Annotated in this window: 96 protein-coding genes, 1 tRNA gene and 1 pseudogene (1 of these 98 only partly in view); 45 read left to right on the top strand and 53 right to left on the bottom strand. The window is 60.9% G+C overall.

Going from position 1 to position 107,139, the window contains the following annotated elements; all coding sequences use genetic code 11:
• Positions 1-270: the beginning of an acyltransferase gene (locus HBO24_RS08640; RefSeq protein ID WP_057960827.1), read on the bottom strand. Its footprint begins 609 nt before the window's first position; the window shows 270 of its 879 coding nt (coding positions 1-270); its start codon is at positions 268-270; the stop codon falls past the left edge of the window.
• A 176-nt stretch (positions 271-446) separates the two neighbouring features.
• Between HBO24_RS08640 and HBO24_RS08645 the strand changes: the two genes are divergently transcribed.
• From HBO24_RS08645 to creD, 4 genes are read left to right on the top strand one after another with little or no spacing between them, the layout of a single operon-like run.
• A complete protein-coding gene (locus HBO24_RS08645) occupies positions 447-947 on the top strand; it encodes an ATP-dependent zinc protease (RefSeq protein WP_057440275.1) in 501 nt (166 codons plus the stop codon).
• 58 nt (positions 948-1,005) lie between these two features.
• Entirely contained in the window at positions 1,006-1,683 is a 678-nt protein-coding gene (gene creB / locus HBO24_RS08650; protein WP_170059557.1) for a two-component system response regulator CreB, read from the top strand.
• Positions 1,683-3,122 carry a two-component system sensor histidine kinase CreC gene (creC, locus tag HBO24_RS08655; RefSeq protein ID WP_115129161.1) on the top strand — a complete coding sequence of 480 codons (1,440 nt, stop codon included), beginning with the start codon at positions 1,683-1,685 and terminating at the stop codon, positions 3,120-3,122. Before creB ends, creC begins: the two co-directional genes overlap by 1 nt.
• 51 nt (positions 3,123-3,173) lie before the next feature.
• Positions 3,174-4,532 carry a cell envelope integrity protein CreD gene (gene creD / locus HBO24_RS08660; RefSeq protein WP_115129160.1) on the top strand — a complete coding sequence of 453 codons (1,359 nt, stop codon included), beginning with the start codon at positions 3,174-3,176 and terminating at the stop codon, positions 4,530-4,532.
• A gap of 170 nt (positions 4,533-4,702) precedes the next feature.
• Here the strand turns inward: creD and HBO24_RS08665 are convergent, their stop codons facing one another.
• From HBO24_RS08665 to HBO24_RS08705, 9 genes are all read right to left on the bottom strand, one after another.
• On the bottom strand, positions 4,703-5,332 hold the full coding sequence (locus tag HBO24_RS08665; RefSeq protein WP_115129158.1) for a glutathione S-transferase: 630 nt from the start codon (positions 5,330-5,332) through the stop codon (positions 4,703-4,705).
• A 164-nt stretch (positions 5,333-5,496) separates the two neighbouring features.
• Positions 5,497-5,676: a hypothetical protein gene (locus tag HBO24_RS08670; RefSeq protein ID WP_057960823.1), complete on the bottom strand. Its 180-nt coding sequence runs from the start codon at positions 5,674-5,676 to the stop codon at positions 5,497-5,499.
• The gene (locus HBO24_RS08675; RefSeq protein WP_115129157.1) at positions 5,673-6,776 is read right to left on the bottom strand and encodes a PepSY-associated TM helix domain-containing protein; all 1,104 of its coding nucleotides are present in this window, start codon (positions 6,774-6,776) and stop codon (positions 5,673-5,675) included. Before HBO24_RS08675 ends, HBO24_RS08670 begins: the two co-directional genes overlap by 4 nt.
• Positions 6,777-6,837: 61 nt before the next feature.
• Complete coding sequence (locus HBO24_RS08680) at positions 6,838-9,267, bottom strand: TonB-dependent siderophore receptor (protein WP_115129156.1); 2,430 nt, start codon at positions 9,265-9,267, stop codon at positions 6,838-6,840.
• Between the two features lie 27 nt (positions 9,268-9,294).
• The gene (locus tag HBO24_RS08685; protein ID WP_115129155.1) at positions 9,295-9,507 is read right to left on the bottom strand and encodes a hypothetical protein; all 213 of its coding nucleotides are present in this window, start codon (positions 9,505-9,507) and stop codon (positions 9,295-9,297) included.
• A complete protein-coding gene (locus HBO24_RS08690) occupies positions 9,504-10,499 on the bottom strand; it encodes a FecR family protein (protein ID WP_057440282.1) in 996 nt (331 codons plus the stop codon). The genes HBO24_RS08685 and HBO24_RS08690 overlap by 4 nt, the downstream gene beginning before the upstream one ends.
• The gene (locus HBO24_RS08695; RefSeq protein WP_057440283.1) at positions 10,496-11,014 is read right to left on the bottom strand and encodes an RNA polymerase sigma factor; all 519 of its coding nucleotides are present in this window, start codon (positions 11,012-11,014) and stop codon (positions 10,496-10,498) included. Before HBO24_RS08695 ends, HBO24_RS08690 begins: the two co-directional genes overlap by 4 nt.
• Before the next feature lie 204 nt (positions 11,015-11,218).
• On the bottom strand, positions 11,219-11,926 hold the full coding sequence (locus HBO24_RS08700) for a 3'-5' exonuclease (protein WP_170045195.1): 708 nt from the start codon (positions 11,924-11,926) through the stop codon (positions 11,219-11,221).
• Positions 11,923-13,845 carry a putative nucleotidyltransferase substrate binding domain-containing protein gene (locus HBO24_RS08705; protein WP_057440285.1) on the bottom strand — a complete coding sequence of 641 codons (1,923 nt, stop codon included), beginning with the start codon at positions 13,843-13,845 and terminating at the stop codon, positions 11,923-11,925. Before HBO24_RS08705 ends, HBO24_RS08700 begins: the two co-directional genes overlap by 4 nt.
• A gap of 247 nt (positions 13,846-14,092) precedes the next feature.
• Between HBO24_RS08705 and HBO24_RS08710 the strand changes: the two genes are divergently transcribed.
• A complete protein-coding gene (locus tag HBO24_RS08710) occupies positions 14,093-14,539 on the top strand; it encodes a response regulator (RefSeq protein ID WP_057440286.1) in 447 nt (148 codons plus the stop codon).
• A gap of 130 nt (positions 14,540-14,669) precedes the next feature.
• Entirely contained in the window at positions 14,670-15,056 is a 387-nt protein-coding gene (locus tag HBO24_RS08715) for a hypothetical protein (protein ID WP_057444311.1), read from the top strand.
• A gap of 60 nt (positions 15,057-15,116) precedes the next feature.
• On the opposite strand, the gene HBO24_RS08720 is transcribed toward HBO24_RS08715, so the two are convergent.
• Complete coding sequence (locus HBO24_RS08720; RefSeq protein WP_057440287.1) at positions 15,117-17,294, bottom strand: malate synthase G; 2,178 nt, start codon at positions 17,292-17,294, stop codon at positions 15,117-15,119.
• Positions 17,295-17,814: 520 nt separating this feature from the next.
• On the opposite strand from HBO24_RS08720, the gene HBO24_RS08725 reads away from it, so the two are divergent.
• Positions 17,815-18,333 carry an ACT domain-containing protein gene (locus HBO24_RS08725; RefSeq protein WP_057440288.1) on the top strand — a complete coding sequence of 173 codons (519 nt, stop codon included), beginning with the start codon at positions 17,815-17,817 and terminating at the stop codon, positions 18,331-18,333.
• 222 nt (positions 18,334-18,555) lie between these two features.
• Here HBO24_RS08725 and rarD read toward each other — a convergent pair whose 3' ends face one another.
• From rarD to HBO24_RS08745, 4 genes are all read right to left on the bottom strand, one after another.
• Positions 18,556-19,440 carry an EamA family transporter RarD gene (gene rarD / locus HBO24_RS08730; protein ID WP_057960816.1) on the bottom strand — a complete coding sequence of 295 codons (885 nt, stop codon included), beginning with the start codon at positions 19,438-19,440 and terminating at the stop codon, positions 18,556-18,558.
• Between the two features lie 115 nt (positions 19,441-19,555).
• Entirely contained in the window at positions 19,556-20,530 is a 975-nt protein-coding gene (locus HBO24_RS08735) for a serine/threonine protein kinase (RefSeq protein WP_032858595.1), read from the bottom strand.
• Positions 20,531-20,702: 172 nt separating this feature from the next.
• Positions 20,703-21,467: a TOBE domain-containing protein gene (locus HBO24_RS08740; protein ID WP_057440346.1), complete on the bottom strand. Its 765-nt coding sequence runs from the start codon at positions 21,465-21,467 to the stop codon at positions 20,703-20,705.
• Between the two features lie 65 nt (positions 21,468-21,532).
• Positions 21,533-22,270 carry a ComF family protein gene (locus tag HBO24_RS08745; RefSeq protein ID WP_057440289.1) on the bottom strand — a complete coding sequence of 246 codons (738 nt, stop codon included), beginning with the start codon at positions 22,268-22,270 and terminating at the stop codon, positions 21,533-21,535.
• A gap of 92 nt (positions 22,271-22,362) precedes the next feature.
• On the opposite strand from HBO24_RS08745, the gene bioB reads away from it, so the two are divergent.
• From bioB to HBO24_RS08795, 10 genes are all read left to right on the top strand, one after another.
• Positions 22,363-23,418, top strand: coding sequence for a biotin synthase BioB (bioB, locus tag HBO24_RS08750; RefSeq protein WP_057440290.1), 1,056 nt, complete (start codon positions 22,363-22,365; stop codon positions 23,416-23,418).
• Positions 23,419-23,574: 156 nt separating this feature from the next.
• Positions 23,575-24,753 carry an 8-amino-7-oxononanoate synthase gene (bioF, locus tag HBO24_RS08755; RefSeq protein WP_169990393.1) on the top strand — a complete coding sequence of 393 codons (1,179 nt, stop codon included), beginning with the start codon at positions 23,575-23,577 and terminating at the stop codon, positions 24,751-24,753.
• Positions 24,746-25,477: an alpha/beta fold hydrolase gene (locus tag HBO24_RS08760; RefSeq protein ID WP_170059558.1), complete on the top strand. Its 732-nt coding sequence runs from the start codon at positions 24,746-24,748 to the stop codon at positions 25,475-25,477. Before bioF ends, HBO24_RS08760 begins: the two co-directional genes overlap by 8 nt.
• Positions 25,470-26,282: a malonyl-ACP O-methyltransferase BioC gene (gene bioC / locus HBO24_RS08765; protein ID WP_057444307.1), complete on the top strand. Its 813-nt coding sequence runs from the start codon at positions 25,470-25,472 to the stop codon at positions 26,280-26,282. Before HBO24_RS08760 ends, bioC begins: the two co-directional genes overlap by 8 nt.
• On the top strand, positions 26,279-26,959 hold the full coding sequence (bioD, locus tag HBO24_RS08770; protein ID WP_057440293.1) for a dethiobiotin synthase: 681 nt from the start codon (positions 26,279-26,281) through the stop codon (positions 26,957-26,959). The genes bioC and bioD overlap by 4 nt, the downstream gene beginning before the upstream one ends.
• Positions 26,960-27,064: 105 nt before the next feature.
• Positions 27,065-27,346 carry a hypothetical protein gene (locus tag HBO24_RS08775; protein ID WP_057960810.1) on the top strand — a complete coding sequence of 94 codons (282 nt, stop codon included), beginning with the start codon at positions 27,065-27,067 and terminating at the stop codon, positions 27,344-27,346.
• A 271-nt stretch (positions 27,347-27,617) separates the two neighbouring features.
• Positions 27,618-29,423 carry a phenylacyl-CoA dehydrogenase gene (locus HBO24_RS08780; protein WP_057440295.1) on the top strand — a complete coding sequence of 602 codons (1,806 nt, stop codon included), beginning with the start codon at positions 27,618-27,620 and terminating at the stop codon, positions 29,421-29,423.
• Positions 29,424-29,629: 206 nt separating this feature from the next.
• Entirely contained in the window at positions 29,630-30,922 is a 1,293-nt protein-coding gene (locus HBO24_RS08785; protein WP_170059559.1) for a GGDEF domain-containing protein, read from the top strand.
• Between the two features lie 90 nt (positions 30,923-31,012).
• Positions 31,013-32,797 carry an acyl-CoA dehydrogenase C-terminal domain-containing protein gene (locus tag HBO24_RS08790; protein WP_057960808.1) on the top strand — a complete coding sequence of 595 codons (1,785 nt, stop codon included), beginning with the start codon at positions 31,013-31,015 and terminating at the stop codon, positions 32,795-32,797.
• Between the two features lie 131 nt (positions 32,798-32,928).
• Positions 32,929-34,707 carry an acyl-CoA dehydrogenase C-terminal domain-containing protein gene (locus HBO24_RS08795; protein ID WP_057960807.1) on the top strand — a complete coding sequence of 593 codons (1,779 nt, stop codon included), beginning with the start codon at positions 32,929-32,931 and terminating at the stop codon, positions 34,705-34,707.
• A 227-nt stretch (positions 34,708-34,934) separates the two neighbouring features.
• Here the strand turns inward: HBO24_RS08795 and HBO24_RS08800 are convergent, their stop codons facing one another.
• The gene (locus HBO24_RS08800) at positions 34,935-35,855 is read right to left on the bottom strand and encodes a LysR family transcriptional regulator (RefSeq protein WP_057960806.1); all 921 of its coding nucleotides are present in this window, start codon (positions 35,853-35,855) and stop codon (positions 34,935-34,937) included.
• 206 nt (positions 35,856-36,061) lie between these two features.
• Here HBO24_RS08800 and HBO24_RS08805 point away from each other — a divergent pair, with 206 nt between their 5' ends.
• The 4 genes and pseudogenes from HBO24_RS08805 (at position 36,062) to HBO24_RS08820 (ending at position 38,500) form a co-directional block, all read left to right on the top strand.
• Positions 36,062-37,342 carry an aminotransferase class III-fold pyridoxal phosphate-dependent enzyme gene (locus HBO24_RS08805; RefSeq protein ID WP_057440297.1) on the top strand — a complete coding sequence of 427 codons (1,281 nt, stop codon included), beginning with the start codon at positions 36,062-36,064 and terminating at the stop codon, positions 37,340-37,342.
• A gap of 234 nt (positions 37,343-37,576) precedes the next feature.
• Positions 37,577-37,940 (top strand): annotated as a pseudogene (locus HBO24_RS08810) (type II toxin-antitoxin system RelE/ParE family toxin).
• The gene (locus HBO24_RS08815; protein WP_057440299.1) at positions 37,924-38,244 is read left to right on the top strand and encodes a DNA-binding transcriptional regulator; all 321 of its coding nucleotides are present in this window, start codon (positions 37,924-37,926) and stop codon (positions 38,242-38,244) included. Before HBO24_RS08810 ends, HBO24_RS08815 begins: the two are co-directional and overlap by 17 nt.
• A gap of 97 nt (positions 38,245-38,341) precedes the next feature.
• Positions 38,342-38,500: a YqaE/Pmp3 family membrane protein gene (locus HBO24_RS08820; protein ID WP_081044318.1), complete on the top strand. Its 159-nt coding sequence runs from the start codon at positions 38,342-38,344 to the stop codon at positions 38,498-38,500.
• A gap of 4 nt (positions 38,501-38,504) precedes the next feature.
• Here HBO24_RS08820 and pqqE read toward each other — a convergent pair whose 3' ends face one another.
• The 14 genes from pqqE to rpsU all read right to left on the bottom strand — a co-directional run bounded on the left by pqqE (position 38,505) and on the right by rpsU (position 56,053).
• A complete protein-coding gene (gene pqqE, locus HBO24_RS08825) occupies positions 38,505-39,656 on the bottom strand; it encodes a pyrroloquinoline quinone biosynthesis protein PqqE (protein WP_057440300.1) in 1,152 nt (383 codons plus the stop codon).
• On the bottom strand, positions 39,628-39,903 hold the full coding sequence (gene pqqD, locus HBO24_RS08830; protein WP_032858571.1) for a pyrroloquinoline quinone biosynthesis peptide chaperone PqqD: 276 nt from the start codon (positions 39,901-39,903) through the stop codon (positions 39,628-39,630). The genes pqqE and pqqD overlap by 29 nt, the downstream gene beginning before the upstream one ends.
• Positions 39,900-40,652, bottom strand: coding sequence for a pyrroloquinoline-quinone synthase PqqC (pqqC, locus tag HBO24_RS08835; protein WP_115129146.1), 753 nt, complete (start codon positions 40,650-40,652; stop codon positions 39,900-39,902). The genes pqqD and pqqC overlap by 4 nt, the downstream gene beginning before the upstream one ends.
• 10 nt (positions 40,653-40,662) lie before the next feature.
• Positions 40,663-41,574, bottom strand: coding sequence for a pyrroloquinoline quinone biosynthesis protein PqqB (pqqB, locus tag HBO24_RS08840; protein ID WP_057440302.1), 912 nt, complete (start codon positions 41,572-41,574; stop codon positions 40,663-40,665).
• 75 nt (positions 41,575-41,649) lie between these two features.
• A complete protein-coding gene (gene pqqA, locus HBO24_RS08845) occupies positions 41,650-41,724 on the bottom strand; it encodes a pyrroloquinoline quinone precursor peptide PqqA (RefSeq protein ID WP_003194766.1) in 75 nt (24 codons plus the stop codon).
• Positions 41,725-41,887: 163 nt separating this feature from the next.
• The gene (gene pqqF / locus HBO24_RS08850) at positions 41,888-44,275 is read right to left on the bottom strand and encodes a pyrroloquinoline quinone biosynthesis protein PqqF (RefSeq protein WP_170059560.1); all 2,388 of its coding nucleotides are present in this window, start codon (positions 44,273-44,275) and stop codon (positions 41,888-41,890) included.
• Between the two features lie 50 nt (positions 44,276-44,325).
• Positions 44,326-45,120 (bottom strand): carbon-nitrogen hydrolase family protein, encoded by a 795-nt coding sequence (locus HBO24_RS08855; RefSeq protein ID WP_170059561.1) that lies wholly within the window; start codon positions 45,118-45,120, stop codon positions 44,326-44,328.
• A gap of 11 nt (positions 45,121-45,131) precedes the next feature.
• Entirely contained in the window at positions 45,132-46,823 is a 1,692-nt protein-coding gene (locus tag HBO24_RS08860; RefSeq protein WP_170059562.1) for an NAD(P)/FAD-dependent oxidoreductase, read from the bottom strand.
• Positions 46,824-46,969: 146 nt separating this feature from the next.
• Positions 46,970-47,431, bottom strand: coding sequence for an Lrp/AsnC family transcriptional regulator (locus tag HBO24_RS08865; RefSeq protein ID WP_057440306.1), 462 nt, complete (start codon positions 47,429-47,431; stop codon positions 46,970-46,972).
• 112 nt (positions 47,432-47,543) lie between these two features.
• Positions 47,544-47,620: transfer RNA gene (locus HBO24_RS08870), tRNA-Ile, on the bottom strand.
• Between the two features lie 15 nt (positions 47,621-47,635).
• Entirely contained in the window at positions 47,636-51,379 is a 3,744-nt protein-coding gene (locus HBO24_RS08875; RefSeq protein WP_170059563.1) for a bifunctional diguanylate cyclase/phosphodiesterase, read from the bottom strand.
• 124 nt (positions 51,380-51,503) lie between these two features.
• The gene (rpoD, locus tag HBO24_RS08880; protein WP_057444304.1) at positions 51,504-53,354 is read right to left on the bottom strand and encodes an RNA polymerase sigma factor RpoD; all 1,851 of its coding nucleotides are present in this window, start codon (positions 53,352-53,354) and stop codon (positions 51,504-51,506) included.
• A 67-nt stretch (positions 53,355-53,421) separates the two neighbouring features.
• Entirely contained in the window at positions 53,422-55,392 is a 1,971-nt protein-coding gene (dnaG, locus tag HBO24_RS08885; RefSeq protein WP_115129134.1) for a DNA primase, read from the bottom strand.
• Positions 55,393-55,837: 445 nt separating this feature from the next.
• Positions 55,838-56,053: a 30S ribosomal protein S21 gene (gene rpsU, locus HBO24_RS08890; protein WP_002551877.1), complete on the bottom strand. Its 216-nt coding sequence runs from the start codon at positions 56,051-56,053 to the stop codon at positions 55,838-55,840.
• Positions 56,054-56,256: 203 nt separating this feature from the next.
• Between rpsU and tsaD the strand changes: the two genes are divergently transcribed.
• Positions 56,257-57,282 carry a tRNA (adenosine(37)-N6)-threonylcarbamoyltransferase complex transferase subunit TsaD gene (gene tsaD, locus HBO24_RS08895; protein WP_170059564.1) on the top strand — a complete coding sequence of 342 codons (1,026 nt, stop codon included), beginning with the start codon at positions 56,257-56,259 and terminating at the stop codon, positions 57,280-57,282.
• A gap of 33 nt (positions 57,283-57,315) precedes the next feature.
• On the opposite strand, the gene plsY is transcribed toward tsaD, so the two are convergent.
• On the bottom strand, positions 57,316-57,885 hold the full coding sequence (plsY, locus tag HBO24_RS08900; RefSeq protein WP_057440309.1) for a glycerol-3-phosphate 1-O-acyltransferase PlsY: 570 nt from the start codon (positions 57,883-57,885) through the stop codon (positions 57,316-57,318).
• Between the two features lie 74 nt (positions 57,886-57,959).
• Between plsY and folB the strand changes: the two genes are divergently transcribed.
• Together folB and folK are read left to right on the top strand one after the other, a co-directional pair.
• Positions 57,960-58,313, top strand: a complete 354-nt coding sequence (gene folB / locus HBO24_RS08905) for a dihydroneopterin aldolase (protein WP_057440310.1) — start codon at positions 57,960-57,962, stop codon at positions 58,311-58,313.
• Entirely contained in the window at positions 58,304-58,822 is a 519-nt protein-coding gene (gene folK / locus HBO24_RS08910; RefSeq protein ID WP_169990386.1) for a 2-amino-4-hydroxy-6-hydroxymethyldihydropteridine diphosphokinase, read from the top strand. Before folB ends, folK begins: the two co-directional genes overlap by 10 nt.
• A 13-nt stretch (positions 58,823-58,835) precedes the next feature.
• Here folK and HBO24_RS08915 read toward each other — a convergent pair whose 3' ends face one another.
• The 11 genes from HBO24_RS08915 to HBO24_RS08965 form a co-directional block, all read right to left on the bottom strand.
• Complete coding sequence (locus HBO24_RS08915) at positions 58,836-60,083, bottom strand: multifunctional CCA addition/repair protein (protein WP_170059565.1); 1,248 nt, start codon at positions 60,081-60,083, stop codon at positions 58,836-58,838.
• A gap of 63 nt (positions 60,084-60,146) precedes the next feature.
• Entirely contained in the window at positions 60,147-61,709 is a 1,563-nt protein-coding gene (locus HBO24_RS08920) for a SpoVR family protein (protein WP_057960791.1), read from the bottom strand.
• Positions 61,706-62,977 (bottom strand): YeaH/YhbH family protein, encoded by a 1,272-nt coding sequence (locus HBO24_RS08925; protein WP_057444302.1) that lies wholly within the window; start codon positions 62,975-62,977, stop codon positions 61,706-61,708. The genes HBO24_RS08920 and HBO24_RS08925 overlap by 4 nt, the downstream gene beginning before the upstream one ends.
• A 113-nt stretch (positions 62,978-63,090) precedes the next feature.
• A complete protein-coding gene (locus tag HBO24_RS08930; protein WP_017739508.1) occupies positions 63,091-65,013 on the bottom strand; it encodes a PrkA family serine protein kinase in 1,923 nt (640 codons plus the stop codon).
• Positions 65,014-65,296: 283 nt separating this feature from the next.
• Positions 65,297-65,626, bottom strand: coding sequence for a thiosulfate sulfurtransferase GlpE (glpE, locus tag HBO24_RS08935; RefSeq protein WP_057440313.1), 330 nt, complete (start codon positions 65,624-65,626; stop codon positions 65,297-65,299).
• A gap of 32 nt (positions 65,627-65,658) precedes the next feature.
• The gene (locus HBO24_RS08940; protein WP_057440314.1) at positions 65,659-66,510 is read right to left on the bottom strand and encodes a symmetrical bis(5'-nucleosyl)-tetraphosphatase; all 852 of its coding nucleotides are present in this window, start codon (positions 66,508-66,510) and stop codon (positions 65,659-65,661) included.
• Positions 66,510-66,890, bottom strand: coding sequence for a Co2+/Mg2+ efflux protein ApaG (gene apaG, locus HBO24_RS08945; RefSeq protein ID WP_057960789.1), 381 nt, complete (start codon positions 66,888-66,890; stop codon positions 66,510-66,512). The genes HBO24_RS08940 and apaG overlap by 1 nt, the downstream gene beginning before the upstream one ends.
• Before the next feature lie 277 nt (positions 66,891-67,167).
• Positions 67,168-67,980, bottom strand: a complete 813-nt coding sequence (rsmA, locus tag HBO24_RS08950; protein ID WP_057440316.1) for a 16S rRNA (adenine(1518)-N(6)/adenine(1519)-N(6))-dimethyltransferase RsmA — start codon at positions 67,978-67,980, stop codon at positions 67,168-67,170.
• Positions 67,977-68,966 carry a 4-hydroxythreonine-4-phosphate dehydrogenase PdxA gene (pdxA, locus tag HBO24_RS08955; RefSeq protein WP_170059566.1) on the bottom strand — a complete coding sequence of 330 codons (990 nt, stop codon included), beginning with the start codon at positions 68,964-68,966 and terminating at the stop codon, positions 67,977-67,979. The genes rsmA and pdxA overlap by 4 nt, the downstream gene beginning before the upstream one ends.
• A complete protein-coding gene (locus HBO24_RS08960) occupies positions 68,963-70,297 on the bottom strand; it encodes a peptidylprolyl isomerase (protein WP_169960149.1) in 1,335 nt (444 codons plus the stop codon). Before HBO24_RS08960 ends, pdxA begins: the two co-directional genes overlap by 4 nt.
• Positions 70,278-73,064, bottom strand: a complete 2,787-nt coding sequence (locus HBO24_RS08965; RefSeq protein WP_170059567.1) for an LPS-assembly protein LptD — start codon at positions 73,062-73,064, stop codon at positions 70,278-70,280. The genes HBO24_RS08960 and HBO24_RS08965 overlap by 20 nt, the downstream gene beginning before the upstream one ends.
• Before the next feature lie 130 nt (positions 73,065-73,194).
• On the opposite strand from HBO24_RS08965, the gene HBO24_RS08970 reads away from it, so the two are divergent.
• The 3 genes from HBO24_RS08970 to HBO24_RS08980 are packed head-to-tail and all read left to right on the top strand — an operon-like array spanning position 73,195 to position 75,660.
• Positions 73,195-74,220 carry a phosphotransferase gene (locus tag HBO24_RS08970; RefSeq protein ID WP_057960785.1) on the top strand — a complete coding sequence of 342 codons (1,026 nt, stop codon included), beginning with the start codon at positions 73,195-73,197 and terminating at the stop codon, positions 74,218-74,220.
• Positions 74,217-74,891, top strand: coding sequence for an N-acetylmuramate alpha-1-phosphate uridylyltransferase MurU (gene murU, locus HBO24_RS08975; protein ID WP_170059568.1), 675 nt, complete (start codon positions 74,217-74,219; stop codon positions 74,889-74,891). The genes HBO24_RS08970 and murU overlap by 4 nt, the downstream gene beginning before the upstream one ends.
• 1 nt (position 74,892) lies before the next feature.
• Complete coding sequence (locus HBO24_RS08980) at positions 74,893-75,660, top strand: TerB family tellurite resistance protein (RefSeq protein WP_057960783.1); 768 nt, start codon at positions 74,893-74,895, stop codon at positions 75,658-75,660.
• A gap of 679 nt (positions 75,661-76,339) precedes the next feature.
• On the opposite strand, the gene HBO24_RS08985 is transcribed toward HBO24_RS08980, so the two are convergent.
• Complete coding sequence (locus HBO24_RS08985; protein WP_169960152.1) at positions 76,340-77,317, bottom strand: alpha/beta hydrolase family protein; 978 nt, start codon at positions 77,315-77,317, stop codon at positions 76,340-76,342.
• A 58-nt stretch (positions 77,318-77,375) separates the two neighbouring features.
• On the opposite strand from HBO24_RS08985, the gene HBO24_RS08990 reads away from it, so the two are divergent.
• The 10 genes from HBO24_RS08990 to trpE all read left to right on the top strand — a co-directional run bounded on the left by HBO24_RS08990 (position 77,376) and on the right by trpE (position 89,579).
• Positions 77,376-79,772 (top strand): transporter substrate-binding domain-containing protein, encoded by a 2,397-nt coding sequence (locus HBO24_RS08990; protein ID WP_170059569.1) that lies wholly within the window; start codon positions 77,376-77,378, stop codon positions 79,770-79,772.
• Positions 79,773-79,840: 68 nt separating this feature from the next.
• Entirely contained in the window at positions 79,841-80,470 is a 630-nt protein-coding gene (locus HBO24_RS08995) for a response regulator transcription factor (RefSeq protein WP_057440324.1), read from the top strand.
• A 225-nt stretch (positions 80,471-80,695) separates the two neighbouring features.
• A complete protein-coding gene (locus tag HBO24_RS09000; RefSeq protein ID WP_057440325.1) occupies positions 80,696-81,808 on the top strand; it encodes an ABC transporter ATP-binding protein in 1,113 nt (370 codons plus the stop codon).
• Positions 81,809-81,854: 46 nt separating this feature from the next.
• Positions 81,855-82,895, top strand: coding sequence for an ABC transporter substrate-binding protein (locus tag HBO24_RS09005; protein ID WP_057440326.1), 1,041 nt, complete (start codon positions 81,855-81,857; stop codon positions 82,893-82,895).
• A gap of 107 nt (positions 82,896-83,002) precedes the next feature.
• Complete coding sequence (locus HBO24_RS09010; RefSeq protein ID WP_170059570.1) at positions 83,003-84,250, top strand: ABC transporter permease; 1,248 nt, start codon at positions 83,003-83,005, stop codon at positions 84,248-84,250.
• Positions 84,251-84,262: 12 nt separating this feature from the next.
• Positions 84,263-85,090, top strand: a complete 828-nt coding sequence (locus tag HBO24_RS09015) for an ABC transporter permease (protein ID WP_029296783.1) — start codon at positions 84,263-84,265, stop codon at positions 85,088-85,090.
• Between the two features lie 216 nt (positions 85,091-85,306).
• A complete protein-coding gene (locus HBO24_RS09020) occupies positions 85,307-86,455 on the top strand; it encodes an iron-containing alcohol dehydrogenase (RefSeq protein WP_057440328.1) in 1,149 nt (382 codons plus the stop codon).
• Positions 86,456-86,539: 84 nt separating this feature from the next.
• Positions 86,540-87,214 (top strand): ribulose-phosphate 3-epimerase, encoded by a 675-nt coding sequence (gene rpe, locus HBO24_RS09025; protein WP_057440329.1) that lies wholly within the window; start codon positions 86,540-86,542, stop codon positions 87,212-87,214.
• On the top strand, positions 87,211-88,029 hold the full coding sequence (locus HBO24_RS09030) for a phosphoglycolate phosphatase (protein ID WP_057444298.1): 819 nt from the start codon (positions 87,211-87,213) through the stop codon (positions 88,027-88,029). Before rpe ends, HBO24_RS09030 begins: the two co-directional genes overlap by 4 nt.
• 68 nt (positions 88,030-88,097) lie before the next feature.
• Positions 88,098-89,579 carry an anthranilate synthase component I gene (gene trpE / locus HBO24_RS09035; protein WP_170059571.1) on the top strand — a complete coding sequence of 494 codons (1,482 nt, stop codon included), beginning with the start codon at positions 88,098-88,100 and terminating at the stop codon, positions 89,577-89,579.
• Between the two features lie 152 nt (positions 89,580-89,731).
• On the opposite strand, the gene estP is transcribed toward trpE, so the two are convergent.
• The gene (gene estP / locus HBO24_RS09040; RefSeq protein WP_169990381.1) at positions 89,732-91,654 is read right to left on the bottom strand and encodes an esterase EstP; all 1,923 of its coding nucleotides are present in this window, start codon (positions 91,652-91,654) and stop codon (positions 89,732-89,734) included.
• Positions 91,655-92,072: 418 nt separating this feature from the next.
• Here estP and HBO24_RS09045 point away from each other — a divergent pair, with 418 nt between their 5' ends.
• The 4 genes from HBO24_RS09045 to HBO24_RS09060 all read left to right on the top strand — a co-directional run bounded on the left by HBO24_RS09045 (position 92,073) and on the right by HBO24_RS09060 (position 95,390).
• The gene (locus HBO24_RS09045) at positions 92,073-92,666 is read left to right on the top strand and encodes an aminodeoxychorismate/anthranilate synthase component II (RefSeq protein WP_057440330.1); all 594 of its coding nucleotides are present in this window, start codon (positions 92,073-92,075) and stop codon (positions 92,664-92,666) included.
• A 9-nt stretch (positions 92,667-92,675) separates the two neighbouring features.
• On the top strand, positions 92,676-93,725 hold the full coding sequence (trpD, locus tag HBO24_RS09050) for an anthranilate phosphoribosyltransferase (protein WP_032858515.1): 1,050 nt from the start codon (positions 92,676-92,678) through the stop codon (positions 93,723-93,725).
• A complete protein-coding gene (gene trpC / locus HBO24_RS09055) occupies positions 93,722-94,558 on the top strand; it encodes an indole-3-glycerol phosphate synthase TrpC (RefSeq protein ID WP_057440331.1) in 837 nt (278 codons plus the stop codon). Before trpD ends, trpC begins: the two co-directional genes overlap by 4 nt.
• 136 nt (positions 94,559-94,694) lie before the next feature.
• Entirely contained in the window at positions 94,695-95,390 is a 696-nt protein-coding gene (locus HBO24_RS09060; protein WP_057440332.1) for a lipoate--protein ligase family protein, read from the top strand.
• Here the strand turns inward: HBO24_RS09060 and crp are convergent.
• The gene (gene crp / locus HBO24_RS09065; protein ID WP_057440333.1) at positions 95,387-96,031 is read right to left on the bottom strand and encodes a cAMP-activated global transcriptional regulator CRP; all 645 of its coding nucleotides are present in this window, start codon (positions 96,029-96,031) and stop codon (positions 95,387-95,389) included. The two genes, HBO24_RS09060 and crp, sit on opposite strands and share 4 nt — an antisense overlap.
• A gap of 233 nt (positions 96,032-96,264) precedes the next feature.
• Between crp and HBO24_RS09070 the strand changes: the two genes are divergently transcribed.
• On the top strand, positions 96,265-96,687 hold the full coding sequence (locus HBO24_RS09070) for an OsmC family protein (protein ID WP_005792019.1): 423 nt from the start codon (positions 96,265-96,267) through the stop codon (positions 96,685-96,687).
• A gap of 56 nt (positions 96,688-96,743) precedes the next feature.
• Here HBO24_RS09070 and coq7 read toward each other — a convergent pair whose 3' ends face one another.
• From coq7 to hemJ, 6 genes are all read right to left on the bottom strand, one after another.
• On the bottom strand, positions 96,744-97,391 hold the full coding sequence (coq7, locus tag HBO24_RS09075; RefSeq protein ID WP_170059572.1) for a 2-polyprenyl-3-methyl-6-methoxy-1,4-benzoquinone monooxygenase: 648 nt from the start codon (positions 97,389-97,391) through the stop codon (positions 96,744-96,746).
• 114 nt (positions 97,392-97,505) lie between these two features.
• Positions 97,506-97,844, bottom strand: a complete 339-nt coding sequence (locus tag HBO24_RS09080) for a histidine triad nucleotide-binding protein (RefSeq protein WP_032858506.1) — start codon at positions 97,842-97,844, stop codon at positions 97,506-97,508.
• Between the two features lie 46 nt (positions 97,845-97,890).
• Positions 97,891-98,676 carry an SDR family oxidoreductase gene (locus tag HBO24_RS09085; protein ID WP_057440334.1) on the bottom strand — a complete coding sequence of 262 codons (786 nt, stop codon included), beginning with the start codon at positions 98,674-98,676 and terminating at the stop codon, positions 97,891-97,893.
• A gap of 63 nt (positions 98,677-98,739) precedes the next feature.
• Complete coding sequence (locus HBO24_RS09090) at positions 98,740-99,702, bottom strand: DUF805 domain-containing protein (protein ID WP_170059573.1); 963 nt, start codon at positions 99,700-99,702, stop codon at positions 98,740-98,742.
• 69 nt (positions 99,703-99,771) lie between these two features.
• Positions 99,772-100,734 carry a nitronate monooxygenase family protein gene (locus tag HBO24_RS09095; RefSeq protein WP_057440336.1) on the bottom strand — a complete coding sequence of 321 codons (963 nt, stop codon included), beginning with the start codon at positions 100,732-100,734 and terminating at the stop codon, positions 99,772-99,774.
• Between the two features lie 35 nt (positions 100,735-100,769).
• The gene (gene hemJ / locus HBO24_RS09100) at positions 100,770-101,198 is read right to left on the bottom strand and encodes a protoporphyrinogen oxidase HemJ (protein WP_057440337.1); all 429 of its coding nucleotides are present in this window, start codon (positions 101,196-101,198) and stop codon (positions 100,770-100,772) included.
• Positions 101,199-101,334: 136 nt separating this feature from the next.
• Between hemJ and argC the strand changes: the two genes are divergently transcribed.
• The gene (gene argC / locus HBO24_RS09105; protein ID WP_057440338.1) at positions 101,335-102,369 is read left to right on the top strand and encodes an N-acetyl-gamma-glutamyl-phosphate reductase; all 1,035 of its coding nucleotides are present in this window, start codon (positions 101,335-101,337) and stop codon (positions 102,367-102,369) included.
• A gap of 163 nt (positions 102,370-102,532) precedes the next feature.
• Positions 102,533-102,883, top strand: coding sequence for an iron-sulfur cluster insertion protein ErpA (gene erpA, locus HBO24_RS09110; RefSeq protein WP_003176443.1), 351 nt, complete (start codon positions 102,533-102,535; stop codon positions 102,881-102,883).
• A gap of 68 nt (positions 102,884-102,951) precedes the next feature.
• Here erpA and HBO24_RS09115 read toward each other — a convergent pair whose 3' ends face one another.
• Entirely contained in the window at positions 102,952-104,043 is a 1,092-nt protein-coding gene (locus tag HBO24_RS09115; RefSeq protein WP_170059574.1) for an anhydro-N-acetylmuramic acid kinase, read from the bottom strand.
• Between the two features lie 3 nt (positions 104,044-104,046).
• A complete protein-coding gene (locus HBO24_RS09120) occupies positions 104,047-105,459 on the bottom strand; it encodes a peptidoglycan DD-metalloendopeptidase family protein (protein ID WP_057440340.1) in 1,413 nt (470 codons plus the stop codon).
• 210 nt (positions 105,460-105,669) lie between these two features.
• On the opposite strand from HBO24_RS09120, the gene tyrS reads away from it, so the two are divergent.
• On the top strand, positions 105,670-106,869 hold the full coding sequence (gene tyrS, locus HBO24_RS09125; RefSeq protein ID WP_076962201.1) for a tyrosine--tRNA ligase: 1,200 nt from the start codon (positions 105,670-105,672) through the stop codon (positions 106,867-106,869).
• The last annotated feature ends 270 nt before the right edge of the window (positions 106,870-107,139 follow it).

Here is a 107,139-nt window from a genome sequence, read left to right on the forward strand (position 1 = left end):
ATGGTTGCTGATCACCAGGTACGAGGTATCGACCCTCAGCCCGGTATCGCCGCGAATATCCCATTGGGTGGGGATACACAGGGCAAAGATCAGCTTGTCGATCTCGGCCCAGGTCTCGGCAATCCACATCACGGCCCGGGAGGCATAGTCCCGTGACCGCCCGGGCGCCACCAGCTTGAGCAGGGCGAAGACCATCAGCGGGCCGATCAGGATCAGCGTGTTGAGTAACAGCAGCAGTGTGACGAAACAGCCGGTGAGCAGGCGGCGCATAAGGAACTCTTGCAAACGGTTGGACGGGCCATGATAAGCAGCTTGAGTCTAGAGGCCAAATCGCAAATGACCTGACGAATGTTTCACTTTGTGTTGCGTATGCTGGGTAACGATCCAACTTCGGGCTGTGTTTGCAGTCTAGTATTGGCCTACTTACCTTCAAGGAAACCTCCTACGTGAAATCCCTCCTTGCCCTGTTAGCCGTGGTTGCCCTGCCCGTGATGGCCGCCGAGCCGACCCTGTACGGGCGCTACGAATATATCCAGTTGCCGGAAATCGGCGAGACCTTCAAGGCCAAGATGGACACCGGCGCGCTGACCGCCTCGCTGTCGGCCCGCGACATCCAGACCTTCACCCGCGATGGTGAGGACTGGGTGCGGTTCCGTCTCAGTGGCAAGGATGTGAGCAACAAGGTCTATGAACACAAAGTGGCGCGCATCAGCAAGATCAAGAACCGCGCCGACGAAGATGAAGACAAGGAAGACACCAGCGTGGCCAAGCGCCCGGTGGTGGAGCTGGAAATGTGCCTGGGCAACGTCAAGCGCACGGTGGAGGTCAACCTCACCGACCGCAGCAGCTTCAACTACCCGCTGCTGATCGGCGCCAAGGCTCTGCGCGAGTTCGGCGCTGCGGTGAACCCGGCCCGGCGCTACACCGCCGACAAACCGGACTGCTGATTGACGCCGCACAAGGCATGGGGCACCGTTCACCTTTAGCTCCCAGTGCTCGGACGCCATGCCCCATATCCTGATTGTCGAAGACGAAGCGGCGATAGCCGATACGCTGATTTTTGCCCTGCAGGGCGAAGGCTTCGCCACCACCTGGCTGACCCTCGGCCAGGCCGCGCTGGAGCATCAGCGGCAGACCCCGGCAGACATGCTGATCCTCGACATCGGCCTGCCGGACATCAGCGGCTTTGAAACCTGCAAGCAACTGCGCCGCTTCAGCGAAGTGCCGGTGATGTTCCTCAGTGCCCGCGACGGCGAGATCGACCGCGTGGTGGGCCTGGAAATCGGCGCCGACGACTATGTGGTCAAACCCTTCAGCCCACGGGAAGTGGCGGCGCGGGTCAAGGCGATCCTCAAGCGCGTGGCACCGGTGGCAGTGCCGGCCAGCGGCGGGCTGTTCCAGGTGGACCACGAGCGGGTGCAGATCCAGTATCGCGGCCAGTTGCTGGGCCTGACTCGCCATGAATTCCGCCTGCTCAATTGCCTGCTGGAACAGCCCGAACGGGTATTCAGCCGCGAGCAGTTGCTGGATGCGGTCGGCGTGGCGGCCGATGCCGGCTACGAGCGCAATATCGACAGCCATATCAAAAGCCTGCGTAGCAAGCTGCGGGGCGTGGTTGCCGAGGCCGAGCCGATCCAGACCCATCGCGGCCTGGGCTACAGCTACAGCCCGAGCCACGCCTGATGCGCCTGGGGCTGCGGATTTTCCTGGTGTATGCGCTGTTTATCGGTCTGACCGGTTACTTTGTGCTCAACACCGTCATGAAGGAAATCCGCCCCGGCGTGCGTCAGTCCACTGAAGAAACCCTGGTGGACACCGCCAACCTGCTGGCGGAAATCCTGCGTGATGATGTGAAGAACGGCACCCTTGGTCAAAGCCACTGGCCCACCGTGCTCAAGGCCTACGGCGAGCGCCAGCCGGGGGCAACCATCTGGGGCCTGGCGAAAAACCAGGTCAACCACCGCATCTATGTGACGGACGCCAAGGGTGTCGTGTTGCTGGATTCCAGCGGTACGGCGGTGGGCCAGGACTACTCGAAATGGAACGATGTGTACCTGACCCTGCGCGGCGAGTACGGCGCCCGCTCGACCCGCAGCGATGCCGATGACCCGGCATCCTCGGTGATGCACGTGGGCGCGCCGATCCGCGATAACGGGCAGATCATTGGCGTGGTCACGGTGGCCAAGCCCAACAGCTCGCTGCAGCCCTATGTCGACCGTACCGAACGCCGCCTGCTGTGGTACGGCGCCGGTCTGGTGGCGCTGGGCTTGCTGCTGGGGGCCCTGTTGTCCTGGTGGTTGAGCGCGGCGCTACGGCGCCTGACCACTTATGCCCAGGCGGTCAGCGAAGGGCGCCGCGCCGAGTTGCCGCATTATCGTGGCGGCGAGTTGGCGCAGTTATCCACCGCTGTGGAGCACATGCGCACGCAACTGGAAGGCAAGGCCTATGTCGAGCGTTATGTGCACACCCTGACCCACGAACTGAAAAGCCCGTTGGCGGCGATTCGCGGTGCGGCGGAACTGTTGCAGGGGGAAATGACAGTCGCCCAGCAGCAGCGGTTCGTCGGCAATATCGCCAGTGAAAGCGCGCGCTTGCAGCAGTTGATCGAACGCCTGCTGAACCTGGCCCAGGTCGAGCAGCGCCAGGGCTTGGAGCAGCAGATTTCGGTACCGTTGGCCGCCTTGGTCGATGAGGTCCTCAAGGCGCAATGTGCGCGGATCGAGCAGGCCGGGTTGCAGGTCGAACGTCTGATCGAAGCGGACGTAAAGCTGTTTGGCGAGCCGTTTCTGCTGCGCCAGGCCCTGGGCAATCTGCTGGAAAATGCCCTGGACTTCACCCCACCCGGCGGCACGCTGCGTTTCAGCGCCCAGGTGCGGCACCATGCTGTGGATGTGCGCCTGTTCAACCAGGCCGAACCGATCCCCGAATACGCCCTGCCACGCCTGAGCGAGCGTTTCTATTCCCTGCCGCGCCCGGTCAGTGGCCGCAAAAGCACCGGCCTGGGCCTGAACTTTGTCGAAGAAGTGATGAAGCTGCACGGCGGCTCATTGCAGATTGGCAACGTGCCGGGTGGCGTGGAAGTGGTGCTGCATCTCCACACAGTCTCCACATTGCCCTCATAAATCCCCCACAGGCCGCCGCCAGACTCTCCCCATCAAAACAGGGAGAGACCCATGAACCGCAGTCTGCTATTCAAACTGGGCGCCATCGCGCTGCTGATCCTGCTATTGCTGATTCCGTTGCTGATGATCAACGGCATCATCAACGAGCGCCAGGAACTGCGCGACGGCGTCGTGATGGACATTGCCCGCAGCTCCAGCTACAGCCAGCAGGTCAGCGGGCCATTGATGGTGGTGCCGTTTCGCAAGACCGTGCGTGAGTGGAAGCTCAACGAAAAACTCAACAAACGCTATGAAGTGCTCAGCGAAGAACAGGGCCGCCTGTACTTCCTGCCGGAGCAGTTCGAGCTCGATGGGCAGGTGCAAACCGAACTGCGGGCGCGAGGAATCTACCAGGCGCGGCTGTTCCATGCCGACAACCGCATCAGCGGCCGCTTTGTGCTGCCGGCGCAAATGGGCATCAAGGAGGGCTTTGCCGATTACAAGTTTGGCCAGGCATTTTTGGCGGTCGGTATCAGCGATATCCGCGGCATTGAAAACGCCCTGAAACTGGAACTGGGCAGCCAGCGCCTGGAGTTTGCCCCGGGCACCCAAGTGAGCTTTCTCGGCGCTGGCGTACACGTGATGTTGCCGACCCAGGACAGTAAGAACCCCGCGCCGCTGGATTTTGCCTTCGACCTGCGCCTGCAGGGTACCGAGCAACTGCAGGTACTGCCGGTGGGCAAGACCAGCAAGGTCAAGCTGGCCTCCAACTGGCCCCATCCGAGCTTTGTCGGCAACTTCCTGCCGGCGCAGCGTGAGATCAACGACCAAGGCTTCAGCGCCAACTGGCAGACCTCGTTCTTCTCCACCAACCTTGAGGAATCGTTGTACGGCTGTGTGGTTGGCAGTCGCTGCGAGGACTTCAACGAACGCAGCTTTGGCGTGAACTTTATCGACCCGGTGGACCAGTACCTCAAGAGCGACCGCGCGATCAAATATGCGCTGCTGTTCATCGCCCTGACGTTCGCCGGTTTCTTCCTGTTTGAAGTGCTCAAGAGCCTGGCGGTGCACCCGATCCAGTATGCGTTGGTGGGGGTGGCCCTGGCGTTTTTCTACTTGCTGTTGCTGTCGTTGTCCGAGCATATCGGCTTTGCCCTGGCGTACCTCATCTCGGCCAGTGCCTGTGTGTTGTTGATCGGTTTTTACGTGTGCCATGTGTTGCGCAGCGTGGCCCATGGGCTGGGGTTTTCGACGGGGTTGGCGGCCCTGTATGGCTTGCTGTACGGGTTGTTGAGTGCCGAGGACTACGCGCTGTTGATGGGCTCGCTGTTGTTGTTCGGGCTGCTGGGTACGGTGATGGTGCTGACGCGCAAACTGGACTGGTATGGGGTGGGCAAGCGTAAGGCGGCCGAGTTGGAGGTGATGCAATGATCGGGCTACGGGAGGATCAGCGGGAGAAGGCACAACTGGTGGGAAAAATTAACGCGCTGTTTCCGGAGTGGCGCGACACCTTTGTGGCTAATGGCCTTGTTGTGGCGAGGAGGCTTGCCCCCTCGCCACAACAAGCCTCGCTCGCCACCCATAACGGGTTGCTACAGGAATCAGGTCGGCGGCTGGGTCGCCAACATTGACGGCCGCTGACTGACCTCGGCGTACCAGGCGGCCAGTTTGGGATTGCTTGAACGCCACTGCAGGTCGGGGTGGCGGAAGTCCACATACGCCAGGGCGCAGGCGACGCTGATCGCGGCGATGTCGAAATGGCTGGCCAGTTCAGCGATAGCGTCCTGTTCCAATTCGGCCAGGGCGCGGCGGATTTTGTTGCGCTGCTCCTGCAGCCAGCTATCCCAGTGTTTGTCGGCCGGGCGCATGGCGGTTTCATAGCGTACCAGTACGGCCGCGTCCATGATCCCGTCGGCCATCGAGGCCAGGGTCAGGCGGCGCCAGCGGGCCGAACCGTCCCGGGGGATCAGCGGGTTGCCGACATGCTGGTGGTCGAAGTAGTCGAGGATCACCCGGCTGTCGTGCAACACATTGCCATCGGCCAGGCGCAGGGCCGGGATCTTTCCCAGCGGGTTGCCCTCGTTCAACGCGGTGATCGGGTTGACCGGCGTGACCAGCACAGTCTCCAGGACAACGCGGTCTTGCTGGCCGGTTTCGTGGAGCAGTACCAGGACTTTGCGGACAAACGGCGAGGCAGGGTTGTGGAACAAGGTCATGCTGGGCGCGAACATGGGCAATCCTCGGAAAGGGTCGGCCATAGACTAGACAGTTGCGAGGTGACTGGCGAGGGGGATCTTGGTTGTTTTTGCGGGCCTCATCGCAGGCAAGCCAGCTCCCACATTTTGATGTGTGAACACTGGCAACTGTGGCAGCTGGCTTGCCTGCGATGGCGTCCTCACGGTCGCCGCAGCAACCCCCAGACACCGATTGCCGCCGGGATCCCCAGCCCAACCCAGCTCAGGGAATCCCAACCCCCATCCCCCAGCAACGCCGCAAACAGTCCGGCAGCACTGAGCAGCCCGATCCCGAGCGGCACCCCGAACACCTTCCAGAAATTCGATTGCCTTGGCCTCATGAATTGGCCGCCTTGCGCCGCACCAGCCACAGGTATACGCCGCTGCCCAGCACGATGATGGTCAGCACATCCAGCACCGCCCAGAGGATTTTCATCGGCATGCCGCCATAGTCGCCAAAGTGCAGGGGCTGGGACATGCCCATGGCGTCCATGTACCACGGCCGCCCGGCCACGGCGGTGACGCTCAGGTCGCTGGCGTCGATCAGCACCGGGGTCAGCAGGTGCGAGGTCAGGTGCGTGCTGCCTTTCATAAACACTGCGTAATGGTGCTCGCTGGAAAAGCGCGTACCGGGGAACGCAATAAAGTCTGGGGTCATGCCCGGCGCGGCCTGCTCAGCAATTTTCAGCAGGTCGGTGGCCGGCGCACGCGAGGTCAGCGGTGGCGCGTTCTTATAGGGCTCGATCATCGCGGTGAGGCTGTCACTGCGCCATGCGGCGATGATCAAGTCGGCACTGGCGCTGATCACCCCGGTGACGCCCACCACCAGGGCCCAGGTCAGGGTGACAACGCCGATCAGGTTATGCAGGTCCAGCCAGCGCAGGCGTGTGGACTTGTCCTGGCGCACCGTGGCGAACTTCAAGCGCCGCATAAAGGGCAGGTACAACACCGTGCCGGAAACAATCGCCAGCACAAACAGCACGCCCATAAAGGCCAGCAGCAACTTGCCCGGCAGGCCGGCGAACATATCCACATGCAGGCGCAGCAGGAACATCGTCAAGCCGCCATTGGCCGACGGCATCTCCACGCTTTCCCCGGTGCGCGCATCGAGCATAAAGGTGTGGGACGAATTGGGCTCGGTGCCGGCGGTGGCCGCCATGATCGCAACCACCCCGTTCTTGTCGTCCTCATCCCAGGCCAGGTACTGCATGGCTTCGCCCGGGCGATGGGCCTGGGCCTTGGCCACCAGTTGCTCAAGGTTGAGCTGCGGAGTATCGGCCGGCATCTGCTTGAGCTCGGGTTCGTTGCCCAGCAGGTGATCGATCTCGTGGTGAAAGATCAACGGCAAGCCGGTCAGCGCCAGCATCAGCAGGAACACGGTGCAGATCAGGCTGGTCCAGGTGTGGATGAAGGACCAGCGGCGGATGGTTGTGCTTTTCATTTTCTAGCCTTCAGACACACCAAAGCCGCCCACGGGGCGGCCTGGTTGTTAACTCAGCCGATTACCACTGGTAAGTGGCACTGGCGACGACGCTGCGCTGATCACCGTAGTAGCAGTAGGAGGCATCACAGGTGGAGATGTACTGCTTGTCGAACAGGTTGGTGGCGTTCAGTTTTACCGAGGCACCTTTGAGGCTGTTGTCCAGGCGGCCGAGGTCGTAATGCACCGCACCGTCGAATACGGTGTAGGCATCAGCCTTGCCTAGCCAGGTATTGCCTTGGTCGCCGTAGGTGTTGCCGGTGTAGCGGGCCCCAAAGCCGATACCGAAACCGTCGAGCACACCGTCGTGCCAGGTGTAGTCGGTCCACAGGGAGGCTTGCTGGTTGGGTATCAGTTGCAGGCGGTTGCCTTTGTAGATGCCTGTTTGCACCTCGGATTTGGCCAGGGTGTAGGCGGCGATGACCTTGAGGTTCTCGGTCACGTCAGACACCGCTTCCAGTTCCAGGCCCTTGACCTTGACTTCGCCGGCCTGGTCGGTGATCGACTCGCCAGCCGAGCCGAATCGAGTGACCAGCACGTTTTTCTGGGTCAGGTCATAGACCGCCGCGCTAAGCAGGGTATTGGAGCCAGGTGGCTGATACTTGACCCCCAGTTCCCACTGCTTGCCTTCGGTAGGTTTGTACGACTTGACCGGGTCGACGCTGGCGTTGCTCGCTGGCTGGAATGATTCGGCGTAGGACAGGTACGGTACAAAACCTGAGTCGAACACATAACTCAGTGCCGCGTTGCCACTGAAGTTCTTGCTGCGGTCGGTGTTGGTCGCGTCGCTCTTGTTGAGGTACGTGGTGCCTTGATGCACCCAGTCTTCACGGCCGCCCAGGGTCAGGCGCCATTTGTCCAGGGCCATCTGGTCTTGCACGTAGAGGCCGGTCTGGACGGTTTTTTGGTCGTAGTCGTAGTACGCATCTTTGCGCGCCGGGCGCTCAATTGGCTGCCCATAAACTGGTTTGTAGATGTTAACGGTCCCGGCGCCGCCGAAAATGGACAGATAGGAGGAATTAGTGCGCTGATGATCCAGGCCTATCAGCACAGTGTGGTTGATATTGCCGGTAGCGAAGTCGGCCTGGAAATTGTTGTCCACTGCAAACTGAGCGATGTCCTCGTCCACATTGGTCGAGGAACGGCTGATGTTGCCCTCAGCATCTACCTGGGACCAGCCGTGGGCACCGACAGTCAGCTGCTGAAACGACAACTCCGACTTGGTGTAACGCAGGTTTTGCTTGAACTGCCAGGTATCGTTGAAACGATGTTCAAAGGCATAGCCCAATGCGTAATAGGTACGGTCGTAGAACTCGTAGTCCGGGTCACCCAGGTTCTTATGGTGCGAGACCTCACCCAGCGGTGATTTGATCTTGGTGCCCACGATCGGCAGGAACTGGCTGGTGGCGCCGGTATCGTCGCGAGTGAACTGCGAGAGCACGGTCAGCTTGGTATCGGGATCAATGTTCCAGGTCAGGCTGGGCGCAATGTTGTAGCGCTTGTTGTCGATGTGATCGACCTGGGTGCCGGCATCGCGCACCACGCCGCTTAGGCCATAAAGAAACTGACCTTCATCGTCAATCTTGCCGGTGCTGGCGAAGTTGATCTGGCGATAGTTGTCGCTGCCGTATTGCACCTGGATGGCATTGCTCGATTCCGCGCTGGGGCGCCGGCTGACCATATCCAGCAGACCGCCTGGCGGGGTCTGGCCGTAGACCGACGAGGCCGGGCCGCGCAGTAGGGCGAGACGATCAAGGTTCCAGGTTTCCGCTTTCGGGTTGGCGTACACACCGCGAGGCAATGGCAGGCCATCGAGGAAATGGGTGGGTTCGAAGCCACGCACACGCATCCAGTCGTAGCGGGTATCACTGCCGTAGCTGGCGGACACGATTCCCGGCATGTATTTGACCGCGTCATCCAGGTTCTGAACGTTGCGGTCCAGCATTTGCTGGCGGGTGGCCACGGAAATCGAGCGGGGTGCTTCTACCAGGGCCGTATCAGTCTTGCTCCCCGCCGCCGTCCGCGTAGCAACATAACCCTCCACCGGCCCCCACGCGCTCTCGTAATTCCCCTGCCCGGTGATATTGGTCTCCGGCAGCGACACCACACCCTCTGGAATTGCCACCAGGGTGTAAGTGCCTGCGCTGCTCTGCTCCAACTGCAACCCCGTCCCACGCAGGGCCTCGCGCAGTGCGCCCGGTGCATCGAACTGGCCCTTGACCGGGGCCGAGGTCTTGCCGGCGGCCAGTGCCGGGCTGAGGGTCAGGGGGAGGCCAGCCTGGCTGGCGATCTGGTTCAGGGTGCTGGCCAATGGCGCAGCCGGCAGGTTGTAGGCGCGCACACTGGACGCCTGTTCGGCGGCGAACAGCGAGGTGCTGGTCAGCGGGGCGCTGAGGGCGATGGCCACGGCTAGCAGGCTGGGGCGCAACAAGGTGTCTAATGTGCGGGACATAGGGTGGCTCCGGAATGGAAATATTTCTCAATTGCCTAGGTGCCGGACGAGAATCAAAAAGTGATAGGGCCAAGTGAAAATAAATCTGTGAATGCTCACGCGCTCTTCGTAGTTTTTGCAGTCGGCGAAGCGATTGAGGTTGAGCGCACCGGCCACCCCGCAGCGCAGTCGGCATTCAGCGGCCAGCGCCTCGGCAGCGGGGGCGCAGAGGGCTTTGTTTTCGACATTGCCTTTATTCAATTATTGCTAACGGAACCGTCTGGCACGGGCCTGGCGGCCACGTTAATCCACCACGGCGTATGTTGCTCGATCTGCACCGGCAGGGTCGGCAGCAGCGCGTTAAGCGCCAGCGTGGTGTCGTGCAGCGGGAAGCTGCCGGTGATGCGCAGGTCGGCGACGTTTTTATCCACACCCAGGTAGCCGGTGCGGTAGCGCGCCAGTTCCTCGACCACATCCCCCAGCCGCGCGTTGTCCACCACCAGCATGCCGCGGGTCCAGGCGTCGGTGCCGGGGGTTACGGCCAGCAACGGGCCGAGGCTGTTACGGCGCATCAGCACTTGCTGGCCTTCCTTGAACACCTGCTCCTGGTGCAACGCCTCGGGCTGCGCCGCAACCGCCGACTGCAACACGCTGAGCCGCGTGCCGTCGTCCTCGCGCTTGACGATAAACCGCGTACCCAGGGCGCGCAGGCTGCCGTCGCGGGTCTCGACAACAAAGGGGCGCCCATCGTTGTGCCCGGTTTCGACGAAGATCTCACCTTCCTGCAGCACGATTACTCGGCGCTTTTCGTCAAAACGCACGTCAATGGCGCTGTGGGTGTTGAGGTTGATCAGGGTGCCATCTGCCAGTTTCAGCGTGCGCTGTTCACCGGTGGCGGTGCGTTGGTCGGCCAGCCAGTAGTTGATCGGCACGTAGCGCTGGCCGGCGAACACCGCCAGGCCGCAGACCAGCACCACACTGGCCAGGCCGCTGCCGAGCTTGCGCACCCGTTGCCGAATGCCTTCGCGCGATTGCAGCAGCGCCGCCCGTGCCGGGCCGCTGGCCACGCTGAAGCGCTGGTCGAGCATGCCCAGTTGGCGCCAGGCGCGGGCGTGTTCTTCGCTGCTGGCCAGCCATTTGTTGAATGCTTCATGCTCCACGGGGCTGCTGTCCCCGGAGTCCAGGGACAGTTGCCAGGCAATCGCCGCATCCAGCACCCGTGCGCTGACCGGTCTGGAACTGACCTGGCTCACAACGGCTGGCCATACAGGGCGATGTAGCACTGGCGAATCCCCTGGGCCAGATATTGCCGTACCCGGGGCACCGACACGCCGAGGCGCTGGGCGATTTCGGCGTGGCCCAGGCCGTCCAGGCGGTTATAGAGGAACGCGGCGCGGGCCTTGCTGGACAGCTTGCCGAGCAAGCGGTCGATGGCTTTGAGGTCTTCGAGGATCAGGTGCTGTTCTTCCGGGGAAGGCTGTTCGCTTTCCGGGATCAGCATCAGTTCGGTGAGGTAGGCCTGTTCCAGCGCGGCGCGGCGAAAGTAGTCGAACAACAGGCCCTTTGCGACAGCCACCAGAAACGCCCGGGGTTCGCGGGGTTCACGCAGTTCTTCACGGCCCAGCAGGCGCATGAAGGTGTCCTGGCTCAGGTCCTCGGCACGACTGGGGCAGGCCACGTTGCGCCGCAGCCACGCCAGCAGCCAGCCGCGATGGTCACGGTACAACGTGCCAACAAGCTCACTGTGGGGACTTTGGGCTGACGACAAGGCATCACCAATCGAGATGTTTAAACTAACGAGAATTATTCGCGATTGTGGCAGAGGTGGCGGATGGGTGCAATTGGCGTTGGTCGGGCGGGACGGATGTTGCTGAGGGGGCTTGCTCCCGTTTCAGGGCCGCTTCGCGCCCCAACGGGAGCAAGCTCCCTCGCCACAGGTTACCGATTGTCTCTCTTAACTGAGCGGCAGCCGTTAGAAGGAAGGGGCTTGTTTGCGACGTTTCCACTGGCTCAGGCGTTGTTGCAACGCGGCAGGGCTGTCCAGCCCTTGCTGGCGGGCACGGCTGAATAGAATCAACATCAATTCTGCGGTGGCCAGAGCATCGGCGCTGGCGTGATGGCGTTCGCCCACTTGCAGGTTGAAATGGGTAATCCAGTCATCCAGGCCGGCTTCGCGGATATGCGCCTGGGGGCACAGCATGGGCGCCAGGTCTGCCACGTCGAGGAACGGATGGGTCAGGCGATAACCCAGGCTGTCCTTGAGCGCTCGGCCAAGCATGTGCTGGTCGAATGGTGCGTGGAACGCCAGCAGCGGGCTGTCGCCGACAAAGTCCATGAAGTCCAGTAACGCTTCGGCTGGATCGCAACCGGCGGCGATCGCACTGGGGCCCAGGCCATGGATCAGCACGCTGGGGCTGATTTTGTTGTCGGCCCGTTGCAGGGTACGTTCGAACTGCTGGGAAAAGTCGACCGCGCCGTCTTCGATCACCACCGCGCCAATCGACAGCACCTGGTCGCGATTGAGGTTCAGGCCGCTGGTTTCCAGGTCCAGTACCACCCAGCGCTGCTCGCGCAGACTGTGTTCGCCGAGTGCCTTGGGGGCAGCCAGTTGTTGCAGGCGCGCCTGTTGCTGGGCATTCAGGCCTGGCCGGGCAGGGCGCAGCCAACTGAACAGGCTCACAGCTGATACCTCAGGGCCAGGCTGCTTTGCAGGCGTTGGGCCTGGCGCAGGGATTCACGCAGGATGCGCCGGTCCAGGTGGTTGAGGCTGTCGGGGTCGACCCGGTTGGAGTAGGGCTGGTTCTCGCGGGTTTGCAACTGGTGCTGCTGCATGCGGGTTTGCTGGATAAAGTGGTAGGCCTCTTCATAGGCCGCGCCGTCCAGGCGTTCGATCACCTCTTTATCCACCAACTGACGCAAGCGCTCCAGGGTGTTGTTGGTGGCGATGCCATTGGCCAGGGCCAGCAGGCGGGCACCGTCGACGAAGGGCGTGAGGCCCTGCACCTTGAGGTCGAGGGTGGCCTTGTCCGAGCCTTTACGCGTCAGCACGAAGTCACGGAAGCGCCCCACCGGCGGACGCTGGCGCAAGGCGTTCTCGGCCATCATCCGTTGGAACAGGCGATTGTCCGCCACTTGCTCAAGCATGCCCTGGCGCAGTTGCTCGCAGCCTTGCTCATCGCCCCACACCACCCGCAGGTCGAAATAGATGCTGGACTTGAGCAGGTTCTCTGGCGTCGCTTCGCGGATAAATGCGGCAAAGCGCCGGGCCCATTCGGCACGGGACAGGCACAGCTCGGGGTTGCCGGCCATGATATTGCCCTTGCACAGGGTGAAACCGCACAGCGCCAGGCTTTGATTGATTTGCTGCGCCAGGGGCAACAGCAGGCCACGAATCTCGGCGGCGTGGGCGGCATCGCGGGCATCGAACAGGATGCCGTTGTCCTGGTCGGTGTGCAGCGTCTGCTCACGGCGGCCTTCGCTGCCAAAACACAGCCAACTGAATGGCACGCCGGGGTCGCCCTTGTCTGCGATGCTCAGCTCGATGACCCGGCATACCGTGTGATCGTTGAGCAGGGTGATGATATGGGTGATCTGGGTCGAGGACGCGCCGTGGGCCAGCATGCGCTCCACCAATTGGCTGATCTCGCCACGGATCGCCACCAGGTTTTCCACCCGTGGTGCATTGCGGATGGTGCGTGCCAGGTGGACCAGGTCAACCCGTTGCAGGGAAAACAGATCGCGCTCGGACACCACTCCACACAGGCGCCGGTCCTTGACCAGGCACACATGGGCGATATGCCGCTCGGTCATGGCAATCGCTGCGTCGAAGGCGCTGTGATCCGGGCTGAGGAAGAAGGGCGCCTGGGTCATATGCTGTTCGATGGCCTGGGTGAAATCGCTGGTGCCTTCGGCCACGACATGGCGCAGGTCACGCAGGGTGAAAATCCCCAGGGGCGCCTTGTGTTCATCGACCACCACAATGCTGCCGACCTGCTGCTCATGCATCAGTGTGACCGCCTCACGCAGCGGCGTCCGCGGGCTGCAGGTCACGGGGTGACGCATGGCCAGCTCGCCCAGGCGGGTGTTCAGCGAATACTGGGTGCCGAGGGTTTCCACGGCCTTTTGCTGGACTTGCTGGTTGACCTGGTCCAACAGGCTGCTGACCCCACGCAAGGCAAAGTCGCGAAACGGCCCGGACAGGGCAAACAACTTGATAAACGCCGGCTTGTTCAATTGCAGGCAGAACGTGTCTTCGGCGGCCTTGTGCTCAGTTCGCGTCGCCCGTTCCCCCAGTAGCGCGGCCAGGGGGAAGCATTCGCCGGTGGTGATTTCGAAGGTGGTTTGCGCCGAATCCGGCCGCTCGCCGATCACCCGCCCCTGTTTGACGATGTAGAAGTGCTCCACAGGGCCTGCCGACGGTTTGAGAATGCTCTCGCCGGGGCCGTAGAAGCGCAACTGGCACTGCTCCACCAGAAACGCCAGGTGGGCGTTTTCCATCTGATTGAACGGAGGGAAGCGTTGCAGGAATTGCAGGGTGCCGTGAATGTTCTGCAATACCGCAGTTTTCCCTGCCTGGGTGAAAGCATCAGCTTTACTCATAACCATGACCGCAGTTTTTTTGTCGTTATCGTCCCTCATGGTCGACCCCCACGCGGCGGGTGCCCATTGGACGTAAGTCTAGGTAGCTATCCGGCCTTCAATGACTAGGGAAAAACCTTACATGAATATCGTCCAGACCCCGTAGAACGCCCACTAGGAAAACTATCCGACGAAGTGCACATTGTTCGCCCTTCCGGTGATGTCTGACTTCTGTGCTGGGAGATTGAGTGCAACTGCTGAGAAATATATGCCCGACCAAGATATTTTGAGCGATGCCGAGCGCGAGGCGCTAAGCGCCGTGATGCTGGAGCCTGATCTACCGCCGCAGCGGGTACTGATCGTTGATGACGATAAAGATGCCCGTGAACTGTTGGCGGAGATTCTTGGGCTGGATGGCATTCGCTGCATGACGGCAGACAGCGGCGAGGCGGCCTGGGAACTCTTGAATGCCAGCACATCCATTGGTTTGTTGATCACCGATTTGCGCATGGCGCCCAGCAACGGCCTGGAACTGATCCGCAAAGTACGCGAGTCCACCCGGGCTGCGTTGCCGATCATCATCATGTCGGGGGATGCCGAGGCACCGGACGTGATCGACGCGATGCACCTGAGCGTGGTGGACTTTTTGCTCAAGCCGATTGATAGCGTGAAGTTGGCGAAGATGGTCAAACGCGAGCTGGGGATGGCGCAGTAGGGGGTGTTTTTACCGTTGGTCAGTACTGTCAGATTTCACAGTATCGGCGGTTTGAGTGGCGCTTGTTTAATCGTTGGGAGGGAGCTGGTTTGGGATCAGCGCCTCTAAATGACGCGAACAGGAGTTCATTATGAGTACTGAAAAAAACAACCCGCAACACAGCGCTAATATTCACGCCTCTATCAATGGTCAGCAGGAGGTTTTTTCTCCGAATCAGTTTTTTGGTATCCCTTCCCAGGTCAGAATGGACACAGATATTACTACCCACCTGACAATTAATTACGGCCAGGACCTGAAGAACGGGACTCATACCCTGACGCATACTCAGTTTGGAATTGAATATTTAGATGCAACCGGAAGCACATTCACTCATCCAGTTGCAGGCACCATCGTTGTGAAAGTCGTCGGTAATAACCATACCGGTCAGTTGATCGGCTTGAAGGTTGACGGAACGGGCTCAGGGCATGGCAGTAAGTTGGAGTTGTCGGGTAGTTACCTGATTGTGGTTTCAGGTTAAGCCTTGCAACATAAAAAAGCCCCGGTCATAGGACCGGGGCTTTTTCATTTCAATGACCAGTTACAAACCATTCTTGGCCTTGAACTCCCTACGCCGACGATGCAACACCGGCTCGGTATAACCATTGGGCTGCTTGGTCCCTTCAATCACCAACTCCACCGCGGCCTGGAACGCGATATTGCTGTCGAAGTCCGGTGCCAGCGGGCGGTACAGCGCATCACCGGCATTCTGCCGATCCACCACCGGCGCCATGCGCTTGAGGCTTTCCATGACCTGGGCTTCGCTGACCACGCCATGGCGCAGCCAGTTGGCAATGTGCTGGCTGGAAATACGCAGGGTGGCGCGGTCTTCCATCAGGCCCACATCGTTGATGTCTGGTACTTTCGAGCAACCCACACCCTGGTCGATCCAGCGCACCACATAGCCGAGGATGCCCTGGGCGTTGTTGTCCAGTTCGTTGCGGATTTCTTCCTCGGACCAGTCGGTATTCTGCGCCAGGGGGATGGTCAGGATGTCGTCCACCGACGCGCGTTCGCGCTTGGCCAGTTCGGCCTGGCGGGCGAATACATCGACCTTGTGGTAATGCAGCGCGTGCAATGCCGCGGCGGTCGGCGACGGCACCCAAGCGGTGTTGGCACCGGCCAGCGGGTGCGCGATTTTCTGCTCGAGCATGGCCGCCATCAGGTCGGGCATGGCCCACATGCCTTTACCGATCTGCGCACGGCCTTGCAGGCCGGTGCTCAGGCCGATATCGACGTTCCAGTTCTCGTAGGCGCCGATCCATTTTTCGGCCTTCATGGCAGCTTTGCGCACCATCGCGCCCGCTTCCATGGAGGTGTGGATTTCGTCGCCGGTACGGTCGAGGAAGCCGGTGTTGATAAACACCACGCGCTCGCTGGCCGCCTTGATGCAGGCCTTGAGGTTGACCGTGGTACGGCGCTCCTCGTCCATGATCCCGACCTTGAGGGTGTTGCGCGGCAGGTTCAGTACGTCTTCGATGCGGCCGAACAGCTCGTTGGTGAACGCCGCTTCTTCCGGGCCGTGCATCTTCGGTTTAACGATGTACACGGAGCCGGTGCGGCTGTTCTTGCGGCTGTTGTTGCCATTGAGGCTGTGGATCGCCGCCAGGCTGGTGATCAAGCCATCGAGGATGCCTTCGGGCACTTCATTGCCCTGGGCGTCGAGGATCGCGTCGATGGTCATCAGGTGGCCAACGTTACGCACGAACAATAGCGAACGACCATGCAAGGTCACGGCATTACCATCGACACCGGTGTAGGTGCGGTCGGCGTTCATGGTGCGGGTGAAGGTCTTGCCGCCCTTGGCCACTTCTTCGGCCAGGTCGCCCTTCATCAGGCCGAGCCAGTTGCGGTAGATCACCACTTTGTCATCGGCATCGACGGCGGCAACGGAGTCTTCGCAGTCCATGATGGTGGTCAGCGCGGCTTCCATCAGGATGTCTTTGACGCCGGCGGCGTCGGTCTGGCCGACCGGGGTGCTGGCGTCAACCTGGATTTCGAAATGCAGGCCGTTGTGCTTCAACAAGAGTGCGATGGGCTGGGCGGCGTCGCCCTGGTAGCCGATCAACTGGGCGTCGCTGCGCAGGCCGCTGTTGCTGCCGCCCTTGAGGCTGACCACCAGCTTGCCGTCGACGATCTTGTAGCCGGTGGAGTCAACGTGGCTGCCGGCGGTCAGTGGTGCTGCTTCGTCGAGGAAGGCACGGGCGAAGGCGATGACTTTGTCGCCACGCACCTTGTTGTAGCCCTGGCCTTTCTCGGCGCCGTTGGCTTCGCTGATGGCGTCGGTGCCATACAGTGCGTCGTACAGCGAGCCCCAGCGCGCGTTGGAGGCGTTGAGGGCGAACCGCGCATTCATCACCGGCACCACCAGCTGCGGGCCGGCCATGCGGGCGATTTCGTCATCGACGTTTTGGGTGGTCGCCTGGAAATCCGCCGCTTCTGGCAGCAGGTAGCCGATATCTTGCAGGAAGGCTTTGTAGGCCACCGCGTCGTGGGCCTGGCCGGCATGGGTCTGGTGCCAGGTATCGATTCGCGCTTGGAAATCGTCGCGTTTGGCGAGTAGGGCTTTGTTCTTCGGTGCCAGGTCGTGGATGACCTTGTCGGCACCGGCCCAGAACTGGTCGGCGGTCAGGCCGGTACCGGGAATGGCTTCGTTGTTCACGAAGTCGAACAGGACTTTGGCGACCTGCAGGCCACCGACTTGAACGTGTTCAGTCATTGCTTGCCTCACTCTGCGGAGCTAATTCGCTTTTCAGCTTTTCAATTTACCAATGAAGCCTCTGGCCATTTAAACCACAAACCCGGCACCAGTACATGCCATCACGGCGGCTGGGTGGTTCCAATCAACGGCGCAAGGCTTGCTGACGGGGTGTTCGGGGTTACGACGGCGCCTGGGCAGACATCGACCTAACGTTATGTAGTGCGCGCCGAGGCATACTACATGATGAGTTGCGGTTGTGAAAATTAGACTAAATACGTCGTTTAGCGACCCACTTTGGTTGTACGGTCACAGCGGGGTATGGGATGTTCTCAAAAAACCAATGGATTGTTCCAGATAAATATAAAAATGGTACACGATTTGTTTTTCCTCACCGCCATGCGATCAATGTAGGAGCTGGCTTGCCTGCGATGGCCTCTACACCGCAGCACCCGCATCGCCGGCAAGCCAACTGCCGCATGAGCCAACCGATACCCGTATCTGCCTATACTGGCTAATCCACAACAAGAGGGCTGTTGCCATGGACCATCTCGTACTCACCGTGATCGCCGCCGACAAACCCGGCGTGGTCGAACGTGTTGCCCACTGCATTGCCGAGCGCGGCGGCAACTGGCTGGAAAGTCGCATGGCCCATATGGCCGGGCAATTTGCCGGGATCCTGCGGGTCAGTGTGCCGATGGAAAACCGCAGTGAGCTGGTCAGCGCCCTGGAGGACCTGTCCACCCATGGCATCCGCGTGCTGGTGGGCGAGAGCAGCGGCGCGCAAGCCTCGGCGAGCAAACCGATCCTGATGACCCTGGTGGGCAATGACCGGCCGGGGATCGTGCGCGAGATCACCGCGCTGTTGAGCAAGCAAGGGGTCAACCTGGAACGCCTGAGCACCGACGTGCGTCCGGCGCCCATGAGCAGTGACCCGTTGTTCCACGCCGAGGCCGCGTTGGCGGTGCCGTCCAGCCTGGCACTGGACACGCTGCAAGCCGCCCTGGAAACCCTGGCCGATGATTTGATGGTGGAACTGCAACTGCGCAGCGAGGAATAACCGTCCACAGGGTTGTTCATCTAAATCTTGCATGGGCCTGTGGATAAGCTGTAGAGACCCGGCGCCAGGCCACGCCGGCCGTGGCGTGTAGTGTATTGAGCAAAAAACGAGCAATTTCAACGGCTTGTGCACAAACGCCGGGGATCAGGTTGTGGATAACCTTGGGGTGAAACCCTGTAAGCCACGCCGGCCGTGGCCTACAGGGTTTTGTACGTTATTTGATCAGCGTTTGCGCAGGCTCAGCCATGCATCAACGCTATACACCGCCAGCCCGGCCCAGATAAACACGAACGCCACCAGGCTGGCGGGGCTCATGTGTTCGTCGAACAACAGCACCGCTTGCAGCAGCACCAGGGTCGGCGCCAGGTACTGCAAAAAGCCCAGGGTGGTGTAGGGCAGATGCCGTGCCGCAGCGTTGAAGCAGACCAGGGGAATCAATGTCACCGGGCCTGCGGCCACCAGCCACCAGGCCTCGGAAGTACTCCAGAATGCCAGGTTGGCGCTATGGGCTGTGGGGTTGAGCAGCAGCCACGCCAGGGCAATCGGCACCAGCATCCAGGTTTCCACCACCAACCCGGGTAGCGCCTTGACTGGCGCTTGCTTGCGGATCAAACCATAGAAACCAAAGGTCAGCGCCAGCACCAGCGACACCCACGGCAAGCTGCCGACCTGCCACACCTGTTGCGCAACGCCCACGGCGGCCAGCCCGACGGCCACCCACTGCAAGCGCCGCAGGCGTTCGCCGAGGAGCAGCATGCCCAGTAGTACGTTGACCAGCGGGTTGATGTAGTAACCCAGGCTGGCCTCCAGCATGCGCCCGCTGTTGACCGACCACACATAGGTCAGCCAGTTGCCCGCGATCAATGAGCCGCTCAACGCCAGGATCGCCAGGCGCTTGGGGTTGTCCCGCAGTTCGCGCCACCAGCCGGGGTGTTTCCACACCAGCAACAGCAAACCGCCGAACAGCGCCGACCACAGTACGCGGTGGACGATGATTTCGGCCGCCGGGACGCTGGCGATGGCTTTGAAGTAGAGCGGGAACAGGCCCCAGATGACGTAGGCACTCAGGCCCAGAATGTACCCGCGACGCGGGTTGGCGGCTTGCATGCAGAATCCTTGCTTAGGCAGCTAACAATGCCGCAATTGTAAGGATGTTTGTCAGGAAATGCGTGCTGACTTTTTGTGGCGAGGGCACAAGCCCCTCGCCACAGCGAGGCCAGTGTCAGAACAGTTTCAGGGGCTCTTCGTTGAGCGCCGACAATTGCTCGCGCAGCGCCAGCACCTGGTCGCCCCAATACCGCTCGCTGCCAAACCACGGGAAGCTGTGCGGAAATGCCGGGTCATCCCAGCGCCGTGCCAGCCACGCGCTGTAGTGCATCAGGCGCAGGGCACGTAGCGGCTCGATCAGCGCCAGTTCGCGGGGATCGAAGTCGTGGAATTCCTGGTAGCCATCCATCAGCTCCGACAACTGCCCCAGGCATTCCTGGCGATCACCAGCAAGCATCATCCACAAATCCTGCACCGCCGGGCCCATGCGACAGTCGTCGAGGTCGACGATATGGAACATCTCGTCGCGGCACATCATGTTGCCGGGGTGGCAGTCGCCATGCATGCGGATGTTCTTGTGCGGCGTGGCGCTGTACACATCCTCCACACGCTTGAGCAGGTCACGGGCCACGGATTCGTAGGCAGGCAACAGGCTCTTGGGGATGAAATTGCCTTCAAGCAGGGTGTTCAGGGAGTCGTGACCGAAGTTCTTCACGCCCAGGGCTTCGCGGTGCTCGAAAGGGCGGGTGGCGCCGACCGCATGCAAGCGCCCGAGCAACTGCCCGAGGCGGTACAGCTGATCGAGATTGCCCGGCTCCGGCGCCCGGCCGCCACGACGGGGGAACAGGGTGAAACGAAAGCCCGCGTGTTCGAACAGGCTTTCACCGTTATGGATCATCGGGGCGACGACCGGGACTTCGCACTCGGCCAGTTCGAAAGTAAAGCGGTGTTCTTCGAGGATCGCCTCGTTGGTCCAGCGCTGGGGGCGATAGAACTTGGCGATCAATGGCTCGGAGTCTTCGATGCCGACCTGATAGACGCGATTTTCGTAGCTGTTGAGCGCCAATACGCGAGCATCGCTGAGGAAACCGATGCTTTCGACAGCATCGAGAACCAGATCGGGGGTCAATGTTTCAAACGGGTGGGCCATGCGAACTCCTGCGCGCAGCAGGTCGCCGCGTCCGGCCGGGTATGGTATCGCACCGGGCCTTGGATAGGTGGCGCGTGTGCCATTGCTATCGCAGGCAAGCCCACACAATGTTTCTGTGTACACCGCTCAAATGTGGGAGCGGGCTTGCCCGCGATGAGGCCCTAAAGATCACCTAAACCGGCGTACCCAACAGCACATTGCTCGGCGCAAACTGCACCTGAACCTGCGTGCCTTCACCCGCCCCCAGCGCCTTGAGCTGCTCGGGCGCCGCCAGCGCACACAGCACCAGGCCATTGGGCAAGGCAATGCGCACCTCACTGGGGCCATCCTCTGCATCAAGAACCGCCTCGACCTGGCCGCCAAAGCAGTTAAACCCAGGCACCGGCGCCTGGTCGGCAGCGATCAGCTCCAGCCAGCCGGCCTTGATCAATGCCACCACTTCAGTGCCGATTTCCAGCTCCAGGCGCAGCGTGCTGTCGTGGGTGATCTGTGCATCGAGGGTCAAGCCGCCGGCCAGTTCCAGGCGCACCCGGTCATTGCGACCATGGCTATCCATGGCGATCACCTGGCCATGCAATTGGTTACGCGCACTGGTGCGCAGCATCAGGCGGCCCAGCAGGTTGAAGTCGCTGGCGTCTTCGGCGGCCTCCAGCACTTGGGCTTGCAGGGTTTGCAGGCGCTGATACAGGCGCAACACCCGCTCGCCCTCTGCCGAGAGTCGCGCACCGCCGCCGCCCTTGCCGCCGACGCTACGTTCGACCAGTGGTTTTTGCGCCAGGTTGTTCAGTTCATCAATGGCGTCCCACGCGGCCTTGTAACTCAAACCCGCGCTTTTCGCCGCCCGGGTGATGGAGCCCTGTTCGGCGATGTGTTGCAGCAAGGCGATGCGTTGCGGGCGACGGACAATATGTTGGTTCAACAGCGACGGTAAAGGCATGGCGAACGGCTGCACACTGGCTTGGAATGCACCGGACGTTGCGGGCAGGCGGCGCCAGAGTCAAGTCATGTGCCGGGCTTGGGCGTGCGCGCCAGGCAGTACACGTCGACCTGGCGCGCGCCGGCGTGCAGCAGCAGGCGGGCCAGGCTGTGGGCGGTGGCGCCGGTGGTCAGCACATCGTCCACCAGCGCCAGGTGCTGGCCGCGCACCTGTGCGTCGGGGGCCAGGGCAAACGCCTTGAGTAAGTTGCGCTGGCGTTGTTTGGCTGCCAATTGTTGCTGGGCGATGGTGTCTTGAGGGCGCAACAGCATGTGTTCATCCAAGGCCAGGTCGAGGTCTTGGCTTAGCCAGCGGGCGAGCATGGCGGCTTGGTTATAGCCGCGCTGGCGCAGGCGTTTGGCGGCCATCGGTACGGGAAGCAGGCGGTCGGGGCGGGTCAGTTCGGCGTTGTCGAAGCCGTCTTGCAGGCATTGTCCCAATAGATTGGCCAACAGATGGCCCAGAGGCCATTTGCCCTGATGCTTGAAGCGGCTGATCAGGCTGTCCACCGGGAAGCTGTAGGTCCAAGGTGCGGTCACCTGATGGAACGCCGGCGGTGAGCGCTGGCATTCGCCGCAGATCAGCCCGCTCATCGGCAGCGGCAGGGCACACACGCGACAGCCGTCCGTCAGCCACGGCAGATCGAGTTCGCAGGCGTTGCACACCGTTGAAGGCGAGTCGGTGGCTTCATCACAGATCAAGCAAGCTTGGTTGCTTTTTGACCAGATGTAAACTTCGTGTTTGTGCCTGGGTTGACAGTGCATGAATCTTCCTTAAATATGCCGAGCATCCGTGTCGTGCCTGTGGGTATTGCCCTGCCCACAGCGCTTGCCCAAGCATAAACAAGGAATCGCCCATGAGCGCCAGCCTCACTGCCACTCTGCGTCACGACTGGTCTTTGGCCGAAGTCAAAGCCCTGTTCGTCCAGCCGTTCAATGACTTGTTGTTCCAGGCGCAGACCGTGCACCGCGCGCATTTCGATGCCAATCGGGTGCAGGTGTCGACGTTGCTGTCGATCAAAACCGGTGCCTGCCCGGAAGATTGCAAATATTGTCCGCAGTCGGGCCACTACAACACCGGCCTGGAAAAAGAAAAACTGATGGAAGTGCAGAAAGTCCTCGAAGAGGCTGCGCGCGCCAAGGCCATCGGTTCGACCCGTTTCTGCATGGGCGCGGCCTGGAAGCACCCGTCGGCCAAAGACATGCCTTATGTGTTGCAGATGGTCAAAGGGGTGAAGGCCATGGGCCTGGAAACCTGCATGACCCTTGGCCGTCTCGACCAGGACCAGACCGAGGCCCTGGCCCAGGCCGGCCTCGACTACTACAACCACAATCTGGACACCTCGCCGGAGTTCTACGGCTCGATCATCACCACCCGCACCTACAGCGAGCGCCTGCAAACCCTGGCGTATGTGCGTGATTCGGGGATGAAGATCTGCTCGGGCGGCATCCTCGGCATGGGCGAATCCCTGGACGATCGCGCCAACCTGCTGATCCAACTGGCCAACCTGCCGGAGCATCCGGAGTCGGTGCCGATCAACATGCTGGTCAAGGTGGCCGGTACGCCCCTGGAAAATGCCGAGGATATCGACCCGTTCGACTTTATCCGCATGCTCGCCGTGGCGCGCATCCTGATGCCGAAATCCCACGTGCGCCTGTCCGCCGGCCGCGAGGCAATGAATGAGCAGATGCAGGCCCTGGCGTTCTTTGCCGGTGCCAACTCGATTTTCTACGGTGACAAATTGCTGACCACCGCCAACCCGCAGGCGGACAAGGACATGCAACTGTTCTCGCGCCTGGGCATCCTGCCGGAAGCCCGCGAAGAGCATGCCGATGAAGTGCACCAGGCGGCGATTGAGCAGGCGTTGGTCGAGCAGAAAAGCAGCGAGCAGTTCTACAACGCCGCCGTCTGACCCCCATCTCCCTATTGGAATGCAATCCAAATGTGGGCGGTGGCTTGCCTGGGATAGCGATCTATCAGTCACCTGATGTATTGACTGACCCTGCGCTATCGCAGGCAAGCCAGCCCCTACAGTGGGTCGAGTTCAACCTGATCTACCGAGGCCAGCATGTCTTTCGATCTCGCCGCGCGCCTCGCTGCCCGCCGTACAGACCATCTCTATCGCCAGCGCCCACTGCTGCAAAGCCCCCAGGGGCCGCAGGTGGTGGTAGACGGCAAGCCGCTATTGGCCTTTTGCAATAACGACTACCTGGGCCTGGCCAATCATCCGCAAGTTATCGAAGCCTGGCAGGCCGGGGCTTCCCGCTGGGGCGTTGGCGGGGGGGCTTCGCACCTGGTGGTCGGCCATAGCACCCCGCATCATGAGTTGGAGGAGGCCCTGGCCGAGTTCACCGGGCGCCCGCGTGCGTTGCTGTTCACCACCGGGTATATGGCCAACCTCGGCACCGTCACCGCATTGGTGGGGCAGGGCGACACGGTGCTCGAAGACCGCCTCAACCACGCGTCCCTGCTGGATGCGGGTTTGCTCTCCGGCGCGCGATTCAATCGCTATCTGCACAACGATGCGCTCAGCCTGGCCAAGCGCCTGGAAAAAGCCAGCGGCAATACTCTGGTGGTCACCGACGGTGTGTTCAGCATGGACGGCGACCTGGCGGACCTGCCGGCGCTGGCCCGCGAAACCCGGGCCAAGGGCGCCTGGCTGATGGTGGATGACGCCCATGGCTTCGGTCCGTTGGGCGCCACGGGGGGCGGGATTGTCGAGCATTTCGGCCTGAGCCAGGAGGATGTGCCGGTGTTGGTCGGCACCCTGGGCAAGGCCTTCGGCACCGCCGGGGCGTTTGTGGCTGGCAGTGAGGAACTGATCGAAAGCCTGATCCAGTTCGCCCGCCCATACATCTACACCACCAGCCAACCGCCGGCGCTGGCCTGCGCGACCCTGAAAAGTCTGGAGCTGCTGCGCAGCGAGCACTGGCGACGCGAGCATCTGTGCACGCTGATCCGTCAGTTCCGCCAGGGCGCCGAGCAGATCGGCCTGGAGCTGATGGACAGCTTCACGCCGATCCAGCCAATCATGATTGGCGACAGTGCCCGGGCGATGCGCCTGTCCCAGATGCTGCGCGAACGCGGGATCATGGTCACGGCCATCCGCCCGCCCACGGTGCCGGCCGGCAGCGCGCGCTTGCGCGTGACCTTGACCGCCGCCCACAGCGAGGCGCAGGTACGACTATTGTTAGACGCATTGGACACGTGTTTGCGTTTGTCAGGCCGGGAGTCCGACCATGCGTGATCGACTGATATTGCTCCCCGGCTGGGGCCTGGGTGTCTCGCCGCTGGAGCCTTTGGCCGCCGCCTTGCGCGGTTTGGACGAGCACCTGCGGGTAGATATCGAACCGTTGCCGGCGCTGGCGGGCAGCGACCTTGACGAATGGCTCGACGAACTCGACGCCACCTTGCCCGATAACGCCTGGCTGGGCGGCTGGTCGTTGGGCGGGATGCTCGCCTCTGAGTTGGCGGCACGGCGTGGCGAGCGCTGCTGTGGCCTGCTGACCTTGGCCAGCAATCCATGTTTTGTGGCGCATGAGGGCTGGCCCAGCGCGATGCCGGCGCAGACTTTCGATGCATTCCTGGCCGGTTGCCATGCCGACTCGCAAGTCACCCTCAAACGTTTCGGCCTGCTGTGCGCCAAGGGCACGCAAGACCCACGGGGCATTGCGCGCTTGCTGGTCAGCAGCGCGCCGGCTACCCCCTCCAGTGTGCTGATGAGCGGCCTTGAACTGCTCGCGCAACTGGATACTCGCGAGGCCTTGCAGGCCTTTCGTGGCCCGCAGTTGCATTTGTTTGCCGGCCTGGATGAGTTGGTGCCCTGTGAGGCGGCTATTGAGTTGTTGAAGTTGCTGCCAGATGTCGAAGTCGGTCTGATTGAACAGGCTGGCCACGCTTTCCTACTGGACAACCCCCACGGAGTGGGGGGGGCGATCCAGGCCTTTTTGCATGAGTGCGGTGATGACTGATTTGTCCCATCCTCCACTGCCGGGCGCCTTGCCCGACAAGCGCCAGGTCGCGGCGTCGTTTTCCAGGGCGGCGGCCAGTTATGACAGCGTGGCTGCGTTGCAGCGTGATGTGGGCGGCGAACTGCTGTCCCGTCTGCCGCCAGCCTTGCTTCCCCAGCACTGGCTGGACCTGGGGTGCGGCACCGGGTATTTCAGCCGCGCATTAAACAGTGTATTCCCCGAGGGCCAGGGCCTGGCGCTGGATATCGCCGAAGGCATGCTTAATCACGCCCGGCCATTGGGCGGTGCTGAGTACTTTATTGCCGGGGATGCCGAGCGCTTGCCGTTACAGGATGCAAGCTGCGAGTTGATCTTCTCCAGCCTGGCAGTGCAGTGGTGTGCTGATTTTGCCGCGGTGCTCAGTGAAGCCCGGCGCGTGCTGCAGCCTGGCGGTGTGCTGGCGTTTGCCAGCCTGTGCGTCGGCACCCTGGACGAACTGCGCGAAAGCTGGCGGGCGGCGGATGGGATGGTGCACGTCAATCGCTTCCGCCCGTTCAGTACTTATCAACAGCTGTGTGCGGACAGTGGCTTGCGTGTGGTCAGCCTGGAGCAACGTGCCCATGTGTTGCATTACCCGGATGTGCGCAGCCTGACCCACGAATTGAAAGCATTGGGCGCGCACAATCTGAACCCGGGGCGCCCCGGTGGCTTGACGGGCCGGGCACGGGTTGTTGCACTGGTGCAGGCCTACGAGCAGTTTCGCCAGACCCAGGGGCTGCCGGCAACCTATCAAGTCGTGTACGCCGTATTGGAGAAACCATTATGAGCGCCGCCTATTTCATCACCGGCACGGACACCGATGTCGGCAAGACCACCGTCGCCGCAGGCCTGCTGCATGCCGCACGGCAAGCGGGCAAGAGCACGGCTGCCGGCAAGCCGGTGGCCTCGGGCTGCGAAGTGACCTCCCGTGGCTTGCGCAACGCCGATGCCCTGGCCTTGCTGGCCGAGTGCTCGTTGCCGCTGGCTTATGCCGAGGTCAACCCACTGGCCTTCGAGCCCGCCATCGCGCCGCATCTGGCGGCCCGTGAAGCCGGTGTGGCGTTGACCGTGCAAGCGCTGCTCAAGCCAATGCGGCACATCCTCGATAAACACGCGGACTTCACCTTGATCGAAGGCGCAGGCGGCTGGCGCGTGCCGCTGGCCGATCAGCACAACCTGTCCGACCTGGCCAAGGCCTTGGGGCTGCCGGTGATCCTGGTGGTGGGCGTGCGTCTGGGCTGCATCAATCATGCGTTGTTGAGCGCCGAAGCCATCGCCCGGGACGGTTTACCGCTGGCGGGGTGGGTGGCCAATATCATCGACCCGAAGACCTCCCGTCTGGAAGAAAACCTCGCCACCTTGGCCGAACGCCTGCCGGCGCCCTGCCTGGGCCGAGTGCCAAGGCTCAAGCAGCCCACGGCGGAAGCAGTGGCCGGGTACCTGCAACTGGACTTGCTTGATTAGTTTTTCCTAGCGATAAGGCATTATGCCATTAGTGTTATTGACGGGCCTTTTGCCAGATTGTCTGCTTCAATAAGGGTTCACGATTTATTGCAAGGCAGGTTCGCCATGGAAATCTCTGGAAGCAGTGCGTTTTATTCAGGCCTGAGCACTATTCAGGCCGGGCAGAACCGTGTCGACCAGGCCGCCGGCAAAATCGCCAGTGCCGCCACCGGCCAGCCTTCGGATGCCCAGAATGATCGCTTGCAGGCGGTCAATCGCGGCCAGCCGACCGACTCGGCGAGCAATATGGTGGAACTGGCCGAAGGCAAGTTTCAGGTGGAGCTGGGCGCAAAAGTCGCCAAAGCTTCCGACGAAATGCTCGGCACGTTGATCGACACCTACGCCTGATCCCCCCCTCGCGATATGGCGGGAGCTTTTCCTGTGGCAAGCCCGTTCGCCACAACCGCCTGATTCTCCCATCTTCCTCTCGTTGAAACGTCGTGCGGCATCACGCTGCAGGCCTCGTCGCGCCTGGCGTTGACCTGCGTCATGACAAACGGCATCCGCTGGGCGCTTGACAAGGATTGGGCGTAAACGTATGTTTCAAACAACTGTTTGACCGCTACAACAAATCCACGCGGTTGTTCATTCCAGGATTCATCAGCAGAGGTTTATCGCTATGCCTGACTACAAGGCCCCCTTGCGTGATATTCGCTTCGTTCGTGACGAACTGCTCGGCTACGAAGCGCACTATCAGAGTCTGCCGGCTTGCCAGGACGCTACCCCAGACATGGTTGACGCCATTCTCGAAGAAGGCGCCAAGTTTTGTGAGCAAGTGCTGGCCCCGTTGAACCGCGTCGGTGACATCGAAGGGTGCACCTGGAGCGAGTCAGGCGTTAAAACCCCTACTGGTTTCAAAGAGGCCTACAAGCAATTTGTCGAAGGCGGCTGGCCGAGCCTGGCCCACGACGTCGCGCACGGCGGCCAAGGCCTGCCGGAATCCCTGGGCCTGGCCGTCAGCGAGATGGTCGGTGAAGCCAACTGGTCGTGGGGCATGTACCCAGGCCTGTCCCATGGCGCGATGAACACCATTTCCGAGCACGGTACCCCCGAGCAGCAGGATGCCTACCTGACCAAACTGGTCTCGGGCGAGTGGACCGGCACCATGTGCCTGACCGAACCGCACTGCGGCACCGACCTGGGCATGCTGCGCACCAAGGCCGAGCCTCAGGCCGACGGTTCCTACAAAGTCTCCGGGACCAAGATCTTCATCTCGGCCGGTGAACACGACATGGCCGATAACATCGTCCACATCGTACTGGCCCGCCTGCCGGATGCTCCGGCTGGCACCAAAGGCATTTCGCTGTTTATCGTGCCTAAGTTCCTGCCCAACGCCGATGGTTCGGTGGGTGAGCGCAACGCGGTGTCCTGTGGTTCCCTGGAACACAAGATGGGCATCCACGGCAACGCCACCTGCGTAATGAACTTCGACGCGGCCACCGGCTACCTGATTGGCCCGGCGAACAAAGGCCTGAACTGCATGTTCACCTTTATGAACACCGCTCGTCTGGGGACCGCACTGCAAGGCCTGGCCCACGCCGAGATCGGTTTCCAGGGTGGCCTGAAATATGCGCGTGACCGTCTGCAGATGCGCTCCCTGACTGGCCCGAAAGCGCCGGACAAGGCCGCTGACCCGATCATCGTGCACCCTGATGTGCGCCGCATGCTGCTGACCATGAAAGCCTTCGCCGAAGGCAACCGTGCGATGGTGTACTTCACCGCCAAGCAAGTGGATATCGTCAAGTACGGCACCGACGACGAAGCCAAGAAACAGGCAGATGGCCTGCTGGCGTTCATGACCCCGATCGCCAAGGCGTTCATGACCGAAGTCGGTTTTGAGTCCGCCAACCACGGCGTACAGATCTACGGCGGCCACGGTTTCATCGCCGAGTGGGGCATGGAGCAGAACGTTCGCGACAGCCGCATTTCGATGCTGTACGAAGGCACCACGGGCATCCAGGCCTTGGACCTGCTTGGCCGTAAAGTGCTGATGACCCAGGGCGAAGCGCTCAAGGGCTTCACCAAGATCGTGCACAAGTTCTGCCAGGCCAACGAAGGCAACGCAGCGGTCAGCGAGTTTGTCGCACCGTTGGCTGCCCTGAACAAGGAATGGGGCGAGTTGACCATGAAGGTCGGCATGGCTGCCATGAAGGACCGTGAAGAAGTCGGTGCCGCGTCCGTGGACTACCTGATGTACTCCGGTTATGCCTGCCTGGCGTACTTCTGGGCCGAGATGGCGCGCCTGGCTGCTGAAAAACTGGCTGCCGGCACCAGCGAAGAAGGCTTCTACACCGCCAAGCTGCAGACTGCGCGCTTCTACTTCCAGCGCATCCTGCCGCGCACCCGCACCCACGTAGCCACCATGCTGTCGGGCGCCAACAACCTGATGGACATGAAAGAAGAGAACTTCGACCTGGGCTACTAAGCCCCGGCGGGTTCCCTGCCAAGCCGCCGCTCTTTCGGGAACGGCGGCTTTTTTGTGGGCGCATGAAAAAACCTGAGTAGCGCGCTCAGGGATTGCGCCTGGCTGCCGTTACAGTGGTGGCAATGTGATACGGGTCACATTGAGTGTGCTTAACTGTGTTCAGTGAAGGCACTGTGCCATCTTTTTTATGGGTCGGAGCTTTACCCTTGTCGCGCGCGTCTGCTGTACGTTTCAGTCATTTCCTACCGTCGTTGCTGTTATTGCTGGCGGGGTTGTCGGCTGCTTACGTCAAGGACCTCAACGTCTTCTTCACCTCCCTGTTCAATGTCCTGCCGACCTTGGTGCTGTTGCTCGGGGGGGCCTATTGCACGGTGTACCGTCGCCAGCGTGAGCTGTTCTTGATGGTGACGGTGTATGTCGCCTACTTCCTGCTGGACACCCAGACCGATTTCTACCGCGACCATGGCCGTGTGCGCGAAGACGCCGCCGTGGTGTTCCATCTGGTGTGCCTGCTGTTGCCGATGCTGTTCAGCATTTATGCCCTGTGGCAGGAGAAAACCCACCTGTTCCGCGACTTTGTCGCACGCTGTGCGGTGCTGCTCGCCGTAGGCAGCGTAGCCCTGGGCCTGGAGCAGAGTTACCCAGGGCCGTTGCTCAACTGGCTGGCGGAAATTCGCTGGCCGGCGTTGCATGGCACGTGGATGAGCTTGATCCAACTGTCGTACCCGATGTTCCTGCTGGGCTTTGTCGCACTGGCGGCCCAGTACTGGCGCGAACCGCGGCCGTTGCATGCGGCACAGCTGGTGGGATTGCTGGGGATGTTCTGGATGTTGCCGCAGACCTTTATCCTGCCGTTCACCCTGAACATCATGTGCAGCCAGGTGATGTTGATGATTGCTGCAGGTGTGTCCCACGAGGCTTATCAGATGGCCTTTCGCGATGAACTCACCGGCCTGCCCGGACGCCGCGCCCTCAACGAGCGTATGCAGCGCCTGGGGCGCAACTATGTGCTGGCGATGAGCGACGTCGACCACTTCAAGCGATTCAACGACACCCATGGCCACGACGTCGGTGACCAGGTGCTGCGGCTGGTCGCCAGCAAACTGTCGAAAGTCAGCGGCGGAGGCCGGGCCTATCGGTATGGCGGCGAAGAGTTTGCTGTGGTGTTTGCCGGCAAGACCCTGGATGAATGCCTGCCGCACCTGGAAGAAATCCGCGAGATCATTGCCAACTACCACATCAAGTTGCGTAACCCCGACAGCCGCCCCCAGGACGATCACCAGGGGCGCCAGCGCCGTTCGGGCACGGGGGCGAACAGTGTGTCGGTGACCGTGAGCATCGGCGTCGCCGAGCGCCAGGCCGAGCAGCGCACCCCCGAAGAAGTGCTCAAGTCCGCCGACCAGGCGCTGTACAACGCCAAGGGCGCCGGGCGCAACTGTGTGGTGGCGGCCGGCCAGAACCGCCGTGGCGCGGTGCGCATGCAGGGCGCTGCCGGTTGAGTGATGGTGGTGTATTCAGCGTCTGTACAGTGATTGTCCGGGGCTCCTGGCGGCAGTAGGTTTGAGTCATCTGCCGCCGGAGACATCACCATGCCTGCCTATAAAGCTCCCCTGCGCGATATGCGCTTTCTGATTGATCACGTGTTTGATTTCCCCGCTCACTACGCTGCTTTGGGCGCCACCGAGGCCAGCCCGGACATGGTCAGCGCAATCCTCGAAGAAGGCGCGAGGTTCTGCGAGAACGTGCTGGCGCCGTTGAACCGTCCGGGGGACGAAGAGGGCTGCCATTTCGACAATGGCGTGGTGACCACACCCAAAGGTTTCAAGGAAGCGTTCGCGCAATACGTCGAAGGCGGCTGGCACGGCCTGGCGGCGGATCCGGCCTACGGCGGGCAGGGCTTGCCGTCTTCCCTGGGCTTGGTGCTCAGCGAGATGATCGGCTCCAGCAACACCTCCTGGGGCATGTACCCCGGCCTGACCCACGGCGCCATGTCGGCGATCCACGCCCATGGCACTCAAGAGCAGAAAGACACCTACCTGACCAAGCTCACCGCCGGCCAGTGGACGGGCACCATGTGCCTGACCGAAGCCCACTGCGGCACTGACCTTGGCATCATCAAGACCCGCGCCGTGCCCCAGGCCAATGGCAGCTACGCGGTGACCGGCAGCAAGATCTTCATCTCGGCCGGCGAGCACGACATGAGTGAAAACATCATCCACCTGGTGTTGGCCAAGTTGCCGGATGCGCCTGCTGGCACCAAGGGTATTTCGCTGTTTATCGTGCCCAAGTTCCTCGCCGATAGCGGGGCGCGTAATGGTGTCAGTTGCGGCTCCATCGAGCACAAGATGGGGATCAAGGCTTCGGCCACCTGCGTGCTGAATTTCGATGGTGCCGAGGGCTACCTGATCGGCGAGGCCAATAAAGGCCTCAATTGCATGTTCACCATGATGAACCACGCGCGCCTGGGCACCGGCATGCAGGGGCTGTGCCTGGGTGAAGCGAGCTTCCAGGGCGCGATCAAGTACGCCAACGACCGCCTGCAGATGCGCGCCCTGACCGGCGCCAAGGCCCCGGACAAACCGGCGGACCCGATCATCGTGCATCCCGATGTGCGGCGCATGTTGCTGACCATGAAAGCCTTCAATGAAGGCAACCGCGCCCTGACGTACTTCACCGCGCAACTGCTGGACACCGCACACCTGAGCGACGACCCGCAGCAACGCCAGGAAGCCGAGGATTTGCTGGCGTTCCTCACGCCGATCTGCAAAGCCTTTATGACCGAGACCGGCCTGGAAGTGACCAACCACGGCATGCAGGTGTTCGGCGGCCACGGTTTTATCCGCGAGTGGGGCATGGAACAGTTGGTGCGCGATTGTCGCATCGCGCCGATCTATGAAGGCACCAACGGCATCCAGGCCCTGGATTTGCTGGGGCGCAAGGTGCTGGGCAGCCAGGGCAAGTTGCTGCGCGGCTTTACCAAGATTGTGCATAAGTTCTGTGCGGCACATGCCGAACACCCGCAACTCAAGGCCCAGGTTGCACAGCTCAACGAGCTGAACCAGCAATGGGGCGAGTTGACCACCAAGGTCGGCATGGCCGCGATGAAAAACCCTGATGAAGTCGGCGCCGCCGCCCTGGATTATTTGATGTACAGCGGTTACATCATCCATGCCTACCTGTGGTTGCGCATGGCCCTGGTGGCCCAGGCGCAATTGGACGCGGGCAGTGGCGATGGGGATTACGCCCGGGGCAAGCTGGTGACCTGTGAGTTTTATTTCAAGCGCCTGTTGCCGCGCACCAGTGCCCATCGTGCGGCGGTGGAGGCGGGCAGTGATTGCCTGATGAGTTTGCCCGCCGAATTGTTCGCCTTGTAACTGTTGGCGTGACTGTAAAATACCAACTGGTCACAAGCAGACCCTATGTGTCACAAAAGTTGTTCGGTTACACTCTGGGTCTGTGAAACCGATCCTACCGAATCACTTTTAACGTTCTCACGAGGTTTGCCATGGCTGACTACAAAGCGCCGCTGCGCGATATGCGCTTCGTCCTCAACGAAGTATTCGAGGTTGCCAAGCTGTGGGCGCAATTGCCGGCCCTGGCCGAGACCGTGGATGCTGAAACCGTCGAGGCGATCCTTGAGGAGGCCGGTAAAGTCACCGCCAAGACCATCGCCCCGTTGAGCCGGAATGGCGACGAGGAAGGTTGCCGCTGGGACAACGGCGTGGTCACCACCCCGGCCGGGTTCCCCGAGGCCTACAAGACCTACGCCGAAGGCGGCTGGGTGGGCGTTGGTGGCGATCCTGCCTACGGCGGCATGGGCATGCCCAAGGCGGTCTCGGCCCAGGTCGAAGAGATGATCAACTCCTCGGGCCTGGCGTTTGGCCTGTACCCGATGCTGACGTCCGGCGCCTGCGTGTCGATCAACACCCACGCCAGTGACGAACTGAAAGCCACTTATCTGCCGAATATGTACTCGGGTGTGTGGGCCGGTTCCATGTGCCTGACCGAGCCCCATGCCGGTACCGATCTGGGGATTATTCGTACCAAGGCCGAGCCGCAGGCGGACGGTTCCTACAAGGTCAGCGGCACCAAGATCTTTATCACCGGTGGCGAACACGACCTCACCGAAAACATCATTCACCTGGTGCTGGCCAAGCTGCCGGACGCCCCGGCCGGGCCGAAGGGCATCTCGTTGTTCCTGGTGCCTAAGTTCATGGTCAATGCCGATGGCAGCCTGGGCGCGCGCAACCCGGTGACCTGTGGCTCGATCGAGCACAAGATGGGGATCCAGGCCTCTGCGACCTGCGTAATGAACTTCGACGAAGCCGTTGGCTACCTGGTTGGCGAGCCGAACCGTGGCCTGGCGGCGATGTTCACCATGATGAACTATGAGCGCCTGGGTGTCGGTATCCAGGGCCTGGCGACCGGCGAGCGCTCTTACCAGAACGCGGTCGAATATGCGCGTGACCGCCTGCAAAGCCGCTCGCCGACCGGCCCCAAGGCCAAGGACAAGATCGCCGACCCGATCATCAACCACCCTGACGTGCGTCGCATGTTGCTGACCATGAAGGCCGCGAACGAAGGCGGCCGGGCGTTCTCCACTTACGTGGCGATGCAACTGGATACCGCCAAGTTCAGCGAAGACGCCGCGACCCGCAAGCGCGCAGATGACCTGGTGGCGCTGCTGACCCCGGTTTCCAAGGCGTTCCTCACCGACCTGGGCCTGGAAACCACCGTGCACGGCCAGCAGATTTTCGGCGGTCATGGCTATATTCGCGAGTGGGGTCAGGAGCAGTTGGTGCGGGATGTGCGCATCACTCAGATCTACGAAGGCACTAACGGCATCCAGGCGCTGGACTTGATGGGGCGCAAGATCGTTGGCAGCGGCGGGGCGTTCTACACCCTGTTCGCCGATGAGATCCGCCATTTCATCGCCACTGCCAACAGTGACCTGGCCGAGTTCATTCAGCCGCTGAGTGCTGCGGTGGACGAACTCGACACCTTGACTGCCTGGGTCCTGGACCGCGCCAAGAGCAACCCGAATGAAATCGGTGCGGCCTCGGTGGAGTATCTGCACGCCTTTGGCTACATGGCCTACGCCTACATGTGGGCGCTGATGGCCAAGGCCGCCTTGGGCAAAGAGGCCGAGGAGGACTTTTACGCCAGCAAACTGGGGACGGCGCGCTTCTACTTTGCCCGCCTGCTGCCGCGTATCCACTCTTTGAGTGCTTCGGTGAAGGCCGGCAGTGAATCGCTGTTCCTGCTGGACGAAGCGCAGTTCTAAGCCGAAGAGGGCGTGTAAGCATTCTCTTACATGACGTGCTGCTAATCGTCCTCTATCGCCAGATTGGATCCACAGCTAATCTACTTCACATGGACGTCGCGCAGGAAGCGCAAAGCAACAACAGGGACACGTAGGATTCTGCCAGGATGGCGGAGTGAAATGGATGTCAGGGAAACAGTCTGCAAAGCCCCGCTTCGGCGGGGTTTTCTTATTGCCCGCGAAAAAGTTCAGGCCAGCCCGTCTACCGTGGCCGTCGGCCCATGTGGACCATTCATCACGTCTTCGAGCAAGGTGCGCAGCAATGCCAACGTTGCCTGCTGACGTTGTACATCCCGGCACACCAACCCCACCTTCAGCGGCACCCGTGGCTCACTCAAGGGCTTCCATAGCAGCGCCTGGCTGCTGTGTTCGTCCTGTGATCGGCCGGGCAGTACCGTCGCCAGTTTGGTATGGGGCAGGCTGTCGAGAATCCCCACCATAGTGTTCAGCTCGGCTTGCACCTGGGGCCGACGCCCCAGGTTCGCCAGTTGCGCTTGCCAGATCTGCCTGACCTGGAACTCTTCGCCCAACAACAGCATGGGCAACTCCGCCGCCTGCTTGAGGGAGACCTTCTTGAATTCACGCAAGGGATGGTCGGCCGGGATGACCACTTTCAGTTCATCTTCATACAGCAGCACACCGTGCAAACCGGGCTGGCGTGCCGGCAGGTAGCTGATGCCAATGTCCAGCGAGCCATTGAGCAGGCGGCGTTCGATCTCAAGGCCCGTCAGCTCGTAGATCTGCACCACCAGGTGCGGCTGGGCCTTGCGTACCCGCTCCAGCATCTGCGGCACCAGGCTGGTATGCACGGTTTGCAGCACGCCGATGGCCAGGGTGCGCAGCGCCTGGCCCTTGAAATGCCGCAGGGCCTCGACGGCTTGCTGCATACCATCGAGCAGCGGCAGGGCGTGGTTGTACAAGGTGTGGGCGGCCAGGGTTGGCAACAGGCGCTTGCTGCTGCGTTCGAACAGGCTCACATCCAGGTGCTGCTCCAACTGGCGGATCTGCTGCGACAGCGCCGGCTGGGAGATCGACAGGCGCTCGGCAGCCCGGCCGACATGGCCCTCTTCGTACACCGCGACGAAATAACGCAGTTGCTTGAAATCCATAAGTAATGCTTATCGAAAAAGCTGGAAAATCGAAATGGCTGTACGCCCCCAAGGCGCCTAGTCTAGCGCCTATTCACAAGGCTTACAGGGCCAGAAAGCGCGATGAATACCGTTTACAGCGATGGTGTTTACATAGGCAAGGCAAAAAACGACTTGCCGGGCTTCCGTCAATCGAGGGTTGCCAACAGCCTGCGGGGTGTGCAGGCATGAATCTGTTCAACCTGCGCCGCCCGGCACCGAGTCTGGATGACCTGTTACTGGACGCGAAAAAACCGATGCTGCGCGATGAGCTTTCCAGCCAATCCCTGATGCCCACCGTGGCCCGTCCGCCACAGGTTTTCGTACGCGGCCAGGGCTCCTGGCTGTGGGACAGCGAAGACCGTGCCTACCTGGACTTTACCCAGGGCGGCGCAGCCAACAGTCTCGGCCATAGCCCCTCGGTACTGGTGCGTGCGCTGGCTGACCAGGCGCAAGCGCTGATCAACCCTGGCATCGGGCTGCACAACCGCAGCCAACTGAACCTGGTGGACCGCCTGTGCCACAGCACCGGTAGCGACCAGGCCTACCTGCTCAACAGCGGTGCAGAAGCCTGCGAAGCGGCCATCAAGTTGGCGCGCAAGTGGGGCCAACTGCATCGTGGCGGCGCCTACCGCATCATCACCGCCAGCAACGCTTGCCACGGCCGCAGCCTGGCGACACTGGCGGCCTCGGCAGGTGCTGGCGACAATCGTTTCGAGCCGCAACTGCCGGGCTTCTGCCACGTACCGTTCAACGATCTGCCGGCCTTGCATGCCGCCGTTGATGCGCAAACCGTGGCGATCATGCTGGAGCCGATCCAGAGCGACGCCGGCGTCGTTCCGGCCACCGAGCATTACCTCAAGGGAGTGGAGCGGCTGTGCCGGGAGCTGGGGATCCTGCTGATCCTCGACGAAGTGCAGACCGGGATCGGGCGTTGCGGCACCTTGCTGGCGGAACAGCGCTACGGTGTGCGCGCCGATATCGTCGCCCTGGGTAAAGGCCTTGGGGGCGGAGTGCCATTGGCGGCGTTGCTGGCCCGTGGCAAAGCCTGTTGTTTTGAACTGGGTGAGCTCGAAGGCACCCACCACGGCAATGCGCTGATGGCTGCGGCCGGCGTCGCCGTGCTCGATAGCGTGTTGGGGCACGGCTTCCTCGAACACGTACGTGATACCGCGCAGTACCTGGGCGAAGGCCTGGCCCGTGTTGCTCACCGCTATGGACAGGGCGAACTGCGAGGCCAGGGCCTGTTGTGGGGCCTGACCTTGTCGGATGATTCGGCAGATGCCGTGGTAAAGGCGGCGCTGTACGAAGGCTTGATCCTCAATGCCCCACAACCCGACTGCCTGCGCTTTACCCCGGCGCTGACGCTAAGCAAGAGCAATATTGACGAAATGCTGCTGCGTCTGGCCCGCGCGTTTTCCCGCGTGCACACCGCTCAACTGCAATGCCGCAAGGGCATCGCTGTTTAACCCTTATTCCTGAACCGTCTCGCGTTATACGCGGCGCCTCCAGCCTGATTTTTTTGGCTGGGGGCGTTTTTTTGTGTGTCATTTTTGGATTGAAAAGGAGGCTTGAGATCCGTCGAAAAAAATGGCTTTTTTGCAGGCGCCGGCAGGGAGTGCCGGTAGGGGGCTGAGATTTTTGTGCGTGCCCTATTTTTAATGTCTACCACTGGGTGGTATGTTTTTGGGGAAGGGATGCCTATGAAGCTCAGACTGTTCAAAAGCCGGCATTTTGCTGATGCCGCCAGCAAAGCCTGGACCTGCGATTCGGAATTGGGGGAGGCATTTGGCGAAATGCTCAGGGGCCAGGCGGATAACTTGGGTGGTGGAGTCTGGAAGAAACGCCTCAATCACAACCGGCATCGTTCCATCGTTTTGGCAAAGGGCAGGCATTACTGGGTTTATCAGTTTCTGTTCGCCAAGCAAGATCAAAGCAATATCAGCCACAAGGAATTGGCTGGGTTTAGGGCATTGGCAAAGGCCTAAAGGCTTAAACGAAATACAGATCCAGCAATTACTGGATCTCAGGGAGTTTGTGGAGATAGATCATGCGCAAAAAATATGAAACTGAAGCGCTGGAGTCCATTCACCAATCGGCCAGCGCGCTGCATTCGATTGGCGCCATCAGCAAGACCACCCTTCGGCAGTTCGATGAGCTATGCATTGCACCTGTGCCGGCGCAGATACCTGCCGCCCAGATCAAGCAGCTGCGCGAACGTAGCCATGTCAGCCAGCCGGTGTTCGCCCGCTACCTGAACACCAGCGCCTCGACAGTCAAGCAATGGGAATCCGGCGAGAAGCAACCCAGTGGTATGGCGCTCAAGCTATTGAGCATTGTGCAAAAGCACGGGTTGGACATCCTCGCCTGAGGAGGATGGCCCGGTGCCAGATTCCACTGAACCCTCACGCGCGGCCAGTGTCGATTAGCTGTACGGCTCACACGAGCCGATTTTTTGGAGCTGACCCATGGACTTCATTCGTATCATCATCGCCATTCTGTTGCCGCCCTTGGGTGTGTTCCTGCAAGTGGGCTTCGCCGGCGCATTCTGGCTGAATCTCCTGTTGACCCTGTGCGGCTACATCCCAGGTATCGTGCATGCGGTGTACATCATCGCCAAGCGCTGAGCCGTCAGCCTTTGGCAATCAGCCGTGAGTTTCGCTCATTGCGAAAAGCCAATTGCTCGATGGTCTGCGTGGCGTGCTCGGCTTCGAGGCGGGCATTAAGGATGATGCCGTGATCGGCAGACTTGCTGCACACCGGGTCGGCGTTGCTGGCGTCACCGGTCAGCATGAACGCCTGGCAGCGGCAGCCGCCGAAGTCCTTTTCTTTCTCGTCGCACGAGCGGCACGGCTCGGGCATCCAGTCGTAGCCGCGAAAACGGTTGAAGCCAAACGAGTCGTACCAGATGTGCTGCATGCTGTGGTCGCGCACATTGGGAAACTGTACCGGCATCTGTCGGGCGCCATGACAAGGTAGGGCGGTGCCGTCTGGCGTTACTGTCAGAAAGATACTGCCCCAGCCATTCATGCAGGCCTTCGGGCGTTCTTCGTAGTAGTCCGGTGTGACAAAGATCAGCTTGCACGGATGACCTTGCGCTTCCAGCTTGGCGCGGTATTCGTTGGTGATGCGCTCGGCGCGGGTCAGTTGTTCCTGGGTAGGCAGCAGGCCGACGCGGTTGAGCTGGGCCCAGCCATAGAACTGGCAGGTGGCAAGCTCGACAAAGTCCGCCTCAAGGGCGATACACAGCTCGATGATGCGGTCGATCTTGTCGATATTGTGTCGATGAGTGACGAAGTTCAGCACCATCGGATAACCATGGGCTTTCACTGCCCGGGCCATTTCCAGCTTCTGCGCGAAGGCCTTTTTGGAGCCAGCCAGCAGGTTGTTCACCTGTTCGTCGCTGGCCTGGAAGCTGATCTGGATATGGTCCAGGCCGGCCTTTTTGAAGTCGCTGATCTTCTGCTCGGTCAGGCCGATGCCGGAGGTGATCAGGTTGGTATAGAACCCCAGCTTGCGGGCTTCACTGATCAGCTCGGCGAGGTCCTGGCGCACCAGCGGCTCACCTCCGGAAAACCCCAATTGCGCCGCTCCCATTTCCCGGGCCTCGCGAAACACCTTGATCCATTGTTCGGTGCTCAACTCCTTGCCCTGCTCGGCGAAGTCCAGCGGGTTGGAGCAATACGGGCATTGCAGCGGGCAGCGATAGGTCAGCTCGGCGAGCAACCAGAGCGGCAGGCCAATCTCGGGCTTGTCAGGCAAGTTCGATCCAGTGCTCTGCACGTGCGACCTCCATGAATTGCTCGATGTCTTCACCGAGTTCGGGCACGCCGGGGAATTGCTGCTCCAGCTCGCCAATGATGGCCGCCACACTGCGCTCACCGTCGATCAAGCCACCAATCAACGCCGCACTGTCGTTGAGCTTGATCATGCCTTCGGGGTACAGCAACACATGGCCCTTTTGCGCCGGCTCGTACTGGTAGCGATAACCCTGGCGCCACGTCGGTTTTTTGCTGCGGTCGAAACTCATAGGGTGATCCCTTTATGCCAGACCCGCTGCGCGGTCACGCTGTGATAGGGCGGGCGGTTCAGTTCGTAGGCCATGCTCATGGCATCGAGCATGCTCCAAAGGATGTCCAGTTTGAACTGGAGAATCTCCAGCATCCGCTCCTGGCCGGCGCGGGTGGTGTAGTGCGTAAGCGTGATCGCCAGCCCGTGTTCGACATCGCGCCGGGCCTGGCCCAGGCGGGTGCGGAAGTATTCGTAGCCGGCAGGGTCGATCCACGGGTAATGCTGGGGCCAGTTATCGAGGCGCGATTGGTGGATCTGCGGGGCGAACAGCTCGGTCAGCGAGCTGCTGGCGGCTTCCTGCCAACTGGCCCGGCGGGCGAAATTGACGTAGGCATCCACGGCAAAGCGCACGCCGGGCAGCACCAGTTCCTGGGAGCGCAGTTGATCCGGGTCCAGGCCCACTGCCTGGCCCAGGCGCAGCCAGGCTTCGATGCCGCCGTCTTCGCCGGGGGCGCCGTCATGGTCGAGCAAACGCTGGATCCACTCGCGGCGGATTTCCCGGTCCGGGCAGTTGGCCAGGATCGCGGCGTCCTTCAGTGGGATATTCACCTGGTAGTAGAAGCGGTTGGCGACCCAGCCCTGGATCTGCTCGCGGGTGGCCCGGCCTTCATACATCGCCACGTGGTAGGGATGGTGGATATGGTAGAAGGCACCCTTGGCCCGCAAGGCCTGTTCAAACTCGGCGGGGTTCAGCGGTGTATCGGTCATTGGGGCTCTCCTACAGTTCAATGCTCATGCCGTCGTAGGCTACTTCTACATTGCGCCGGGCCAACTCGGCGCGCTCGGGCGAGTCTTCGTCGAGGATCGGGTTGGTGTTGTTGATGTGGATAAGCACCTTGCGCTGCTGGGGCAGTTGCTCCAGGACCTCTAGCATGCCGCCGGGGCCGTTCTGTGCCAGGTGGCCCATTTCGCGGCCGGTGCGGGTGCCGACGCCACGGCGCTGCATTTCATCGTCATCCCACATCGTGCCGTCCACCAGCAGGCAGTCGCTGCCGGCCATGATTTCCAGTAGCGGCGCGTCCACTTTGCCCAGGCCCGGGGCATAGAACAGTTTGCCGCCGGTACGCAGGTCTTCGACGATCAGGCCGATATTGTCACCGGGGTGCGGGTCGAACCGATGGGGCGAGTAGGGCGGTGCGGCACTGCGCAGGGGCAGCGGGGTGAAGCGCAGGTTGGGGCAGGCGGGAATGGTGAAGCTGGCATCCAGCTCGATGCGTTGCCAATCCAGGCCGCCATTCCAATGGGTCAGCATGGTGAACAGCGGGAAACCGGTGCTCAGGTCTTCATGGACCATGTCGGTACACCATACCTGGTGCGGGCAGCCTTCACGCAAGCTGAGCAGGCCGGTGGTGTGGTCGATCTGGCTGTCCATCAAGATGATTGCGCTGATCCCGGTATCACGCAGTGCGCGGCCGGGTTGCATCGGTGCAAATCCCTGCAATTGGGCGCGGATATCCGGCGAAGCGTTGCACAGCACCCAGTTCACGCCGTCATCGGAGAGGGCGATGGACGATTGGGTGCGCGCCTGGGCACGCAGGCTGCCGTCGCGAAAGCCGGCGCAGTTCACACAGTTACAGTTCCACTGCGGGAAGCCACCACCGGCGGCTGAACCTAGAATCTGGACAAACATCGCCGCTCCTTCACACAAGACTCAAAATAAAAACGCCCCGGCGAGCCGAGGCGTTGCATTGCAATACAAAAGCAATCAGCGGCTGGCGAAGTACATGGTGACTTCAAAACCGATACGCAGATCAGTGTAAGCAGGTTTGGACCAAGTCATATTCATACTCCTACGAAGGGATGGGACGTTTACTACCAAGTAATACATATAGTCCACCTCCTGGCGGAGATGTTCAGATGTGTGTGGGAATATTACCCATTTCTCGCCGAGCTAGCGCTGTCTTGGCAGAAAAAGCCTTTTGCAGCATCGGCAACGATTGGCTTCATTGCTGCCAGTAATCGCCCACCGCCGCACCATTGGCCAGGCACTGCCAGCCGCCGGCGGCTTGCTTGAGTTGCTGCGCCGCATCGACGAGGTTCTGACGGTTGCGGGCCTGGATCAGCTGTTGCAGTTGCTCAAGATAGTCCGCGCCATGCCCCGCCAAATGCGCCTGCCAGAGCAACTCGGCGGCTTGGGCGTTGGGCAGTGTCTGTGGCGAGAACTGCTGGGCCAGGGTGGTGTTGCCCAAGTCGTCGTTCCCCTTGATCAAGGCTGGCAGTTGCGTGAGGAAGGCCTGGATGTGTTCGAGCAGGCCCGCAAGCGCGACATTGGGCGACTGCACGCCAAACAGCAGGCCGGTTTGCCCATTGAACTGTCGGATGCCACTGAATACTGCGTAGCCCACTTGCAACTCGACACGTAGGCGTTGGTAAAACGGGACCTGCGCCAGGTGAGCGAGCAACCGCCAGTCGGCTTCGTCTGCGAGGGATTGGCTGGGGGCCGGGCAAAACAGCAGCAAGGCGGCTTCGACGCCATCGGTTGTGACGGTTTGCCAGCGATGTTGGCCGTTGATGGGCAGGGCTTTGTGTTCACTGTCGGTGCAGTGTCCGGGTAGGCGTGCCGCCGCATTTTTGATCGCCATTTCGCACGCAGCCGGTAGGCCAATGCCCAAGCCTTGCCAGCGAGCGGTGGCCCACCGGTCAGGTAGCGCGTTGCCGTTAGCGGTGTCGGCAAAACAGGTCGGTAGTACCTTGAGCAGTTCGCGAATGGCCATCTGCGGCGCCGGGCAGGCGAGTGCGTTGTACCAAAGGTTGGCAGCGGGCTGGGTCAGGTCCCGTGCCAGTTGCTCGACGATGGCCGGCATCGGTTCATGCAGCCCGCTCATTTTCAGCAGCCAGTCATTGCCTACGGCTTCGAAGGATAATTCCACTCCGGCCTGACGGGCGTTGGTCCGCAGTGTTTGCAGGCTGTTGTCCAGGCAATGCATGGGCGAATCCAACTGCCAGCGCAGGTAAAGGGCGCCTTCGTCGCTATCGGCAGGCAATGCTTGGCTGAACGACAGGCCTGGCAGTTCGCGCCGGCCACGGGAGCGGTCTTGGGCAAAGGTACGCAAGCCGCGATGGGCGCTGGTCTGGCCACGAATCAGTCCGGGACGTTGTTCCTGGGGTGCCCGTTGCAGGAATGGATTGCTCGGCGGCAGTTGCCAGGTCTGTTGCGCGGGTGTCGGTTGCAGCGTATTCAGCATGGCCTTGAGGGCCTGGCAGTGCGGCTCGGAGAGTTGCGCCTCGAGGTGTTCACTGTCCTGGCGCGCCAGAGCCAGGGCACCACGGACTTGTCGCTGGCGGTCGACCAGCACGGCGTACTCTTCACGCAGCGCCGTCCAGTCGCTATGAGCGAAAAAGCCCAGCCAGTCGTTTAACAGCGCTTCGATGGCCGGGGCCTGCTGTGAACCCTTTGGCCCCAGGGTGAATTCGATATCCAGCAGCGCCTGCCCGGCGAATTGGTACAGCACCTTGGCATGTAGCGCGCTGGCCCACTCCCGGCTTTTTAGCTCGGCGAGCAAACCACCGGCCGCTTCGGCATTCAGCCAGGTGCAGAGGAACTCCAGGGCTTCACGGGGTGCATTACAGGCGATGAGGTGGTGCAGATGCTGTTTGTCGAGGTGTTGATAGCGATGTTGATCGCCGTCCATCAATGCCGGTGGCGCCTGCTGCGGGCGTAGGTGGCCTGAGGGCAGGCTGTCGGCAAAGCACTGGGCCAGGGCTTGCAGCTCCTCGAGCGACTGTGGGCCGGCAAGGCTCAAGGTCATTTGCCCGGCTTGATAGAAGTCTTGATAAAACCCGCGCAACCCTTGTTGGAAATCCTCCTGTGGCACCGGCAGGCTGTCGCGATTACCCGCATGAAACCCCCGCAGCGGATGCCCAGTTGCCAGGCCTTCAAGTATCGCGACTTGAAGCTGTGCCTCGGCATCCTGGGACCAGGCGACAAACTCCGCCTGTAACACCTCACGCTCGCGCAGCTGTTCGTCCATGGCCAGGCGTGGGTGGGCGAGCATATCGCCCAGGCGCTGCAGCGCGTCGCCAAACACCGGGGTGGGCACTTCAAAGAAGAAGTCGGTGGTGCGCTCGCGAGTACTGGCGTTGACCTGCCCGCCGTGGCGCTGCACGTAAGCCATCAAACCGTCGGGTGCAGGAAAAGCCTCGGTGCCGAGAAACAAAAGGTGCTCGAGAAAATGTGCCAGCCCCGGCCAGGCCAACGGCGCGTCATGGCTGCCAGCCGCTACCCGCAAGGCTGCTGCACAGCGCTTGAGGCGTGGGGCATGACGCAGGGAAACCCGCAGGCCATTGGCCAGGGGCAGTTGTAAATAATGAGGGTGGGCCGGCACAGGCATGGGCACTTCCAGAACGTAGGAAGTGCCTATGCTAGCGCAAAGCGCGGTGGTCAGTGCTTGTGCAGCGCTGCGTATAGCTCGGGGCGCCGGTCTGCCAGGTAGTGATTGGCCGCTTGCGCGTCGCGCATTGCCTGGCGGTCGAGGGTGGCGACGATCAGCGCTTCATCCAGGCCGGCTTGGGCGACACGTTGGCCATTCGGCGCCGCGATGCTGCTTTGCCCGCAATACTGGATTTGGTCCTCATGCCCGCAATAGTTGGCGTAGGCTACATAGCACTGGTTTTCAAAGGCCCGTGCCCGCACGGTGACATCCGCGACGAAGTCGAAGGGCACCATGTTGGCCGTCGGTACCAGGACCAACTCGGCGCCGGCCAGGGCCAGGCGCCGGGTGTTTTCCGGGAACTCCAGGTCGTAGCAGATGAGGAATCCCAGCTTCCAGCCGTTCAACTCGACGATGGGGAATTCGTCGCCGCCGGCGCTGAACATCGAGTGATCGAGATCACCGAACAAGTGCGTCTTGCGGTAGTTGCACAGGCGCTGGCCATTGGCGTCGATCAGTTGCACGGCATTGTAGATCTGCCCATCTTCGGCCCGCTCCGGGTAGCCGTACAGAATTGCCAGGCCCGCGTTCTGTGCCAGTTCGGCAATGGTTTGTGCCGATGGCCCATCTTGCGCTTCGGCCAGCGCGCCCACTGCTTCAACACCGATGTTGTAGCCGGTGAGGAACATCTCCGGCAGCACCAGCACATCTGCATCGGACGCCTCATGGGCGACGCTATGCAGGCGCTTGAGATTGCCGGCCACATCCAGCGGCAATGGCGGGCATTGGTACAGGGCGACACGCATGGCTTGACTCCTTATTCGGCCAGGGCGATGGGGCCGATCTCATCGAATACATCCCCAGGCCCCGGGTTTTGCGGGTGGGTGCTGCCACCGAAGTGGGTCATGATGCCCCAAACCGCGTTCAGCGAGGTCTGCACTGCGCCTTCGACCCAGGCTGGGGTCCAGGATACGTCGTCGCCCGCGATGAAAATCCCGCGCTGCTCGGCCGGCATATCCTTTTGCATAAAGTGCGCGTACATGCGCTGGTTATAGCGGTAGTGGCCCGGCAGCGCGCCCTTGAACGCGCCGAGGAAGTGCGGGTCGGCCTCCCAGGAGACGGTGATCGGGTCGCCAATGATCCGCGCCTTGAGGTCGACTTTCGGGTAGATCTTTTTCAGCGCATCGAGGGCCAGCTTCACCCGTTTATCAATGGGCTGCGGCAGCATTTTCAGGGCGTCGCTCATCCACGAGTAGGACAGGCAGATAACCCCTGGCTTATCGTCGCCGTTGTCGAACAGATAGGTGCCACGGGTCAGGCGGTCGGTGAGGGTCATGCTCATCAAGTCGCGGCCGGTTTCCGGGTCTTTGTCCTTCCAGAAAGGCCGGTCGACCATGACAAAGGTTTTCGACGACTGCATATAGCGCGTGCGATCCAGAGCCATCCACATTTTTTGCGAGAACAGGCTTTCGTCGCATTCGATCTGAGTGGTCAGCAGCCAGCTCTGGCAGGTGGTCAGCACGGCGGCGTATTCCCGGGTGTCGCCGTAATTGTCGGTGACCGCGAAACGCCCGTCGGCAGAATGGGCAATGCGCTTGACCCCAGCCCGGGGCGCGCCATGGTGCAGGGAGCTGAGGCTGGTGCCGGCTGGCCAATGGGCGCAACGCTCCGGCACGTGGCGCCAGATCCCCATGGGCACCTGCGCCACGCCACCGACCACCAGGTGCTGGTGGTCGTCGCAATTGGTCATCACCACCCGGAAGATTTCCAGCATCGAGTTGGGGAAGTCCGAGTCCCAGCCACCTGTGCCGAAACCTACCTGGCCGAACACCTCGCGGTGATGGAACGACAGCTTGGCGAACGCCTTGGACGTGGCGACGAAGTCGTAGAAGGTGCGGTCATCCCACAGCGGCACCAGGGTGTTCCACAGCTCTTTGAGCCGTGGTACATCGCGGTCGCGAATGGCTTGCTGGATATCGCTGAACTGCGAACCTGCCTCCAGGGCGTCGGCCCAGGCGTCAGCCACTTCCTGGAACAGCGCAGGAAGGTCCGCGAGTTTCTGTGCGTAATGGGTCTGGCCTTCCAGGTCGATCACGGTACTGCCGGAAGCCGGGGTCAACGGGTTGGGGAAGGGCTTGGTTTCCAGTCCCAGCTTATCCACATAGTGGTAGAACGCCGTCGACGACACCGGGAAACGCATGCCGCCCAGTTCGGCGATGATGCCTTCGGCTCCTTCAAACGCCTGGGAGCGTAGGCGCCCGCCCATTTTCGAGGCTTCATACACCACCGGCTTGAGACCGAGCTTCATCAGCTCGTAGGCGGCTATCAGCCCGGCAATACCCGCGCCGACAATCGCCACTTCGGCGCCGTGGTTGGCGGCAGGAATACTGCCCAGCCCGGCCGGGTGTTCGATCCAGTCATCGAAGGCGAACGGGAAGTCCGGACCAAAGATGGTGATAGGTTTTTTACCGTCTGCAGGGTGGCGATTGTTCTTGTGAGTGGCGTTCATGGCTGACCTTGCTGGCAACTCCGCGGGGCACGACCCGTGAAGTATAGGAAAAGATGGCAGCCATTCTAGGGAGCGTAGCGCTCGTTAATAAGACGCAATGTGTCGTCGGTTTGATTTGTTTTTAGTCGAAGTGACGAAGCTGGCGGTCAGATTGGCTGGCCGCGATCCAGTTTGCTGCTGAGGATGATCGAGGTGGTGGTCTTTTCCACCCCATCGACACTGCCGATCTGGTCCAGCAATTGATCCAGCTGCTCCGGCGAATCGGTGCGCAGCCAGGCTACATAGTCAAACTCACCACTGACCGCACACAGCTGCTGGACCTGAGCCATGGCACTGAGTCGGCGCAGCACTTCCTTGCCGGAACGCGGTTGCACCGTGATCCCCACATACGCCTGCAGCCCCCCATCCACCACCCGCTGGCCAAGGCGCACGCCATAACCGGTAATCACCTGAGTCTTTTCCAGACGCGCCAGGCGCGAGGTCACCGTGGTGCGGGCAATCCCCAATTGCCGAGCAAGCATTGCCACGCTTTCACGGGCGTTGAGCTGCAAGGCGGCGATTAGTTGGCGGTCGATTTCATCGAGAACGGGAGGGCGGGTGGCGGACAAGATGGGCTCCGGCGTGGGCGGCAATGGGGGAGCATGTTACAGGCTCATGGCCAGTGGTGCTTGGGGGGACCGCCAGAAACGCGAAAGCCGCGCAGTGCGCGGCTTTTAGAGATGGTGGGCCCAGTAGGACTCGAACCTACGACCAAGGGATTATGAGTCCCCTGCTCTAACCAACTGAGCTATAGGCCCTCAGTAGGTCGCGGATTATAACGATGGTTTCTCCACTGTGCTATCCGAAAAATCCGAATGGGTCATGTGAAGGAAGGTCGCGGCGAATATGTCGGGGGGCAGGGGCAGGCTGACGATGTAGCCTTGCATTTGTTCGCAGCCTTCGTCAGTGAGGAAGGCCTGTTGGGCGAGGGTTTCTACGCCTTCGGCGATGATGGTGAATTGCATGCTGTGACCCAGGGCGATGATGGCGCGCACGATGGCGGCGTCGTGGGGGTCATCCGGCAGGCCGCGGACGAAGGACTGGTCGATTTTCAGGAAGTCCAGGGGCAGGCGCTTGAGGTAGCTTAAGGATGAATAGCCGGTGCCGAAGTCGTCGATGGCCAGCTGTACGCCCAGGCGCTTGAGTTTATGCAGTACTTCCAGGGCTTCTTCGGCCTGGCTCATGATGAAGTTTTCGGTGATTTCCAGTTGCAGGCAACCGGGCTCCAGGTGGTTGTCCCGGAGCAGTTGCTCGATGCGCCCCAGCAGGTTGGGGTGGCGCAGTTGGGCACCGGCGAGGTTGACGGAGAGTGGGCCAAAGTAGTCATAGGACTTGCGCCACTGGTGCAGTTGTCGGCAAGCCTGTTCCAGGACCCAGTCGCCGATTTGCAGGATCATGCCGTTTTCTTCGGCCAGGGCGATGAAGTGTTCGGGAGGCACGTCGCCGAAGGTCGGGTGGCGCCAGCGGATCAGGGCTTCGGCGCCGATCAGTTGTTGGGTCTCCAGGCTCAGCTTGGGTTGGTAATACAGAAACAGTTCTTCGCGCTCTAAGGCGCGCCGCAGTTCGTGTTCGAGGGCGACGCGCTCGTTGGCCTGGGCGGTGAGGTCCTGGGTGTAGCGCTCGACCCGGTTGCGGCCCTTGGCTTTGGAGCGGTACATGGCGGCATCGGCGTTTTTGACCAGGGTGGCAACGTCGATGCCGTCTTGGGGATAGAAGCTGGTGCCGATGCTGGCGCTGATAAAGAACTCGTGCTCGCCCGCCTGGAAGGGCGGGGTGAAGCAGGCCAGCAGTTTATTGGCCAGGTGCTGGGCGTCGCTGGCTTGTTGCAGGCCGGGCAGCAGGATGATGAATTCGTCACCGCCCAGGCGGGCCACGGTGTCGATATCGCGCAACTGCTCCTTGAGGCGCACGGCAATGTCCTTGAGCAGCAGGTCGCCAATCGGGTGGCCGAGGCTGTCGTTGATGTGTTTGAAACGGTCGAGGTCGAGAAACAGCACCGCACCCTGGCTGCCGGTTTCCTGTTGGTTATTGAGGGCGGCCTGCAGGCGATTCTCAAACAGAGTGCGGTTGGGCAGGCCGGTGAGCGGGTCGTGGTGCGCCTGGTAGTCAAGCCGTGCCTGGGCGTGCTTGAGGCTGGAGATATCGGCAAATACCGCCACGAAGTGGGTGATCGACTGGTCGTGATTGCGCACGGCGCTGATGGTCAGCCAACTGGGATACAACTCGCCGTTCTTGCGGCGGTTGGAGATCTCGCCTTGCCAGTGGCCGTTGGCGGTCAATTGATGCCACATCGCCGCGTAGAAGGCGCTGTCGTGCAGGCCGGAAGCCAGCAGGCGTGGGGTGTGGCCCAGGGCTTCGGCTTCGCTGTAGCCAGTGATTTCGCTGAAGGCACGGTTGACGGCGCTGATGTTCTGCCGGGTATCGGTGATCAATACGCCTTCGGCGGTACTTTCGAAAACTGTTGCGGCCTGTTGCAGTTTTTCCTGCATCAACTGGCGTTCGGTAATGTCGCGGGCGATGGTCAGCATGCAATCGTCATCACCGATGGGCAGTGGGCGGCTGGACACCTCGCACAGGCGAATCTGCCCGTCACTGCGTCGGATATGGCAGACGAAATCACGCACCAGGCCGTCGCGCTGCAGCAGCTCGAGCATGTGCTTGCGTTCGTTCAAGTCCACCCAGATGCCCAGGTCCAGGGTCGATTGGTCCAGGGACATCGCACTGTTGAACCCGGTGATACGGCTAAAGCCTTCATTGACTTCCAGCAGCAGGCCATCACTCTGGCGGGTCAGTAACAAGCCATCCGGCGAGGCGTGGAAGGCCTTGGCGAACTTCTCTTCGGTAGTCTGCAGCAGTTGCTGGGTTTCCTTCAGTTGGGTGATATCCCGCACCACCACTACCAAGGCTGCGGTGGTATCGAGCTGGAAGGGTTCGGCAGAAATCAGCCCGGTAAACGCCTGGCCGTTGCTGCGCAGGAACGGCATCTCCAGGTTACGGATACTGGTGCTCTGCACGCGCTTGAGCAGGTTGGGCCCCACACCCTGGATACCCCAGATGTTCAGCTCGGTAGCGGTCTTGCCAATGACGTCTGCGGCGCTCAGGCCAATCTGGTCCTCGAATGCCTTGTTGACCTCCAGCAGACAGCCATCGGACAGGCGGGCGATTACCAGGATGTCCGGGCACTGCTGGAACACCGAGGCGAACTTCTCCTGCGAGAGCCGCAACGCTTCCTCGGTGCGCTTGGCCTCGCTGATATCAATCATCAGGCCACGCAGAACCGGCTCATGCCCATACTTGATCAGGCTGACAATGTCCCTGACCCACAGGCAGCGGCCGTCAGCGGTGATCACCCGGTAATCAATGCTGTGGTCGCGGTTGGCGCGGGTTTCCTGCTTGCAGAAGCTGTCGGCGCGGGTCAGGTCGGCGGGGTGAATGATGTTGCGCCAGAAGCCGGGGATCAGCCAGTGAGCCCGTGGATAGCCCAGTAGTTCTTCGGCGTGGGGTGACACGTAGCTGTAGGTGAAATCGTTGATGTCAGCTTCCCAGGCTATGGCGGAGAGGCTCTCTACCAGCCCACGGTAATGGTATTCGCTGCTGCGCAGTTTTTGCTCCAGGGCTACCCGGCGGGAAATTTCCGAACTGAGCCGGCGGTTGATCCGAATGACGATGGCCAGCACGGTACTTAACAGCAGCACGGCAGGCAGGCCGTAGAGCAGCAAGTCGGCCCAGAACGCCCGGTGATCAATGACATTGCCGACCCAGTGCTCCTGGATCTCGTTAATTTCGCTGGGGCTGAGGTCGGCGAGCACTTTATCCAGAATGCCAATCAGCAGTTTGTTCTCTCGAGGCACGCCCATTGCCAGTTGGTAGCGATAGGGCGTTTCGCCACTGACATACAAGCCGTCGAGCTTGAGCTGGCGCAGGCTCCAGACGCTGGAGGCGAGGTCGCCGACGACGGCGTCCACCTCATCGGTGGCCAGGGCCTGCAACGTCGAGCTGACATTGGGCATCGCCACCAGGTTCAGGTCGGGATGGTGGGTGCGCAGCAATTCGTGGGGGGCATAGTTCTCCACCACGGCGATCTTCAGGCCATACAGGTCCTTGAGGGAGCGGGGCTGGGCACCGCCTTCATGGGCGAGAATGACGATGGGGAAGTCGAGGTAAGGCCGGGAGAATGCGAGGAAGCCCTGGCGCTCCGGGGTGGACATGATGCCCGGCAACAGGTCGAGCTGGTTGTTCCGCGCCTGCTCCAGCAATGCGCTCCAGTTGGCCGGTTCTATCAGCTTGATCTTGATGCCCAGGCGTTCCTGGAGCAGCCGCACATAGTCAGCGGCCAGGCCCTGATAGCGACCTTCTTCATCGCGATATTCAAACGGCGGCCACGAGGCATCAACGCCCAGGCGCAACTCTGGGTGGTCCGCCAACCAGCCCTGCTCTTCATCTGTGAGAGTCAACGCGCCAGCCGTCGCGGTCCAGGTCAGCAGCGACAGCAGTAGCACGGTCGGCAGTCTGGGCATAACGGTCTCGTTATGGCACGGGGAATATTTCGAGTGTAGACGGGCATTGCGAGGGGGAGTGACGCGGGGAGGATTTAATCTGCACAAAGCAAAACCCCCAGGCCTGGGCCTGGGGGTTTTGTGATCACTCGTCGAGGAAGGAGCGCAAATGCTCGCTTCTCGTCGGGTGGCGCAACTTGCGCAGCGCCTTGGCTTCGATCTGACGGATCCGCTCGCGGGTCACGTCAAACTGCTTACCGACTTCCTCAAGGGTGTGGTCGGTATTCATGTCGATGCCGAAACGCATGCGCAGTACCTTGGCTTCACGGGCAGTGAGGCCGGACAGTACGTCGCGCGTCGCTTCTTTAAGGCTCTCAACGGTGGCGACATCGATTGGCGACTGCATGGTCGAGTCTTCGATGAAGTCACCCAGATGGGAGTCTTCGTCATCACCGATCGGGGTTTCCATGGAGATCGGCTCTTTAGCGATCTTCAATACCTTGCGGATTTTATCCTCAGGCATTTCCATGCGTTCGCCCAGCTCTTCCGGGGTCGGTTCACGACCCATTTCCTGCAACATCTGCCGGGAAATACGGTTGAGCTTGTTGATGGTCTCGATCATGTGCACCGGAATACGGATGGTGCGGGCCTGGTCGGCGATCGAGCGAGTGATCGCCTGACGGATCCACCAGGTGGCATAAGTCGAGAACTTGTAGCCGCGACGGTATTCGAACTTGTCCACAGCCTTCATCAAGCCGATGTTGCCTTCCTGGATCAGGTCGAGGAATTGCAGGCCACGGTTGGTGTACTTCTTGGCGATGGAGATCACCAGACGCAAGTTCGCTTCAACCATCTCTTTCTTCGCGCGGCGGGCCTTGGCCTCGCCGATCGACATGCGACGGTTGATGTCCTTGATCTCGGCAATCGTCAGACCGGTTTCGGTCTGCAGTGCAGTCAGCTTCTGCTGGCAACGAACGATGTCGGCCTGGAAGCGACCAATGGCTTCAGCGTATTTGCTTTTGCCCTTGGCCAGTGCGTCGGTCCAGCTTTCGTCAACTTCATTGCCCGGGAACTGGCGCAGGAAGTCGGCACGCGGCATGCGCGCATCACGGACACAGAGCTGCATGATCGCACGCTCTTGTGCACGCAGACGCTCAAGGGCGCTACGAACCCGCTCAACCAGGCCTTCGAATTGCTTCGGTACCAGTTTGATCGGCATGAACAGCTCAGCCAGGGCCAGCAGTTCGGCGGTTGCCTGCTTGCTGCCACGACCATGCTTCTTCAGGGCCTTGCGCGCCAGTTCCATCTGATCGGAGACCGCGCCAAAGCGCTGGGCTGCGATGATGGGATCCGGACCGCTTTCGACTTCTTCGTCGTCGTCGGTGCTGGCTTCAGCTTCGTCGTCGTCGGTTTCGTCGTCCGCTTTCACGGCTTTCGGGTCGACAGGCGGCGGTATTTCGGCAGCCGGCGGAGTAATGCCGTCGTCCGGGTCGATATAACCGCTCAGGACGTCGGACAGGCGGCCACCCTCGGTGGTCACACGAGTGTACTCGGACAGAATATGGTCAACCGTGCCTGGGAAGTGCGCAATTGCGCCCATCACTTCACGGATGCCTTCCTCGATACGTTTGGCGATTTCGATTTCGCCTTCCCGTGTCAGGAGCTCTACCGTACCCATTTCGCGCATATACATGCGCACAGGGTCAGTCGTGCGACCGATGTCGGTCTCCACTGCTGCCAACGCGGCGGCTGCTTCTTCAGCGGCTGCTTCGTCGGTATCAGAGTCGGCCAACATAAGGGCGTCCGCATCCGGAGCACTCTCGTGTACGGGGATCCCCATGTCGTTAATCATGCGGATGATGTCTTCCACCTGCTCAGGATCTGAAATATCCTCAGGCAGGTGGTCATTGACCTCTGCGTAAGTCAGATACTTCTGCTCACGACCCAGGAGGATCAAATCTTTGATACGAGACTGCTGTTGCGCTTTTCCGGACATAACACCCTATCCACTGAAGGTCTTGGCGGGCAAAAAACAAGCCGAGGATTATACCCGAGCTATGACCTCACACGCCAGCTGAGGTCGGGTTTGATGCGGAAACATTCTGTTTTAAGAGGTCGCGCATCTGTTTTGCTATCTGAATTTGCTCTTCAGCCGACAATCCCGGCTGCCTTGCTCTCTTGATGAGTTCATCGAGGGTCTGCGTGTGCTGGCCCGCGGATAACCTAGTAATGGTGTCTAAAAACTGTTGTTCAAGGTTATCGCCGTCAATTAGCCACTCCTTTTCCGCGAGAGCCTTCAACAAGCGGCCTTGTTCCGTGCCGTGCCAGCGAGCCATAAGCTGAATAGAGTTTAGTTTAGGATTTTTCTGTACGGCCTCGATCAGGGCAATTAGCACCTGGGCATAGGTGTTGCTTTCGTTGGCAAAATGTTCGGCGCTTTCCACTTTTCCCGCCAGTTGCGGATGGTGGATCAGGGTGCGCAGGGCAATCAGTGTCGGCGCCTCCACGGCCACCGGCGTGCGCGGGGCGTAGGCCTCGTCGCGATCGCCGCGCTTGCCGTTTTTGCTCCAGGGCTTCTTGTCCCATTTCTTGCCGCCGGCGCCGGGTTTCTTCGGCGTCCAGTCCTGTTGAGGCACAAAGGCTTCTTGGGGCTGGTGGAAGTCAGCGTAGTCCGGCATGGCATCGTAGTCGAAGCCCGGGTCATAGGCCGGTGGCGCGTCCTGGGGCGCGCTGTGCACCAGCTGGCTGACCGCTTCGCCGCTCAGGCCGGTGATTTCCAGCAGGCGCTGGCGCATCAGGGCCTTGAGGTTGGCGCCGGGCACCTTGTCGATCAGCGGTGCCGCGAGGGTGGCCATGTGGGCCTTGCCTTCGAGGGAGCGCGGATCGGCTTCTTCGGTCAATTGCTGGAAAAAATAATCGGCCAGCGGCTGTGCGTGCTGGTGGATGCGCGCGCGAAACGCGTCGGTGCCTTCGGAGCGCACCAGGGTGTCCGGGTCTTCGCCTTCGGGCAGGAACAGGAAGCGTGCGCGGCGGCCATCCTGCAGGCTCGACAGGGTGGCCTCGAGGGCACGCCATGCCGCATTGCGCCCGGCCTGGTCGCCGTCGAAACAGAACAATACGCTGGGCACCACACGAAACAGGCGCTTCATGTGCTCTTCGCTGGTGGCGGTGCCGAGAGTCGCGACGGCATTGCGCAGGCCTTGCTGGGCCAGGGCGATCACGTCCATATAACCTTCAACCACGATGATTTCATCGAGGTTGCGGTTGTTTTTGCGCGCTTCAAACAGGCCGTAGAGTTCCTGGCCCTTGTGAAAAACCGGGGTTTCCGGGGAGTTCAGGTATTTGGGTTTGTCGTCACCCAGTACTCGGCCGCCGAAGGCGATGATACGGCCACGGCTGTCGCGGATCGGGAACATCACTCGGTCGCGGAAACGGTCATAGCGCTTGCCGGTCTCGGCGTTTTCCACCAGGAGGCCGGCGTCGATCATGGCTTTTTGCTGCAGGGTGTCGCTGCTCAGGTGCTTGTACAGGTTGTCCCAGCCCGGCGGGGCGAAGCCCAGGCCGAAGTCGCGGGCGATTTCCCCGGTCAGGCCGCGGCCCTTGAGGTAGTCCACGGCGGCCTTGCGCTGCGGATGGCTTTTCAGGGCCTGGCGGTAGAACTCGGCGGCGGCGGTGAGCAACGGGTACAACGGTGAGTCGGTGGGCTGGCGTGGTTTGTGCGGCCGGCCACTTTCTTCGCGGGGGATTTCCATGCCGGCGGCTTTGGCCAGTTCCTCGACGGCCTGGGGGAAATCCAGGTTGTCGTGGTCCATGATAAAGCCGAGGGCGTTGCCGCCCGCGCCGCAGCCGAAGCAGTAGTAGAACTGCTTGTCGGGGCTGACGCTGAACGATGGGGTCTTTTCTTTGTGAAACGGGCAGCAGGCCGTGTAGTTCTTGCCGGCCTTTTTCATTTGCACGCGTGAGCTGACAACATCGACGATGTCGGTGCGGTTCAGAAGGTCGTCAATAAAGCTCTGGGGAATTAGCCCGGCCATGGCGTTCTCGTCATCACTGCGTGTAAATGAGAGCCCGTGACGCACTCAAGGCGCGCATGTTGGCGGCTTGATCATCAAATGTCTGTTTGGGCTGTCAGGAAGTGTATCTGTCGAGTGTTCACTGACGGTAGTTCCAATCAGTCTTCGACGTGTTTGAAAGTGTTGCCCTGGAGTCCGGTCGCGGCCAGTGCGGCCTCGGGAGCTCATCATGGGGCACAGTCGACCTATTGATCGCCTGCTTGGAAAATAAGTGTGCTCGTCAGTAGCCTTGATAGGCTCGTCAGAAGAGACGCGCACCGCTGGCAAAAGAGCCAGTCCTGACGTGTGAAGCTTTGTCTCGGTCGCATGTGCGGCGTCGACGGTGAAGCATCAAGCGATATCCGCAAATGCCAACAGCCCGACTGAGGGCCGGGCTTGGCAGAAGCTTGCTACGAACGTCTGTGTATTAGTACAGACGAACGGCGCGGCGCTGCTCGCGCTGAACTTTCTTGGCGTGACGCTTAACAGCGGCTGCTGCTTTGCGCTTACGCTCAGAAGTTGGCTTCTCATAAAATTCGCGGCTACGAACTTCAGCCAGAACACCGGCTTTTTCGCAGGAGCGCTTGAAACGACGCAGAGCTACGTCGAAGGGTTCGTTCTCTTTTACTTTGACGGCTGGCATCCAGAGCTACCTTCTTTCATTACCGGGAATCAACGTTCTCGTCGCAAAAAATTCGCGGCTGAGGTCGTCGGTTTTTAAGGGTTGCGGATGTTAACCCCTCATTGCCCGGAATGCAAAGCCTCTGATCGAAAACCGCTAGTCGGGAGGGGAAGTGGCGACTATTATGCGCGCCTTCGAATTCAGCCTCTACAAGGCGCAAACCCATGTTAGTACTGGGCTTAGAAACCTCCTGCGACGAGACCGGCGTCGCGCTTTACGACAGTGAACGCGGGCTTTTGGCCGATGCGCTGTTCAGTCAGATCGACCTGCACCGGGCCTACGGCGGCGTGGTGCCCGAGCTTGCCAGCCGGGATCACGTCAAACGCATGCTGCCACTGATTCGTCAGGTGTTGAACGAGGCCGGTTGCGTCGCCACCGAGATTGATGCCATCGCCTATACCGCCGGCCCGGGATTGGTCGGGGCCCTGCTGGTTGGGGCCTCCTGCGCCCAGGCGCTGGCGTTTGCCTGGGGTATTCCAGCCCTCGGCGTGCACCATATGGAAGGCCATTTACTGGCGCCGATGCTGGAAGAAAACCCGCCTGGGTTCCCGTTCGTCGCTTTGTTGGTTTCCGGTGGCCATACGCAGCTGGTTCAGGTCGATGCAATCGGCCAGTACACGCTGCTGGGGGAGACCCTGGACGATGCTGCCGGTGAGGCTTTCGACAAGACCGCCAAGATGATGAACCTCAATTATCCCGGTGGTCCGGAAATCGCGCGTCTGGCGGAAAAAGGCGTGGCCGGGCGCTATACCTTCCCGCGCCCGATGTGTGATCGCCCTGGCCTGATGTTCAGCTTCAGTGGCTTGAAAACCTTTGCCTTGAACACCTGGCAGCAAAGCGTCAGCGCCGGGGACGACAGCGAGCAAGCCCGTTGCGACATCTCTCTGGCGTTCCAGCAGGCGGTGGTGGAGACTTTGACCATCAAGTGCAAGCGTGCCTTGAAACAGGCCGGCATGAAGCGCCTGGTCATTGCAGGCGGCGTCAGCGCCAACAAGGCCTTGCGTCTGTCATTGGAAAAAATGCTCGGCGACCTCAAGGGCGAGGTGTTTTACGCTCGCCCCGAGTTCTGCACCGACAACGGCGCGATGATCGCCTTCGCCGGTTGCCAGCGATTGCAGGCTGGCCAGCATGAAAGCCTGGCCATCAGCGTGCAGGCGCGTTGGCCGATGGAGCAATTGCCGCCGTTGTGATCGACGAACATGAGGCGGGTTCAGCCGGCGTATTTAAAAATGCCGTTCGCGCCCGGCAAACAGGTCGCGTAAATTGCCGCGATGGCGCCATACAATCAGCAGGGTGAGTACGCTCATCGGCAGCAGGGCCGCCGGCTCCTGCCAGGCCAGCAATGGCAGGGTCAGGGGCGTGGCGATCAATGCGGCAAGGGAGCTGGTGCGGGTCAGGTAGAACGTCAGCAGCCAGGCGGCCACCGCTAGCAGGGCTGCCGGTGGGTAGATCCCCAGCAGCATGCCGGCCGCCGTTGCGACGCCCTTGCCACCGCGAAAGCGAAAGTACAGCGGGAACAGATGGCCGAGGACGGCGCATACACCGATCCAGGCTTGTTGTTGCAGGGAGAGGCCGGCGAGATCGGCGATCAGTACGGGCAAAAGGCCTTTGCACACGTCGCCAAGCAGCGTGAGTACGGCGAGCTTCTTGCCGGCCAGGCGCAACATATTGGTGGCGCCGGCATTGCCTGAGCCACTCATTCGCGGGTCGGGATTTCCCGTCAGGCGGCTGAGCAAGATGGCAAAGGACAGCGAGCCGAGCAGGTAGGCGAGGGTCGCCAGTAACCAAGACATGCTAACTATTCCGGGCGAGGACGCCTTGATTCTAACGGGGCATTGCGCCCTTGTCGTGCTGTGGAGAAGAGTGCTTGGACAGAGTGTTTATCGAAGGCCTGGAAGTTGACACCGTAATCGGGGCCTACGACTGGGAGCGCGGTATCCGTCAGTGCCTGCGCCTGGACCTGAGTTTCGCCTGGGACAATCGCCCCGCCGCAGCCGGTGATGACCTGACCCTGGCCCTCGATTACGCCAGTGTTTGCACGCGCATCCAGGCGTTTGCCGAGCAGGCGCAGTTCCAACTGGTGGAAACGTTCGCCGAGCGCCTGGCGCAAGTCTTGATGGAGGAGTTCCAGATCCCCTGGCTGCACCTCAAGTTGACCAAGCCCGGTGCCGTCCCGGCCGCCAAGGGCGTGGGCGTGGAGATCGAGCGCGGATGTCGCTAACTCAGGTTTACCTTGGTCTTGGCAGTAATATCGAGCGCGAGCCCCATTTGCAGGCGGGGCTTGAGGCGTTAGATGGCTTTTTGACCGATATGCGTTGTTCCGCCGTGTTCGAAAGCCAGCCGGTGGGGATCAAGAGTGGGCCGTTTTTCAACCTGGTGGTGTCGGCGTATACCGATCTGTCGTTGATGGAGTTGGACCGCCGGTTGAAGGCCATCGAGGCTGACAATGGCCGTTACGCACCGGATCGCAAGGGCTTGCCCCTGGATATTGATGTGCTGCTGTATGGCGACCTGACAGGGAATTTCGACGGGCTGGTGTTGCCGCGCGCAGAGATCCTGAAGAACGCGTTTGTGCTGTGGCCGCTGTCGTTGATGGCGCCGGAGCGTGTGCATCCTGAAGTGGGCAAGACATTTGCCGTGCTGTGGCGGGATGCACAGATTGAGCAGGTGCTGGCCCCGGTTGCCTTCAAATGGCGCGACCGGCAACTGACCCCGGACGCTCTTCTGTAGGCGCGGGCAAGCACTAGGCGTCTCCCCGCTCCTGCGGTGAATGGTGTTCTTTGTAGGCTTTCAGTGCCTTGAGCCGCTCACGCTTGAGAGCCTCACCCAGTTCCGGGCCCTTGAAGCCTTTCTCCAGTAATGGCGCCACCGCCACCCCCCGCGCTACCCGCGCAGCACCGCGTAAATAATCCGCCTGTGGATAACTTCGCTGCTCAAGGCCCTTGCGGCCCCGTGCGTCCATTTCGCAGGCGACAACAAACTCTTCAAAACGCTGTGGTCGGCGGAATACGTCAAAACTCTGCAGCAACTCCAGCAGGGTCGAGGCTTTCAGCTCCAGGGCGCGATGGCCGTGGGTGTGATACTCGCCAACCAAAAGTGCCAGTTCCTGGCAATCCTTCGGTACTTTGAAGCGTTCATTGACCGCTCTGATCAGCTTCAGGCCCCGCTGCTCGTGAGCAATATGCCGGGGCAACTTATCCACAGGGGTCAGGCCCTTGCCCAGATCATGCAGCAGGCAAGCCCAGCGCACAGTCAAGGGTTGGGCGTGGAGGGCTGCCTGTTCCAGCACGCTCAGGGTATGGATGCCGGTATCAATTTCCGGATGGTGGGCTTCGGGTTGGGGTACACCGAACAGCGCGTCCACTTCCGGCAGCAAGGTTTTCAGGGCGTGGCAGTCGCGCAGCACCTGGATAAACACCTGGGGTTGATCTTCCATCAGCGCCCGGGAAATTTCCTTCCAACTGCGCTCCGGGGTCAGGGCATCCAGTTCGCCAGAGTCACTGAGTTGGCGCATCAGTTCCAGGGTTTCGGGGGCGACAGTGAAACCGAGGCTGGCATAACGTGCGGCAAACCGTGCCACCCGCAACACACGTAAGGGATCTTCGGCGAACGCCGGGGAAACGTGGCGCAACACTCGGGCTTGCAGATCGCGTTGGCCATGATAGGGATCGGTCAGGTTGCCGTCGTCGTCTTCAGCCATGGCGTTGATGGTCAGGTCGCGACGGATCAAGTCTTGTTCGAGGGTGACTTCAGGGCTGGCATGAAACACAAAGCCGCCATACCCCCGGCCGCTCTTGCGCTCGGTACGGGCGAGGGCGTACTCCTCGTTGTTTTTCGGGTCCAGGAACACCGGAAAATCAGCGCCTACAGGCCGATAGCCCAGGGCGAGCATTTCTTCGGTGGTGGCGCCTACGACGACCCGATCGACATCGGTAACGGGAATGCCCAGCAAGCGATCACGTACCGCTCCGCCGACTTTGTAGATTTGCATGAAAAAGCCTCCATTAGCCCTACAGGATAACGCCTGTGCCAGGCCAATGGAGGCATTGCTGCATCAAAGGTGAACCACGGCCAGGTCCAGGCGGCCGTAGTCGTTGTCGTTGTGTTCGTTGCGCGGCGGAACATGGTGGGTTTTCATGATCTGGTCGCCTTGCAGCGTCTCCAGATGGATATCAAAACCCCATAGCCGGTGCAGATGCTTGAGCACTTCATCCGTGGATTCGCCCAGGGGTTTGCGGTCGTGCTGCTGGTGGCGCAGGGTCAGGGAGCGGTCGCCGCGCATATCGATGCTGTAGATCTGCACGTTAGGCTCGCGGTTGCCCAGGTTGTACTGGGCCGCCAGGGTCTCGCGGATGGTGCGGTAACCGGCTTCGTCGTGAATGGCAGGTACCAGCAGGTCGTCCTTGAGGTCGTCATCCATAATGCTGAACAGCTTGAGATCACGAATCACCTGGGGCGACAGGTACTGCAGGATAAAGCTCTCATCCTTGAAGCTGCTCATGGCGAACTTGAGGGTCGATAACCAGTCGCTGCCGGCGATCTCCGGGAACCAGCGGCGATCTTCCTCGGTCGGGTGTTCGCACATGCGCCGGATATCCCGGTACATGGCAAAGCCCAGGGCATAAGGGTTGATGCCGCTGTAGTAGGGGCTGTCGAAGCCTGGCTGGAAGACCACGCTGGTATGGGAGGTGAGGAACTCCATCATGAAGCCGTCGGTCACCAGCCCTTCGTCGTAGAGGTCGTTTATCAGGGTGTAATGCCAGAACGTAGCCCAGCCTTCGTTCATCACCTGGGTCTGGCGCTGGGGGTAGAAATACTGGGCGATCTTGCGCACGATCCGCACGATCTCCCGTTGCCACGGCTCCAGCAACGGGGCGTGCTTTTCCAGGAAGTACAGGATGTTTTCCTGGGGTTCGCTGGGGAAGCGTGCATTGTCTTTGTCGCTGTTCTTGTCGGCGCGCTTGGGGATGGTGCGCCACAAGTCGTTGATCTGCTTTTGCAGATGCTCTTCACGGTCCTTCTGCCGCAGCCGTTCCTCTTCGGCGGAAATGGGGTAAGGGCGTTTGTAGCGGTCTACCCCGTAGTTCATCAAGGCATGGCAGGAGTCGAGCAGGTCTTCCACGGCGTCGATCCCGTGGCGCTCCTCGCATTGCATGATGTACTGCTTGGCGAACACCAGGTAATCAATGATCGAACTGGCGTCGGTCCAGGTGCGGAACAGATAGTTGCCCTTGAAGAAACTGTTGTGGCCGTAGCACGCATGGGCCACCACCAGTGCCTGCATGCAGATGGTGTTTTCTTCCATCAGGTAGGCGATGCACGGGTCGGAGTTGATCACAATTTCGTAGGCCAGGCCCATCTGGCCGCGGCTGTAGGACTTCTCGGTGCTGAGGAAGTGCTTGCCGTAGGACCAATGGTGATAGCCCAGGGGCATGCCCACCGAGGCATACGCGTCCATCATCTGTTCGGCGGTGATCACTTCGATCTGGTTGGGATAGGTATCCAGGGCATAACCGGCCGCAATGCGGCTGATTTCCCGGTCATAGGCCTGGATCAGTTCGAAGGTCCATTCGGACCCCGTGGAAATGGGTTGGCGCTTATGCTCTTTGGCGGTCATGTCACTAACCTGCGCTGGAAGAGTTCACGGAAGACCGGATAGATATCGCCGGCCGAGACCAGTTGTTGCTGGGCGAAGGTATCGGCGAAGGCTTCACCGATGCGCTCGTATTCAAACCACAGGGCCTGGTGCTCGCGGGGGGTAATCTCCACATAAGTGTAGTACTGCACGAACGGCATGATCTGGTTGATCAGGATGTCGCGGCAGATGGGCGAGTCGTCGTTCCAGTTGTCGCCGTCGGAAGCCTGGGCCGCGTAGATGTTCCATTCGTTGGCTGGGTAGCGCTCAGCCATGATTTCCTGCATCAGCTTCAGAGCACTGGACACGATGGTGCCGCCGGTCTCCCGCGAATAGAAAAACTCTTCCTCGTCGACCTCGCGGGCGCTGGTGTGATGGCGGATAAACACCACGTCGATCTTGTCGTAGTTACGCTTGAGAAACAGGTACAGCAGAATAAAGAAGCGCTTGGCGATGTCCTTGGTCGCCTGGGTCATCGAGCCGGAAACGTCCATCAGGCAGAACATCACGGCCTTGGAGCTGGGGTTGGGTTGCTTGACCAGCAGGTTGTATTTCAAGTCGAAGGTGTCGAGGAACGGCACGCGGTGGATACGCGCGCTGAGTTTCTCGATTTCTGCTTCGATTTCCTGGATATCGCCGAAGTTGTCCGGCTCTTCGCGCTTCAAGCGCGCCAACTCTTCCTTGGCTTCCCTCAGTTTGGCGCGGCTGCTGCCGGACAGGGCGATACGCCGTGCGTGGGCCGAACGCAGGGTGCGGATGATATTGATGCGCGAGGGGTTGCCCTCGTTGCTGATACCGGCGCGCACGGTCTTGAAGGTGTCAGTGCCGGTCAGGTTGCGCTTGACCAGGTTGGGTAGCTCCAGGTCCTCGAACATGAATTCGAGGAATTCCTCCTGGGTAATCTGGAACACGAACTCATCCATGCCTTCGCCGGAGTTGCCGGCCTTGCCTGGGCCTTTGCCGCCGCCACCGCCCTGAGGGCGCTGGATATGCTCGCCAGTGGTGAATTCCTTGTTTCCCGGATGAACCACGGTCTGTTTGCCGCCGCGGCCGTGATGCAGCACCGGTTCGTCGATGTCCCGGCCGGGAATGCTGATCTGCTCGCCGTGCTCCATATCGGTAATGGAACGGCGACTCACCGCCTCTTCGACGGCCTTTTTGATGTGGTCACGGTAACGCCGCAGGAACCGCTGGCGGTTTACCGTGCTCTTGTTCTTGCCATTGAGGCGTCGGTCGATCACATAGCTCATAGGGAGCCCTCCGGGCAGCTTCACGTTACAAGCTTCAAGCCGCGAGCTGGAAGCTTAGAGACAAGCGGTCAACTGCCAGGCCAGGGGCCCGGCAGCGCACGCCTGTCGCTGCCTTACTGCGATTTGCGCACCCGCAGGTACCACTCGGAGAGCAGCCGTACCTGTTTGTCGGTGTAGCCGCGCTCGACCATTCGCGTGACGAAGTCGTTGTGTTTTTGCTGGTCCTCCTTGCTGGCCTTGGCGTTGAAGCTGATGACCGGCAGCAGATCCTCGGTGTTGGAAAACATTTTTTTCTCGATGACCACCCGCAGCTTCTCGTAGCTGAGCCAGGTCGGGTTCTTGCCGTTGTTGTTGGCCCGGGCGCGCAGTACGAAGTTGACGATTTCGTTGCGGAAATCCTTCGGATTGCTGATGCCGGCCGGTTTTTCGATCTTCTCCAGCTCTTCGTTGAGGGCTACGCGGTTGAGGATCTCGCCGGTTTCGGGGTCGCGGTATTCCTGATCCTGAATCCAGAAGTCGGCGTACAGCACATAGCGGTCGAAGATGTTCTGGCCGTATTCGCTGTAGGACTCCAGGTAGGCGGTCTGGATCTCCTTGCCGATGAACTCGATATAGCGCGGCGCCAGGTACTCTTTGAGGAAGCGCAGGTAACGCTCGCGGGTTTCAGCCTGGAACTGCTCCTGTTCGATCTGCTGCTCCAGTACATAGAGCAGGTGTACCGGGTTGGCGGCGATCTCATGCGGGTCGAAGTTGAAGACCTTGGACAGGATCTTGAAGGCGAAGCGGGTCGACAGGCCATTCATGCCCTCATCGACGCCCGCCGTGTCGCGGTATTCCTGGATCGACTTGGCCTTGGGATCGGTGTCCTTGAGGTTCTCCCCGTCGTAGACGCGCATTTTCGAGTAGATATTCGAGTTTTCCGGCTCCTTGAGACGCGAGAGCACCGTGAACTGGGCGAGCATCTTCAGGGTATCTGGCGCGCAATGGGCCTTGGCCAGGGAACTGTTGAACAGCAATTTGTCGTAGATCTTGATTTCATCGCTGACCCGCAGGCAGTACGGCACCTTGACGATATAGATCCGGTCGATGAAGGCTTCGTTGTTCTTGTTGTTGCGGAAGGTGTGCCACTCCGATTCGTTGGAGTGGGCCAGCAGGATGCCAGTGAACGGAATCGCCCCGAGGCCTTCGGTACTGTTGTAGTTGCCTTCCTGGGTGGCGGTGAGCAGTGGGTGCAGCACCTTGATCGGCGCCTTGAACATCTCCACGAACTCCATCAGGCCCTGGTTGGCCCGGCACAGTGCGCCCGAGTAGCTGTAGGCATCGGCGTCGTTCTGCGGGAATTCCTCCAGCTTGCGGATATCCACCTTGCCCACCAGCGCAGAAATATCCTGGTTGTTTTCATCCCCCGGTTCGGTCTTGGCGACGCCGATCTGGTTGAGAATCGACGGATAGAGCTTCACCACCCGGAACTGGCTGATATCGCCGCCGAACTCGGCCAGGCGCTTGGTGGCCCAGGGCGACATGATGGTGTTGAGATAGCGCCGTGGGATGCCGAAGTCTTCTTCGAGGATCGCGCCATCTTCTGTGGCGTTGAACAGGCCCAGGGGCGATTCGAACACCGGAGAGCCCTTGATCGCGTAGAAGGGCACCTTTTCGATCAGTTGCTTGAGTTTTTCGGCCAGGGAAGATTTACCGCCGCCCACGGGGCCGAGCAGGTAGAGAATCTGTTTCTTCTCTTCCAGGCCCTGGGCGGCATGGCGGAAGTAGGAGACGATCTGGTCGATGCATTCTTCCATGCCATGGAAGTCTTCAAAGGCCGGGTAGCGGCGGATCACCTTGTTGGAGAATATTCGCGACAGCCGCGAGTTGTTGGAGGTGTCTACCAGCTCCGGTTCGCCAATCGCCAGTAGCAGGCGCTCGGCGGCAGACGCATAGGTGCTGCGGTCCTTTTTGCACAGCTCAAGATACTCCTGCAGCGTGAGTTCTTCCTGCTGGGTGGACTCGAAGCGTTGTTGGAAGTGGCTAAAAATACTCATGACGTCGTCACCTCGCTCGATACGTGGAGCCGACGCCGGATCAATCAGTCGATGCTGGCAGCCAGTGGCGTTTGCCGTGGCCATTTCCCCCCAGAACACCCTGAAACGCTACCGATGACCCGCACGCCGGTGTACCGGCTCTCCCCTGTTTTGGATGGCCTGCGCTTAATGATAGTTGGGAATCCGGGAGGTCAAGGCGAGATGCCTAATTAGTTTGGGTGCGCCGTTTCTCAGAAACGGCGCGAGCCCAAGCGTCACGCGGGGTAGCGGGGTTTGAAAAAAATTATTGCGAATTGCCTGTGGCAGTTTCCGCAGGATACGTCGTACGCCACAGCTCAAAGCCGCCGTCCAGGCTGTAGACATCGGAGAACCCCTGGCTGACCAGATAGGCCGCCGCGCTCTGGCTGGAATTGCCGTGATAGCAGGCCACGATCACTGGCGCGTCGAGGTCGGCGGCGCGGATGAAATCGGCAATGTTGTGGTTGTCCAGGTGCTGTGCGCCCTTGATGTGGTTCAGGGCGTAAGTCTGTGGATCACGGATATCCACCACCACGGCGCCTTGCTCACGCAGGGCCTGGGCTTGTTCGGGAGGGATACGTTTGAATTCGCTCATGGCGGGCTCCTTGGGCGGGCGGCAAGCGGCGTCTAGCGCTTGGCGGCAGCCGGCAGTGTAACGGGAAGGGGGGATTCACACTGGCAACTCAGGCGCTCGCCGGTGTCGATGTTCATCAGGGTCATGGCTCCACCCCAGACACACCCGGTGTCGAGGGCAAATACCCCAGGCTCGTCGCAGTGACCTTCAAGGGCGGCCCAGTGACCGAAGATGATCTTCGTTTCGCGGGTCTTGCGCTCCTTGTGGGTAAACCAGGGCTTGTAGCCGGGCAGGGCGGTTTCGGCGCCTTCCTTGCTCTTGAGGTCGAGTTTGCCTTCGGCGGTGCAAAAGCGCATGCGCGTGAAGTAGTTGGTAATGACCCGTAGGCGGGCAACGCCGGTCAGATCGTTATCCCACTTCACTGGCTCATTGCCGTACATGCCGTCCAGGTAGGTGGCGAACAGCGTGTCATCGGCCAGGGCGGTTTCAACCTCGGCAGCACATTTAAGGGCTTTTTTCAGGCTCCACTGCGGTGGTATGCCGGCATGCACCAGGGCGGTATTGCGGCCCTCGTCGTAGTGCACGAGCTTTTGCCGGCGCAGCCAGTCCAGCAACTCGGCGCGATCCGGAGCTTCGAGGATTTCGCGCAGGGTATCGCCTTTTTTCAGGCGCTCGATGTTATTGCCGACCGCCAGCAGGTGCAGGTCATGGTTGCCCAGTACGCACACCAGGGCGTCGCGCATGCCATAAAGAAAGCGCAGGGTTTCCAGGGATTGCGGGCCACGGTTGACCAGATCCCCCACCAGCCACAGACGATCTTGGGCTGGGTCGAAGGCTACACGGTCAAGCAGGCATTTGAGCGGCTCCAGGCAGCCTTGCAGGTCGCCGACAGCATAGGTTGCCATCAGTGCAGGGCTCCCGGTACCGCCAGGCGGAAGGGGGCGATGATGGCGTCGAAGTGTTTGCCGTCTTCGGCAAGCATCTGATAGCTGCCTTGCATCGTGCCGACCTTGGAGGTCATTACGGTGCCGCTGCTGTAGGTGTGGCTGGCGCCGCTGTCGATCAGTGGCTGTTGGCCGATGACACCCGCACCGCGCACTTCCTCGACATGGCCGTCGCCGTCGGTGATGACCCAATGGCGCGACAGCAGCTTGGCGGCCACCTGGCCGTTGTTCTTCACCGTGACGGTGTAGGCAAAGGCAAAGCGGTTCTGTTCAGGTTGCGATTGTTCCGCCAGGAAGCGGGTGACGACGCTGACGTCGATCTGATAGCGAGGATCGGACATGCAAGAGGCCTTAAGAGCAAAAGCGGAGGACAGCAGATGCGGATCAGTCTAGGCCATGAGGAGGGCACTAGGCCAGACATGTGTCTGGCTTGGTAAACGATGCCGTCCTGGCAGATGACGAAGCGCTACCAGTGTCGCGCGGCTCAAATGTGGGAGCTGGCAAGCCCGCACACATTGGAACTGCGGCGGGCGCTGGGAGTGGGGCCAGCAAAAACAAGTGTGGGAGCTGGCAAGCCTACTCCCACATGTGGATCGCATTGCATCAAGCCTTTGCGGCTTATTCCGCCGTCGGCGCTGGCTGGATAGCTAGCTGGTCCGCCAGACGTACAAACGCGGCCAGGTCCAACTGCTCCGGGCGCAGGCTGCCGTCGACACCGGCGGCTTCGATCTCGGCGTTGCTCAGCAATGCCTTGAGTGTATTGCGCAGGGTCTTGCGGCGCTGGTTGAACGCTTCACGCACTACCCGCTCCAGCAGGCGATGATCCTTGGCCGGATGAGGAAGGACCGCGTGGGGCACCAGACGCACAATCGCCGAATCGACTTTCGGCGGTGGATTGAACGCGCCCGGCCCGACATTGAACAGGTGCTCGACCCGGCAGTGGTACTGGACCATGATCGACAGGCGACCCCAGTCACCGCCGCCAGGGCCGGCTGCCAAGCGCTCGACCACTTCCTTCTGCAACATGAAATGCATGTCGCGGATGATCCCTGCGTTGTTCAGCAGGTGAAAGATCAGTGGCGTGGAGATGTTGTACGGCAAGTTGCCGACCACCCGCAGGCTGTTGGGGGCGGCATTGAGGCTGGTGAAGTCAAACTTCAGCGCGTCGCCCTGGTGCAGGTTGAAGTTGGGCATGCCAGCGAATTGCTGGTTGAGGATCGGGATCAGGTCCTTGTCCAGCTCAACCACATCCAGTTGGCCGCCGCTATTGAGCAGGCCCTGGGTCAGTGCGCCCTGGCCCGGGCCGATTTCCAGCAAGCGGTCTTCGGGCTTGGCATGGATGGAGCGCAGGATGCGGTCGATAACGCCGGCATCGTGCAGGAAGTTTTGCCCGAAGCGCTTGCGCGCCCGGTGTTGGTAATGCTCGGTCATATACGGGTCTCGGCCATCTGATAGGCGGTTTCCAGGGCCACGTGCAGGCTGCCGGTATCGATCTTGCCGCTGCCCGCCAGGTCCAGGGCGGTGCCATGGTCGACGGAGGTGCGGATGATCGGCAGGCCCAGCGTCACGTTGACTGCGGCGCCGAAACCTTTGTATTTCAGCACGGGCAGCCCCTGGTCATGGTACATCGCCAGCACTGCATCGCAGTGCTCCAGATATTTGGGGGTAAACAGAGTGTCCGCAGGCAATGGGCCGCGCAGGTCCATGCCGTCTTGGCGCAGGCGCTCTAGTGTCGGTTCGATAATGTCGATTTCTTCATGGCCCAGGTGGCCGCCTTCACCCGCGTGGGGGTTGAGGCCGCATACCAGGATTCGCGGCTGGGCGATGCCGAATTTTTGTTGCAGGTCAGCGTGCAGGATGCGCGTTACACGCTCCAGGCGCTCGGGGGTAATGGCATCGGCAATCAGGCGCAAGGGCAGGTGAGTGGTCACCAGTGCCACGCGCAGGCCGCGGGTTGCCAGCATCATCACCACTTGTTCGGTGTGGGTCAGTTCTGCGAGAAACTCGGTATGCCCGGAAAAGGCGATGCCGGCTTCGTTGATCACGCCTTTATGCACGGGCGCGGTGATCATCCCGGCGAAGTCGCCGTCGATGCAGCCTTGTCCGGCCCGGGTCAGAGTCTCCAGGACGAAGGCGGCGTTGGCCTTGTCCAGTTGCCCGGCGACTACTTTGGCCTGCAGCGGGGTGTCCCACACGTACAGGCTGTGGGCAGGTGCCGGCTGGTCGGGCCAGTTGCCCGGCGAAACGGGCAGCAAGTCGACAGCCACGCCCAGTTGCGCGGCCCGCTCAAGGAGCAGGTCGCGGCTGGTAATGGCAATCAGGGGGTAAGGCTGGGCTTGCGCGGCGAGCAGCAGGCACAGGTCTGGACCTATGCCGGCCGGCTCGCCGGGTGTCAATGCGAAACGCTGGGGTTTCACTGGACTGCCTGGTCGGTGCCTGTTGTGTCGGCGCCAGGAAGCTTGTTTTCCACGTAGGCTTCGTCACGGATTTGACGCAGCCAGGTTTGCAGCTCTTCGTCGTATTTGCGGTTACGCAGTACGGTCAGTGCTTGCTGCTCACGGGCCTGGCTGGTGTTGTCGGTGGCGCGGCGGCCAAGGACTTCCAGGACATGCCAACCGTATTGGGTCTTGAACGGCTTGGACAGCACGCCTTGGGGCGTATCGTTCATGACTTGCTGGAACTCGGGCACCAGGGCTCGTGGGTCGATCCAGTTCAGGTCGCCGCCGTTGAGGGCAGAACCCGGGTCTTCCGAGAAGCTTTTGGCCAGGGTGGCGAAGTCTTCACCGCCTTCGATGCGCTCATAGATCTTTTGCGCCAGTTCCTTGGTTTGAGCCTCGGTGCGGATTTCGCTTGGCTTGACCAGGATATGGCGAACATGCACTTCGTCTTTCAACGAAGTCTCGCCGCCGCGGCGTTCCAGCAACTTCAGAATGATGAAGCCGCCAGGGGTGCGCGCAGGTTGGGTGATGCCACCTACTTCCATGGCACTCAGCTCACGGTCAAACGGCGGTGGCAATTGAGCAGCTTTACGCCAGCCCATGTCGCCGCCTTCGAGAGCGTTGTCGCTGCCGGACTGGGCGATGGCCATCTGGGCAAAGTCGGCACCGGCCTTGAGACGGTCATAGATCGCCTGGGTCTTGGCCGCTGCGGCATTGAGCTGCTCGGCGTTGGCGCTGTCCGGTGTCGGGATCAGGATATTGGCCAGGTGCAGTTCTTCGGAGAGCTGCATCTTGCCCAGGTCCGAGGCCAGGAAGTTCTTCACTTCCTGCTCTGATACCTGCACACGTTCGGCCACACGGCGCTGACGCACACGGCTGATGATCATTTCGCGGCGGATCTGGTCACGGGCGTCCTCATAGGACAAACCGTCACGGGCCAGGGCCGCACGAAACTGATCAATGCTCATGTTGTTGCGTTGAGCGATGGTGCCGACGGCCTGGTTCAGTTCTTCGTCGGTGATGCGGATGCCGGAGCGGTCGCCAATCTGCAATTGCAGGTTTTCGACGATCAGGCGTTCCAGCACCTGCTGGTCCAGGACGCTGGTCGGCGGCACGCCACCACCACGCTTGGCGATGGTTTGCTGAACTTCCTTGACCCGTTGGTCCAGTTGGCTCTGCATGATCACGTCGTTATCGACGATGGCCACCACCTTGTCCAGCGGTTGCACTGCAGCGTGTGCCGCTGCAGTGCCCAGGAACAGCGCGCCCAGCATCAGCGGGCGCAGACAATCAGAAAGCTTGATCTTCACGTTCACGATAACCTTGGATGCCTTTGTCGAGGAAGCTCTCTACCTTGGCGCCAGTCAGGCCGCCGAGTCCTTTGAGGACGATTTGGAGGAAGAGCCCGTGGTCGCCTTTTTCGTTCTGCGGGGCGATCTGGGTGTATTCGTCGTTGGAAACCCAATAACGGTTGATCACGCGCAGTTTCCAGCAGCAGTTGTCGTATTCGAAGCCACCAAAGGCTTCCAGGGTACGGTTGCGTGCATAGTCATACTGCCAGCGGGTGATCAGGTTCCATTGTGGAACGATCGGCCACATCATCGAGAAATCGTGTTGCTGGATTTTGTAGTAATCCTTCTCGAAACCTGGTTGCCCTTCGGTGCCGTAATCGCCACCAAACTGCCACTTACCGGTCAACTGGTTGTAGACAACCTGGTCGTTACGATAGCGATAGCCAACGTTGATAACCTTGTTCGGGTTGTCTTCAGGCTGGTAGTGGAACATCGCGCTGCCGGAGCGGGCGGCGTGACTTTCAGTGTCCCAGTTGTAATCGGCAGTGGCGCGCCAGTCGCGGTTAAAGCGGAACTCGTAGTCCAGAGCGATTGGCGAGACGTCCGACTGCGAGTCGGCGCGGTCGGCGGCAACGATGCCAGGCAGTTGGACCTCGCGGTCCTTGAAATACAGCGCCTGGCCGATGGCAACACGTTGACGCTCGAAACCGTTCTCTTCGATCCAGCGGCTGGTCACGCCCAGGGACAGTTTGTTTTCGTCGCCGATCCGGTCAGTGCCCGAGAAGCGGTTGTCGCGGAACAGTGAGTTGTAGTTGAACGTGGTTTCGCTGCTATCGAACACCGGGATATCGGACTGGTCTTTCTCTGGAACATAGAGATAGAACAGGCGCGGCTCCAGGGTCTGGGTGTAGTCCTTGCCGAACCACTGGGTACTGCGGTCGAAAAACAGCCCGCTATCGACACTGGCGATTGGAATGGCGCGATCTTGCGAACTCTTGAACTTCTGGCCCGCATCAATCATTTGCTGCTTGCCAGCGCCGTCGAGATCAAGATCGTACTTGGTGTAGGCGTACTTGAGCTTTGGCGTGATGAAACCGTAACTCGAACTCATCGGCAACGATACGCTTGGAGCCGCGTTCAAGCGCGTGCCGTTTGCACGGGTTAGCCCTCTCACGTAGGTGTCCAGACGTGGTTCGCCGTTGGGGAGCGGACCTCCATCTTTATTGAAGATATTGCCAGTCCTCAAATCCCGATCAAACCGGACAGCCTCGGCGTCATAAGCAAAGTACAGCCCACCAGGACGGTAAGGCAGTGCACCATTGATGGTTAACTGCGGCAACCGGTTGTACGGAGTGATCTGGGAGATCGTCGCCAGCTCGTAGGCTTGCAAATTCAACTGAGCGGTATAGGTATCGCCGCGATAGCTGGCAGCACCTTGCTGGTTGACGAACTCACGAGACTCAACGCCAATCTGATTGGACTTCAGATCCTGGAAGTAGAACGGATCGCTGATCTTGGTGTAGTCGATCTGAGTCAACAGCCGCGAATCCAACCCGCCCTTATGCTGCCAATTGAGCATATAGCGGGTTTTGTTGTAGTCGCTCTGCTTCTTCCGCTCGTCGCTGTCATCGTTCAGGTACGCGCCGCCGAACTGACCTTCGCTGGACTTGGTGAGGTAGCGGAATTCGCCTTCCATCAACATGCCGCGCTTGGTCATGTATTGCGGGTACAACGTGGCATCGTAATTCGGTGCCAGGTTGAAGTAGTACGGTGTCACCAGCGTGAAGCCACTTTCCCCACCCGAGCTGAAGCTCGGCGGCAGGAAGCCGGACTGACGACGATCGTCAATCGGGAAGTAGATGTACGGGGTGTACAGGATCGGGATGTTCTTGACCCGCAACGTCGCGTTGGTCGCCGTACCGAAGCCGGTGGCCGGGTTCAACGTGATGTTGTTACCGCGCAGCTGCCAGGCATTGCTGTCTGGCTCGCAGGTGGTGTAGGTACCGTCCTTGAGGCGGATGATCGCGTTTTCGGCACGCTTGGCGTACAGCGCGTTACCGCGGATGCGCGACTTGTGCATTACGTACTCGGCGTTGTCGATCTGCGCGGCGCCGGTGTCCAGTTGGACCTGGGCATGGTCGCCGACGATCAGCGCGCCATTGTCGCGCATGCGCACATTGCCGTTCAGCTCGCCACGGTTCTCGGCCTGGTACAGGCTGGCCTCTTCGGCCTCGACCTGCATGCTGCCCTGACGCATGACCACGTCACCGGCCAGGGTGGCGACCTGGGTGTCCTGCTCGTAACGAGAGGCCTTGGCACCGATGAAGGTCGGTGCGTCGCTCTTGTCCGTCTTGTCGTTCATGCCAGGACGGAGCGGCTCGACGTACGCACCGGCGCAATAAGGACCGGTTTCGGCCAGTTGCGCAGCAGTGAGTTTCTCCCGAGGGACCCAGTCCAGGTGGCTGTAGTCAGCGCTGCGCGAACGCAGGCCACGGCCCTTGGATTCGGTGACCAGCTTGGTCTGCGGCACGGCTTCGGCACCAGCAGCTTCGCCTTGCGGCGTGCCGTTGGCCGAGCTGACGGCACTGCCGTCATGCACCGGGCGCGGTGGTAAAGGGGCTGCGCTGGCTTTCGGCGCGCAATCCCAGGCACCCGAAGCAGAGACTGAGCAGTCATACTGTTCCGCGGCGACCACGAATGAGGTGGCGAAGGGTTGCATGGCCAGCAGACTGCCGGTTACCAGCAACGGAAATTTTCTACGAAACGCGGGGGATTTCAATGCCATCTTATTAGTCCGGGCTTCCTGCGTGCCATCTGCCCGCGGTGTGGGCCGCACGCCTCTCGATGGTCTGAAAAAGATGCGTGATAATAAAGCATGACCCGCTTGACGGCTAGCGCCGTCGGAGACCCTTGTAATGCCCGACCAAGATCTACGTTTGCAACACCTGAAAGTCTGGCTCGATCAGCAGTTACCCGAGCTTTTCCATGCCCAGGGATGGGGGGCCGTACCCCCGGCTACATTGACTGCGGCCAGCAGCGACGCGAGTTTCAGACGGTACTTCCGTTGGCAGGGCGAAGGTCGCACATTGATCGTGATGGATGCCCCTCCCCCCCAGGAAAACTGCAAACCTTTCGTCGATATCGCGAGAATGTTGGCGAAATCGGGAATAAATGTTCCGCAAATTTATGCAGAAGATCTCTCCCAAGGCTTTCTTTTGCTCAACGACCTGGGCAAAAACACCTATCTGGATGTGATTGACGGTGAAAATGCCGATCAATTGTTTGCCGAAGCCATCGACGCGCTGCTGGCTTTCCAGCAATTGCCGATGGACGCCGGGTTGCCCAGCTACGACGTGCCATTGTTGCGCCGTGAATTGGAGTTGTTCCCCGAATGGTACGTGCGCCGGCATCTGGGCATTGAGTTCGACGAGCAGCAGTTGGCTCAATGGCAGCGGGTCAGCCAATTGCTGATCGACAGCGCCCTGGCCCAGCCCAAGGTCCTGGTGCATCGCGACTATATGCCGCGCAACCTGATGATCAGCGTGCCGAACCCTGGCGTGCTGGATTTCCAGGATGCGGTCTATGGCCCCGTGACCTACGACATCACCTGCCTGTTCAAGGACGCCTTCCTCAGTTGGCCCCAGGCGCGGGTGCGCGAATGGCAGCGTGGTTATTGGGAGCGTGCTGGCCAATTGGGCATCCCGGTGCAGGCGGACTTTGAAGATTTCCTGCGCGCCAGCGACTTGATGGGGGTGCAGCGTCACCTCAAGGTCATCGGTATCTTTGCGCGTATCTGCCACCGTGATGGCAAACCGCGCTACCTGGCGGACGTGCCGCGCTTCTTTGCCTATATAGACGCGGTGCTGGCCGATCGGCCGGAACTGGCCGACCTGGGCGAGTTGCTGGCCAGCCTGCGCCAACCGGCCGAGGCCCACGTATGAAGGCGATGATCCTGGCGGCCGGCAAGGGCGAGCGGATGCGTCCGCTCACCCTGCACACCCCCAAACCGTTGGTCCAGGCCGGTGGCAAGCGCCTGATCGAGTACCACCTGGAGGCGCTGGCGAAAGCGGGATTCACCGATATCGTCATCAACCATGCCTGGCTGGGCCAGCAAATCGAGAGTTATCTGGGAGACGGCGCGCAGTACGGCGTGCGCATCCAGTATTCGCCAGAGGGCGAGCCCCGGGAAACCGGTGGCGGAATCTTCCAGGCCTTGCCCTTGCTGGGGGAGGAGCCGTTCCTGGTGGTCAATGGCGATATCTGGACCGACTACGACTTTGTCCGCCTCAAGCAGCCCTTGAGCGGCTTGGCGCACTTGGTCATGGTCGATAACCCGCCTCATCACCCCAGTGGTGGCGATTTCTATATCAAGGATGGTTTGCTTCATGATGCAGCGCCCGGTGCCGATAACCTGACCTTCAGTGGCATTTCGGTGCTGCACCCCAAGCTGTTCGCGGGTTGCAGTGCCGGTGCCTTCAAGCTGGCGCCCTTGCTGCGCACGGCGATGGCTCAAGGCTTGGTCTCGGGGGAACACATGGATGGACGCTGGATTGACGTCGGTACGCTGGAGCGCCTGGCGCAGGTTGAAAGTCTGCTGACCGTGGGCCAGTAAGATGTTGTGGCCTGGGACTCTGATCGGCGCCGGGGCGGGTTTTGCCATCGCCAGCATTCCGGGGGCCATGTTGGGTGGGTTGCTGGGGCAGGCACTGGATCGGCGCCTGCAATTGCACAGTTGGGCCCAACTGCGCGAACGCCTGGGCGGCCGGCCGGCGCTGCGCAATGACGAACTGCTGTTTGTCCTGCTGGGCCGCCTGGCCAAGAGTAATGGGCGGGTGGTGGACGGCCATATCCAGCAGGCGCGGGTGGAGATGCGCTCGCTGGACATGAGCGAGCCGGCCCAGCGCCGGGCGATTGCCGCGTTCAACCGAGGCAAGTCGGGGACCGACCGCGTGCGCAGTTACCTGCGCGTGCTCAAGGTGCAGCCCCATGCGGCGGAAGGCGTGCTGCGCGCCTGCTGGCGCATGGTCTGGGCCGACGGCAAGGCCAGCCCCGCTGAGCGCGAGCTGATCGAGCTATGGGGCAAATGGCTGGGGTGGACGCCGCAACAACTCCAGGCACTGGCCCATGACTATGAGCCGGAACGCAAGCCTCTGGTCACCCGCGGTAGCACCTATCAAGAGGCCCTGCGGATTCTCGGGGTGACCGGCACGACAGAGCCTGCGGTCATCAAACGTGCCTATCGACGGCTGCTCAGTCGGCACCACCCGGACAAGATTGCCGGCACTGGCGCCAGCCCCGCTCAAGTGCGCGAGGCCACGGAGCGCACCCGAGAGCTGCATAGTGCCTACACGATCATTCGCGAGCAGCGGGATTTCCGCTGACCCGACCGCCTGTGGCGAGCGTGCTTGCCAAAAGTGTCCACCCTGTCCCCGCACACCCGTCAACCATGTGCCCGGCCCGTAAAAAAAGAGCCCCAAAGTAACCAAGGGCTCCTGACATCGGAGGCCGGGTACCCACCACTCGGCACCTCGTCTAGTCTCGATGTGCCTGCGATCCAGCAGTGATTCGGGGGGGGGCGCCGAGATGGCGGTCTATCAGTCGATAGATGTATTGGCCGAGATATCTCTATCGCAGGCAAGCCAGCTCCCACAGGGGAATGCAGCTTCGCAGCTCTGGCTCTGCTGTTGCTCTGCTGTTGCTCTGCTTTTGATCTTGATCTCAGGCGCCCCGTTAAACCACGCTGGCCGCAGGCAGGTATTGCGCAGTGGGCACCCCGGCATGGATGCCGGGGTAGCCGCGACACGGCCATGGATGGCCGATCGCGGCGGGCCCACGGAGCAATGCCTGACTGCGGGCATGCCGAGCCTAGGCGAGGCACCGAGTGGTGGGGCAGGAGCCCTTTTGGTTACTTTTGGGGCTCTTTTCCAAAAGTGACCCGCCGTAAGGGCGGAACCAATAGCCGCCGTGACCGCAGCAACGGATATGTACACAAACCCAACGCGGGCAAGCCCGCTCGCCACAACCACAACCACAACCACAGACGGGGCGGGGCAGTTGGGCTCAGCTACCACTGCTTTGCGGGCTCAACCAACCGCGAATCCGCCGGTACAACTGTTCCTGGGCCGCTGCGCTATTCCCAGGAATAGTCTTCAACGACACCTGCTTGTAGTTGTCATTCTTCAGCCGCTTGCTCGCCTGGCTGCGCTCCAGCGCCATTTTGCTGGCCAGGGCGTTGTCCTGATAGAAGACATCGGCGGTCGCCAGCTTCAATGTCGGGGTCAGCTGTTGCAGATCCGGTTGACGGCCCACCGGCGACTGCGCCGCGACCATGATGAACTTTTGCACCTGGGCCGGTTGTTTTTCGCTCAGGTAGCGCGCAGCCCACCAGGCCCCAGTCCCGTGCCCCAGTAGCACCACGCTGCGGGCGTTCTGGGTCTGGGCATAGGCGACGGCTGCGTCGATGCGGGCGAAGATCCGTGTCGCGTCGGTCTTGTCCTGCTCATCCACGCCAGGGACCACGGCCGGGTCGGTGCCCTCGGCTTCGGCGCTGGCCGCCTGTTCGATGGGCTTGGGCGCTGCAGTGCTGGCATCTTTGCTGCTGCTGTCGACGGCTGCATCGGGAGCCTGGATCACCCGCGGCGGCAGGGTGTCGACGCTCAGGTCGGGCAGCGACAGGCTCAGGCTGCTCCAGGCGGCATCCGGCAGCTTCTGGCGCAAAGGCCCGATGGCTTGCGGCCAGTCAGCCGTTTCTCCGGCGCCGGGGACGATAATCACCACACCCTGCGGTTCGGGGCTGTTCGCCGGTTTCCACAGCGCCAGGAACGACTCGTCGCCTGCCTGCAATTGTTGCTGCTCGTGGGGCGGCAGTTGTCGCTCCAGGGCCTGGGCTTCCTCCTGGCTACGCTCTGGCAGAGGCTGGCGTTCTGGTGGTTTTTCGGCGGCCGCCGGCGCGGTGTCAGCCGCCTGCACGCAAAAGGTGCTGGTAAACAGCAGCGACAGGCACAATGCTGGCAGTGTCGAACGGTGAAGCAGGGGCATAGTGGAATCCCGGCCAGAAGTGATCCCGGCAGCCTAATGGGTTGGATGTGAGATGTGAATGATGAATTTTCGCTGTCTGCTGGTTATCGGCTATCTGTGCTTGCCCTTGATGGCGAATGCCGCGCCTGCGTCTGTGGTGCCGCCGGCGGTGCTCAACCCGCAGCAGCGCGAGTGGTTGGCGCAGCACCCGCAACTGCGGGTCGGGGTGGTGTTGCAGGCGCCTTACGCGCAATACGACCGGCGCCTGCAGCGCTTGTCCGGAGCCAATGTCGAGCTGATGCAGGCGCTGGCCAAGGCGCTGAATATCGAGCTGACCTGGCGCAACTTCCCCACGCAGGAACAGTTGGAGGACGCCTTGCGCGAGGATGCGGTCGACCTCGCCCCAGGTCTGCTACAAACCCCTGCTGGCCTGCGCCTGTGGCAGTTTTCCGACCCGTATATGCGCGTGCCCCAGCACATTGTTGGCATTCGCGACGGCAGCGGCACCGTGGACCTGGAAAAGCTCGATGAACAGTCCCGGGTCGCCGTGCGCATGCCCAGCGGCGTGGCGGATTACCTGCGCAGCAATTACCCCAGGCTGAACCTGCAAGGTGTGCCCCTGGAGCGCCAGGCCTTGCAGCTATTGGTCAGCCAGCAGGCGCGCTATGCGGTAGTCGATGAGGCGCAGTTGAGCCGCTTGTCGATCGAGCCCGAGTTCGCCGGTTTGGCCGTGGTCGGCGATATTGGATTGCCGCAACTGTTGCGGGTGGCCACCCGGCGTGACTGGCCAGCCCTGGCAGAGATTGTCGAGAGCGGCCTGCGCGCCATTCCTGCCCGCGAGCTGGAGCAATTGCATGCCCGCTGGCTGCAACCCAAATACCCACGCCTGTCGGAATCACCGGGATTCTGGCAAAACCTCAGCCTGCTGCTGGGCCTGCTGTTGCTCGCGTGCCTGACGGTTGCCCTGTGGCAGCGTCGGCAAAAACATGCCCTGGAACACCAGTTGCTGGCCACGCGTGAGGAAAGCGCTGCCCGTGCGGCGGGCGCCGAAGCATTGCGTCTGACCCAGTTTTCGATTGATCAAAGCACCGTGGGTATCCTCTGGGTCAATTGGGACAGCCATGTGCGCTACGCCAACGTCGCCGCCGAAACCATGCTCGGTTACGCCCCGGGAGCGTTGATCGAGCGCCCGCTGATCGAGTTCGAACCCAATCTGAGCATGGACCGCTGGCTGAACCTGTGGAAGCGCGCCCGTGCCAGTGAAGACGGGCCGCAGAGCTTCGCCACCCAGTGCCTGCGCGCGGATGGCAGCCTGTTGCCCACGGATGTGTCCTTGAGTTTCCTGCGCTTTGCCGGTGGCGAATACCTGGTGGTGTACCTCAACGACGTCACCGAGCGCCGCCGGGCCTTGGCCGCGTTGCAGGAAAGTGAAGCGCGCCTGCAAGGCATCGCCGCCAATGTGCCAGGGCTGGTGTTTCGCCTGGAGCGTCTGCCGTTGAGCGCCGCCATCGACTTTGCCTATATCAGCGAAGGCAGCGAGCGCCTGGTGGGCTATTCGCCGTCCGTGCTCAGCCACCGCGATGTGGGGATTCGCAGCCTGGTCCACCCGGATGATCGCGCCAGTTACCACCAGACCCAGGACCAGGCCATCGACACCGAGAGCAACTGGTCGTGGCAGGGCCGCATCCTGACCCGCCAGGGCGAGCAGCGCTGGGCCGAGATCAAGGCGGTCACCCGGCGTCTGGACGATGGGGCGGTGGTCTGGGACGGGATCGTCTGGGACATCAGCGACAGCAAACGCATTGAACTGGAATTGGACGCCTCGCGGGCGCAACTGCGCGAACTCTCGGCGCACCTAGAAACCGTGCGTGAGGAAGAGAAGGCGCGGATTGCCCGCGAAGTTCACGATGAGCTGGGGCAGATGCTCACGGTGTTGAAGCTGGAAACCTCCATGTGCGAGTTGGCCTACGCCCAGTTGGACCCAGGCCTGCACGAGCGCCTGAACAGCATGAAGCGCCTGATCGCTCAACTGTTCCAATTGGTCCGTGATGTGGCCACGGCGTTGCGCCCGCCGATTCTCGACGCCGGGATCGCCTCGGCCATCGAGTGGCAGGCCCGGCGGTTTGAGGCGCGCACACAGATTCCGTGCCTGGTGCAGGTGCCGGACAACCTCCCAGCCTTGAGTGACGCCAAGGCCATTGGCCTGTTCCGTATCCTGCAGGAGGCGCTGACCAACGTCATGCGCCATGCCCAGGCGCATACGGTGGAGTTGACCCTGGTGGTGGAGGGCGCCAATCTGCGGTTGACCATCAGTGATGATGGCGCAGGCTTCGTCCCTGCGCCGGGGCGCCCGGTGTCGTTTGGCCTGGTGGGCATGCGCGAGCGGGTGCTGATCATGGGCGGGCAGTTGACCCTCGACAGCGAACTGGGGGAGGGCACCACCCTGAGCGTTACAGTGCCGTTGGATTCGCCATAGATCCCTTGTGGGCTTGCTCGCACATTTTGAATGTCGGCGTTTAATCGCTATAGAGAGAGGAAATTGCCGTGATCCGCGTATTGGTAGCCGAAGACCACACCATCGTCCGTGAAGGCATCAAGCAGTTGATCGGCCTGGCCAAGGACCTGCTGGTGGTGGGCGAGGCGGGTAACGGCGAACAGCTGTTGGAAGCCTTGCGTCACACGCCCTGCGAGGTGGTGCTGCTGGATATCTCCATGCCCGGGGTCAACGGCCTGGAGGCGATTGCGCGGATCCGCGCGCTGAACAACCCGCCGGCCATCCTGGTGCTGTCGATGCATGACGAGGCACAAATGGCCGCCCGGGCGCTGAAGGTCGGTGCGGCTGGGTATGCCACCAAGGACAGCGATCCTGCGCTGTTGTTGACGGCAATCCGCAAAGTCGCCGCGGGCGGGCGCTATATCGACCCGGACCTGGCGGACCGCATGGTGTTTGAGGTCGGCCTCACCGATGCCCGGCCCTTGCATTCGCTGTTGTCCGAGCGCGAGTTCTCGGTGTTCGAGCGTTTGGCCCAGGGCGCCAACGTCAACGATATCGCCCAGCAACTGGCCCTGAGCAGCAAGACCATCAGCACCCATAAGGCGCGGTTGATGCAAAAACTCAACATCAGCTCCCTGGCCGAGCTGGTGAAGTACGCGATGGAGCACAAGCTCCTATAGGAGCGTATCTATTTGCGACATCGCCCAAACCCCCGGAAGCCCGTGCTTGCAGCTTGTCGCTTGAAGCTTGCTGCGCAACTGTCCCTTGCCCGCCATCCGTGTAGGGCGATCCCTACCCCGAACCTTCCATCCTGCTGATGCCAATCTCTCCTGCGCCCCGATTTCCGGGGGCTTGCGCCTGGACTACGCTAGCTCTACAGCAGTCCAAAACACAAAGGTGCGGGTATGAGCGAGGCGGATTCAAATGATGTGCTGGTCAGCTTTCGTGGTGTGCAGAAGAGCTACGACGGCGAGAACCTGATCGTCAAAGACCTCAACCTGGACATTCGCAAGGGCGAATTCCTCACCCTGCTGGGCCCGTCCGGTTCGGGCAAGACCACCAGCCTGATGATGCTCGCCGGCTTCGAAACGCCGACCGCTGGGGAGATCCTGCTGGCCGGGCGCTCGATCAACAATGTGCCGCCGCACAAGCGCGACATTGGCATGGTGTTCCAGAACTATGCGTTGTTCCCGCACATGACGGTGGCTGAGAACCTGGCGTTCCCCCTGACGGTGCGGGGCTTGAGCAAGACCGATGTCAGCGAACGGGTCAAGCGCGTACTGAGCATGGTCCAGCTCGACGCCTTCGCCCAGCGCTACCCGGCGCAGCTCTCCGGCGGCCAGCAGCAACGGGTGGCCCTGGCTCGCGCCCTGGTGTTCGAGCCGCAGCTGGTGCTGATGGACGAACCCCTCGGTGCCCTCGATAAACAGCTGCGTGAACACATGCAGATGGAGATCAAGCACCTGCACCAGCGCCTCGGCGTGACCGTGGTTTACGTGACCCACGACCAGGGTGAAGCGCTGACCATGTCCGACCGGGTAGCGGTGTTCCACCAGGGCGAGATCCAGCAGATCGCACCGCCGCGCACTTTGTATGAAGAGCCAAAAAACACCTTCGTCGCCAATTTCATCGGCGAGAACAACCGTCTTAACGGCCGCCTGCACAGCCACACCGGCGAGCGGTGCGTGGTTGAGCTGGCGCGCGGCGAGAAGGTCGAGGCGCTGGCGGTGAATGTCGGGCAGATCGGTGGCCCGGTGACGCTGTCGGTGCGCCCGGAGCGGGTCAGCCTCAACGGTTCCAGCGAAAGCTGCAGCAACCGCTTCTCGGGCCGGGTGGCCGAATTTATCTATCTGGGCGACCACGTGCGCGTGCGCCTGGAAGTCTGCGGCAAGGCCGATTTCTTTGTGAAACAACCGATCGCCGAGCTGGATCCGGCGCTGACGGTCGGCGATGTGGTTCCGATTGGCTGGCAAGTCGAGCACGTTCGCGCACTCGACCCACTTCTAGAGGCGAATTGATCGCCCCCTTGGCTTCATCCAACCCTGCACGTGGAGAGAACAATAAATGTTGAGATCCCTGAAATTGACCGCCCTGGCCATCGGCCTGGCGAGTGCTTCACAGGTCATGGCAGGTCCGGACCTGACGGTGGTGTCGTTTGGCGGCGCGAACAAGGCGGCCCAGGTCAAGGCTTTCTATGCCCCGTGGGAAAGCGCGGGCAACGGCAAGATCATCGCTGGCGAGTACAACGGCGAGATGGCCAAGGTCAAAGCCATGGTCGACACCAAGAGCGTGTCCTGGGACCTGGTGGAAGTCGAGTCGCCGGAACTGTCCCGTGGCTGTGACGAGGACATGTTCGAGCCGTTGGATCCGAAGCTGTTCGGCAACCCCGACGACTATGTGAAAGGCGCGATCCAGCCCTGTGGCGTGGGTTTCTTCGTGTGGTCCACGGTGATGGCGTACAACGCCGACAAACTGAAAACGGCCCCAACCAGTTGGGCGGACTTCTGGGACACCAAAAATTTCCCCGGCAAGCGCGGCTTGCGCAAGGGGGCCAAGTACACCCTGGAATTCGCCCTGATGGCCGACGGTGTAGCGCCCAAGGACGTGTACAAAGTGCTGGCCGGCAAGGACGGCCAGGACCGCGCCTTCAAGAAACTCGATGAACTCAAGCCGTCGATCCAGTGGTGGGAGGCCGGCGCCCAGCCGCCGCAGTACCTGGCCTCGGGTGACGTGGTGATGAGCTCGGCCTATAACGGCCGGATCGCCGCCGTGCAGAAAGAGAGCAACCTGAAAGTGGTGTGGAACGGCGGTATCTACGATTTCGACGCCTGGGCGATCCCCAAGGGCCTGGGCAAGGAGCGCGCCGAGGCGGCGAAGAAATTCATCGCCTTCTCCGTTGCACCGCAGCAACAGAAAATCTACTCGGAAAACATCGCCTACGGCCCGGCCAATACCCAAGCCGTGCCGCTGCTGGCCAAGGACATCCTCAAGGATATGCCGACTACTCCGGAAAACATCGCCAACCAGGTGCAGATTGATGTGAGCTTCTGGGCGGATAACGGTGAGCAACTGGAGCAGCGCTTCAATTCCTGGGCTGCCAAATAACAAGCCCCACCGCTTAACCCCTGTGGGTGCTGCCATCGCGGGCAAGCCCGGCTCCCACAAGGGGGCCTTTCACACGGGTTTCAACTGTAGATTTTCCGGAGTTTGCCATGGCCATCGCCGTTCCCTCGAACGAGGTCACCACCCCCAGCTTGAAGCAGCGCCTGGCGCGTGCCGAGCGGCTTAACCGCTGGAAGGCCCAGGCCTTGATCGCGCCGCTGGTGGTGTTTTTGCTGCTGGTGTTCCTGGTGCCCATCGTTGCGCTGTTGTACAAAAGCGTCGGTAACCCGGAAGTGGTCGCTGGCCTGCCGCGTACCGTGGTGGCGGTGACCGCCTGGGATGGTCGTGGCCTGCCCGGCGAGTCGGTGTACCAGGCTGTCAGCGAGGACCTGGGTGAAGCCCGGAAAAACCAGACCCTGGGCGATTTGTCCAAGCGCCTGAACATGGAGCTGGCGGGTTATCGCAGCCTGTTGACCAAAACCGCGCGGGCGCTGCCGTTCAGCGCAGTGCCGGCCTCTTATAAAGAAGCGCTGGAAAACCTCGACGAACGCTGGGGCGACCCCGCGTACTGGCAGGCCATCCGGCGCAACACCAGCAGCCTCACGCCTTATTACCTGCTGGCGGCGGTCGATCATCGGATCGACGACCTCGGCGAAGTCGCGCCGGCCACGCCGGACCAGGCGATTTACCTCGATATCTTCGCCCGCACCTTCTGGATGGGCCTGGTGATTACCGTGTGCTGCCTGCTGCTGGCCTATCCGCTGGCGTACCTGCTGGCCAACCTGCCGGCGCGGCAAAGCAACCTGTTGATGATCCTGGTGCTGCTGCCCTTCTGGACCTCGGTGCTGGTGCGCGTGGCCGCCTGGATTGTGCTGCTGCAGTCCGGCGGGCTGATCAACGGCGCGCTGATGGGCCTGGGCATCATTGATAAGCCTCTGGAGTTGGTGTTCAACCGGCTGGGGGTCTACATCTCCATGGTGCATATCCTGCTGCCGTTCATGATTCTGCCGATCTACAGCGTGATGAAGGGCATTTCACCGACCTATATGCGTGCGGCGATCTCTTTGGGTTGTCACCCATTCGCCAGTTTCTGGCGGGTGTACTTCCCACAGACTTACGCGGGTGTGGGCGCCGGTTGCCTGCTGGTGTTTATCCTGGCGATTGGCTACTACATCACCCCGGCCTTGCTGGGCAGCCCGAACGACCAGATGGTCAGCTACTTCGTGGCGTTCTACACCAACACCAGCATCAACTGGGGCATGGCGACTGCGCTGGGCGGCTTGCTGCTGCTGGCGACCGTGGTGCTGTACCTGATCTACAACTGGCTGGTGGGCGCCAGCCGCCTGCGCCTGAGCTGAGGAGCGCCTGAAATGTCCAGCAGTCCTTATATGTCACCCATCGAGCGGGTGTGGTTCTACAGCTTGCGGATCCTCTGCGGCCTGATCCTGTTGTTCCTGATCCTGCCGGTGCTGGTGATCATCCCGCTGTCGTTCAACTCCGGGAGTTTCCTGGTGTACCCGCTGCAGGGGTTTTCGCTGCACTGGTACCAGGACTTCTTTGCCTCGGCGGAATGGATGCGCGCCTTGAAGAACAGCATCATCGTCGCCCCGGCGGCCACGGTGCTGGCGATGGTATTTGGCACGTTGGCTGCTATTGGCCTGACCCGTGGTCATTTCCCCGGCAAGGCGCTGGTGATGGCCCTGGTGATTTCGCCGATGGTGGTACCGGTGGTGATTATCGGCGTGGCGAGTTACTTGTTCTTTGCCCCGCTGGGGCTGGGCAACAGTTTCTTTTCGCTGATCGTGGTGCATGCGGTGCTGGGCGTGCCCTTTGTGATCATCACCGTGTCGGCGACCTTGCAGGGCTTCAACCACAACCTGGTGCGAGCCGCGGCCAGCCTGGGGGCGTCGCCGTTGACCGCGTTTCGCCGGGTGACGCTGCCGCTGATTGCGCCGGGCGTCATTTCCGGGGCGCTGTTTGCCTTTGCCACATCGTTCGATGAGGTGGTGGTGACGCTGTTCCTCGCCGGGCCCGAGCAGGCCACCTTGCCTCGGCAGATGTTCAGCGGCATCCGCGAAAACCTCAGCCCGACCATTGCCGCAGCGGCGACCTTGCTGATTGCCTTCTCGGTGGTGCTGTTGCTGACCCTGGAGTGGTTGCGTGGGCGCAGCGAAAAACTGCGGACGGCGCAGGTCTGACTGCTGAAACCCGGTCACCTGTGGGAGCAGGCTTGCCTGCGATGGCCTCGACTCGGTACACCTGATGCACCGAGTCGAGGCCATCGCAGGCGAGCCAGCTCCTACATTGATCGCGCCCGCTTTGAATGACCCAACCATTCAGCCGCTGAATGGCAGACAACCCGCATTCCCCAGCTATTCTTGTGCCAGCCCACCAATTTATAAGAGGCCGCGCACATGAGTACCTCCTCATTCAAGATCGCCCACAAATTGCTCACCGGCCCAGGCGCCATCGAGCAATTGGCCGCCGAGCTGACCCGGCTGGATATCGACAACCCGTTGATCGTCACCGATGCTGCGCTGGTCAAGTCCGGTACGGTGCAACTGGCATTGGCGCAGTTGGGTGATCGGCCCTACGAGATCTTCGACCGGGTGCTGCCCGACCCGGAGATCGCCATCGTCGAAGACTGCATGCAGGCCTACCGCGAAGGCGGGCATGACGGCCTGATCGGCGTGGGCGGTGGCAGTGCCATTGATATCGCCAAGAGCGTCGCCGCCTATGCCGGTTATCACGGCGCACTCGAGGATTTGTTCGGTGTGGACCAGGTGCCGCGCAAAGGCCCGCCGCTGATTGCCATTCCCACCACGGCCGGCACGGGGTCGGAAGTGACCAATGTGGCGATTCTGTCGGACAAGGCCGCGCAATTGAAAAAAGGCATCGTCAGCGACTACCTGCTGCCGGATGTTGCGCTGATCAGCCCGCAAATGACCCTGACCTGCCCGCGCAGTGTTACGGCTGCCAGTGGTGTGGATGCCCTGGTGCATGCCATCGAGTCCTATCTGTCCCTGAACGCCTCGCCAATCACCGATGCCCTGGCCATTGGCGCGATCAAGTTAATCGCCAACGCCTTGCCCAAGGCCTACGCCAATCCGGCCAACCTGCAGGCGCGTGACGATATGGCCACGGCCAGCCTGATGGCCGGCATGGCCTTCGGCAATGCCGGGGTGGGGGCGGTGCATGCGCTGGCCTACCCGTTGGGCGGGCGTTTCAACATTGCCCATGGGGTGAGCAACGCGTTGCTGCTGCCCTATGTGATGCACTGGAACAAGCTGGCCTGCGTCGAGCGCATGCAGGATATCGCCCAGGCCATGGGGGTGAATATCACGGGCTTGAGCGTCAACGATGCAGCGGACCAGGCGGTAGAGGCGATGACGCGACTGTGCGCCGCAGTGGAGATCCCTAGCGGCTTGCGCAGCTTCGGCGTGCCAGAGGAGGCGATTCCGGCCATGGCCTTAGAAGCCGCGGGAATCGAGCGCCTGATGCGCAACAATCCGCGCAAGCTCAGTGCGGCGGATATCGAGAAAATCTACCGCGCCGCGTACTAGTCATTGAGTCAGGTCACGGTGCGCGCAACAAAGCATGAGGTATACAATGCGCGCCATCGTGATTTAGCTCAGAAAAGGTGCGTCATGCAGCCCTTCGTAATTGCTCCATCGATTCTCTCCGCCGACTTCGCCCGCCTGGGCGAGGAAGTGGACAACGTGTTGGCCGCCGGTGCCGACTTCGTGCACTTCGATGTCATGGACAACCACTATGTGCCGAACCTGACCATCGGCCCGATGGTTTGCGCCGCGCTGCGCAAGTACGGCGTGACCGCGCCGATTGACGTGCACCTGATGGTCAGCCCGGTGGACCGCATCATCGGCGACTTCATCGAAGCCGGTGCGACCTACATCACCTTCCACCCGGAAGCCACGCTGCATGTCGACCGCTCCCTGCAACTGATCCGCGAAGGCGGCTGCAAGGCTGGCCTGGTGTTCAACCCGGCGACCCCGCTGGACACCCTCAAGTACGTGATGGACAAGGTCGACATGGTCTTGCTGATGAGCGTCAACCCGGGTTTTGGCGGGCAGAAGTTCATTCCCGGCACCCTCGACAAGCTGCGTGAGGCCCGTGCGCTGATTGACGCCTCTGGCCGTGATATCCGCCTGGAGATCGATGGTGGGGTCAACGTCAACAACATCCGTGATATCGCGGCGGCGGGCGCCGACACCTTCGTCGCCGGCTCGGCGATCTTCAACACCCCTGACTACCAGGCCGTGATTGCCAAGATGCGTGAAGAACTGGCGCTGGCGCGTCCATGAGCGGTTTTGAGCAGCTGTTCCCCGGTAAATTGCCGCGGCTGGTGATGTTCGATCTGGACGGCACCCTGGTCGATTCGGTGCCGGACCTGACGGCTGCGGTGGATCACATGTTGCTCAAGTTGGGGCGCAAGCCTGCCGGTATCGAATCGGTACGCGAGTGGGTCGGCAACGGCGTGCAGATGCTGGTGCGCCGTGCGCTGGCCAATCACATTGATGCCGAAGGTGTCGATGAGGTGGAGGCCGAGCACGCGCTGGAACTGTTCAACGCGGCCTACGAAGACGGCCACGAACTGACCGTGGTTTACCCCGGCGTGCGCGACACCCTCAAGTGGCTGCACAAGCAGGGCGTGGAAATGGCCCTGATCACCAACAAGCCGGAACGCTTCGTCGCGCCGCTGCTGGACCAGATGAAGATCGGCCGGTATTTCCGCTGGATCATCGGCGGCGATACCCTGCCGCAGAAAAAACCGGATCCGGCGGCGCTGTTCTTTGTGATGAAAATGGCCAATATCCCGGCGTCCCAGTCGCTGTTTGTCGGCGATTCGCGCAGCGATGTGCTGGCGGCGAAAGCGGCGGGGGTCAAGTGTGTGGCCTTAAGCTATGGCTACAACCATGGCCGGCCGATTGCCGAAGAGTCGCCGGCGCTGGTCATTGATGACCTGCGACTGCTAATCCCCGGTTGCTTGGGAGCGGGCGCTGAGATAACGTTGCCCGACGCTGTCCCATCCCCTTCTGGAAATCCCATCGTGGTGGTCACTCGCAAACTCTGGATGAAAGTCATCAAGGCCCTGGCCCGCTGGCGTTGGCGCGCCTGACTGATCCTGGCCGCGCTGCGGCACGTTTGCATACCTGACTGTTAGACCCTCACGCCACGAGGCACCCCATGATCCGCGAAGAATTCCTGCGTTTGGCCGCTGCCGGCTACAACCGCATCCCCATGGCCCGGGAAACCCTGGCCGACTTCGATACGCCGCTGTCGATCTACCTGAAACTGGCCGACGAGCCCAATTCCTATCTGCTGGAATCGGTGCAGGGCGGCGAAAAGTGGGGCCGTTACTCGATCATCGGCCTGCCGTGCCGCACGGTCCTGCGGGTGCATGACCATCACGTCAGCATCACCCATGATGGCGTCGAGATCGAAAGCCACGATGTGCAAGACCCGCTGGCCTTCGTCGAAGCCTTCAAGGCGCGCTACAACGTGCCAACCATTGCTGGTTTGCCGCGTTTCAATGGCGGCCTGGTGGGGTATTTCGGCTACGACTGCGTGCGTTATGTGGAGCAACGCCTGGGCAAATGCCCGAACCCCGACCCGTTGGGTGTGCCGGACATCCTGCTGATGGTTTCCGACGCGGTGGTGGTGTTCGACAACCTGGCCGGCAAGATGCACGCGATTGTGCTCGCAGACCCGGCCCAGGCCGATGCGTTCGAGCGCGGCCAGGCCAGCCTCGAAGCGCTGCTGGACAAGCTGCGCCAGCCGATCACCCCGCGCCGCGGCCTGGACCTCAGCCGTCCGCCGGCGGCCGATCCGGTGTTTCGCTCCAGCTTTACCCAGGATGACTACGAGCGCGCGGTCGATACCATCAAGCAATACATCCTCGCCGGTGACTGCATGCAAGTGGTGCCGTCGCAGCGGATGTCCATCGACTTCAAGGCGGCGCCCATCGACTTGTACCGGGCGCTGCGCTGCTTCAACCCGACGCCGTACATGTACTTCTTCAACTTTGGCGACTTCCACGTAGTGGGCAGCTCGCCGGAAGTGCTGGTGCGCGTCGAAGACAACCTGATCACCGTGCGGCCGATTGCCGGCACGCGCCCCCGTGGCACGACCGAAGAGGCCGACCTGGCACTTGAAGAAGACCTGCTGTCCGACGACAAGGAAATCGCCGAGCACTTGATGCTCATCGACCTGGGGCGTAACGACACCGGACGCGTTTCGGAAATCGGCTCGGTGAAGCTCACCGAGAAGATGGTGATCGAGCGTTATTCCAACGTGATGCACATTGTGTCAAACGTCACCGGCGAGCTGAAGGCCGGCCTGACGGCGATGGACGCGCTGCGCGCAATTCTGCCGGCGGGCACCTTGTCCGGCGCCCCGAAGATTCGTGCGATGGAAATCATCGACGAGCTGGAGCCGGTCAAGCGTGGGGTCTACGGCGGCGCCGTGGGTTATTTCGCGTGGAATGGCAACATGGACACGGCCATTGCGATCCGCACGGCGGTGATCAAGGACGGCGAACTGCATGTGCAGGCGGGTGGCGGGATTGTCGCCGACTCGGTGCCGGCCCTTGAGTGGGAAGAAACCCTGAACAAGCGCCGGGCGATGTTCCGTGCGGTGGCATTGGCCGAGCAGACCCCGCAGGACTGACGGTCGATCCCGAGCTAAATGTGGGGTTGGGCTTGTGTGGGAGCGGGCTTGCCCGCGATGGCGGTCTGCCAGTCACCGATGCAGTGACTGAACCACCGCTATCGCGGGCAAGCCCGCTCCCACATGGGTTTTATGTTGTTTTTAAGGCCGTATTAGAAATCCAGGCTCACTCCCACACTGACCCCTTGCTGGGTCAGGCTGTCATCCTTCCTCACGTTGTACGCCGCGCGCAGTGCCAACTCCTGGGTGAGCTTGTGGCTGACCCCGAGACTCAAGCGATCCGAATTACTGCGAGGGGTGTAGCCGTCGAGCTCGAAGCCGATCCCCTGCACGCTGTTGAGCGAAATATTCACCTTTTGGGTGTCATTTTCGAACTCATGCTCGTGAGCCACTTCGCCAAAAACCTGGGTTTGCGGGGTGACGCGGTAGCTGCCCTGCAGGCCAACGCCCAGGCGTTTGGAGTCGCGTTGCTGGTCGGCAAAGGTCAGCGCGGTGGAGCGGCTGCCTTTTTCCGAGTAGCCATCGACTTCGATTCGCGCATAGTCGGCGCTGATGAACGGCGACAGGTGCCAATCGCTGCCGACCCCGGCAATGTCATAGCCTACGCGGCCGCTCAAGGCCCAGAGCCAGCCGTCGGTGTCACCTTTTTCTGAGCCTTCGCTGACGCCCAGGGCGAACTTGCGCTTGAGGCTGTCGAAGTCCAGCCGGCCGCCGGTCAGCGCGGCATCGGCCCACCAGTGATTGTGCTGATACTGCGCGAATGCGCTGCCCATGTAGCTGTTGAGCTTGTAGTCCGAGTCGCTGGCGCCTGCTTCGAGAGTCTGGCGATACAGCCCGGCCGCGACACCTACGCGCCAGCTGTCGTCGAGACGATAGCTGCCGCCGACATTCAGGTTGTAGCCACTGCCGTCGCCACTGGCCGAGCTGCCTTGACCGTCGAAGTCCAGGCGCTGACCACCACCGGCGACAATTGCGCGCCATTGGCCGACGGCTTGCCAGTTGCCGTTGTCTGCCTGCCACTGGTTACGCAGCTCATCCTGATGGGCGCGCAGGGTGCCTTGGGCCATTTCTGGCAGCAAGCTCAGCTCCCAGGGGGCGGCGAGCAGCGAGTAGGCATAGTCGGCGATCAAGCGTTGCCCGGCGACGGTGGGGTGGACCGAGTCGTTGTAGATCAGCTTGGTCGGGTCCGGCTGGGTGCCGCCGATGCCATACGTCGGGTTGGCGGTGCAACTGTTGCCAGTGAAGCAGGTGCCGGTAAGGTTCTGCCCGGTCGCCAGGCCAAATCGGCCCGGGTCGGCGAAGGTTTCCTGCAACAGCAGTGGAATATTCAACGGGATGATTTGGGCGTCGATCTGCGACAGGCGCTGTACCAGTGCCTGGTTGAAAATAGTGCTCAGGGCGGACGTCCCAGCCTGCTGCGGCGTGCCGTTGATGGCGGGTGTCAGGCCCAGGTCGGGCAGCATCCACACCATGATGTAGCGCGCACCGGCTTGTTGCAGAGCCTGGGCGCTGTCGGCCAGGCGCCCGCCTGCGGCAACGGCTTGGCCTGGACTGAGGACGCGCTGTTGCAGGAAGTCATTACCGCCACCGGACAGAAAATACAGCGCGTTGGGGTCGGCCCGCCCACCGTTTGCCGGCAGATAACCCTGGCGACTGCGTAAAACAGTGCCCGCGCCCGCATTGCCGGGGGGGATCGCCGTGTCGGAGACTGAGGTGATGGAATCCAGGATGTTGTCGGTACGGTAGCCACCGACCGCCCAGTTATTGCCGTCAGGCAAGCCTTGCGCGGCACGAACCGGCGAGGTGGAGGCGTTCAGGTCGTTTGGCGCTACACCCAGTTTGGAGCCCAGCAGGGTCGATGAAACCAGGCCGTAGTCACCCTGGAATGTGGGGCCGGTACGGTTGGTAAAACGCAGGGTGGCACCGGACACACCATCGGGGAACTGGCCGGCGTCCGCCAGGCTATCGCCAAAAACCACCATGGTTGAATAAGGTGACGGTGCTGCAAACGCCTGCGCGCAGGCCAGTGCCAGGAGGCATCCGGCAAGGGGCGCAACAAAAGATGGTCTGAGCATAGGGATTCCATATGATTGTTTTTGTATCGGAAGTGAAACACTAGCAATGTAGAGGGAGTTTTCTGTGAGGAAAATCGTTTTTTCTTACAAAACCTTCGTCATGCCCCCCGTATTTGCTGCTCTATATTGCACCGCTGGCGAGGCTACGTTACTGTGCGGGAATGTATGAATGAGACCCTCCCCGTGTTGATCATCAGCAAACTCTTGATGCGAGTAGTCAAGGCACACGCCCGTTGGCGTTGGCGCGCCTGAATTTTCTCTGCCGGCCCGGCCGGACCTGTACCGATTTGCCTTCTTCACCCTTTGTTCGACGCCCCTTGCCGGCTGACCCTGGCAACCGGAACGTGCGTCTGGCAGCGGGTCACGCTCCTGGAAGGCGGTCATTCGAAATCAGTGAATTCAAGAGGTTTGAACCCACATGTTGCTGATGATTGATAACTACGACTCCTTTACCTACAACGTTGTGCAATACCTGGGCGAGCTCGGTGCCGAGGTCAAGGTGGTGCGCAACGATGAAATGACGGTGGCGCAGATTGCTGCCCTGAACCCGGAGCGTATCGTGGTTTCCCCAGGCCCCTGCACGCCGACTGAGGCGGGTATCTCCCTGGAAGCCATCCGTTTTTTCGCCGGCAAGCTGCCGATTCTCGGGGTTTGCCTGGGCCACCAGTCCATCGGCCAGGCATTTGGCGGCGACGTGGTGCGTGCCCGCCAGGTGATGCACGGCAAGACCAGCCCGGTGTTCCATAATGATCAAGGTGTGTTCCAGGGCTTGAACCTGCCGGTGACGGTGACCCGTTACCACTCACTGGTGGTCAAGCGCGAGACCTTGCCCGAATGCCTGGAACTGACGGCCTGGACCCAGCTGGAAGACGGCTCGGTCGACGAGATCATGGGCCTGCGGCACAAGACACTGAATGTCGAAGGGGTGCAGTTTCACCCTGAATCAATTCTGACCGAGCAGGGCTACGAGCTGTTCGCCAACTTTCTCAAGCAGAGCGGCGGCACGCGCTAAGGACTTTCCATGGATATCAAGACTGCCCTGAGCCGTATCGTCGGCCATCTGGACCTGAGCACCGCTGAAATGAGCGATGTCATGCGCGAAATCATGACCGGCCAATGCACCGATGCGCAGATTGGCGCCTTTATGATGGCCATGCGCATGAAGAGCGAGAGCATCGACGAAATCGTCGGCGCCGTCTCGGTGATGCGTGAACTGGCGGACAAGGTCGAACTCAAGACCCTCGACGGCGTGGTCGATGTGGTCGGCACCGGCGGTGACGGTGCGAATATTTTCAACGTTTCGACGGCATCATCCTTTGTCGTAGCCGCCGCCGGCTGCACCGTGGCCAAGCACGGCAACCGCGCGGTATCGGGCAAGAGCGGCAGTGCCGATCTGCTGGAAGCGGCCGGGATCTACCTGAACCTGACCCCGGTGCAGGTAGCGCGTTGCATCGACAACGTCGGTATCGGCTTTATGTTTGCCCAGTCCCACCATGGGGCGATGAAACACGCCGCGGGCCCGCGCAAGGACCTTGGCCTGCGTACCCTGTTCAACATGCTTGGCCCGCTTACGAATCCGGCCGGTGTGAAGCATCAGGTGGTGGGCGTGTTCAGCCAGGCGCTGTGCCGGCCATTGGCCGAAGTCCTGCAGCGCCTGGGCAGCAAACACGTGCTAGTGGTGCACTCCAAGGATGGCCTGGACGAATTCAGCCTGGCGGCCCCAACCTTTGTGGCCGAGCTGAAGAACGATCAGGTCACCGAATATTGGGTCGAGCCAGAAGACCTCGGTATGAAGAGCCAGAGCCTGCATGGCCTGGCGGTAGAAAGCCCGGCGGCGTCCCTTGAATTGATTCGCGATGCCCTGGGGCGTCGCAAGACCGAGAACGGTCAGAAAGCGGCAGAGATGATTGTTCTGAATGCTGGCGCGGCACTTTATGCAGCCGATCACGCCTATAGTCTTACAGAAGGTGTCGCCTTGGCCCACGATGCGCTGCATACGGGTCTGGCTCGCGAAAAGCTCGAAGAGCTGGGAGCATTCACGGCCGTATTCAAGATGGAGAATGAAGGATGAGCGTGCCAACAGTTCTGGAAAACATCCTCGCCCGCAAAGTTGAAGAAGTGGCCGAACGCCGCGCACGGGTGAGCCTGGCCGAGTTGGAAAACCTGGCAAAAAGCGCCGATGCACCCCGCGGCTTTGCCAATGCCCTGATCACCCAGGCCAGGCTCAAGCAGCCAGCGGTGATCGCCGAGATCAAAAAGGCCTCGCCGAGCAAAGGCGTGATCCGCGAGAACTTCGTGCCGGCAGAGATTGCTGCCAGCTATGAGAAGGGCGGGGCAACTTGCCTTTCGGTGTTGACCGATATCGACTACTTCCAGGGTTCCGACGCTTACCTGCAACAAGCCCGCGCCGCGTGCAAGTTGCCGGTGATCCGCAAGGACTTTATGATCGACCCGTACCAGATCGTCGAGGCCCGGGCGTTGGGCGCGGATTGCGTGCTGCTGATCGTTTCGGCGCTGGACGACGTGCAGATGGCCGAGTTGGCGGCGGTTGCCAAAGGCGTGGGCCTGGATGTGCTGGTCGAGGTCCATGACGGTGACGAACTGGAGCGCGCGCTGAAAACCCTCGACACACGACTGGTTGGGGTCAACAACCGCAACCTGCACACCTTTGACGTCAACCTGGAAACCACCCTGGACCTGCTGCCGCGCATTCCTCGTGACCGCCTGGTGATTACCGAGAGCGGGATCGTCAATCGTGCGGATGTGGAGTTGATGGAAATCAGCGACGTGTATTCGTTCCTGGTCGGCGAGACCTTTATGCGTGCGGAGAATCCAGGGGCGGAGTTGCAGCGCCTGTTTTTCCCGGAGCGTGGTCTACCGATCAGTGGTTCGACACTGGATTGATGTGAAACGCGGACACTGTGGGAGCTGGCTTGCCTGCGATAGCATCACCTCGGTGCAACAGAGACACCGAGGCGACAGCATCGCCGGAAAGCCAGCTCCCACATTTTTTGTGTTTATTCAGAAAGGCAGGTGTTCGATGATCCAACCCGTAGCGATGACCGTTGAAGCAGGCCTTGCCGCCGAGCAGGACTTGCTGGCCGCCGTCTGCGCGGGTGAACAATCCTTCGGCCTGCTGTTCTGGCAGCCCAGCGACCAGGCACTGGTGATGCCTCGCCGTCTGAGTCGTCTGCCCGCCTTTGACGCGGCCAGTCAGGTATCGGCCGCCCACGGTTGGCCGGTGTTGCTGCGGGAAACAGGGGGGGAGCCAGTGCCGCAGTCTGCGGCGACGGTGAATATCGCACTGGTCTACGCGCCACCCCGTAGCGAGGGCGACCAGGGCCGCATCGAGACCGGCTACCTGCGCCTGTGCCAGCCCATTTGCGACTTGCTGACCGAGTTGGGCGGCGATGCCTCTGTGGGCGAAATCGACGGGGCCTTTTGCGATGGCCGCTATAACGTCAATCTCAACGGACGCAAGATGGTCGGTACTGCCCAGCGCTGGCGCCAGAGTGGCGGGCGCCCGGTAGGCCTGGTGCATGGCGCATTGTTGCTGGAGAACCATCGTGAGGAACTGATTGCAGCGGTCAATCGCTTCAATCAGGCGTGCGGCCTCGAGCAGCGGGTGCGTGCCGACAGCCATATCGCCTTGCATGAAGCCTTTGCTGCGCCGGATGCCATCAGCCGCCTCGACGGTTTATACCGGCAGATGCTGGCACAGGTGTTTGCGTACTAGCGAGTGCCGAACACCACCATCGTCTTGCCTTTGACGTGCACCAGGTTGCGCTCTTCCAGATCCTTGAGCACTCGACCGACCATCTCCCGTGAGCAACCGACAATCCGGCCGATTTCCTGGCGCGTAACCTTGATTTGCATGCCGTCTGGATGGGTCATGGCATCCGGCTGCTTGCACAGTTCCAGCAAGCAGCGGGCGACGCGCCCGGTGACGTCGAAGAACGCCAGGTCACCGACTTTGCGCGTGGTGTTGCGCAAGCGCTGGGCAATCTGGCCGCTCAGGGCATAAAGGATGTCCGGATCTTGTTGGGCCAGTTCGCGAAATTTCGCATAGCTGATTTCTGCGACCTCACACTCAATCTTCGCCCGCACCCAGGCGCTGCGCTCCTGTTCTTTCCCCGCTTGTTCAAACAGGCCCAGCTCACCGAAGAAATCACCGGTATTGAGATAGGCGATGATCATTTCGCGACCGTCGTCATCCTCGATCAGGATCGTGACCGAACCTTTGATAATGAAAAACAGGGTTTCCGAGCGTTCCCCGGCGCAGATGATGTTCTGCTTGGCCGGATAGCGTTGCCGCTGACAATGGGTCAGTAACTTATCGAGGTTCTTGATCTTGGGTATGGGGGTAATAGCAACCATGGTTGTATCCCGAAAAGACTGCACGGTGTGGTTGGGCTGGTATTTTTATAGAGCGGATCCATCCGGAGGATGGCAATGCGCCATAGATTTGGCGTCAGCTTAACAGACACATTCTGACTCGATCAGGGAATTTACCTATCAAAGTCTGCTGTTGAACGTATTTGGGCAGAACACTGCGCTTGCGGGGGCCTGTGATAAGCTGGCGCCCCTTTTTTAGCAGTGGAGTCTGGGCGATGAAGGCACGCATCCAATGGGCGGGCGAAGCCATGTTCCTCGGTGAGTCGGGCAGTGGCCATGTGGTGGTCATGGATGGCCCGCCGGAAGCCGGTGGCCGCAATCTGGGTGTACGGCCCATGGAAATGCTCCTGCTCGGCGTGGGTGGTTGCAGCAACTTCGATGTGGTCAGCATCTTGAAGAAGTCGCGCCAGGCGGTGGAAAGCTGCGAAGCCTTTTTGGAAGCCGAGCGCGCGACTGAAGACCCGAAGGTGTTCACCAAGATCCATATGCATTTTGTGGTCAAGGGGCGTGCGCTGAAGGAAGCGCAGGTCAAGCGGGCCATCGAGCTGTCGGCGGAGAAGTACTGCTCGGCCTCGATCATGCTCGGCGCGGCAGGTGTGGCCATTACCCATGATTACGAGATCATTGAGTTGGGCTGATCGCAGGATCTTCTGACAAAAAGAAAGGGCGCTTTGCAAGCGCCCTTTTTTGCAGCTCAGATTCGGTAGGTGCTCTTGGTCATGACCTTGGCCATCAGGCTCATGCCAAACCTCACCGGCGCAGGGAAGCGGAAACCGCCGGCATCCAGCGCACTTTCTGCGTGGTGTTCTTCGTCGATACGCATCTGCTCAAGAATCGCCCGGGACTTTTCATCCTCGGCCGGTAGTTGCTCCAGGTGCTCATCCAGGTGTTTGCACACCTGATGTTCGGTCGCGGCGACAAAACCCAGGCTGACCTTGTCGCTGATCAAGCCGGCAGCGGCGCCGATGCCAAACGACAGACCATAAAACAGTGGGTTGAGCACACTGGGGTGGCTGCCCAATTGGCGGATACGTTGTTCACACCAGGCCAAGTGGTCGATTTCTTCCTCAGCCGCGTGCTCCATGGCAGCGCGTACTTGCGGCAGCTTGGCGGTCAGGGCCTGGCCCTGGTAGAGCGCCTGGGCACAGACTTCGCCGGTATGGTTGATGCGCATCAGGCCGGCGACATGACGGGTATCCGTTTCGCTCATTTGTGCTTCGGGTTGCGCGATGGCAGGTGACGGGCGATACGGCTGGCCGCTGAAGGGCAGCAGTGTGCGCATGGCTGTGTCGGCCTGCAGCAACAGTCGGTCAATCGGCGAGTAGTGACGTTGGGTAGTCATGCTGACCTCCGGGAAAAATCTCGGCGGTCAGTTTACCGCAAGAGAGGGGCGTGCGTTTGCGCTGGGTCATGCTTCTTGCAGGAGCCGGCAAGCCGGCTCCTGCAATGGCGAGTTTCAGCCGGGTGGCCAGTTCATCTGGCGTTGACCCAGCACATGCATATGAATGTGATAGACGGTCTGGCCGCCATCTTCATTGCAGTTCATCACCACGCGAAAGCCTTTTTCACAGCCTTGTTCCACGGCCAGGCGCTGGGCGGTGAACAGGATGTGTCCAGCCAGGCCCTTGTCTTCTTCCGTCAGGTCGTTGAGGGTGCGGATCGGCTTTTTCGGAATCACCAGGAAATGCACGGGGGCCATTGGCGCAATATCGTGGAAGGCCAGGACCTGGTCATCCTCGTAGATAATCCTCGCGGGTATTTCTCTGTTGATGATCTTGGTGAACAGAGTATCCACAGCTGTTTCTCCATTATGAAAGTGCAGGGTGAGTGTACCCAGCAGGTCAACGCGGGCAATAGGCCTTGTTGATCGCGCCGGCAATCTTGCGGGTCAACCAGCGTGGGCTCAAGCGTGGGCTGAACGCCAGCCAGCGGTTACGGCGACCGGGAACAATGATCGCTTTGTTCTTTGCCAGGGCTCGTACGGTGTGCAGCGCCACTTCTTCCGGGCTCATCAGCTGCTGACGGTCCAGCTTGGCGGTGTCCATCTGTGCGGTGCCGAAGAAGGCAGTGCGGGTCGGGCCGGGACAGAGCACTGAGACCTTGATACCACAGCTTTTCAGCTCTTCGCGCAGACCTTCGGAGAAGTGCAGTACATAGGCCTTGCTGGCGTAGTAGGTACTCATCCATGGCCCCGGCTGGAAGGCCGCGACGGAGGCGACGTTAAGAATCTGCCCACCACCGTGCAAGGCCATGGAGTTACCCAGCGCATGGCACAGGCGGGTCAGGGCGAGGATGTTGACTTCGATCAGGTCCTGCTCGGTCATCCAGTCCTGGGCCAGGAATGGGCCGCTGGTGCCAATACCGGCACAGTTGACCAGCAAGTCGATCTGCCGCTCGCCTTCTTCCAGCTCCAGCAGGAACCCGGACAGGCGCAGTGGCTCGCCCAGGTCACAGGCGCGGAACAGCACCTCGACGCCAAAACGTTGGGTCAGCTCTATGGCAATACTTTCCAACTGATCACGCTGGCGGGCCACCAGAATCAAGCTGCGGCCGCGACGGGCCAGTGCTTCGGCCAAGGCCAGGCCGATGCCACTGGAGGCACCGGTGATCAGAGCGTAACGGGTCATGCATTTCTCCATCGCAACGCCACCGCGCCTGCGACAGATGCGTCACAGGCGTGGGGCGTTTCTTCATTCTTGCGGAGAGTCTACAGGTTCGGCCGCATCGTCAGCACTTTGCACATCTTCTTCACCGGCGATGACGCTCTGGTCAGCTTCTTCATCGGTGGACATGGAGCTGCTTTCGTAGCCACTGTCCACGCTGGTTTCGAGCTGGTCCAGGTAACCGCCCATGGCCAGCATCACTGCGGCGGCGAATATCAATGGGAGCATCGCCAGCCACAGGGTGGCCAGGACCTTTACTGCGGTCGAGTTGCGTGGCGGTGGTGCACCATATTGGTTGGCGCCTGCATTGCCGGGCAGCACGATCAACAGGATCGGGAAAATGCTGCCCACGATCGGCACCAGGTTCAGGAACCATAACCAGCCGGACCAGCCCAGGTCATGCAGGCGCTGCACGGTGATCAGGACGCTCATCCACACCGATGCCACGAGCAAGACCAGACCAAGCAGTGAACCAATGATGATCGCCGCAGTGGGAGATGCCGCGGCAATACCCACGCCCACGGTGAACAAGGCGCCCACGATGGCGAACAGCGCCAGGCTCAGGACCAGGGTCCAGGCCAGGAAACGCAGGCGCCCGATACGGCCGTTGACGGTGAACACGTTGAGGGTGGAAAACTCTGGAAGGTCGTCCCCCACGGCTGCGCGCGGTGGTGCATACGGCGAGGTGGCCGGGCGCGAAAAATTGGAGGCGCCGGAGTCGGTCTCGTGGGTTTCAGCCAGGTTGAAAGCCACAGGCTGTTCAGCTTCGATGCGCGCATCCACCCCGGCGTTTTTCAGGGCGGCCAGGTAGGTTTCGGCATCGGGGCGAGACAGGTCGCGCTTGAGGGCGACTGGACGCCCGGTGAAGAGCTTTTCGATCGCCTCGACTTCGCTTTTGAACAATTCGGCCAGGTTCAGCTTGGCGGTGGTGCTTTCGACACCCGGGAGCAAGGCTCCATCAAACACAATCTTGAAACGGTTGTCGCTCATGCAGGCATCCTTGTCACTTTTCAGGGGGGTAATGCTGGCCTGCCTCATTCGGCAGGCCAGGCGGGTGGGTCAGCGCGGCCAGCGCAATTGTGCTGCGTGCTCGCGCGCCTTGCGGTATTCGGCATCAAGGCGGGCAACCAGTTCATCGACACTGGGTAAATCGTCAATCTCACCGACGCCTTGGCCGGCGGACCATACGGTCTTCCAGGCTTTGGCCTCGTCGCTGAGTGGTTTGAGCTTGGAGCCAAAGTTGACTTCGCCCTTGCCTTGCAGGGCGGCGAGGTCGAAACCGGCGTTTTCCAGACTCTGGCGCATAAAGCTTGCAGGCACGCCGGACACCGCCGGAGTGTGCACGATATCGGCTGCGCGCGATGTGAGCAGCATCTCTTTATAGGCATCGGGGGCGTGGCTTTCGGTGGTGGCGATAAAGCGCGTGCCGAAATACGCGAGATCAGCCCCGAGCAATTGCGCGGCGAGGATTTCGTGCCCATGGTTCAGGCAGCCGGCCAGCAACAGGGTCTTGTCGAAGAACTGGCGAATTTCGGCGACCAGCGAAAACGGGCTCCAAGTGCCGGCGTGGCCACCAGCCCCTGCCGCCACCGCGATCAGCCCATCGACCCCGGCTTCGGCGGCCTTTTCGGCGTGGCGCCGAGTGGTGACGTCGTGGAACACCAGGCCGCCGTAGCTGTGTACGGCGTCTACCAATTCCTTGACCGCGCCCAGGCTGGTGATAACGATCGGCACCTTGTGCTCGACGCAAATCGCCAGGTCAGCCTCAAGGCGTGGGTTGCTGTGGTGCACGATCAGGTTGACCGCGTAGGGCGCAGGGTTGTCCAGCAGCGCCAGGCCCGCTTCGATTTCTTCCAGCCAGGCCTTGAAGCCACTGCTTTCACGCTGGTTGAGTGCCGGAAAGCTCCCGACCACGCCATTGCGGCAGCACGCCAGGACCAGTTGCGGATTGGAAATCAGGAACATCGGCGCAGCCACCACGGGCAGGCGCAGACGTTGTTCAAGCAAAGCGGGCAGCGACATTGGAAGTACCCCGGATTAAGTGCGGCTAAGTAGAGTTAGAACGGCTTGACGACGACCAAAATTACAATAGCCAGCAATATCAGAACCGGCACTTCATTGAACCAGCGATAAAAGACATGGCTGCGGGTGTTTTCGCCACGGGCAAAACGTTTTACCTGAGCGCCACACATATGGTGGTAACCGATCAGGATCACCACCAGGGTCAGCTTGGCGTGCATCCAGCCACCCTGGCTGAAGATGCTCGGGTTAAGGCTGATCAACCAGATGCCGAATACCAGCGTGGCGATCATCGACGGCAGCATGATGCCCTTGTACAGCTTGCGCTCCATGATGCAGAAGCGTTCCTGGCTGACGGCATCCTGGCTTTGTGCGTGGTAGACGAACAGGCGCGGCAGGTAAAACAGCCCGGCAAACCAGCAGACAATGCTGACGATATGGAAGGCTTTGAGCCATAGATAAAGCATTTTTAGTTATTCCCAGGTTCACGGTAACTGGAGATAGTAGAGGTTAGAGCGTGCGTACGTCACCTTGACGGTTGTCGCAGAACGATACGGCCCCTATTATCGACGGCTTTCCAGTGGGTTCGTTGAGGGCAGGTTTATGGTCAAGGTCGGTATCGTCGGCGGCACGGGTTACACCGGTGTCGAATTGCTGCGTCTGTTGGCTCAGCATCCGCAAGCTGAGGTAGTGGTCATTACCTCCCGATCCGAGGCCGGCCTGGCCGTTGCCGATATGTACCCCAACCTGCGTGGCCATTACGACGGCCTGGCGTTCAGCGTTCCGGATATCAAGACCCTGGGCGCCTGCGATGTGGTGTTTTTCGCGACCCCCCACGGTGTTGCCCATGCGTTGGCCGGCGAGCTGCTGGCCGCCGGGACCAAGGTCATTGACCTCTCGGCGGACTTCCGTTTGCAGGATGCCGATGAGTGGGCCAAGTGGTATGGTCAGCCCCATGGTGCTCCAGAGCTGCTTGAAGAGGCGGTGTACGGCTTGCCAGAGGTTAATCGTGAGCAGATCAAGCAGGCACGTCTGATCGCCGTGCCGGGTTGCTATCCGACGGCTACGCAGCTGGGTTTCCTACCGCTGCTGGAAGCTGGTCTGGCGGACGCCTCGCGCCTGATTGCCGACTGCAAGTCGGGCGTCAGCGGCGCTGGTCGCGGTGCAGCAGTAGGCTCCTTGTACTCCGAGACCTCGGAAAGCATGAAGGCGTATGCCGTAAAGGGGCATCGCCATCTGCCGGAAATTCGCCAGGGGCTGCGGCGTGCGGCGGGCAGTGACGTCGGTCTGACGTTCGTGCCGCACCTGACCCCGATGATCCGTGGGATTCACTCGACACTGTATGCAACGGTCGTGGATCGCTCGGTGGATCTGCAGGCATTGTTTGAAAAACGTTATGCCAATGAGCCGTTCGTCGATGTAATGCCTGCCGGTAGCCACCCGGAAACCCGCAGCGTGCGCGGTGCCAACGTGTGCCGGATTGCCGTGCATCGTCCGCAGGATGGCGACTTGGTGGTGGTGCTGTCGGTTATCGATAATCTGGTCAAGGGTGCGTCGGGCCAGGCTGTGCAGAACATGAACATCTTGTTCGGCCTTGATGAGAAGCTCGGCTTGTCCCACGCCGGCATGCTGCCTTAAGGCGTTGGCTGCTGTGCAAAAGGCCCGTTGATCGGGCCTTTCGTGTTTTTAAGGGCCGCCGGGCAGATTGATATACCGTAACAATAGTTGACCGCTTTTCTAGGAGAAGCGGATAATGGCGGTCATCACGCATATGGCGGCGCTACGCCGGGAGATTATCAGCATGAGCGTTGAATCCTTCACCCCCACGGCTTTGCAATTCACCCACGGTGCTGCGCACAAGGTGAAGAGCCTGGTCGATGAAGAGGGTAATGATCGCTTGAAGCTGCGCGTATTCGTTACGGGCGGCGGTTGTTCAGGGTTTCAGTACGGCTTCACCTTCGATGAAGATGTGGCTGACGACGACACCATTGTCGAGCGCGAAGGCGTAAGCCTGGTTGTGGATCCGATGAGCTTCCAGTACTTGGCAGGTGCCGAGGTGGACTACCAGGAAGGTTTGGAAGGCTCACGCTTTGTGATCAAGAACCCGAATGCCACCACGACGTGTGGTTGCGGTTCGTCTTTCTCGATCTGATCAGTAGCGGATTAAGCAAAACGCCGCTTGGCTCTTATGGGGCCAAGCGGCGTTTTGCTATCTGCGTTTCAGGCGGGGTAGATCGCGCCAAGTACACGAAGGCCGCGGGCGCCTGTCACGCTTGGACGGTTGGCGGCGATACCTTCCAGGCAGCAATGGGCCAGCCAGGCGAAGGCCATGGCTTCCACCCAGTCGGGGTCTACACCGTGGGTGGCGGTGCTGCTGACACGGGTGGTCGGTAGCATGGCGGCGAGGCGGTTCATCAGCGTCGAGTTATGGGCGCCGCCGCCACACACCAGCAGGGTTTCGGTTTGCGGCTGTGCAGTTTTCAACGACTCGACGATGGTCTGTGCGGTCAGTTCCAGCAGCGTGGCCTGGATATCCTGGGCATTGAACGATGGTAGTCGACCGAGGTGGTGTTCCAGCCAAGGCAGGTTGAAGACTTCGCGCCCAGTGCTTTTCGGCCCCTTGGTCAGGAAGAAGGGGTCGCTGAGCAAAGCGTTAAGCAACTGTGGCTCGACCTTTCCCGTCGCGGCCCATTGGCCGTCGCGGTCAAAGTTTTCGCCTCGTTGCTGGTGAATCCAGGCGTCGAGCAGAACGTTGCCCGGGCCGCAGTCAAAACCCGCTACGGGTTTGCCGGTCTCGATCAGGCTCAGATTGCTGAAACCGCCGACATTCAGTACTGCGCGGTTGCCAGTAGCCTCGCCGAACAGCGCTTCGTGAAAGGCGGGCACCAGTGGTGCGCCCTGGCCGCCGGCGGCTACATCGCGGCTGCGAAAGTCGCTGACGACGGTTATTCCGGTCAGTTCGGTCAGTAGGGCGGGGTTGCCAATCTGCACGGTGAAACCGCGGGCGGGCTCGTGGCGAATGGTCTGCCCATGGCTGCCAATCGCACGGATGTCGTGGTGAGTGAGTTGCTGCTGCTCAAGCACGGCATGAATGCCCTGGGCTGCGAGCGTTACCCAGCTTTGCTGGGCAATCGCCGAGCGTGCAATTTCATCCGGGCCACTGGCGCAAAGGCTCAGCAGCTCGGCGCGCAGGGATTCAGGCATGGGGATGTAATGTGTGGCGACCAACTTGACCGCCGTATTTTGCTCGATCAGCGCTATGTCCAGGCCATCAAGGCTGGTCCCGGACATGACACCTATATAGAGCGCCATCGCTTAGCGCTTCGCCGAAGCCAGCATGGTGGCGCGTTCCTGGTCCATGCGTGCCATCAGCGGTTGGCTTTGCTGAAGGAAGCGTGCGCGCTCGGCCTTGGCGATCGGGTCGGCCATCGGCAGCTTCTGGCCCAGGGGGTCGACGTGCACGCCGTTGACCTGGAACTCATAGTGCAGGTGTGGGCCGGTGGACAGGCCGGTGGTGCCGATATAGCCAATCACTTGGCCTTGCTTGACGTTGCCGCCGGTCTTCACGCCTTTGGCAAAGCCTTGCATATGCCCATAAAGCGTACGGTAGCTGTTGCCGTGCTGGATGATAACGGTGTTGCCGTAGCCACCGCGGCGCCCGGCCAGCAGCACCTTGCCGTCGCCGGCAGCTTTGATCGGCGTGCCGCGCGGTGCTGCATAGTCCACGCCTTTGTGGGCGCGGATTTTGTTCAGAATTGGATGCTTGCGACCCATGGAGAAACGCGAGCTAATACGGGCGAAGTCAACTGGAGTACGGATGAAGGCCTTGCGCATGCTATTGCCGTCGGCGGTGTAGTAGCTGCTATTGCCCTGTTTGTTTGTGTAACGCACGGCAGTGTAGGTCTTGCCGCGGTTGGTGAAGCGCGCCGAGAGGATATTGCCGGTGCCGACAACCTTGCCGTTAGCCACCTTTTGCTCGTAGATCACATCGAATTCGTCACCCTGGCGAATGTCCTGAGCGAAGTCGATGTCGTAGCCAAATACGCTGGCCATGTCCATGGTCATGCTATGGGACAGGCCTGCGCGAGCTGCCGACTGGGACAGCGAGCTATTGATCACGCCATGAATGTAGGCGGAGCGCATCACCGGCTTGGTGGTCACGCGATTGAAGGCAAAGCCCTTGGCGCCCCGGGTCAGGGTGATGCTTTCGAGGTCGTTGAGATTGGTGTGCAGGGTGGTCAGTTGGCCTTCAGGATTCAGTTCGAACTCAAGCTTCTGGCCACGCTTGAGCTGGGTGAATTGCTTGGCTTGCTTATCGCTGGCCAGCACATCGCTAACGGTGGTGGCGGGTAGTCCGACCTTTTCGAATAACGTCGACAGCGTATCGCCTTTGGCCACGATCACTTCGCGATGCTCGGGGCCTTTCGCTACCTGGGCTGCAGGCGCTGCCTGAGCGGTTTGTTTGGTGTCGTCTGCGCTTTCTTCAATCTGCGCAAATGGTGACTCTGCGCTCGCGGTTGTGGCTTGTTGTGCGTCAGAAGCGTCTTGATCTTGTGTCAGTTGTTCAACCGGACTCTCCAAGTCAAGACTCAGGGTCGTTCGTTTGGCTTCTACGTCGCTGGAAGGGAATACCAGGAGTGCCAGGCTGAGAAGGGCGGCGATACCACTTGCGGCGAGCAGGTGGGTCTTCGGGTAAAGCGGTGGCGCTTTAGACGGTTCAGTGGTCATAGGTAATTTTGACTTTGAAAAGGTGAAATGGAAAAGATGAATGACATGATGAAGATGAAATAACTGTATAAAATATAACCAAATCATCTGTGGCGCAAGCTTGCGAATGCCGGGCTCGCCGAATGGTGTCCGTTTGCAGGGCAAAACTTGTAATTAGTCCCTGATCTTGTATGGTTGGTTCCCTTTGAATCTGAGCCTTGCGGGTCTGTTATGAAGTCGGTTGAAGAGCAGCTAGCGCTGATCAAACGTGGTGCGGAAGAACTGTTGGTCGAGGCCGAGCTGATTGAAAAGCTCAAGCGTGGCCAACCCCTGCGTATTAAGGCCGGCTTTGATCCGACGGCACCGGATCTGCACCTGGGTCACACCGTGCTTATTAATAAGCTGCGCCAGTTCCAGGAGTTGGGGCATCAGGTGATCTTCCTTATAGGTGATTTCACCGGGATGATCGGTGATCCGAGTGGTAAGAGTGCCACCCGCCCGCCGCTGACCCGTGAGCAGGTTCTTGATAATGCCGAGACCTACAAGACCCAGGTCTTCAAGATTCTCGATCCTGCCAAGACCGAAGTGGCGTTCAACTCCACCTGGATGGATCAGATGGGGCCGGCGGATTTCATTCGCCTGACATCCCAGTACACCGTTGCGCGGATGCTTGAGCGTGATGACTTCGATAAGCGCTACTCCACCAATCAGCCTATTGCGATACACGAGTTCCTATACCCGTTGGTTCAAGGGTATGACTCGGTAGCGTTGCGAGCGGACGTTGAGCTGGGCGGTACTGATCAGAAGTTTAACTTGTTGATGGGGCGTGAGCTGCAGCGTGCGTATGGCCAGGAGGCTCAGTGCATTCTGACTATGCCGTTGCTGGAAGGCTTGGATGGCGTCAAGAAGATGTCCAAGTCACTGGGCAACTACGTCGGCATCCAGGAAGCGCCGGGGGTGATGTACGGCAAGTTGGTTTCTATCCCTGATGCGTTGATGTGGCGTTACTTCGAGCTGTTGAGCTTCCGCTCGATGGATGAGATCAACGCATTGCGTGCTGACGTGGAGGCGGGTGCGAATCCTCGGGACGTCAAGATCAAGCTGGCGGAAGAGATTGTTGCGCGTTTCCATGGCGAGGAGGCTGCGGCCAGTGCTCACCGTGCGGCGGGCAATCGTATGAAGGATGGCGAGCTGCCGGATGATCTGCCTGAGATCGAATTGACTGCTGGTGAGGCGATGCCGATTGCGGCCGTCCTTAATAAGGCAGGCCTGGTGAAGAACTCGGCGGTTGCACGTGACCTTCTGGGGTCCGGTGGTGTGCGTATAGATGGTGAGGTTGTCGATCGCACCTTTATATACGAGCTGGGCGCGACCCACGTTTGCCAGGCCGGCAAGAAGGCATTTGCGCGAATTACGCTTAAATCCGAATAAACCTGAAATTAACTGTTGACGGCGATTTATATCTGTCTATAATTCGCCCCACTTCCGGCGCAGTCGAAACGGAAAACTCCTTGGTAAACAAAGAGTTACGCAGAGTTCGACAGCGAGTTGCTTCAGTTCATCGAAGCCCAGAAGGAGTTGGTAGAGCAGTGTTGTTTGGCTCTATTAACGTTTCGATCCTCTCGGTCGAAAGCGGAGAAAAAGAGGTGTTGACAGCAGCGTGTAACGCTGTAGAATTCGCCTCCCGCTAACGAGAGATCG

It is taken from the genome of Pseudomonas sp. WS 5410, assembly GCF_012985645.1.
Lineage (GTDB): Bacteria > Pseudomonadota > Gammaproteobacteria > Pseudomonadales > Pseudomonadaceae > Aquipseudomonas > Aquipseudomonas shahriarae.

Bases quoted from the DNA above. Each gene is read 5' to 3' on its own strand.
- bioC (WP_057444307.1), top strand. From the start codon at position 25,470: ATGACTGATTTGTCCCATCCTCCACTGCCGGGCGCCTTGCCCGACAAG.
- rpe (WP_057440329.1), top strand. From the start codon at position 86,540: ATGCAGCCCTTCGTAATTGCTCCATCGATTCTCTCCGCCGACTTCGCC.
- coq7 (WP_170059572.1), bottom strand. From the start codon at position 97,391: ATGACTACCCAACGTCACTACTCGCCGATTGACCGACTGTTGCTGCAG.
- hemJ (WP_057440337.1), bottom strand. From the start codon at position 101,198: ATGCTTTATCTATGGCTCAAAGCCTTCCATATCGTCAGCATTGTCTGC.
- trpD (WP_032858515.1), top strand. From the start codon at position 92,676: ATGGATATCAAGACTGCCCTGAGCCGTATCGTCGGCCATCTGGACCTG.
- tyrS (WP_076962201.1), top strand. From the start codon at position 105,670: ATGAAGTCGGTTGAAGAGCAGCTAGCGCTGATCAAACGTGGTGCGGAA.
- HBO24_RS09005 (WP_057440326.1), top strand. From the start codon at position 81,855: ATGTTGAGATCCCTGAAATTGACCGCCCTGGCCATCGGCCTGGCGAGT.
- HBO24_RS09070 (WP_005792019.1), top strand. From the start codon at position 96,265: ATGAAGGCACGCATCCAATGGGCGGGCGAAGCCATGTTCCTCGGTGAG.
- HBO24_RS08915 (WP_170059565.1), bottom strand. From the start codon at position 60,083: ATGCAAATCTACAAAGTCGGCGGAGCGGTACGTGATCGCTTGCTGGGC.
- HBO24_RS08725 (WP_057440288.1), top strand. From the start codon at position 17,815: ATGGACCATCTCGTACTCACCGTGATCGCCGCCGACAAACCCGGCGTG.
- HBO24_RS08965 (WP_170059567.1), bottom strand. From the start codon at position 73,064: ATGGCATTGAAATCCCCCGCGTTTCGTAGAAAATTTCCGTTGCTGGTA.
- HBO24_RS09090 (WP_170059573.1), bottom strand. From the start codon at position 99,702: ATGAGCGACAACCGTTTCAAGATTGTGTTTGATGGAGCCTTGCTCCCG.
- HBO24_RS08795 (WP_057960807.1), top strand. From the start codon at position 32,929: ATGGCTGACTACAAAGCGCCGCTGCGCGATATGCGCTTCGTCCTCAAC.
- folK (WP_169990386.1), top strand. From the start codon at position 58,304: ATGTCGCTAACTCAGGTTTACCTTGGTCTTGGCAGTAATATCGAGCGC.
- tsaD (WP_170059564.1), top strand. From the start codon at position 56,257: ATGTTAGTACTGGGCTTAGAAACCTCCTGCGACGAGACCGGCGTCGCG.
- HBO24_RS08705 (WP_057440285.1), bottom strand. From the start codon at position 13,845: ATGAGTAAAGCTGATGCTTTCACCCAGGCAGGGAAAACTGCGGTATTG.
- pqqB (WP_057440302.1), bottom strand. From the start codon at position 41,574: ATGTTTGTCCAGATTCTAGGTTCAGCCGCCGGTGGTGGCTTCCCGCAG.
- HBO24_RS08710 (WP_057440286.1), top strand. From the start codon at position 14,093: ATGCCCGACCAAGATATTTTGAGCGATGCCGAGCGCGAGGCGCTAAGC.
- HBO24_RS09020 (WP_057440328.1), top strand. From the start codon at position 85,307: ATGAGTACCTCCTCATTCAAGATCGCCCACAAATTGCTCACCGGCCCA.
- argC (WP_057440338.1), top strand. From the start codon at position 101,335: ATGGTCAAGGTCGGTATCGTCGGCGGCACGGGTTACACCGGTGTCGAA.
- HBO24_RS08790 (WP_057960808.1), top strand. From the start codon at position 31,013: ATGCCTGCCTATAAAGCTCCCCTGCGCGATATGCGCTTTCTGATTGAT.
- HBO24_RS09000 (WP_057440325.1), top strand. From the start codon at position 80,696: ATGAGCGAGGCGGATTCAAATGATGTGCTGGTCAGCTTTCGTGGTGTG.
- HBO24_RS08805 (WP_057440297.1), top strand. From the start codon at position 36,062: ATGAATCTGTTCAACCTGCGCCGCCCGGCACCGAGTCTGGATGACCTG.
- HBO24_RS08925 (WP_057444302.1), bottom strand. From the start codon at position 62,977: ATGAGCTATGTGATCGACCGACGCCTCAATGGCAAGAACAAGAGCACG.
- creD (WP_115129160.1), top strand. From the start codon at position 3,174: ATGAACCGCAGTCTGCTATTCAAACTGGGCGCCATCGCGCTGCTGATC.
- apaG (WP_057960789.1), bottom strand. From the start codon at position 66,890: ATGTCCGATCCTCGCTATCAGATCGACGTCAGCGTCGTCACCCGCTTC.
- murU (WP_170059568.1), top strand. From the start codon at position 74,217: ATGAAGGCGATGATCCTGGCGGCCGGCAAGGGCGAGCGGATGCGTCCG.
- HBO24_RS08800 (WP_057960806.1), bottom strand. From the start codon at position 35,855: ATGGATTTCAAGCAACTGCGTTATTTCGTCGCGGTGTACGAAGAGGGC.
- HBO24_RS08820 (WP_081044318.1), top strand. From the start codon at position 38,342: ATGGACTTCATTCGTATCATCATCGCCATTCTGTTGCCGCCCTTGGGT.
- crp (WP_057440333.1), bottom strand. From the start codon at position 96,031: ATGGTTGCTATTACCCCCATACCCAAGATCAAGAACCTCGATAAGTTA.
- HBO24_RS08970 (WP_057960785.1), top strand. From the start codon at position 73,195: ATGCCCGACCAAGATCTACGTTTGCAACACCTGAAAGTCTGGCTCGAT.
- HBO24_RS09015 (WP_029296783.1), top strand. From the start codon at position 84,263: ATGTCCAGCAGTCCTTATATGTCACCCATCGAGCGGGTGTGGTTCTAC.
- HBO24_RS09120 (WP_057440340.1), bottom strand. From the start codon at position 105,459: ATGACCACTGAACCGTCTAAAGCGCCACCGCTTTACCCGAAGACCCAC.
- glpE (WP_057440313.1), bottom strand. From the start codon at position 65,626: ATGAGCGAATTCAAACGTATCCCTCCCGAACAAGCCCAGGCCCTGCGT.
- estP (WP_169990381.1), bottom strand. From the start codon at position 91,654: ATGCTCAGACCATCTTTTGTTGCGCCCCTTGCCGGATGCCTCCTGGCA.
- HBO24_RS08675 (WP_115129157.1), bottom strand. From the start codon at position 6,776: ATGAAAAGCACAACCATCCGCCGCTGGTCCTTCATCCACACCTGGACC.
- pqqC (WP_115129146.1), bottom strand. From the start codon at position 40,652: ATGACCGATACACCGCTGAACCCCGCCGAGTTTGAACAGGCCTTGCGG.
- HBO24_RS09010 (WP_170059570.1), top strand. From the start codon at position 83,003: ATGGCCATCGCCGTTCCCTCGAACGAGGTCACCACCCCCAGCTTGAAG.
- pqqD (WP_032858571.1), bottom strand. From the start codon at position 39,903: ATGAGTTTCGACCGCAGCAAAAAACCGACGTGGCGCCAGGGTTATCGC.
- HBO24_RS08860 (WP_170059562.1), bottom strand. From the start codon at position 46,823: ATGAACGCCACTCACAAGAACAATCGCCACCCTGCAGACGGTAAAAAA.
- rpoD (WP_057444304.1), bottom strand. From the start codon at position 53,354: ATGTCCGGAAAAGCGCAACAGCAGTCTCGTATCAAAGATTTGATCCTC.
- HBO24_RS08670 (WP_057960823.1), bottom strand. From the start codon at position 5,676: ATGAGGCCAAGGCAATCGAATTTCTGGAAGGTGTTCGGGGTGCCGCTC.
- HBO24_RS08780 (WP_057440295.1), top strand. From the start codon at position 27,618: ATGCCTGACTACAAGGCCCCCTTGCGTGATATTCGCTTCGTTCGTGAC.
- HBO24_RS08715 (WP_057444311.1), top strand. From the start codon at position 14,670: ATGAGTACTGAAAAAAACAACCCGCAACACAGCGCTAATATTCACGCC.
- creB (WP_170059557.1), top strand. From the start codon at position 1,006: ATGCCCCATATCCTGATTGTCGAAGACGAAGCGGCGATAGCCGATACG.
- HBO24_RS08855 (WP_170059561.1), bottom strand. From the start codon at position 45,120: ATGCGTGTCGCCCTGTACCAATGCCCGCCATTGCCGCTGGATGTGGCC.
- HBO24_RS09085 (WP_057440334.1), bottom strand. From the start codon at position 98,676: ATGACCCGTTACGCTCTGATCACCGGTGCCTCCAGTGGCATCGGCCTG.
- bioB (WP_057440290.1), top strand. From the start codon at position 22,363: ATGAGCGCCAGCCTCACTGCCACTCTGCGTCACGACTGGTCTTTGGCC.
- HBO24_RS08815 (WP_057440299.1), top strand. From the start codon at position 37,924: ATGCGCAAAAAATATGAAACTGAAGCGCTGGAGTCCATTCACCAATCG.
- HBO24_RS08920 (WP_057960791.1), bottom strand. From the start codon at position 61,709: ATGACCGCCAAAGAGCATAAGCGCCAACCCATTTCCACGGGGTCCGAA.
- HBO24_RS08930 (WP_017739508.1), bottom strand. From the start codon at position 65,013: ATGAGTATTTTTAGCCACTTCCAACAACGCTTCGAGTCCACCCAGCAG.
- HBO24_RS08745 (WP_057440289.1), bottom strand. From the start codon at position 22,270: ATGCACTGTCAACCCAGGCACAAACACGAAGTTTACATCTGGTCAAAA.
- HBO24_RS08875 (WP_170059563.1), bottom strand. From the start codon at position 51,379: ATGCCCAGACTGCCGACCGTGCTACTGCTGTCGCTGCTGACCTGGACC.
- HBO24_RS08760 (WP_170059558.1), top strand. From the start codon at position 24,746: ATGCGTGATCGACTGATATTGCTCCCCGGCTGGGGCCTGGGTGTCTCG.
- rarD (WP_057960816.1), bottom strand. From the start codon at position 19,440: ATGCAAGCCGCCAACCCGCGTCGCGGGTACATTCTGGGCCTGAGTGCC.
- HBO24_RS08680 (WP_115129156.1), bottom strand. From the start codon at position 9,267: ATGTCCCGCACATTAGACACCTTGTTGCGCCCCAGCCTGCTAGCCGTG.
- HBO24_RS09115 (WP_170059574.1), bottom strand. From the start codon at position 104,043: ATGGCGCTCTATATAGGTGTCATGTCCGGGACCAGCCTTGATGGCCTG.
- HBO24_RS08980 (WP_057960783.1), top strand. From the start codon at position 74,893: ATGTTGTGGCCTGGGACTCTGATCGGCGCCGGGGCGGGTTTTGCCATC.
- HBO24_RS08740 (WP_057440346.1), bottom strand. From the start codon at position 21,467: ATGCCTTTACCGTCGCTGTTGAACCAACATATTGTCCGTCGCCCGCAA.
- bioF (WP_169990393.1), top strand. From the start codon at position 23,575: ATGTCTTTCGATCTCGCCGCGCGCCTCGCTGCCCGCCGTACAGACCAT.
- dnaG (WP_115129134.1), bottom strand. From the start codon at position 55,392: ATGGCCGGGCTAATTCCCCAGAGCTTTATTGACGACCTTCTGAACCGC.
- rsmA (WP_057440316.1), bottom strand. From the start codon at position 67,980: ATGACCGAGCATTACCAACACCGGGCGCGCAAGCGCTTCGGGCAAAAC.
- rpsU (WP_002551877.1), bottom strand. From the start codon at position 56,053: ATGCCAGCCGTCAAAGTAAAAGAGAACGAACCCTTCGACGTAGCTCTG.
- HBO24_RS09060 (WP_057440332.1), top strand. From the start codon at position 94,695: ATGATCCAACCCGTAGCGATGACCGTTGAAGCAGGCCTTGCCGCCGAG.
- HBO24_RS08735 (WP_032858595.1), bottom strand. From the start codon at position 20,530: ATGGCCCACCCGTTTGAAACATTGACCCCCGATCTGGTTCTCGATGCT.
- erpA (WP_003176443.1), top strand. From the start codon at position 102,533: ATGAGCGTTGAATCCTTCACCCCCACGGCTTTGCAATTCACCCACGGT.
- HBO24_RS09030 (WP_057444298.1), top strand. From the start codon at position 87,211: ATGAGCGGTTTTGAGCAGCTGTTCCCCGGTAAATTGCCGCGGCTGGTG.
- HBO24_RS09045 (WP_057440330.1), top strand. From the start codon at position 92,073: ATGTTGCTGATGATTGATAACTACGACTCCTTTACCTACAACGTTGTG.
- creC (WP_115129161.1), top strand. From the start codon at position 1,683: ATGCGCCTGGGGCTGCGGATTTTCCTGGTGTATGCGCTGTTTATCGGT.
- HBO24_RS08985 (WP_169960152.1), bottom strand. From the start codon at position 77,317: ATGCCCCTGCTTCACCGTTCGACACTGCCAGCATTGTGCCTGTCGCTG.
- bioD (WP_057440293.1), top strand. From the start codon at position 26,279: ATGAGCGCCGCCTATTTCATCACCGGCACGGACACCGATGTCGGCAAG.
- HBO24_RS09095 (WP_057440336.1), bottom strand. From the start codon at position 100,734: ATGTCGCTGCCCGCTTTGCTTGAACAACGTCTGCGCCTGCCCGTGGTG.
- plsY (WP_057440309.1), bottom strand. From the start codon at position 57,885: ATGTCTTGGTTACTGGCGACCCTCGCCTACCTGCTCGGCTCGCTGTCC.
- pqqF (WP_170059560.1), bottom strand. From the start codon at position 44,275: ATGCCTGTGCCGGCCCACCCTCATTATTTACAACTGCCCCTGGCCAAT.
- HBO24_RS08940 (WP_057440314.1), bottom strand. From the start codon at position 66,510: ATGGCAACCTATGCTGTCGGCGACCTGCAAGGCTGCCTGGAGCCGCTC.
- trpE (WP_170059571.1), top strand. From the start codon at position 88,098: ATGATCCGCGAAGAATTCCTGCGTTTGGCCGCTGCCGGCTACAACCGC.
- HBO24_RS08665 (WP_115129158.1), bottom strand. From the start codon at position 5,332: ATGTTCGCGCCCAGCATGACCTTGTTCCACAACCCTGCCTCGCCGTTT.
- HBO24_RS08720 (WP_057440287.1), bottom strand. From the start codon at position 17,294: ATGACTGAACACGTTCAAGTCGGTGGCCTGCAGGTCGCCAAAGTCCTG.
- HBO24_RS08990 (WP_170059569.1), top strand. From the start codon at position 77,376: ATGATGAATTTTCGCTGTCTGCTGGTTATCGGCTATCTGTGCTTGCCC.
- trpC (WP_057440331.1), top strand. From the start codon at position 93,722: ATGAGCGTGCCAACAGTTCTGGAAAACATCCTCGCCCGCAAAGTTGAA.
- HBO24_RS08775 (WP_057960810.1), top strand. From the start codon at position 27,065: ATGGAAATCTCTGGAAGCAGTGCGTTTTATTCAGGCCTGAGCACTATT.